This is a genomic window from Mucilaginibacter lacusdianchii (assembly GCF_009770985.1).
Classification (GTDB): Bacteria; Bacteroidota; Bacteroidia; order Sphingobacteriales; family Sphingobacteriaceae; genus Mucilaginibacter; species Mucilaginibacter lacusdianchii.
This window is the reverse complement of the sequence record NZ_WSRW01000002.1, coordinates 1,268,772-1,384,114: the sequence shown is the minus strand read 5'-3', so window position 1 is coordinate 1,384,114 and position 115,343 is coordinate 1,268,772. Positions and strand designations below refer to the sequence as shown.

The window sequence follows — 115,343 nt, the reverse complement described above, 5'->3', positions numbered from 1 at the left end:
TTTTGTATGCCCTCTTTAAATTGGATGTCTTTCGCCTGATTATCAGCATCTGCACAGCCCAGCCAGGGTTCTATACAAACAAAGTTGGCTCCCGGTTTAGCCCAAATTCCTAAATAGTTATAGTGTGGAAATTCAACGGTAAGAGCAGTATCTGTTTTGTTTGATTTGATGCTTACTGCCCGGCTTTGTATATTTTTAAACACAAGCGCATCGTTATTGAACAGATTTTTAGTCAATGGCAAATGGTTGCCTTGCAGTGCAACAGGTTGCGTTTGGCCGGTAAAATAGCCTTCGGGCGATAATAAATGAGTTTCTAAAATGCCGCTGTTCTCAAACTCCAAATAATAATCTTCATAAACGCCATCAGCACCAAACGGAATGTTAAATGCCGGATGGCCGCCCACCGAAAAATAAATAGGTTTGCTATCCAGGTTTATGACTTTATAGGTAATGCGCAAGGCATTCTCAATCAAATCATACAAAATTTGAAAATCAAACTGATACGGATAAACTTTCAGTGTCTCCTCAGAATATTGAAGAGAAAACGTTGCACTTTGGGTGTCCGTTTCCTTTAATACAAACTCCGACTGCCGGGCAAAGCCATGCCGCGATAAAGGATAAGTTTGACCGTTAACAATTAACTGGTTATCAATCAATCCGCCCACCACCGGGAATAAATTAGGCGCATGCCAGGGCCATACCTGCGCATCGGCTTGCCATAGGTGTTCTATTTGTGCTGTTTTATTGTATAGCGACGTTAGTTGTGCACCTTTGGTATCGATGCTAACTTTAAAATAATCGTTTTCGATGACGGTCATATGCGATTAGGCTAATGGTAAATGTACAAAAAGTAGGGTAACATTCAGTTTGTATAAACTATTGCTTGTCTACTTTCAAATGAGCTTTAATAACCGAATCTTTTTGTGCCGGCGAAAGCTTGTAATTAAAATTAAATGTAGCGCCTTCCCAATCGCCGTAAGATGGGTTAGGGATAACGATATACCGGCTGCCAAACTGTTGCATCAGTTTTTGCGTAACAGCCTGGCGGTTTTGTTCGGTGGGGTGATTGTCGTATAACACATCAAAGTCGGGCAGGTTATCACCGCAGAGTAGTACAATGTTATACTTGTTAAGAACCTGCTGGCGTCGGCTTTCTTTACTCGAACTGCCGGTTTTTAAAATCAGGTGTTCATTATCGGCGTTGGGCAAACCATACATTTGCAGGTTTTTGATGGTACCGGCACGTTCATCCTCATCACGGTTAGTAACATAAAATACAGCTACGCCTTTACTGGCAGCATATTTAAAAAATGACGGTGCCCCCGGAACGGTATCACACTGCGCTTTGGCCGTCCATGCTTTCCAAGTGGCTACATCATAATCCTGGTTATTTACGGCACGCATGGCATCGTAAGGGCTGTTGTCTAACACGGTTTCATCAATATCGGTTACTACAGCTAACGGTTTACCGCCTGGTTCCTTTAAGGCTTCGTCTAACCGCAGTTTGGCAATGTTGTAAGCCTGAAAGCATAAAGCCTGGTACTCGGCCGAACGTTGCTGCCATAAAGATGACCATACCTTGCCGCCATTTACCAGCGAAGTTTGGGTAGTAGGTTTAGTAACTTTGCAGGCAGTTAATAAAGCTAGGCCTGATAGAATAGCAGTAGTAAGTTTTTTCATGATACAGCACAGATTTCAACAAGTCAAAGCTAGTAAACAATCGTGCAAAATAAAAAATGCCGTAAGATGACTCTTATGGCATTTTCAATATTTTAATTGTATGATGCTTTTTACAACAATTCGGGTTTTAGCTTTTCTGTAAACTCTTTGGTAAACTTATTCAGTTTAGGCTGTATCACAAAAGCACAATACGGTTTTGTGGCGTTATCCACAAAGTAATTTTGATGATAATCTTCGGCTTTGAAAAAGGTAACGGCGGGTACTACTTGCGTTACAATACGTTTGTCAAATACCTGTTGTTTGGTTAACTGTTCAATCATGGCCTCAGCCTGTTGCTTTTGCTCATCGGTATGATAAAAAATAGCTGAGCGGTATTGGGAACCTACATCGTTGCCCTGGCGGTTTAGCGTAGTTGGATCGTGCGTTTTAAAAAATATAAGCAACAGTTCATTAAAACTAATTGTATCTGCATCAAACTCTAATTCAATTACCTCGGCATGCCCGGTATCACCGTTACAAATCTGCATATAAGTGGGGCTGTCCACATGTCCGCCAGTATAACCTGATGTAACCGACTTAACGCCTTGTATCGTCTGAAAAATAGCCTCGGTACACCAAAAACAACCGCCGCCAAATGTAGCTCTCTGTAAGTTCATATTTAACTTTTACGAAAACTATGCCAGCTTTTAAGAAAATAGAATTGGTGTGACTTGTTGGAGTACTAATAATTGGTAAAATGTGTAATTATATGATTAATCTACTCATTATTGTTACTCAGCAAATTATCGGATAATAAGCTTGAATGTTATTATGCGCCAACTTCGTGAGATTATTTAGTTTACTTCCAATACATCCCTGCCCGGCAAGGTGGGGAAATGCGCATGCGGTTCGCGCTGATACCAGTAGGCAACCGTTATAATATCCGAGTTTTGCGCCAGGTACTTGCCGCCATGACGCCAGCCTAAATCTTGTATGGTCACTTTTAAGCCGTTTTCAAAGCGGATAGGATCCATGATATGCCAACGGTACATGCCAAACCGCTGTTGCGAATTGTACAATCCATCCGGCCGGATAACCTGATGTAAACCTGCGTAAGCCGTTGAAAATTCTTCGTACTGATGCGTTTTTGAATTTTCAAAATTGTATGATCCGCAAAAGTAGTCTTCGGTGCCGGTGCCTACTATAGTAGCAAAATCTTTATCCCCATCCATAAAAAATTTAATCTCGCCTTCGCCCCACCAGCCGTTGTTGCGAGTACCTACTGCCATGTAAGTGCCCACATATTGGCCTTTACCTTTTACGTTATCAACAATGGTATGTAACGAGCCATTACCCGGTGTTGAACGGCGATATTGAGCATGAAAATAGCCTTCATCATCGCCCACTGGGGTAAGGGTATAATCAACCTGATAATACAGGCGCATAGGTTCCAGGTTGTTGATATTTTGTACCGTGATGCGGCATTTTTTGCGGAATGGCATTTTCCAGTAACTGTTAAAGGCGCTACCGGGGTTCACTGTCATAGCCAGTGAGTTCAGGCGTGCATATTGGTTCCAGGCCATGCCAAAAAAGGCGCCGATAGGAGCTTCTATAGACGGCTCTTTTTCATCATCCCAATAAAAACGGATGATGGAGAATTGCCAGTTACCGGTGGGTGTCATCCAGATATGCTGTATGGCGCCGGGGCCTTCCATTTCGGCAATAGTAAAGGTTTCGTTAGAATTGATGATGATAAAGGGGTTTACTTTCCAGCCTTTGCCCAGCTTTTCGGCCGGCTCTGCGGCGTTGGCCACATTGCGCTTACCTTTGTCGGTTGCCGGGTCGGCCATGCCGCCCTGGCCTTTTTGTCCACTAAAGTTTTCGGGACTGATGGAACGAGTTTGCGCATCTGATAAACGCGACAAGTTGCCCATGTTCATGTCCAGTCCGTTAAATTTAGTGGTGTTTTGTGCATAAGCGCAAAGGCTAAGCAATGCCAGGGCAATACAAAGTGTGATCGTTTTCATGGTTTAATATTGGTTGGTTTGGTAAGCAGGCAATCTGCAAAAGCTACTTCCAAGCAATATTAAACATTTGGCATCATCTGCCCAATTGCATTTGAGTTTAAAAGAAAAATATTAATTCTTACCAGTTAAGGTTTAAAAACGCTGTAAGTATCAAGTACAGTAGTAAAATAAGTGTAATGTGCTCAATAAAATGGCGTTGCTGATGATCAGGAATGAATGAATTTATGCCAGTTGTATAGTTTGCAAAGCTCTTCCATAATAAGGGTCATGGAGGTAAGCAACCTGCGCCTTTCTGTGTTATCAGCAGCGTAATGGAATTTAAACGTTAGGATATCTAAATCCTTACGTAACTGAAAGCGTCCCTTTTGTGCTTCTGACAAATTCATGCCTAAATTTAATTAGTAGTATTGAATTTGTTTTCTTTATTTGAAAATTACGTATTTGTCGGGTATAGTCATGTGGTTTGTACGCGGTTTTATAATTGGCGGCAATTTTAGTAATTGAAGGTCTGTTCTTTTAAGATAAGGGAACCTTTCAAGAGTTGATGATATTCAACTGCCGGATACTAACACCGTTGCTGTAGCCTTTATAAGTATCTATCAGCTTCGTTAATAGAGATATCATTAATACTGGCATACCTTTTTTGCATCAGGCCGTTGGCATCAAATTCCCAATTTTCATTGCCGTAGGCTCTGAACCATTGCCCATCTGCGTTTTGATATTCATATTCAAACCTTACGGCAATACGATTATCGGTAAAAGCCCAAAGTTCTTTTTTTAGCTTGTAATTCAATTCTTTTTGCCATTTACGGGTTAAAAACTGTATCACTTCCTCGCGTCCGTTTACAAATTCCGACCTGTTGCGCCATTCGGTGTCAATGGTATAAGCCAATGCTATATTTTCGGGATTTTGGCTATTCCAGGCATCTTCGGCCAATTGCACTTTTTGGCGGGCGGTATCCAAGGTAAAAGGTGGCAAAGGATACTTTTGTACTGACATGGCGCAATAGATTTAAATTTTTTATCAGTAACAAAAGTAAACTGTTGCTAAGTAAGTATATGGTATTATTTACGGCTGCTACGGTAATATTAATGTTTTTTCATGAGTGTATAAGCTACCGTATAATCTGCCGATTCGTCTGTCTGTTCGCGGCCGGTTTGGGTGTTTAGCTTCAGCGGTTTTTGTAATAGCTGATTGTTTTTTAATTCAAACTTAAGTTTCAGCGTATCCGTCATCCCTTCTTGCATAAAGGTCCAAACGGCATCAATCATGTCGCCGCTACGGGTACCAGCAAGTTTACCTTTTCGGCTGTCTTTTTCGTGCGGCATCCAGTTTATTTGGCCGGTAACCGTGCCGCCTTTTAGGTTAAGCGTAACGGTAGTACTATCCTGATGGTTTGTACCCTCGGTGTGTAAAAAATGCTCGGTGCCGTTAACCAATGCACTGGGAATATCACGTTCAGTAGTAATCGTATCCGTTTTTGTTTTGGTGTTGGTTACAATTGAATCAGCGGTGCTGTTTTTATTTTGGGGTGATGAGCAAGCAGTTGCAGCTAAGGCTACAATAGTGATCGGCAAGATATGTTTCATAAGGGTATAAACTAGATGATGGGGCAAAAGTTTATTATTGATAGTTGTTTTACTGTAGACCGAAGCCTAAGAGCGAATAGCACATTAATTTTACTGTGTTTAAAATTTTAATGAGCTAACCAAAGCACTGCCACACGATTAACTAATTTTGTATACGTTAAGGCTTACCCAATGGCAGCATACAACATTGATGCACACCTTTCCTCTGTATTTTGGTTGGTAAAAGCACCCTCGCGATTGGGTATGTAAATTTAGGTAGTACATTGCGTCGGCTCATAAATGATTCGGTTATTGTTTTCATTTAGGGCCGTTTCTAAAACAGCTCTGTTTTTTTCGCCCCATTTTTCCAAGCTGATTATCAAAGGCAAAAGGCTAAATCCCAGACCTGTTAACTGATATTCAACTTTAGGAATTTTAGTATCGAAAGAGATTTTATCTACAAACCCATATTTCACTAATTCATCCAATTGCTTAGTCATTACCCGCCGGTCTACAGCAATTTTTTTCTGCAATGCTCCTGGCCTTTTTATCCCCTCTGAAATATAATAAATCAGCATCAGTTTCCATTTTCCATCCAAAAGTTCCTTGAATACGTGCAAGCCACAATCCGTTCTTATAGGGATTTTTTTTTTATACATCGGTTGGTCAATCAATTGTCATAGCCAATACGCACAAAGTTGTGCGTACTTGCTATAAGGTAAGTGGTCAGATAATTTTGTATCAAGTTATAAAAAGACAATGATCAAATTTACGTTTTTAGTACAAAAACTACCAGGCATGAGCCTTGAAGAGTTTGTGGATTATCACAAAAATCACCACGCGCCTTTATTCTGTTCCATCCCTGAAACGGAACTTTACGTTAGAAAGTATGTAGTTAATCACCCTATAGTAGCCGAAGATTTTCCTAAGCCTTTATACGATGCTGTGGTAGAAATCTCGTTTGACTCGTTCGAAAATTTCAACACTTTCTTCACATCAGAAAACTATTTAACAAAGGTGCATCCCGATGAACCTAAATTTTTTGATACTTCAAACTATATTGCAATGGCAACCCACGAAACAATCATTAAAGCTAGTGTATAACTAATAACCTTATCGATAACGCTAATGGGGGGATGGGCGTTTTTGGTCTATAGGATGACGAAGTATTTCAGAAATTAATTAGTTTAAATAACACGCTATTTTCGACTATAAAAGAAAAGCCGGTCTCTCAACCGGCTATTTTGTTTTATGGATTCGTTTTCTTCGCTTCCTGCATCGGGTTGCCGCCGGTGCTGGCGCCGCGTATAGTGTTTTGTTGTTTAAACAATTCAAAGCGGGTTGGCGTGTATTCACGTGGCCAGGCGTTGTTGGTTTCGTTAATGTCGGCCGTTTCGCGGTAAGGGTCAAGTTTCAGGCTGCGCACCTCTTTAGTTTTGGCAAACACTTTGGTCACCTTCTGCTCATTTTTGCGCCAGATGTAGGCCGATATTTTTTCTAATTCTTTGCTGCCATCAGCATAAGTCCATTCCAGAATTAATGGCATAGGTGTACCGCCTTGGTTGCTGAAGCTGATTTCATAGAAGTAATTCTTGCTATCATAAAACTTTTTCTCTTCAGGACTTAAAGCATCGTACATGGCCTTGTAGCTGGCATCACTGGCCGGGGTGGCAGCAAAGCGGTCGTACTTGCTGTAAAAATCTTGCAGGGCTGTATCAGCTTCAACGGCAAAGCGGGTGCCAGCAGCCTTGTTACGGGTGGTGCTGATGTTTTGCAGGTTGCGGTCAAACTGGGCACGGTCATAAGTGCTTTCTGTTTGTGGGTTTTTGGTATTCAGGCGGTAATATTTTACGCTGTCTACTGATATGTCTACGGGATCGGTTCCGTAGAACCAGGCACGCCAGTACCAGTCCAAATCTACTGCCGAAGCATCTTCCATCGTGCGGAAAAAATCGGTAGGGGTAGGGTGTTTGAATGCCCAGCGGTGCGAGTAGGTGCGGAAAGCATAATCAAACAGATCGCGACCCATTACGGTTTCGCGCAAAATATTCAATGCTGTAGCGGGTTTAGCATAAGCATTCGGACCAAAGCGTACAATATTTTCCGAATTGGTCATAACAGGTTCCAACTCATTCTTCGGCAGTTTCATATAATCCACAATCTTGTAAGCCGGACCACGGTTCGACGGGAAGTTAGGATCCCATTCTTGCTCGGCCATATACTGGCAGAAAGTGTTCAAGCCTTCGTCCATCCAGGTCCACTGGCGCTCATCAGAATTCACAATCATCGGGAAAAAGTTGTGACCTACCTCGTGGATAATCACGCCGATCATGCCGTTTTTAGTTGCCTCGCTATACGTACCGTCTTGCTCGGCCCTGCCGTAGTTAAAGCAAATCATAGGATACTCCATACCGTTGCTGGCCTCAACCGAAGTAGCAGCCGGATAAGGGTAAGGGAATGTATGTTTAGAATATGTACGTAAGGTATGTGCCACCACTTTGGTAGAATAACGGCGATACAGCGGATAAGCCTCAGGCCCGTAAACCGACATGGCCATTACTTTTTTGCCGCCGTCAATTTGTACAGCCATGGCATCCCACACCACACGGCGTGATGATACCCAGGCAAAATCGCGAACGTTTTCGGCATGCCAGCTCCAGGTTTTGCGGGCAGTAGCATGGCCTTTCATGGCGTTTTTTACCTCAGCCAAGGTTACAATCTCAACAGGTTCTTTAGCGGTTTGCGCCTGTTGCCAGCGGCGGTACTGTGCACCGGTTAAGGTTTGCGCATAGTTAGAGCATTGTCCGGTAGCATCAACCACATGGTCGGCCGGAACGTTCAGGTTTACTTTAAAATCGCCAAAGGTTAAAGCAAATTCACCACGACCGGTAAACTGTTTGTTTTGCCAGCCCTGAAAATCGCTGTACACGGCCATGCGTGGATACCACTGCGCCATGGTGTACAGGTAGTTTTTATCTTCCGGAAAGTACTCATAGCCACCACGACCGCCAATGGTTAAACGATCGGATATATTATACCACCATACAATTTTGAATTTAAATTTTGCACCAGCTGCCAGCGTTTGCGGCAACTCGATGCGCATCATCGTTTCGTTGATGGTATATTTCAGGTTGTTGCCTGCCGCATCTTTAACTGATACGATATGGTTACCCAGATCCAGGTTATGGCCCATGATGCTTTGCAGCTGGCGCAGGCTCATTTTATCCTGCATGCGGCTTTCGTCAAACTTGGCGCTCTCGGCGTCTTTTTTATGCTCGTTTTCGTCTAGTTGTAACCACAGATAGGTTAATGGGTCGGGCGAGTTATTGGAGTAAGTAATGGTTTCAGTACCGTCCAGGCGTTGTTTGTCATCATCTAAACGGGCGTCAATTTCATAATCGGCTTTTTGTTGCCAATATTTGGGTCCCGGAGCGCCCGATGCCGAGCGATACATGTTTGGGTCGGCCAGCATTTGGCCCAGCTGTTCAAACTTATTGCCGTGGTTTGAGCCGGGATTGTACTGTAGCTGCTGGGCCTGGGTGGCGGCGCTCAGCAACAAGGTTCCGGCTAGCAGGGAGTAAAATATTCTCATCTAAAATGAATTAACTGATAACGTTCAATGCACATAATAAGTGCTATGCCAAATATAGCAGATGAAAGGAACAATGTCCACTCCCTGCGCTGTATTCGCATCAAATTCAGCATTACAAAAGCCAAAAGCAACACAACTGTTACAATAAGCAGCTGCCCAAACTCCAGCCCTATATTAAAAGCAAAAAGTTGGGGTACAATATTCTGGCTTTTACCCAGCAAGCTTTTTAGGTAATTCGAAAAGCCAAGCCCATGTATCAACCCAAAAAACAGGGCTAGTGCGTAGGTAAGTTTTACTGTGCTCGGCGAGCGTTTTTTGCGTGTAATGTTAATAAAACTGGTAATTACAATAGTTACCGGAATAAGAAATTCAATAAGCGAGGTATTAATGTGCAGGACATTTAAGGCGCTTAAAGCTAGGGTAAGCGAGTGCCCAATGGTAAAGGCCGTAACCAGTATTAGCACCTTACGCCAATCGGCCAATAGGTAAACGCCGCACAGGGCGGTTACAAATAAAATATGGTCGTAGCCTTGCCAGTCGCATATATGCTGCCAGCCTAATTCAAAATACAACGGAAAATCATGCATCGGCTTAATTTATTAAGCCGTAATAATAGTTAATTTTGCATAATTTAGTAATTGCATGATTAATCTGTTCTCGTCGCTGGCTCTCATGTGGGCATCTGTTTTTCACCCATTTTACGTAAGCGTAACCGAAGTTAACCACAACGCCCGCACACAGGCTATTGAGGTTAGCTGCCGCATGTTTTATGATGATTTGGAACACGTGCTCAACAAACAATATCATACCCGTATTGATATTGTGAAGCCAACTAACAGGGCGGAGGTAAATAAGCTATTGAACGATTATATCCACAAGCACCTCATCATCAAAGCTGATGGCAAGGTACTGTCCCCAGCTTTTGTGGGTTATGAAATTCAGGAAGACGGTGCCTGGAGTTATCTGGAAGTAAAAGGCATACCTAAAGCTAAAAAAATTGAGGTGCACGATGATTTGCTATACTCTGAGCACCCCGAACAGATCAACATGATTCATGTAACAGTGAATGGCAACCGTCAAAGTACAAAGCTGGATAATCCGGATGCGGATGCAGGGTTTTCTTTTTGATTTATTGTAAGGGAGTAGCTCTTCTGCCTCCATCTTAATTTACAGAACACCGATGTTCTTTTCTGAGATGTGTCACGGCTAGTGCTAGCACAGCTATCCCGTCTACTCTTGTTTGCAATGTTTATTTGTGAGCAGATTGCTTTGTTCCTAGCTGTGGCAAGATTAGTTATGTTGCGCAGACAATCTTAACAAGGTGCTAAAAAATATCACATTAGTGATTTTGCAAAATTTTGGAAAACAATAAGACTAAGTTTTCACGCTTATCCCTTACTGTTTTCCAAAACATCTTGCAACACCGCCCAAACATTATCAGCTACAATTTTAGCCCCCTCTTTAGTAGGATGTATGCCATCAGCCTGATTAAGCTTAGGTATCCCACCCACATGATCTAATAAAAAAGGCACTAAAGTCATGTTATTCTTTTTAGCCAGTTCAGGGAACAGGGCTTTAAAATCGGCAGTATAAGCTTTGCCCATGCTGGGTGGTATCTGCATTCCGCATAATACCAGTTTTGCATCAGGGTATTTGGCTTTCACGCGGTCAATAATGGCCTGCAGGTTGCGCCGGGTTTCCGTTACCGGAACACCGCGTAAACCATCATTTGCACCCAGTTCCAGTACAAATACATCTACTTTTTGCCGAAGTACCCAATCAATACGATTACGGCCACCTGCTGAAGTTTCGCCGCTGTTGCCAGCGTTGATTACCGTATAAGGCAGCTTGGCATCTTTAATCTTATCCTGCAAAACAGACGGGTAGGCATCATCTTCCGGATCATCCAAGCCATAACCAGCGGTAAGGCTATCACCAAAAACCAATACGGTTTTAGTAGGTACAGCTGCATCAGCTGAGCCGGATGATGTTTGTTTGCTAACATTATCAGCCTGTTGTGTGGTATGGGAATTTCCGCAGGCTGTAACAGATAGCAGTAACGCCAGCGAAAGAATACTTTTCAATTTATGCTTTATCATAATTCATGATTAATCAAATATCGGACCTGAGTATTTCCAACGGCGGACGATTAAGCACGCTACGGCTATTCAGCAAGCCGATAATAATAGTTAATGCAGCCGTTACAACAAACATGATGATGGCTGGCAGGTAATTTACCTGGTAAGGTATCGAAAAGGAATATTTAGCCAGCAGCCAGCTACCTGCCAAGGCCAGCAGTATGCCAGTTAGTGCCGACAATGCACCTAAAAACAAGTATTCCAAAGCGGTAATCCACAATATCTGCCTGCGGCTGCCACCTAGGGTACGCAACAATACGCTTTCTTTAATACGCTGATATTTACTAATGCGTACTGATGCAATCAGTACAATTAATCCGGTGGCGATACTAAACCCGCTCATAAAGCGAATAACATAGCTTATTTTATCCAATATTTCATCTAAAACAGTAAGCACCAAACCTAAATCTACCATAGAAATATTGGGATATTTACGGACCATAGCCTGCTGGTATTTGGCTGATACAGCAGTTGATGGCGAATGGGTTAACAGCACATGAAACTGAGGTGCCTGTTCCAGCACGCCAGTAGGAAACAACACCCGGAAGTTTGTACCCATCTGGTTCCAGTTCACTTTACGCAAGCTGGCTACTACAGTGGTCATGGGCGTACCTTGTACATTAAACACTAATTTATCACCTACTTTTAATGCCAGGCGCTCGGCAGTTTTGTCGTCCACCGATACAGGGATTTCGGTAGCATCACCGGCTTCACCTATCCATTTGCCATCCGTAATTTTTTCGGACGAGGTAAGGGTGTTTCGATAACTTACCCTGTACTCACTTCCAAAAGCCCAGCGTTTACTATTGCGACTGGTATCCTTTTTATAATCTTCAACCGATTTGCCATTAATTTTTTGCAGCCGCATGGTTACAATGGGTACCTGCTGAATGATAGGCATTTTAAACTGCCTGGTTAAATCGGCCACACCTTTTTCCTGGTTGGTTTGGATATCAAACAATACAGTATTAGGTTGATTGCCGCTGGTTGACAGTTTAACTTGATTGATCAGCATCGACTGCATAAAAACCAGCAAACAGATAAATGCAGTGCTTAATCCGATAGATACCATCAGAATGGTAGTTTGGTTGTTTGGGCGGTACAGGTTGGCAAATCCCTGGCGCACCAAATAGCTCCATGGCCCTTGTACTAAAGTTTTTACTACCCGCTTAAGTAATATGGCCGTAATCCACAGTATAAAGAAGGCTATCAACAGCGCAATGGTAAAAGCAGCGCTGGCCTGCCAGTCGGCCAGTTGTATGTACGAGAATAGTACAATAAACACTAATATCAATATATATACCAGCCAGCGCAACGGATCACGGCCCGGGCGGCTATCTTCAAACGCCGCACGCAAAGTGTTTAAGGGTGATATTTTGCGTATAGATATCAGCGACATCAGCGCAAACAGAATGGATATAATAACACCTAGTACCACACCTTGGCCCAAAGCCAGCCACGAAATGGCAACCGTAATATCAAACGGTAAAAAGTCTTTTAGTACAATGGGTAGCAGGTATTGTACTGCTGAACCTAAGGCAGCGCCAATAAGTGAACCAATGAGCCCTATACCGGCAATTTGTATCAGGTATATTAAAAAAGCTTCAAACGCTTTTACGCCCAAGCAGCGCAGTATGGCAATAGAAGCTACTTTTTCGCGCACATAAATTTGGGTAGAGCTGGCCACGCCTATGCAGCCTAGCAACAAGGCAATAAATCCTACTAATGACAGGAACCGGTTTAAATCGGTAAAAGCACGACCGGTATTTTCTTTGCGGGTTTGAATGGTTTCATAATGCATATTGCCCTTATCTAAACGAGCGCCAAGTTTATCAGCCAGTTTATCTACGTTAGTGTCTTTATCAAACTTATAGTATAAGTTGTAGTTAATACGACTGCCTTTATCTACCAATCCGGTTTTTTCGAGGTATTGCATGGGGATGTATACCACCGGTGCTACGCCTGCCGCAAGGCCGGTTTGTCCGGGTGCCTGTTTAAGTACGCCGGCTATAGCAAAGGTTACACTACCTATTTTTAACGAGTCGTTTACCTGGGCTTTGTATTGCAGCATCAGGGATTCATCAACCAAAGCATATTTACCTGTTCTAAAGCTTTGTGCCGCTTGTTGCGGGGCTGTTTCAATAGCCCCATAATACGGATATTTTCCCTGCAATGCCCTAATTTGCACCAGTCTGGTATCTCCGGTTTTGGAAAACAATACCATCGAGGCAAAGCTGCGTTCCTGTGAGCGGTCGGTACCCAGCGAGTCGAGCACAGGTTGCAGATCTTTTTCTACCGGACGGTTACCGGATATCACCAGATCGGCACCTATAAGCGTGGCGGCCTGGTTGTCGATATCATTGCGCAGGTTATAGCCGAACGAATAAATAGCCACCAGAGCAGCAATACCCAGTATGATAGAGGATACAAATAAAAACAGGCGCGAGCGGTTTTTACGGCTATCGCGCAAGGCCATCTTTAATAGCCAGCTTAGGCTTACCCTGCGTCGCAGTGTTGGTGTTATGTTGTCCTGCATCGTTTAAGCCTGTGTTTTTTCGTCGGATACCAGCTGGCCGCCTTTAATTCTTAAAATACGATGAGTTTTAGCTGCCAGTTCCAAATCGTGTGTTACCAGTATCAGGGTAGTGCCGGCATCCTGGTTCAATTCAAAAAGTAGCTTTACTATCTTCTCGCTGGTTTCGGCATCCAGGTTTCCTGTTGGTTCATCGGCAAACAGTATTTTAGGCTGATTGGAAAATGCCCGGGCTATAGATACCCGTTGCTGCTCACCGCCCGACAACTGTGTTGGAAAGTGGTGTCCACGGTCGGCCAGTCCAACTTTATCTAGCAAGTCTAAAGCACGGGTTTTGATATTGCGTTCGCCGCGTAGCTCTAACGGTACCATTACGTTTTCCAGAGCAGTAAGCGTAGGCAGTAACTGAAAGCTTTGAAACACAAACCCTACATACTGGTTACGCACCTGAGCCCGTTTGTCTTCACTTAATTGATTTAAGTTTACACCATTGAGCACGACACTACCGGTAGTAGAGCGGTCTAACCCCGCACACAAGCCCAGCAAGGTAGTTTTGCCACTGCCCGACGGACCAACAATGGCGTTGGTTGAGCCATCGGTTATTGAAAAGTTGACATTATTAAGCACGGTTAATGTTTTGCCGGCACTTTGGTAGGTTTTACCCAGGTTGATGATATCCAGAACGGTTTCCACTAAATCAGATATTTAATATTAAAGGATGCTGTTGTTTGCCGTATGACAATTGGCAAGCCCATAAGTTACAAACATTACGCAGGTAAATAGTTTGAGGGAAATGATGTGATGTTGGTATGACGATTCAATAGAATTAGCTCCGCTGGTATCTCAACTTACTGTTTCAGAAAACAGCGTAAACTTGTCCCTTTATAAATCAATCCCGTAAACTCAGGTTTTATAAATCAACAAAGTATTGGTGCCTGTTTTTAACCCCGCATTGCGCCAAAAGCTCAATTCCCAAACCGTGTATACAAAGCCACCTGTATCACATTGTTATTGGTGTTGATAGATCCTACGGTATTTGCATATTGGTTTAGGTAACCGGCTTCCAGATCAATACGTTTGCTGAAGCGATAGCCCAGTGCGGCATAAGCCCGGTTCTGATCAAATACATCGCCGTTTACCTTGTCCTTGTTTTGTACGTTTGCGAAAAGTTCATTTTGCAGTGCCAGGAAAGCACCTTTGTTAAAGGTGGAGTCTTTTTTAAATGGTATAATACCGCGGATAAAATAACGGAAGCGTTGCGAAAAGTAAGCTTCCTGTGTGTTCAAACTTCCAATAAAGCGCTGCTCTAGCCTAAACCGGTGCTGTACGGCAATGTTTTTATGGATTTTGTGTGTTTGAATAAATTGCTGCCAGATACGGTGCTCGGGTCTGAAAGTTTTGCCGGCCGCAGTTTCATTGTGTGTGCCGGTATAAAGGTAGCCAGCTGTTACAATTTGTGTGTTATTAAAATAGTAACTTACGGCTGGCCGCAGCAGTGTATTACGCAAATACTTCACGTCATCTGATGAACGCATTTGTATATCAAAAAATCCGCCCCAGTGTTTAGAAAAACGTTGTGTATGAAACCAGGCACCCCACAAGGTATGCTCTTGCCGGTTTTGTGCAGTTGCTAATTTCCATGTCAAAAGCTGACTAATTACAAATGCGGATAAAAAAAACTTTCTCATTGTAAGGTTTTATTATTTGCCTCAACAAGATAAATATTTGCTTAATGTATTAGTCATCATTACCAAATCTAACTAATTTCTTTCTACCCAAATCATAAACAATCCGGAACACTTGTTGGTTGTCGGTAAGTTGGCCGGGCGACTGGTGTAAACTTAATACGAATTGCCCTTTTAAGTGTTTAAAGATAAAAGGGGAGTAGATGATATCCAGCCGGTTATAGATCTTTTTTTCATAAAAAGAATCGCCATAATTTACGTAATGGCCCTGGCCTTTATAAAACTCGTCAAAAAAGGCAAAACGGCCCTTGCTGGCATACACGCTGGCTACAACGCCCAATGGTTTATGAAAACCGCCACCGCCGCTAACGCGTACACGCTCCAGTGATATCATGCCTCCGGCTTCGACAGATAAAGAGTCGAACATGGTTTTGTGACTGAAATCTAATCCAAGGCGCAGCTGACCGGCTGCATTGTCTCTGATATGGTCGCCTGGAATAGCCACCGACGGACCTGCATCGTGCAGCATAACAAAATAATGTGAGATGTAAAACTTGCCGAAAGGATTGGGCTTGTATTTACCTGAGGCACCAAATAAAAATTGTTCACGGTCGGTAGCTGTTTGGCGACTTACCCAATCCAGCCAAAAGGTTTCATAACCAAACTCGCCCTGAACACGTGCCAGCAAGCCTTCTACGTTTGGTCTGAAATATCTTAGGGTATCGTTCAATAAAGCGCGGGGGTAGTTATCCAGCAGTCCGGCGCGCGGAAACATACCTGCATTAAACAGCCATTTGCTGCTTTCAAATTTGTAATAAGCTACCGGATCTACTTTTAAAAAATACGGTCTGGCACCAAACTCGTGAATACCATTTATACCTACCACAAAATGGTTCAAACTATCCAGATTCAAGCCTAAATCCAGTGCTGTACGAGCACCCAGGTATGAACGGGAGCGCTCGGTAAAGGCTCTGTACTCGCGGTTATCAACAAAGCTAAAGCCGTTGAAATGAATATCCACGCTATTTTGCTGAGCACGGGCTGCGTTCACCAGCATGATAGCAAAAACAGTAATCAGGTAAATTTTTTTAATCATAGGTTTGTTATTCAACAATAAAGGTAATACTCCTGCTGTTACGTCCGCCAGCAAACGGTGCTGTTTTAATAGAAAAAACCAATTCGTACCTGCCTTTTTTATCTGGCGCTTGTATGCTGTAATCAAAGTTGGCTGTTTGACGGGATGGTATAACTAATCCGTCAAAATTGTCTCCGGCAGTTTTTATGTAAGGCAAATCATCACCCTGAAAAAAACAGGCCGACATTGATACGGGATGAGTTGTATGTTGATTGCTAAAATTAACTGGGTAAGTATACGGATTGGTTAATTTTAAATGAAAGGTAAGCTGTTGCCCCGCTTTTACTTTAAACTTACGCTCTGCTAACTGTATATCTATTTTTTGATACGTACGGATATCATTTACCCAACCAATGTAATAGGTACCTTTTACGGTTTTAACACTGTCAGTAGTGATGCCATTTGCCATGCCGTTTGACACATATAAAGCTCGTTGGTGTTGCAGCCGCTCTTCTAAAGGCCATATATCATATTGTGTGCGGCGGTAAAAGCGTGAATCGTAGGCAAAGCCTTTAAGGTTATTAGTGTAATAATTGTACTTAGATGGCTCTTGAAAGCCATAATCGAACATTACATATTTATTGCCTGCCTTTTGCTGAATTTGATGCGTCCATTCCGGGTAACCAAAATAGCTTTTAAATGGATGGCGCTTAAGCAACGGTGCCCAACCGGCCAGTAGTACCAATCTGAATACTACTACCAGTATGGCATTAGCTACAACCAATCGGTAAACCCAAAGCGATGGCTTACCCGATTGCTGCAAGCGAATGAGTGTTAGTAGCAACAAAGGCACAAAGCTAATCAATGTCCAATGCGGCTGTACGTTGCCTTTAATGGTATTGAGTAAAAAGAATACGAATACCCCAATGCCATTAAAAAGCAGCGTGCGGGCAAAAATATCTTTGGTTTTAAACGTCCAGGTGAAATAAAACAAATACCAGCCAATAAGCGGGCCTGCCATCAGCAACTGGCCGGGTATATATTGATAAGTATATTCAGGCTGGTAAGTTTCAGACGAGCGCTCGAACAAATGGTAATTGACAGATGGATATCCATGACTGATTTGCCACCAGATATGCGGTGCGTACAATATAACAGCCAGCACCATAATCAGCCAAAAAGATGGCCGCCTAAGTAGTTTTAAATTGGCAATTAACGTAAAAAAGATAAGCAGCACCGAATGGTATTTGCTATAAAGCAAACAGGCCACGATAACGGCTAATAATACAGCAGTACTCCATTTGTCTTTTTCCAGGTATTGCTGGTATAGGTAATAAAACAGTACTGTAAAGAATAGCAAAGGCGCATCGGGCGTTGTGGTAAAGCCATAAATGTGAAAGGCCAGGGTGCCCGCTGCAATCAGCACAAACCATCGTGCATCGGCACGGTATTTTTTGGCAATTAACCAAAGCACGTACATAGATATAGTGCTGGTAATGATGGTTACCATTCGCAAACCCAACTCGGTATGCCACAAACTATCGCCCAGGCGGATGAACAAGGCTACCATGGGCGGATGGTCATAATAACCCCAGTCTAAAAAACGGGAATATACCCAGTAGTAAGCTTCGTCGGAATGTAAGCCAAGGGTGGCCGCCTGCAAAATATTAAGTATAGTCCAGCCCAATAAAAATAGTCCGATGAGTTTACCGGAACTTTTGGGAGAATTTAATGAAGTAACAGGCTCAAACATAGGTGATGCACCAAAGGTAATTATTTTGGCGTGAAGTAGGTGTAGAATACCTGTTTGCCAGAGTTCTTATGTAACGCTACGCTCAGCGGCTTACTTTTTCGTAAACCATGCCCTGGCATTCGTCGCCATCTCCAACTGTAATTAGGATAGCCGCTTTATGATTGCGCATATACAAAGGTGTAACCATTAGCCCTTCCAGTTCTATTAAACAGCCGTCATTATTACAAGTCAGATTCCACCGGCCGATTTTGTCAGTGTATTGCCCATGTGGCTCGCCAAAATCATTAAACATCCAATCAGGTGCATTGTGAAGCTGGTATGTATGATCAGAGGCCAGCACTAGTTCGCTAGGGGGAATATGCTGATAATTGCCTTCATATTTCATCATTTTACGAGAATGCCCAGATAATAGATACTGACCGGATATTGAAGGTAAGTCGCTTTCTTTTTGCACTTCATCGTACCCCATTTCCCAGATGCAAAATAAGGGGTGGCAACTGCAAAAGCTAAAAAGTATACACAACAGCAAGCCAAATTGCATCCGCTTATACATAGGTGTCTTTTATAAATTTAAAATCTTTATGAGTGACTGAAGGTAGCGTTTTAAAACAAAAGCCCCGCTTATTTAAGCAGGGCTTTGTTCAATATCCAGTAGGGTTTAGTTGGTATATTACTGGTATTGTATATAAATAGGTTGCGGTTTGTACTTCAACACTTCTTGCGGCGTAAGCATGTGATGCGGCGCCTTTTTTAAATCGTTTTTGTAGAATAGCTTAAAGCCGGTAAATTGTACAGGCTCCGGGAAAATAAAGTTGCGGTATGTTCCCAGTTTCAGGTCGGGTTCGCCCCATCCATCCATGTCCATTACTACCTGCACTTCGGGGTGCAGTTTAATGTTTTTATAGTTGGTTACCATTTTACGGGTAAAACGGTGTACAATTAAAATTTTAGGCGGCAAATGGTTTTTACGCACCAAATCAGCTAAATAGCCTGTTACGTAATTTATATCATCGGCATCATAGGTGCCAATTTTTTTACCCGGTAAAGTACCGTCTTTCATCGAAAATTCTGGGTCCATACCAAAATGCACTTGCGGCATCGACAAGTATTTTTCCAGCAATGGTAACTCCGCACGGATGTTGCTTAAGGCAACCTGCACATCCAGAAACACCAGCGCGTTGGCCTTTTTGGCTAGCGACAGTACTGTATCAATTTGTTTAAACGGCATACGGTAACGGTATTTGCCATCTTTACCACCTGCGCCTTGTGCTACCACCGCAATGTAGTGTAAGGCTGGTTTTACCGGTGTGTTCGGGTCTGCTTTCTCCCAGCTTTTTACCTCACCCTTTAACTTGGCCAGCATTTCGTTAGGTGGCAATTCACCTAAAATGCCCATTTTTTTAGAAAATAAATTACCATAAAATGCTACCACGCGATTAAACGGAAGTATAGCGCCAGCTACTGGATAGGGCTGGTTTTTTACCGGCCAGCGGCCTGTGGTATCACCATTTGCCAAACGTTTAAGTAAACTATCGTATTTAGCAGTATCCAGCGGTGCATAATTACCGGCAACGGTAGGTATGGTATCTATTTTGGCAGAATCAGCTTTTTTGTCGTTTTTACTATCAAGCTTACCAGCTTTGCTGCTTTCATTACAATTAGACAGTAATACTAAAGATGATAACAGGATCGATGAAGAAAACAGCAGTTGTTTGATTTTCATAATGTAGGGCAGATATTATTACTAATACCCGTTCGGATAAAATATTTAATTCTTCAGTTATAAAATTTTTTGACGGATTAAACGTTGTAAATATAACTATTGCTTCAATTAGTTTTTCACTAAACTTTACAAAATTTCCCGAATACCCCTAAAGGTAGTTTAGAGCCTGCTGTAGCCTGTAAATAAAGTTCGCCTATTTCCAAATTCTGCACTTTTGGAAATGCATCTCTGATCAGGTTTTCCACAATAACAGATGAAAAGCCTAGTGAGTAGGTGTTTAGAATCAAGAAATGTTCATCAGGGTCAAGCAGTTGGACTACGTCCTGCATCATTTCTTGTATATGGTCTTCCAACTTCCACTTTTCGCCGTTGGGGCCGTTACCGTAAGCTGGTGGGTCTAAAATAATACCGTTGTATTTTTTACCACGTTTTAATTCGCGCTTTACAAATTTTAAAGCATCTTCAACCACCCAGCGTATATCTTTCAATCCTGATAGTTCCTGATTTTCATTAGCCCAGGTAACTACTTGCTTAATAGAATCTACGTGCGTGGTATCGGCTCCGGCTGCGCGGGCAATTAACGACGCGCCGCCAGTGTAGGCAAACAAGTTTAATACTTTTGGAGTAGGCGTTTTGAAACGCTTTACATTTTCGGCAATGTAATCCCAGTTTACGGCCTGCTCTGGGAAAATTCCCACGTGCTTAAAGGATGTTAAGCCCAGTCGGAATTTGATAGCAGCTTGTTCGTTTTTATACTCAATATGCCAGCGGTCGGGCGTTTTAGCATTCTTTTTTACCCAATCGCCCGATGTGGCCGAACGGCCTTTAAAACGGATATGGTGTTGCTTTTGCCATTCAGCATCCGGTAATTGCTTACGCCACACGGCCTGCGGCTCTGGCCTGATAAGGATAAGCTGGCCAAAGCGTTCCAGCTTTTCAAAGTCGCCGCAATCAATCAGTTCGTAATCTTTCCAGTGCGTAGGCGTAAGGAGTTGGATCATTTTTGGTTGTCTGTTGTGAGTTGTCTGTTATGGGTGTAACTATATAGTCTTATGTATTTGCACACCTAAATTAATGGCGCAAAGATACACACAACCGACAACATACAACCCACAACTAAAAAGACTTACAATTTCTCCCTTGCTGCCTGGGTAAACTTGCTGGCAAATACAAAGTCGTTCAGCTCTTTATTATCCGTATGGGCAATTTCCTTATTAGAGCCTTCCCACCATTTTTGGCCCTGGTGTAAAAAGATGATGTGTTCGCCAATACCCATCACGGTATTCATATCGTGCGTAACCATTACGGTGGTGATTTTGTATTCCTCAGTCAACTCATCAATCAGTTCGTCAATAACGATAGATGTTCTTGGGTCTAAGCCGGAATTGGGCTCATCCACAAACAAATACTTAGGTTCCATAGCAATGGCGCGGGCAATACCCACACGCTTTTTCATACCACCCGAAAGTTCGGCTGGGAACAATTTATTCTTGTCTTTCAGGTTTACACGCCCTAAGCAGAAGTTGGCACGGTCGCGTTTTTCTGATTCGCTCATTTGAGTGAACAGGTTAAGTGGGAACATGATGTTCTCTTCAACCGTCATGGAATCGAATAATGCTGAGTTTTGAAAAAGCATGCCAATTTCTTTACGCACAGGCACACGTTGCTCAAAATCCATTTTGGTAAAATTTTCTCCGCTAAAAAAAACTTCGCCTTCGCTTGGGTCATGTAAACCTACAATGCATTTAAGTAAGGTCGTTTTACCTGATCCTGAACCGCCGATAATCAGGTTATTGGTTCCGGGCGTAAATGTGGCACTAATGCCTTTTAAAACTTCGTTTTCGCCAAATATTTTGTGAATGTCTTTAATCTCAATCATAACATTATGCGGGTAATCATTAAATCGGCAAATAAAACCATTACGCAGCTATAAACTACGCCACGGGTAGCCGATTGGCCTACCTCTAACGCACCGCCCTCGGTATAAAAGCCCTGATAAGCACAGATAGAGGAAATAATGAAGCCAAATACAGTTGCCTTAACTAATGCCACTTGTATAGTAAGCGGGTTGAAACCGTCATGTACACCACTTAAATAATCAGCAGGACTAACATCGCCAGAGGCAATACAGGCAATATAACCACCGCCAATACCTAATGCTATGGAAAAGATAACCAGTATCGGAAACATGCAGATACTAGCCAAAATTTTAGGCGCAATTAAAAAGCCTGGTGCGTTTACACCCATAATTTCCAACGCGTCTATCTGCTCGGTTACCCGCATGGTGCCTATTTGTGAGGCAATACTGGAGCCTACCCGGCCAGCTAACACAAGTGCTGAAATAGTAGGACTGAATTCCAGGATAGTTGAATCGCGCGCAATGCTGCCGGCTATACTACGGGGTACCAAAGGGCTGGATAATTGAAAAGCTACCTGAATAGTAGTAGCTGCACCAATAAAAACAGATATAATACTGATGATGCCCAGTGAGCCTACGCCTATAGATACCATCTCGCGCATTACTTCGGCCCAATAAACCTTGAACTTTTCTGGACGCTTAAAACTTAACCGAATGAGTAAAATATACCTGCCTAAACTATGGAACATGGATGGTGTAAATATTTTTTGTTAAAAATACATTTAAAATTATAAAGCTTTCGGGTTATAATTACAGTGCTAATTTTTAATGTATGAAAAACGCCCTGATTACCGGAGCCTCCAAAGGCATTGGACGCGCCATTGCTTTTGCATTTGCTAAACAAGGATTAAACCTGGCAATTTGTTCGCGCAACGGTGAAGATTTAACAAAAATACAGGAAGAACTTCTGGAGGCAAATCCCGAAATACAGGTTTATACCCATATAGCCGACTGCTCAGTTAAACAACAAGTGATTGATTTTGCAGCAAATGCCGAACAGCAACTGGGTTTTATTGATGTACTAATTAACAATGTGGGTGTTTTCGAATACGCCAGCATACTGGATGATGATGAGGACGCTTTTCTCCGCCAGATGAATACTAATGTAATGCCGGCTTATGAACTGTATCGCTATTTTGGTAAAACCATGCGGGATGCCCGTAGCGGATACATATTTAACATCTGCTCGGTAGCCTCTGTACAACCTACCACAACTGCCGGAACTTATGGTGTAACAAAAGCTGCACTGTATAGTCTTAGTAATATAATGAGGCTCGAAATGCAGGAGCACGGTGTTAAAGTAACCGCCATTTTACCAGGCTCAACTTTAACCGAATCATGGGCAGGTACCGATTTTAGTCCGGACAGATTTGTATCCCCCGCTGATGTCGCCTCAGCCATCATCACTTGCTACAATATGAGTAGCGGTGCTAATGTGGATGAGATTGTGATTAAACCTGTGTTGGGCCAATTGTAACAACAATCACTCAACAATCAATTTTTATGAACAAGAAATTATATCGCGACGAACAGCACAAAACCATTGGTGGTGTTTGCGCCGGCTTGGCCGACTACTTTGGAACCGAAGTTTCTGTAATGCGGCTAATATTTGTACTGGCCCTTATTTTTAAAGGCGGCGGCCTGTTAATCTACATCGTTTTGTGGATTGTGCTACCACGTAAGGAATTTGTATCTACCACCCCTGGTGTGGATTATATGGTACAGCCGCCCAATCAGTTTGAGCAGAGCTACATCAACAAGCCACGCCGGGCATCAAACGCAGGCCTTATTGGTGGTTTGATTTTATTACTGCTAGGAAGCTTTTTATTACTAGACGAATTTGAAGTTATTCCTGATATTAATTTTGGACACCTTTGGCCTATCATTCCTATGGTAGTAGGTGGTGTGTTCATCATCACTTCGCGAAAAGAAAAAAATACGAACACTAACGCCCCAATTGAATAAGCTATGAGAAACAACAGATTATTTTCAGGTATTGTATTGGTACTAATAGGTACCATATTTCTGATGAACAACTTTGGCGTCATTAACTTTCACTGGTCAAATGTTGTTTACCTGTGGCCGGTGTTTTTGGTTATTGCCGGTGCCAACATGCTATTGGCCAATAACCGGGCAATATGGGCAACGGTAGTACGAGTATTGATTATAGTGGGGGGCTTTAGTCTGATTTTATTCAGCAACCTGGGCGAGCATCACAACCGTTTCTTCAATTTTCATTACAACACAGATGATAATGACAGTGACGACAATGATGATAACGAAAACGTGTCGTTAAAAGACGCTAAGCAAAATACTTATCAGCAGGTTTACTCGCCCGATGTAAAGTTAGTGCGGCTTAACATATCGGGCGGTGCTACCACCTACAAGTTAACCGATACCACCGCCGACCTGTTTAAGGCTGATGCTCGCGAGTACGGCAACCGGTTTAACTTAACCACCGAAAAAACCGACTCGGTAACTGTATTAAACTTTGACATGAACAGTCACGTTCATGGGCGCGAGCGTAATTTTAGGTGGAACAATGGTCGTTCAAATTCGGCTGATATTAAATTGAACAACGCACCACAATGGGAAATTAATGTTAAAGGCGGCGCTACGGAGGTAGATTTTGACTTATCACCCTACAAAGTAAAAGATTTGCGCCTGGAAGGTGGCGCAGCATCTTATAAGGTAAAATTAGGCGCTAATTTACCTGTTACAATGGTTGATGTTTCTACAGGCGTGTCTGAAATTGAACTGCTTGTACCCCGTAATGTGGCTTGCGATGTAACTACATCAAGCGCATTAAGCTCTACCGATTTTGAGGGTATGGATAAAGTTGGCGACAAGCACTACACTTCGCCAGGCTTTAGTACGGCTAAGAACAAAATATACATCAACTTCAAAGGCGGTATATCCGAGTTTAACGTAAAAAGATATTAAAATACTGATTTGATAACAGCAGCGTCATACCGGCAAGTTTAGGCTTGTTAGGTATGGCATTTTTTGTTGTGCTTAATGCTACAGGGTGCAAATAAAAAGACTGCAAGAATTTTCTTGCAGCCTTTTTATGATAATCGGGCAAGTACCCGCGATATTAAATTAAATATGAATAGCCCGATTTTCAGTAGCTGCTAAACAAGCTTCACGGATAGCCTCGGTAAAGGTTGGGTGCGCATGGCTCATGCGGGTTACATCCTCGGCGCTGGCGCGGAATTCCATAGCTACTACGGCTTCGGCAATCATGTCGGCCGCACGCGGGCCAATCATGTGTACGCCTAAAATCTCGTCGGTTGCCTGGTCTGCCAATACTTTTACAAATCCATCAATATCCATGCTGGCACGAGCGCGGCCGCTGGCTTTGAATGGGAAAGAACCGGTTTTGTATTTTACGCCTTTTTCTTTCAATTGTTCTTCGGTATACCCCACGCTGGCAACCTCGGGCCAGGTATACACCACGCCCGGAATCAGGTTGTAATTGATGTGCGGTTTTTGGCCGGCTATTAATTCCGCTACAAAAGTACCCTCATCTTCTGCTTTGTGGGCTAACATAGCGCCACGAACCACGTCGCCAATGGCATACACACCTTTAACCGAAGTTTCCAAGTGCTCATCAACCGTAATTTTTTTACCACGCTCTTCAACGGTAATGCCAATGTTTTCTAAGCCCAAGCCATCGGTGTAAGCTACGCGGCCAACTGCTACCATACAGTAGTCGGCTTTCAGTTCCATTTTGTCGCCTTTAGGGCTGTCAAAAGTTACGGTTACTTCGTTACCGTCTGATGTAGCACCGGTTACTTTGTGGCCCAGGTAAAATTCAATGCCTTGTTTCTGCAAAACCTTCTGCAGCTCTTTGCTCAATGAGCGGTCCATAGTAGGGATGATGGCATCCATAAATTCTACTACCGATACCTTGGCACCTAAACGTGCATATACCGAACCCAGCTCTAAGCCAATTACACCACCGCCAATCAGCACCAAGTGTTTAGGTACTTCCGGCAAATTCAAAGCCTCGGTTGAGGTGATGATGCGTTGCTTATCTACTTTCAGGAAAGGCAGGCTGGACGGTTTAGAACCGGTAGCGATGATCACATTTTTAGTAGTGATCGTTTCTTCGCTGCCGTCGGCCTTGGTTACTTTAATAGTGTTTTTATCTACAAAAGAACCAACGCCCTGATATGAGGTGATTTTATTTTTTTTGAACAGGAAAGTAATACCGCCGGTGGTTTGCGCTACCACTTCATCTTTGCGTTTTACCATTTGGCCAAAATCAACCTGCAGGTTTTCCAGGTTAATGCCGTGGGTTTTAAAAGTATGCGCCGCATTATGGTAGTGTTCGGATGAATCCAGCAGTGCTTTTGACGGGATACAGCCCACGTTTAAACAAGTGCCGCCAAACGTGCTGTATTTTTCAATACAAGCCGTTTTTAAACCCAGCTGGGCACAACGGATAGCAGCCACATAGCCGCCCGGACCCGAACCTATAACGATAACATCATATTGCATAACTGTATAGAATTTTTTGTTGTTGGTCAAAGGTAATATTACCCGTTGTAATAAGGATAATTTTTTGGTAAAGTTTAGCTGACTGCAATATCGTTACTGCTTCATCTTTACTGATCCACTGCACACATCGCCTTCTTCAATGCCATCTAACCATACTTGCAAAAACTTAGTTCGTTCCCGGGTTAACTTTTCTAAATAACCGGCTTTACACATAGGCTCAACGCTGCCGTAAGTACCTGGTGCTGGATATTTGGCCGCCAGCTCGGCATCGCGTAGCTGTATCCATAAGCGTTGGGCGGCTTTCAGCTTTTTAATAAACACCGGCTGCTTAGCATACTGCTTCAGTATTTTTTGGTAAACAGCATTCAGCTCTTTATCAGTTTTTTGATACTGACTACCAGCCTGCGTATTCATAGCCGATTGGGTTTGTGCAAAGGAACTGATGCTGGCAAAAAATAAAAGAAATGATATTACAAAGGTTAATAAAGTGATAATAGATTTCATACGATTGAATAGTTGATTTAAAATGGTTAACAGCCACATGAGCCAATAAAACTTTTTTGTATGGTATATCCCTTTTTAGTTAATTTGATAATTCCTTTTACAGTTGATTCCTCATATCCGCTTTTTTTCCATTTGGTCACTTTTACTTCAAGTAAGTCTACCCCATGCTTATAAACATACTTGTTAATCTTTTCATCATGGAATTTTAGTAAAAACTTTTCCAGCTTACCGTTCAACATAATGAATGCCGTGTTAGCATAATCATTAACCAACAAGTACTTTTCACTCTTTTGATCTTTTTCAGACGCATAAAAATAACAAGAGCATCCTTCTACTTCACTTGGCAAAATTTTAAAGCTTTGTAGCGTTACATCCTTAAAATTTTTCTTTGATCGGTTTTGAATTTTATTCTGGCTATAGCCCATTAAGGCTAATACTGTAAAAGCTAAAGTCAAAGTAACTGTTTTCTTCATAATAAGGTTCAAGTAAAATTATTTTCTCAAGTATAAGCAATCGGCAAATGGATTTTTATGCGATTTATCAATCATAATATGTAACACTCTTGTATACTATCTCCTAAAATCAACAATACTGCTTAAATTAGGCTGCTAAACATTAAGCACTACGTTTCGAATGAAAAAGTTTTACTCCCTGATGCTGGCACTGCTGGTTACCTGTACGGTAGCCCTTGCCCAAAGCAACTACGCCAAAGAGCATTACACCAAAAAAGAGGTTTATATTACCATGCGCGACGGCGTAAAGCTGTTCACTGCCATCTATACCCCTAAAGATGCAGCCGCCGGTAAAAAATATCCTATGATAATGCAGCGCACCTGCTATAGCGTGGCACCTTACGGCGAAGGTAATTACCCGGCACGTTTAGGCCCATCAGATATTATGATGAAAGAGGGTTACATTGTAGTGTACCAAGATGTGCGTGGCCGCTGGAAAAGCGAAGGCACCTGGACCAACATGACCCCGGCCATTGATAATAAGAAAAGCAAAAAGGATGTAGACGAAGGTTCGGACACGTACGATACCATTGACTGGCTGGTAAAAAACGTAAAGTTCAACAACGGCAAGGTAGGGCAATGGGGTATTTCTTATCCCGGCTTTTACACCGCAGCGGGCATCCTGTCAAACCATCCGGCACTGAAAGCTTCATCACCACAGGCACCTATCTCCGATTTTTGGTTTGATGATTTTCACCACAACGGTGCCCTGCTCGAATCGTACTTTTTTGCTTACCCGGTATTTGGTGTGCAGAAAAAAGATACCACCAGCAAAGCTTGGTACAGTATGCTGAATACCAACGGTGCACGTGATGGTTACGACTTTTTACTAAGCATGGGCGCATTGCCAAATGCTGATAAATATTATAAAGACAATTTTTTTTGGCAGGAAACGGTTAACCATCCCAACTACGACGAGTTTTGGCAAAAGCGCGATTTATTGCGCCACTACAATAAAGTAAAACCGGCCGTAATGCTGGTAGGCGGCTGGTACGATGCCGAGGATTTACGCGGCCCGCTGGCTATCTACAAAACCATTGCCCAAAAAGATCCGTCGGCCTATAACACCATTGTTATGGGACCTTTTGGTCATGGTCGCTGGTCGCGCGAAACGGGCCATACCCTGCACAGCAATGTGTATTTTGGCGATAGCATTGCTACGTTTTATCAACGCAACATCGAAGCTAAATTCTTCGACCACTTTTTAAAAGGTAACGGCGATAAGAATTCCGGCCTGCCTAAAGCTTACATGTACAACACTGGTAAAAAGGAGTGGGCTCAGTTTACACAATGGCCTGCTGCTAATGCGCAGCATGTAAAACTGTACCTGAGTGCCGATGGCAAATTGGCGATGAATCAACCTGCCACGCAAGGTTCAGTGTCTTTCATCAGCGACCCGGCCAAACCGGTTCCGTATACCGAAGATAATACCACCACCATGGGCTTTACGCCGCACAATTACATGAGCGAGGACCAGCGCTTTGCTGGCCGCAGGCCAGATGTGCTGGTGTTCCAGACCGATGTTTTGCAGGATGATATGACACTGGGCGGCGAAATTATGTCGCACCTTAAAGTGGCTACCACCGGCACTGATGCCGACTGGATTGTTAAAGTGATAGACGTTTATCCACCCGATGAGCCTAACCATCCGTATATGCCCAACAAAAATATTTTGATGGCGGGCTACCAGCAAATGGTACGTTCAGAAATTATGCCGGGCCGTTTCCGCAACAGCTTTGAAAAGCCGGAAGCTTTTGTGCCTAATCAAAAAACAGAGGTTAACGTGAAACTGCAGGATGTGCTGCACACCTTTAAAAAAGGTCACCGCATTATGATACAAGTACAAAGCACTGCCTTCCCGTTATGGGCCCGCAACCCGCAAAAGTTTGTGCCTAACCCATACAAAGCTACCGATGCAGATTATGTGAAATCTACACATACCATTTATAATGACAGTTATATTGATGTGGAGGTAATAAAGTAAATCTTTAAATATCCCGAATAATTACGACAAAAAGAGGCGCTATCATAGTGCCTCTTTTTGTTTATTTGCTTATCCAAATATTAAAATGAATTTTAAACGAATATTTATTGCAACTGCGGCGATTGCACTTTTTTCGCTTAACGCATCCGCTCAATTGATGCAAAAGAAAGAAACCTATACCTGTGCCGACACTTTGCGTGGTATGTTGACACCGCTTCGTACCTGTTATGATATCAACTACTACCACCTGGATGTGAAGTTTGATATCGACCAAAAGTACATCAGCGGCAGCAACCTGTTTAAATTCACTGCAACACAGAATTTTAATAAACTACAGTTTGATTTGTATGCCAACTTAAAAGTGGAAAAAGTAGTGTATCAGGGCCAGAATCTGCCGTTTACCCGCGAGTTTAACGCCGTGTTTGTTACTTTTCCTAAAACCATCAGCAAAGGCAGTAAGCAGGAATTTACGGTTTATTATTCTGGTAATCCCACCGTAGCCAAACGTGCCCCCTGGGATGGTGGCGTGGTATTTACGCGCGATTCGTTAGGTAAGCCATGGGTGGCAACAGCCTGCCAGGGTGCCGGGGCCAGCATTTGGTGGCCTACTAAAGATCATCAGGGTGATGAGGTAGACAGTATGCTTATCAGCATCAGCGTACCGGCTGGACTGAAAGACGTATCTAACGGCCGCCTGCGCAAGGTGACGCCACTGGCCGATGGCTATACCCAATACGATTGGTTTGTAGCCAACCCCATTAACAACTACGATGTTGCCGCCAACATTGCCGACTATACCCACTTTGAAGATAGCTACGATGGCGAAAAAGGTAAGCTTACTTTAGATTACTGGGTGCTGCCCTATAATCTCGAAAAAGCAAAAAAGCAATTCGGCGCTAATGTAAAGCCCATGCTCAAAGCCTTTGAAAACTGGTTTGGCCCATACCCCTGGTACGAAGATGGTTATAAACTAGTAGAAACCCCGCATTTGGGTATGGAGCACCAAAGCGCTGTAGCCTATGGCAATAAATACCGTAATGGTTACCTAGGTCGTGACCTTTCGGGTACAGGCCGGGGTATAAACTGGGATTTTATTATCGTGCACGAGAGTGGTCATGAGTGGTTCGGCAATAACATCACTTCCAAAGATATTGCTGATATGTGGATACACGAGAGCTTCACCAATTATTCAGAATCATTGTTTATTGAAACCTATTACGGTAAGCAGGCAGCGCTGGAATATATTCAGGGCATCCGTAAGAACATTCAGAATGATATTCCTATCATCGGGCCATACAATGTAAACAAAGAAGGTTCGGGCGATATGTACTATAAAGGTGCCAACATGTTGAATAATATTCGCGCTATCATTAATAATGATGATAAATGGCGTCAAATACTGCGTGGGTTAAACAAAGCTTTTTATCACCAAACTGTTACCACGCCGCAAATCGTCAATTATATCAATCAGCAATCTGGTATGAACCTTACGCCGGTATTTGACCAGTACCTGCGATATACCAGCATCCCTACGCTGGAATTTAAATTTGAAAATGGCAAGGCTTATGCGCGGTGGATAGTCGATGTGAAAGGCTTTAACATGCCGGCAAAAGTGCGTGTTAAGGGTGACGAATACAGGTTTATTAAACCAACTACCAATTTTACACCTGTAAATATTGCAGGCTTAACTAAAGATAACGTGGAAGTTGATACGCTTGAGTTTTATATAAAGGTAAAATAGTCTTTCCTAAGCTTCCGCGGTAGAGGAAGGTTAAACAAATAATGTCATCTCGAACGATAGTGAGAGATCTTTTCGAGGCATATACGCTTACTGCTTTTAAAAGATTTCTCGTTAGCACTCGAAATGACATTATTAATTTAAAAGCTATACAAGTTAGAAGGCCTATTTAATGCAGGGCGTATTTATTTTCATTTTTCTTGTAACCAATTGCAAATTCAAGACGTCTTATTATCAATACTAAAATAATAAACCATGCAATCACTGACCAAACTTTTACTTGTTGCTGCACTGATTACCGGTGCAGGTGAAACCTATGCCAAACCAACTCCTGTAAACAAAGCCTTTGTTTTAGATGAGCAGGATCGTCATTTATCCGGTTTTCATGCCGTAAGTGTGTCGGGTTCGTTTGATGTTTATATCACGCAGGGTGGCAGCGAGTCGGTAAAAGTAGAGGCTGATAATGATGTGATTGACCGTATCATTACAGAAGTAAAAGGCGGCGAACTGAAAATTTATACTAAAAGTTCATCAGGCTGGAACTTTAACTGGGGTAATAAAAAGCGTGTTGTACATGTGATGGTTAAAGATATTAATAGCATCACGCTGGCCGGATCGGGCGACGTAATATTTAAAGACGGGCTTCGTGCCAATAGTTTAGTGCTTAGCCTTTCGGGGTCAGGCGATATCAGCGGAAGTGTTGATGTGAAAGATTTGCAAAGCAAAATTGTGGGCTCGGGCGATATTACCGTATCTGGTCGTGCACAATCATCAGAAGTAAGTGTGTCTGGTTCGGGTGATTTTACCGGTCGCAATTTGGTTACCGAAAACACTGCTGTTAAAGTGGTTGGCTCCGGCGATGCCCGTGTAAATGCTAATCAACAGCTTTCGGCATCCATAACAGGTAGTGGCGATGTGCATTATACAGGGGCGGTTAAGCGCGTATCCACAACTAAAACAGGTAGCGGCGGTATTAGCAGGGAATAATTCAACCCACATTATATATACTTATCAGGCACAGTTTCTCTGTGCCTTTTTTGTTTATTCAGCCTATGGGATTTTCAGGGCGACAGGATAAGGCAACAAAAAAGCGCGTGCCGGATGGCACACGCTTTCCTAAAAGTACTTCGTTCATTTACACCGCATCCGACAATGAACTGAAAGTAAAATCGCGAATTTTCATTGGCGGAATCAGCGCATTTTCGCCCGATTCGCCACTGATTGTGCGCTCAGATTTGCCCAAGGCTTCCAGGTTGTTCAGCATAATGATAGGGCTTTCATTAAAGCGGAAGTTTTTAACCGGGAATTTAATCTGGCCGTTTTCAATGTAAAACGTACCATCGCGGGTAAGGCCGGTGTACAGTAATGTTTTAGGGTCAACCGGGCGGATGTACCATAAGCGGGTAACCAAAATGCCTTTTTCTGTACTTTTGATTAAGTCCTCGAGCGATTGGGTGCCGCCGTCCATAATAATATTGGCGGGGCCGGGCATAGATGGAACACCTTTCTTTTGCGCCCAATAGCGTGAATAACTCAAGTTTTTTACCACGCCTTTTTCAATCCAGTTCACTTTTTTAAGTGGCTGGCCATCACCCGCCCAGGTTTGAGCCGGCAGGTCGGGGTTGGAAGCATCCGAATAGATGTTCACACGTTCGTCTACCAGTTTTTCGCCTAAGCGGGTTTTACCACCGGGCAGGCTTAAAAAGCTGCGGCCTTCATCGGCGCTGCGCGCGTCTAAACTGCCATATAGTTGTTCTAATAAAACAATACCGGCTGCAGGTTCTAAAATAACGGTGTATTTGCCCGGCTCTAGTGCTTTAGCACCTGATGAGCGCGATGCCTTTTGAGCTGCAATTTTTGTAAAGGCAAGCGTATCCATTTTGCTGGCATCGTTAAACCCACGGGTGGCATAGCCCGAGCCTGTTCCATCTTGGGTACGGAGTGATACCGATAGGTTGATATCGGTACCAGCATTATAGGCAAATAAGCCTTTTGAATTCATGATGGCCGAAAAGCCTGTGCTGTTTTCCAAAAAGCCTGCAGCCGTTAAATTACTATCCTTAGCTACCTGCAAACTTTGCTGAACCATATCTGCCCGTTGCTTAGGCGTCATATCGGCAGTAGATTGTACAAAGGTTTTACCCGGCGCATCATAAGCTTGCGGACCTAAAAACGGCATGTACTCAGGGTTTTCGGGAGCCAGCTGGGCCAGTTCTTCCGACCTGCGTACTACTTTTTCGAGCGAGGCATCGTCAAACTCATTGATGGTAGCAATGCCCAGCTTTTTGCCAAAGGCTGATGATACAGCCAAACTGTTTCGGCCTACCGAACCGCTGGTAGATACGGAGTTGCGGGCGTAACGTATATTGGCGGAGTCGCCTCCGTTTAAGCTAATCATGCATTCGTCGGCTTTGGAGTAGCTCAGCGCTTTTTTCATTAAAGCGCGGGCTTGTTCTTCAGTTAATATAGCCATGGTATGTGTTAAATTTTTCGTGCTGTGTTAATAATGTTAACTCCGTTAAAACGTGCAGTGGCCGAGCCGTGCGATACGGCGCTCACCTGTGTAGGCTGCCCTTTACCGTCAAAGAATGATCCGCCTAAACGGTAATCGCGCTGGTCGCACACGGCGGCGCATGAGTTCCAGAATTCTTGGGTGTTGGATTGATAGGCCACGTCGTTGAGCATACCGGCAATTTTGCCGTTTTTAATCTCGTAGTACAGCTGTCCGCTGAACTGGAAGTTGTAGCGCTGCTGATCGATAGAGAATGAACTGTCTCCAATAATATAAATGCCTTTTTCTACATTTTTAATCATATCGGCTGGCAGCATAGGCGTTTTACCGGCTTGCAAACTGATATTTGGCATGCGCTGAAATTGTACGCTGCTCCAGTTATCGGCATAGCAACAACCTTGCGATTCTTTAAGGCCAATGATATGGCCTTGGTCGCGGATGGATTGGTAGTTTACCAGCACACCATCTTTAATAATGTCCCACTGTTTGGTTTTTACGCCTTCATCATCATACCCAACAGCACCTAACGAACCGGGTTGCAGCTTATCGGCCACAACATTTACTTTATCGCTGCCGAATTTGAATTTTTTGGATTCCCATTTATCCAGCGTCAGGAAACTGGTGCCGGCAAAGTTAGCTTCGTAACCCAATACGCGATCCAGTTCAGATGGGTGCCCAACCGACTCGTGGATAGTCAACCATAGGTGTGATGGATCCAAGATCAGATCGTACTTACCCGGTTCAACCGATTTGGCTTTTAGTTTTAAATCGGCTTGGGTTGCCGCCAAGCGGGCATCATCAATCATATCATACCGATCGCGATACAACACCGTCGGTGCACCTTTGATTTTATCGCTTTCGCGTGGCATCAGGTATTCATAACCCATGCCGCGCGGCGAACTTAATGCCGAACGGTTTTCAAACTTGCCGGTTTGTGCGTTAATCTTGGTTACGGTAAAGGTAGGCCATATGCGATGTACATCCTGGTCGATGTAGGAGCCATCGGTAGAGGCAAAGTATTTTTGCTCATTCACCAAAAACAGGATGGAGCTTACATAGTTAGCACCCGCTTTCATGGCAGCATCGTTTACCGATAGTAATAAATCTACCTTTTCTTTCACCGGTACTTCAAAGGCGTTGCGCTCAATGGGGGCTTTCCAGCTTACCTCGCCATAGCCTTGTTGTGGCAGCAGGTGTACCGGCTCAGTTTGCAAGCGCGCATTTTCTTTGGCAATGGCAACTGCTTCGGCCGCGGCTTTAGCAATGCTGTCGTTGTCCAGCTTATCGGTAGCGGCAAAGCCCCAGCAACCGTTGGCAATAACACGGATGCCCATTCCGTACGATTCGGTATTCACTACGTTTTGCACTTTATTTTCGCGCGTTACCACATACTGGTTTAAGTAGCGGCCCAAGCGTACGTCGGTATAAGTAGCGCCTTTTGATCGGGCGGCATTCAGGGCTATGTCAGACAGCCGTTTTTTGACGGCCACGTCCACACCCTCCTGCAAAGCGGCTTCAGGTGCAATCGGCGAACCGAACACCGGAATTTTGCTCAGCATCGCCCCACCGAAACCCATTCCGGTGAGGTAAAGAAAGTTTTTTCTGTTCAATGTGTTGTGATTGTTTAGTTTTTGTTACTGGTTATTATTGAATCAGTGGTCAGTTACTTTTTATCTTGTCATTGCGAGTGCTAGCGTGGCAATCCCGTCGTTATACTTAACTTGCTGGCTTGTCCTATGCAGAGATTGCTTCGTTCCTTGCAATGACAGAGGCATTGGTTTATCCAATCCTTCTATTTGTATTAATCACATTTACCTTATCAAACTTAGTAGTAGCGCAACCATGTGATACGGCGCTTACCTGTTGGGGCTGGCCTTTGCCGTCGAAAAACGAACCACCCAGGCGGAAGTCGTTTTCATCACAAATGGCTGAACACGAGTTCCAAAACTCCTGCGTGTTAGCCTGGTAGGCTGCACCTTTTACCATACCCGCAATTTTACCGTCACGTATTTCATAACAAAGCTGACTGCTGAATTGAAAGTTATAACGTTGCTGATCGATAGAGTAGGAGTTGCGGCCGAACATGTATAAGCCTTTTTCGGTGTTCTTGATTATTTCGGCTGGCTTCAACGATGCTTTGCCGGGTTGTAAACTCACATTAGGCATGCGCTGAAACTGAACACTGTCCCAGCTATCGGCGTAGCAGCAGCCCTGCGAAGCATCTAAGCCAATAATATGTGCCTGATCGCGTATGGTTTGATAGTTTACCAAGATGCCATCTTTTACGATATCCCACTTGCCCGTTTTTACGCCTTCGTCATCATAACCCACTGCGCCTAATGAACCGGGCTGTGTTTTATCGCCGGTGAAGTTGACTATCTTGCTGCCGAAGTTAAATTTCTTGGATTCCCATTTGTCCAGCGTTAAAAAGCTGGTGCCGGCAAAGTTGGCTTCATAACCCAGCACACGGTCCAGCTCGGTAGGGTGCCCAACCGACTCATGTATGGTCAGGAACAAATTAGTAGGATCCAGTATTAAATCATACTTGCCGGGTTCAACAGGTTTAGCTTTTAGTTTTTCATCTAACTGGGTAGCGGCCAAACGGGCATCTTCCAGCAAATCATATCGCTTTTTGTAAATAGGAAACAAGCCGCCAGTGATTTTTTCTTTATTGTCTGGTATCAGGTATTCGTAACCCATACCTACCGGCGCGCTTAGCGCATTGCGGGTTTCGTAGCCCCCGCTTTTTGCATCGGTTTTGGTAACGGTGAAAGTTGGCCAAATGCGGTGTATGTCTTGCTCAATGTATGAGCCGTCGGTTGATGCAAAATATTTTTGCTCGTTTACCATAAACAGGTTGTTGTTGATAAAAGAGGCGCCGGCCTGCAAAGCGGCGTTATTGGCTGCCAGCAGCAGGTCTACTTTATCTTTTACAGGTACCTCGAACGCATTTTTTTCGATAGGCGTTTTCCAGCTTACTTCGCCATAACCTTTTTGAGGTGCCAGCTTAACCGGTTCGCTTTGCAAGCGAGAGTTTTCTTTGGCAATGGCCACCGCAAGCTCGGCTGCACGGGCAATACTATCGTTATCTAATTTATCGGTAGCGGCAAAACCCCAACAACCGTTGGAAATTACACGGATGCCCATGCCGTACGATTCGGTATTGGCGATGTTTTGTACCCGGTTTTCGCGCGTACTGATAGATTGGTTTAAATATCGGCCTAAACGTACATCAGCATAAGTGGCACCTTTAGAGCGGGCCGCGTTCAACGCCACGTCGGCCAGGCGCTTTTTTACAGCCACATCTACCGGCTGCAAGGCTTCTTCAATAGATATGGGGGAACCCATTACCGGCACGCTTTGCATTAGGGCTGCACCCATGCTCATGCCGGTAAGGTATAAAAAGTCTTTTCTTTTCAAGTGTTTGGGGATTGATTGCCCAATATAAGGATTGTAAATAGAGTAAAAAAGAGAAGAACAATGGTTTTATGATTTGATTTGTGCATTTTAGCCTATATACAATACTGTTTTTTGCCGATGTATAATTTTAGGTACAAAGCAAAAAATCTAGATTGCTAAAACATATATAATTTAAGTAAGTTAGGCATAAATACAGGTCGGTTTCATTGCGGAAGCATCCGTTAATTACCAACTGTGAATAATTACCATGAATTTTGTTGTTAACACTGCTATCGTTTTACTAACCATTGCCGGAATGGAGGCATTGTCGTGGTTTATTCACAAATACCTATTTCACGGGCCGCTATGGTTCATACACAAAACGCATCACCAAGAGCGGCACGGCTGGTTTGAATTAAATGACGTGTTTAGTATCGGCTTTGCTGCCCTGTCCATGTGGTTAATGTGGCAGGGACACTTTACACAAGATTATCGTTTGTGGATTGGTGTTGGTATCAGTGCCTATGGCACCATCTACTTCATCTTTCACGACTGGTTTATTCACAACCGCTTTAAAGCTTTTAGAACTAAAAATAAATATCTGCTCAGTATCCGCCGGGCGCATAAAATACATCATAAATCAACCGAGAAAAACCCGTCAGAAGAATTTGGGCTGCTGGTGGCGAGCAAGAAGTATTTTCGGCGGTAGATATTGTACTCATATATTATTTATCAGAAAACTGCTTGATGCGGTGTTTGCAAAGTTTCGTTTTCGATAATAGTAACGGATTTTATTTCCGAAATTCGCCCTCCTATATTTTATAGACTATGCTGCAAATTCAGGAAAATGTTTCGCTTAAACCATACAACACCTTCGGTATCGACACCAAAGCCCGCCATTTTGTAGAAATAAACCACGAGCAGGATTTGGTAGAGCTGTTTGCCGACAAGCAATGGCATACCGTAGAGCGTTTGGTAATGGGCGGCGGCAGCAATATGTTACTGGTAAATGATTTTGACGGATTGGTTATCCGGCTGAACATTCACGGTATTACGCATTATGCCCAAGGCGATACCATATATGTAGAAGCCGGTGCAGGCGAGGTATGGAACGATCTGGTGAATTTTTGTGTAGATAATGGCTTTGCCGGCATGGAAAACCTAACTTTAATACCGGGTTCGGTTGGTGCATCACCCATACAAAACATTGGCGCGTATGGGGTAGAACTTAAAGATGTGTTTGAAAGTTGCTGGGCTTTTGAAATTGCTACAGGGCAATTTAAAACATTTTTGAAAGACGATTGTCAGTTTGGATATCGGGAGAGCGTTTTCAAGTCGGCCTTAAAAGGTCAGTATATTATTGTGTCGGTAACGTTCCGTTTGTCTGTTCAGTCCCAATTAAATTTAAGCTATGGCGCTATTGAGCAAGAGTTGGCCAATCGTGGTATAATCCAGCCTACTATTAAAGATGTATCGCAGGTGGTAGCAGCTATTAGGGTGTCTAAATTACCCGACCCTTCTACTATAGGTAATTCGGGAAGTTTTTTTAAAAACCCCGTGATCCCTCAGGTGCAGTTTGAAGCTATATATAAGCAATATCCTAATATAGCGCATTATCTGGCTGGGCAAGGTTATGTAAAACTGGCGGCTGGCTGGCTGATTGAGCAGTGTGGCTGGAAAGGAAAAACTATAGGACATACGGGTACCTGGAAGAATCAGGCGTTGGTATTAGTGAACCATGGCGGTGCTTCCGGGCAGGAAGTGTACAATCTTTCGTCGCAAATCATAGACAGTGTGTACACTAAATTTGGCGTAATGCTGGAACGCGAAGTAAATATTATACAATAATTTAAGTGTCCTAAAAACAAAAACTAAAAATATAAACCTGATTTTTTGGTTTTTTTTATTTTTTTTTCTGGCCCCAACTCTAAAATTTTAGAAATAATATCTTTTCAGTTTAAATTATTTTAAATAACTGTATTTCAGTAGGTTATTTTTTTAATTATTAGTAGAATTTACATTTGTGTTTAAACAATATAGCTTATAACGGGTATTCAAGTTCTTTGGCATTAAGCGATAAATTGGAAAACGGTATCATGTTTGTCTGTACAGTAATACAAAACTTTAACAGATAACAGAATGACAAAGATTGAGTTTAACACCATGGTTCTACGTCAGGCAAGTTCACTACGTTCTTACGCCTTACACTTTACGCACGACGCAGACGATGCTAACGACCTTGTTCAGGATACAATGTTGAAGGCCATTACTTACTACAACAAGTTTAAAGAAGGCACCAACTTAAAAGGATGGTTGTATACCATCATGAAAAATACATTCATCAACAATTACCGTCGGTTTGTTAAGATGAGCACTTTCGTTACTAAGTCTGAAGAAATTTCATCTGCTAACCTGGTATTCAGCTCAACCAAAAATCAAGGCGAATCTAAATTCGTGATGGATGATATCAGAAGAGCATTAGATAGATTACCTGAAGATTATTATGTGCCATTTACCATGTACTTTGAAGGTCATAAATACCACGAGATTGCCGATCACTTAACTATCCCTATCGGTACTGTAAAAACCCGCATCCACGTGGCTCGTAAACTTTTAAAGAAAAACCTGAAAGCATATGATAACGGTGTTAAAAAACCAATCTACGCTGAAGAAGATTAATTGCTATTTAAACTCAAGAATATAACATATTATAAAGGCCCGCTTAATTAAGCAGGCCTTTTTTGTTTTATACAAAACGTATGAGTAGGCTTTTGGAATTTCCTTAAATCTTGTTCATGATCTTTATGGCTTCTTTAGCCACTACCTGTCCGGATATTAATGCGGGTGGTACACCTGGCCCAGGTACAGTAAGCTGACCGGTATATAACATATTATTGATGTTTTTAGCCCGCATAGCCGGTTTTAAAAATGCTGTTTGCGTGAGTGTATTAGCTAAGCCATAAGCATTGCCTTTGAATGAATGGTAGTCGGCTTTAAAATCGCTCATAGCGTAGCTGCGTCTTACAGTAATGTTATCGCGTAGCGTTTCTCCGGTAATAGCTTCAAAGCGGGTAAGCATTATATCAAAATACTTCTCGCGCATTTCAGGGCTATCTTGCAAGCCGGGGGCCAGTGGCATTAAAAAGAAAAGGTTTTCGCAGCCATCAGGTGCTGCACTGCTATCTGTTTTTGAAGTGCATGATACATAGAACAGCGGTTTGGTAGGCCATTGTGGTTCGGTGTAAATTTCGTGAGCATGTAGCTCAAAATCTTCATCAAAAAACAGGTTGTGGTGCTGTATGCTATTCAGCTTTTTATTAGCGCCAATATAAAATAACAAGCTAGATGGCGACATGGTGCGCTTATCCCAATAAGCAGGCGTATAGTTACGGCTGGGTTCGTCAACCAGGTGCTGGTCTACATGCTCATAATCGGCTCCGGCTATTACAAAATCGGCATCAAAGGTGCCTTTGGTGGTTTGTATGGAATTGGCAGTGTGGTTAAAAACATCAATGTGCGTAACTTCGGTATTTAACTTAATAGTTACGCCATAACTTTCAGCAACCTGTACCATGGCCTTTACAATTTCATTCATCCCACCTTGTGGGTACCATGTGCCCAGTGCCAGATCGGCATAGTTCATCATGCTGTACATGGCCGGCGTATTTTGTGGTGTAGCACCTAAAAACAACACAGGAAATTCCAGTAATTTAATCAGTCTCGGGTTTTTAAAAAATTGCCGTACATGCTTGCTCATGCTGGTGAGCAATTGTATACCCAGGCTTTTTTTAATCAGGTTAAAATCAAAATATTCGGTAATAGAGTGTGATGGCTTAAATACATATTCGCCCATGCCCACACGGTATTTGTATTCGGCTTGGTCTAAAAACTTTTGCAGGCCGGCGCTGCTTCCGGGTTCTTGCTGTTCAAATAATTGTTTCAAATCATCTAAGCTGGCCGGAACGTCTAACACATCATCTTTACCATAATAAACCCGGTAACCTGGGTCAAGCCGTTCTAACTGGTAAAAGTCAGACGGCTTCTTGCCGAATAAGGCAAAGTAATTTTCAAAAACATCAGGCATCCAATACCAGCTGGGGCCCATATCAAAGGTAAAGCCATCCTGCTGCCATATGCGTGCACGGCCACCGGGCTGGTCGTTTTTTTCCAGTATGGTAACCTGGTGGCCTTCTTTGGCCAATATTGTAGCCGCAGCCAAACCCGAAAACCCCGCACCAATAACAATAACCTGTTGTTTTTTATTCATGATATGTTTAATCGTTCCAAAGTACGCAATTGTTTGAGACACCTCTCAAACAATTACATTTCTATTCTGTACTTTTGAGTACAGATACCTACCTCCGAATGAATTTATTTGACGAAACGTGTTTTGAATGCAGTAAAATAATTACTCGCAAGTACAGTACTTCATTCAGTACAGGTATAAAAGCTTTTGATAAACGCTTTCGTTATCCTATATATGCCGTTTACGGTTTTGTGCGCTATGCGGATGAAATTGTAGATACTTTTCATGACTATGACAAGCCCAAACTGATGGCTGCTTTTCGGGCTGAAACTTTTGTGGCTATTCGTCAAAAAATAAGTTTAAACCCGGTTTTGCAATCGTTCCAGCAGGTAGTTAATCAGTACGGAATTGAAGATGAATTGATAGATGCCTTTTTGCGTTCCATGGAAATGGATTTAGACAAAACTACTTATGACGAAGGCGGCTATAAAGATTACATTTATGGCTCGGCAGAAGTAATTGGGCTGATGTGTTTGCGCATCTTCTGCGAAAACAATAATGCGCTTTACCAAAAGTTGTTACCTATGGCTCGTAGTTTGGGCGCGGCATTTCAAAAAATCAATTTTTTGCGCGACGTAAAAGCTGATTTTGAAGAGCGCGGCCGAACTTATTTCCCATCAATAAACTTCAACCAATTTACGGAAGAAGATAAACAGGAAATTGAGGCCGATATTAAAAAAGACTTTGACGACGCTTTTGAAGGCATCAAGCAATTACCTAAGGGCACCCGCTTAGGTGTATACATTGCCTATATTTATTATCGGCAGTTGTTCAAAAAAATTAGTAGCACACCGGCTAATGTAATCATGCAAAAACGTATCCGGGTGTCTGATACACATAAAATGGCGTTGTATTGTAAAGCAGTACTGCACCAAAAATTAAATGTTATTTAGCGTATGAAAATAAAGTTGTTAAGCATTAGTTTGTTGCTTTCGTTTGTTTTGGCCGGATTTACTTACAGCCAAAAAGCGGATGTGAAACTGTTGCGCAAACAACTATTGCAGGCACTGGAAAAACGAAGTGTGAACGACTCTTTGTACAACGTACTGGGGGCCGAAAAAAATAAACCGCCCCTTATTCATAGTTATTATGGCGCAGTGCAGGCACTAAAAGCAAAGTATGCCTGGAACCCTTATTACAAGCTTAAATACTTAAAGGATGCTGAAAAAACTTTGCAAGAGGCCGTAAATGCCGATCCGCATAATATGGAAATTCGCTTTATGCGGTTTTCAATCGAGCATAATCTGCCAGGTTTTTTAGGGTACGACAAGCACTTGGATATGGACCGTAAAGAAATGATACAGCAGCTTAACCACAAAAATTACAGTGCGGCAGATAGGGATGTGGCGGTTACCATAATTAAATTTTTGCTGGAATCGAAACGTTGTACAACGCAGGAAAATGAAGTACTGCACAAACATTTAGCCGAACTGACGTGAAATATGCTTACCTGCTTATCAACTTTTTAACAATCATTTTTCCCGTATTATTATCTTTTGATAAAAGGGTTCAATTTCAAAAAAGCTGGAAATTTATATGGCCGGGTATGGCCTTAACCGGGTTAATGTTTTTGTTTTGGGATGTGCTGTTCACGGTTAAGGGCGTTTGGTCATTCAACGACAGTTATATCACTGGGATAAAGTTTTTCGAGTTGCCACTTGAAGAGATCTTGTTTTTTTTGACGGTGCCTTTCTCCTGCATATTTATTTATGCCTGCCTCAATTATTATGTTACATGGTCTATTCCGCAGGCAGTAAGCAAATTAATTTCTGTTTTGTTGATTCTGTTAAGCGCGGCTATGTTGGTGACCTATCACGACAGGTTGTATACCCTGATTACTTTTAGCTTGCTGCTGGTTTTGTTGGTGTTACTGCAATTTGTATTTAAATCGCCGTGGCTCAATCGTTATTATATGGCATATATCGTATCGCTGCTACCCTTTTACATTGTAAATGGTATTTTAACAGCTGTGCCTATCGTAATGTACAACAACGCCGAAAATATAGCCAAGCGGGTAGGCACCATCCCGGTTGAAGATCATTTTTACTCAATGGCTTTGCTGGTGATGAATGTAGGCTTTTTTGAATATTTTAAACGGAAGGCAAAGCCGGTTAATGCATGAGTTTGCCGGTATATACCAAATCGCAGCTGGCCCTGCGCAACGGGCAGGATAAGCCGCAGATTTGGGTGGCTTATCAGGGCGTTATCTACGACGTTACCGAAAGCCGCCTGTGGCGCAACGGAAAACATTACGAACATTGGGCCGGACAGGATTTGACCGAAGAACTGCAAGATGCCCCGCATACAGAGGGTGTGTTTGCACGGTTTGAGGCGGTAGGAAGGTTAGATGCGCCTTCCGACTCTTCACAGGGGGGATATTGATTAGCACAAATAGAAAATGTCATTTCGAACGATAGTGAGAAATCTTTTAAAAAGCGATCAGTTAACCTACTAGTTTCAAAAGATCTCTCACTATCGTTCGAGATGACATTTTATGTACTCCCTACTAGGAGAGGCTTTATTTACAACTCTATTTCAAACTTAGCCAAGCTTATAAATTGCTGTACACGCTCGCTAATTTCCTCTGGGGTTAAGTTTTTAATTTTTTCGGTACCAAATTTTTCTACGCAAAAAGATGCCAGGGCAGAACCATAGATGATGGCATTTTTTATGTTGTTGAAGTTGACGGTACCAACTTTAGCCAGGTAACCAATAAAGCCGCCTGCAAAAGTGTCGCCGGCACCGGTTGGGTCAAACACCTCGGCCAGCGGCAGGGCAGGGGCCGAGAATACTTTATCTTCGCTGAACAGTAACGCGCCGTGCTCACCCTTTTTAATGATGAGGTATTTAGGACCCATGGTCAGGATTTTTTGCGCGGCTTTTACCAAGGAGTATTCGCCTGACAATTGGCGTGCCTCGGCATCGTTAATGGTTAATACGTCTACCATTTTAATGGTCTCCAGCAAGTCGTTCAGTGCAATGTCCATCCAGAAGTTCATGGTGTCCATTACAATCAGTTTAGGGCGCTTGTTAAGGCGATTGATAACGGTTTGCTGCACCTGTGGCGTAAGGTTGCCCAGCATCAGGTATTCACAGTCTTGATATGCTTCGGGAATGATGGGGTCAAAATCAGCCAATACATTCAAATCAGTTACCAGTGTATCGCGACTATTCATGTCATTATGGTAACGGCCGCTCCAAAAAAATGATTTTTCGCCTTGTTTAATTTGTAAGCCTTCGGTATCTATATGGTGGTTGTGAAAATCTTCAATTTCGCTCTGCGGAAAATCATCGCCCACTACGGCTACGATTTTTACCGGGTTATAAAAGTACGAAGCGGCCAATCCGGCATAAGTTGCCGCACCGCCAACAATTTTATCGGTTTTACCAAATGGGGTTTCAATGGCGTCAAATGCCACAGTACCAATCACTAATAAACTCATGAAAATATTTTTATAAAAATTTTACTGCAAATATTGTGAAATTACCTCAGAGTTTATACTTTTGCACCACTCCAAACCGGAAATACTCCTGAATAGCTCAGCCGGTTAGAGCATCTGACTGTTAATCAGAGGGTCGCTGGTTCGAGTCCAGCTTCAGGAGCAAAAAACCACTTGGCCTTAAAACCAGGTGGTTTTTTAATCTGTTTTTAAAGAGTATATACAACCGGAATATTCCTGAGTAGCTCAGCCGGTTAGAGCATCTGACTGTTAATCAGAGGGTCGCTGGTTCGAGCCCAGCCTCAGGAGCAAAAGCCTCACAGAAATGTGAGGCTTTTTTTGTGGTTTAAAATTTTACAGATTCGTTTTTCTGGTATAAGACCACGGAATAAATAAAATACATGGAATGACCCTTTGAAGTTACAAGCATCCGTCTTCTCTCCAATCGTGGTGACTTTATTTTTGATCGTTTAACAGATGGAGAACTAGACTTTCAGATGAAGGAGGGGGCAAATCCTGGTGGAATGCCTATTCACCATTATGTCGAGATGCTTAAAAAGCTTGACGAGAATGGCAAGCTGCAGTTAAATTTATTTGTATTAGGTACATTGAGTTTAGATTAGGTTCCAATTGATTACTTTGTAAAGGTAACAAGTAAAATTAGTTTCCCAGACTGATCAGAAATATCAACTACACTCAAGAGCCTTAATTTTGAATAAGTTGGTTCGAAATCTGCCCAACCTCATGAGTTATTGTGGATAAGAATATAAAACGTCGCTTGTCTATTTTCTTTTCTCTAAATATTAAGTATCTACTCAGAGTAGTTACATAGTACACGGATTAAAAATTACAGCTTTTTATCGCCCTGCATTTAGTTTAACATGATGGGTAGTTAATAGACAGTTAAATAAATTTACTTTTTTTAAACATACAACTTTCAGGAATGTTCCTATTAAAAATAGGAGGTAATCATGTTAGCTATGAATTATCGCGGTCCCTTTAGAATTAGGGTTGACCGAGACAAGCCTGTTCCCCAAATCGAACATCCTTTTGACGCCATTGTACGAGTCACGCGATCGCTGATATGTGGATCGGACTTGCACTTGTATCATGGCCTTGTGCCAGACACACGGGTAGGGATGACCTTTGGCCATGAGTTTACAGGCGTCGTAGAAGAAGTTGGTTCGGGCGTGCAAAAGCTTAAGGTTGGGGACCGCGTACTGGTTCCATTCAACATCGCTTGCGGCACCTGTCCTTTCTGTAAACAAGAGTTATATGGCAATTGTCATGAATCAAACCCTGAAGCAACGGCAGTGGGCGGTTTTTTTGGTTATGCGCACATTGCAGGTGGGTATGATGGCGGGCAGGCAGAATATGTTCGTGTGCCTTTTGCAGATGTCAGCCCAACAGTCATTCCGGAAGGAATGGACATTGAGGATGCCGTTTTGTTGACGGACGTTGTTCCAACAGGCTATCAGGCAGCTGAAATGGGTGGTATCAGAAAAGGCGATACCGTTGTGGTTTTTGGTGCGGGGCCTGTGGGTATTATGGCAGCAAGGTGTGCCTGGCTGTTTGGCGCCGGACGCGTCATTGTGATTGATCACATAGATTACCGGCTGGAGTTTGTTAAAAAATATGCTTATTGCGAAGCGTACAACTTCAAAGAAATGAATGATCCTGTTGTGTTTCTGAAGAAGCAAACAGATTGGTTTGGAGCCGATGTATGTATTGATGCGGTGGGTTGTGATGCTTCGGGCAGTGCCATGCAAACCATTACGGGTAAAAAGTTGCTTTTGCAGGCAGGCTCAGCTACCGCCTTGCATTGGGCAATCAATTCAGTTAAAAAAGGTGGCATCGTTTCGGTAGTTGGCGTATATGGGCCGCCATTTAACATGGTTCCTATGGGAAGCTTGATGAATAAGGGGATTAGCTTGCGGGCTAACCAAGCATCGGTTAAAAGATTACTCCCTAAGCTGATTGATCATGTTATGGCAGGGCGTTTGAATCCTAAAGGCATTATTACACACCGATTGCCGCTGGAGGAAGTATCAGATGCTTATCATATTTTCTCTGCTAAAAGAGATAACTGTATTAAACCACTTTTAATTCCACCAAGAGCTTTGGCTTAATTAACATGATTATGGAAAAGGTTAAAAAAGAGCTGGATCAAATTTCCGGCATAGACAGGAAAATAGCAGACGCACCTAAAGATCACATACCAGGTTGGGGAATGGACGCAGACCCAGAGAATGACCCCACCTATCCCATGAAACACTGGAATGGTGCTGATTATCAACGGATCAATTACGAAAAGCCTCCGCAGCAGCGGGTAAACATGGCGGTATTTCATTCCATTGAACGCCCAGGTATTACCAGGGTTTTTGGTACCTCTACGCCACCCACCGGACTAAGCGGCAGTATAAGGCGTTGGGCTTATCAGCACAGTGAAGCAACCACTGCCCACTGGATGGGGCTTATACTAGCCGACCGTGTTAACTCGGTAGAAGGTATTATTGATGATATAAAACACGGAACAGTACCAGATTTGTTTAAAGAACGTGGATGGTCGGCCGAATGGAAGTATAACCGGTCGGGATTCATAAAAAATGCCTTAACTGGCGTTTTGGTAGCCACGGCTGTTGTAGCCTTATTTAATACTAAATTTAAAAAGTAACCAATCTGCTTTAAAGCCGACAGAATTCGAAACGCTTTAATTAACATACTCTAAGTTGTATAATACTTTTAAGTTGTTTAACAATTGGTTCGAATAACGTCCAGCCTCAGGAGCAAAAGCCATCAAATTAAAAACTTGGTGGCTTTTTTGTTGAAGTTATAATTTAAAGCATAAATTTAAGGTGGTAATACCTTATTTTATTGCAGCTGGATAGTTGATTTACAAATAATCAAAAATGTTTTTGCAGTCGGTGTTATTAATTACCTCTGCTTCAAAAGCTTTCCATTTAGCATCGCTAATGCCGGCACTTTGAGCCGTTTTAACGAAGAAGGCATAGTTAGTATCCTGCCCTGCATTTTTTATTAAGCTTCTGCAAAACGACTGAACGATTTTGCTCCCGAATCTTTTTTCCATCGCCATTAATATCATTGGCGCGTAATGATAACGATAGCTTTCGCCTATCTGGTCTGGATTTGTTATTTGAGAAAGAGGCTTGATTTTCCAGTCTTTCATCATTGTCTTTCTCTCTGCTATATATTTTAGCGTAGCATCTTTCCCATACTTATTTTCGGTTGCCTTGATGCTTAGAAACTCCGCCATACTTTCCAAAAAGAACCATTTTAATTTGGAATTCGGTTCCAACAGATGGCCAAAGTAGTAATGTCCCATTTCATGTGCATAAAAGTAATAACTGTAGTTATTAACAAATGCTCCCGTCTGCATATTGATTTCTGATTTGAATGGCTTGCCGGCAACTGCAATGGTAGGGAAAGTTACAAACCCCCAGCTACGTTTAGGCCCGAAAGGTTCAATGGCTTGGTGTTGGAGGAACGTGATACGTTCACCATAAGAGGTTTGTAAATAGTTTTGATAGAAGCTAGCTATCCCAGTTATGTCGGCATTGAAAACAGCGGCTTCATCCGGACTGAGATCTGCATTTAAAAACATGCTATTTTTTAAGTTTTGAATTTTATATTCGCCTGCAAACAACAACAGCTGCCTCGGAATTACCGACTTGAATTGAGCAGCAGGTCCTGACTGGGCCGGAGAACCATTCAGATAAATAGTTTTACAATCGTTACAAGTAACGTTAATATCATAAGTCACATCCAGTAACTCCCGGTCATTTTTAACGTCGTAGATAACAGGGTACCATTTAGATTGCTCAGCAGCACGTACGGTTTTGCCGTTGAAGGCAATCATTCCTTTAAAATCAAATGAGTTGAGAGTGTCGCTATATACCGGAAATGCCCCGGTGTAGCTTATCCTTAAATTTTGGGGAAGCGCTAAAGTATCCTTACCCAAGTAAGGCATGTAAGCAGCGGCTTCGCCCAAAAGTTTATCATCGTAAAAACCGCTGTATTTCAATACCTTTCCTGTATCATTTCTGAAGAGCCCTATATTGAAGCCACGGTAAAGTAATATCTTATATTGCTTGCCCAAAGCTGGGAGCTTGGTTAAGCTGAGATCACATTTGATTATTCCTTCTTTGACGCTGATGTCAACTTTTCCAGATATATGCGGTGTGTTCTGTTGTGCATAAGCGGTACGTAAAAGAAACAGAAGTAGAATGGACACCTTGAAAAAACGTTTCATTAGACACTTCATCGTGCAAAATAATAAAAGTGGAGATAATTAGAAAACAGTAAAGGAGATGCATATGAAGCGGAATTTTGAAATAGTGAGCGTACATCTTCTCTGCAAGATGTGGTGACTTTATTTTTGCTCGTTTGACAGATGGAGAATTAGGCTTTCAGATAAAGGACGGCGCAACTCTTGCTGGAATGCCAATTCAGCATTGTGTTGAGACGCCCAGAATGCTTGACGAAAATGGCAAGCCCCCGTTTAAATATATTTGTAATTAGGCCGCTAACTTTAAAGTGGCTTCCATCTAATTATTTTGTGGAAGGGCAGCAAGTATCATTTATCTTACCGGATTGACAATAGCATTAAGCGTACTAAAGCATCTTCACCTAAAAGCATTATGTTTTGTTGCTGCTGTTAAAATAGCTTTACTTTGTGCCAGCATAAACTAAACACAATTTTTAACACATTTTATGAACCAACCTAAGTTCTTATCTTTTGTGCTGCTTTTTACATTATTTGTCAGCACTATGGCGCATGCCGATGAAGGTATGTGGATTCCGATGCTTATCGGTAAAAATTACGACCAAATGAAAAAACAAGGCTTCAAGCTAACCGCAGAAGACTTGTACAGCATCAACAAAGCCAGTATTAAAGATGCTATTGTTTCTATGGGCGGCGGCTTTTGCACCGGCGAAATTGTATCCGGGAAGGGCCTGATGTTCACTAATCATCATTGTGGTTTTGAATCTATATCAGCCAATTCAACACCGCAAAACAACATTCTTGATAACGGCTTTTATGCCAAAAGCTACGCCGAAGAAAAGCCTATAGCGGGTTTATACGTGGAATTTTTGGTAAGTATTACTGATGTTACCCCTCAGGTAATGGCTGCACTTAAAGATGCCGATGACGCAAGCAGAGGCGAAAAGCTGGAAAAAATTAGCAAGAAGCTTATTGAACAGGCTACCAAAGGTAACCGGTACAGGGGTGCCGTAAATTCGTTCTTCAAAGGCAACCAGTATTTTCTTTACCTGTACAATAAATTTAGTGACGTGCGTTTGGTAGGCGCACCGCCACAGTCGGTAGGCAAGTTTGGTGGCGATACAGATAATTGGACCTGGCCCCGCCATACCGGCGATTTTTCAGTGTTCCGGATTTATGCTGATAAAAATGGTAACCCCGCCAGCTACTCGGCCAACAATGTACCTTACACGCCTAAGAAGTTTTTACCCATTTCATTAAAAGGGATCAAAAATGGCGATTTTGCAATGGTATACGGTTATCCCGGAAGTACCGACCGTTACTTAACTTCAAACGGCGTGCGTTTGGCTGCCGAGCAAACCAATCCGATTATTGTTAAACTGCGCGACATTCGCCTGAAAGCATGGAAGGAAGAAATGAACAAAAGTGTAGATACACGGCTAAAGCTTTCGGCAGATTATAATAAAGTATCTAACTATTGGAAGTATTTCATCGGGCAAACGGAGCAACTAAAAAACTTAAACATTTATGTGCAAAAACAGCAGGAAGAAGCCGAGTTTACTAAATGGGCTGCAGATAAGCCACAGTATGCAAGCTTGATGAGTGATTATCAAAAATTGTATGCTACCTATGAGCCATATGCCATTCACAAAACATACATCAATGAGGGTTTGCTGGCACCGGGCTTTGTTGATGAAGCACTTAATAATTGCTTTGGGCAGTTAGCATTAGAAAGTTCAAAACGCGACGCCAAGGAAAAGGCCGAAATAAAGGATGAGCTAAAAAAGATTAACGAGAATTATATTAAATCGTATAACCTTTTTGCCGACAAAAAGATATTCACTCAAATCATGACCTCGTGGTATGCCGATGTGCCCAAAGATCAGCATCCGGCGTTTATAGAAGATGTTGTCACTAAGATTGCGCCGGGCGATCCTGCATTGGCGTTTTCCAGGTTTGCCGATTATTTATGGCAGAATAGCAATTTGATTGATACCTTAAAATTGAAGGCGTTTTTGCCCAATCGTTCTGTAGACAAACTTCGTCAGGATCCATTAGTGCCTTATGTAATTAATTTAAATCCGAGTTCTTACAAACAAACCGTTTTTGGTACTAAGCTAACTGATTTTGATGCGCAAAAAGAAAAGCTCGACCGCCTTTACCTGCAGGCACTGCTGGAGAAGAACCAAGGCAAACTGATGTCGCCGGATGCTAACTCTACTATGCGTATTACTTATGGCAATGTGCAGGATTATACCGCTAAAGACGGAAAGCATTTTGACACCCAAACCGATTTGGACGGTGCAATGAAAAAATACAAAGCAGGCGATAGCGAGTTTGACTTGCCTGCAGCCTGGCTAGACGCTTATAAACAGAAAAACTTTGGACGGTATGCCGACCACGGAACTGTACCTATAGGCTTCATCACCAACAATGATATAACAGGCGGAAACTCCGGTTCCCCGGTCATCAACGCCGACGGCGAATTGATAGGCTTAGCCTTTGATAGTAACTGGGAAGCCATGAGTGGTGAAATAGCTTTTAATAAGGATTATAAACGTACCATTTGTGTAGACGTGCGTTATGTGCTTTGGTGTATGGATATTTTAGGGCATGCGGATAATCTGATTAGCGAGCTGGAAATACGTACTAAGTAGAATAAACCGTTAAAGTACACCGCTTAAACAGATGCGCGGCTAAAAGCAGTCTGTATAAAAAAACAAAAAAGCCATCAACCTAAAGTTGATGGCTTTTTTATTAAGATCATTATGCGGTTGCCGGCCTGCGGCGCATAATAATGATTCGATTGAATACAGTTTACTCACTACGTAAGCTTTTTACCGGATTGGTAAGGGCAGCTTTAATAACCTGATAACTTAACGTACTCAGGGCAATCATCAGTGCAGCAAAGGCGGCAATAACAAAAGTCCATGCGCTGATGGTGGTACGGTAGGCAAAGCCCTGCAGCCAATGCTGCATGCCCAGCCAGGCAATGGGCGAAGCAATTACTACGGCAATCAATATCAGTTTAATAAAATCGAGTGAAAGCATAGCGGTTACGTTAGTTACTGATGCCCCCAATACTTTGCGGATACCAATTTCTTTGGTACGCTGCTCGGCTGCATAAGTGATAAGGCCAAACAAACCCAGGCAAGCTATTAGCAGCGCAAAAAAAGCAAAGGTGATAAATATTTGCCCCGTGCGCTGGTCAGATTGGTATAATTTGTTGAAATCATCATCCATAAAAGAATATAAAAACGGTTGACCGGCCATTTGAGCATCCATTGAGTGATACTTGTCCTTGATTTGTGCAATTAGCGAGGTTAAGTTTTTGGTATGAACGCGGAATGCAAACTGGCTGCCGTAACGGGACAATCGAAACACGATGGGTGCTACCTTATTGTGTATGGAGCCTGCATTAAAGTCTTTCACTACTCCTATAATTTGATGGGGTATAGTATTCTTGCTATAGTTTGAATCATATAGGTTTTCCTGCAGAGGTTTTTGGAAATCTAACATACGTGCTGCCGTTTCGTTAATCAGCACCGCATTTGAATCGGTTGGCATACTGGCCGAAAAGTTACGGCCCTGAGCAAGCTTAATACCCATTGTAGGCAAATAATCGGTATCAATTTGCCAGTCACTAAATACCATCGACTGGCTTGCATTCATCGCGGCATCTTTGGAGAAGGCGTTAGAGTCCCATTCATTTTCGCTGGAAGTTGGTAGTACACCCGTACGGGTACCCGCCACTACACCCGGTATCTGTAACACTTCGTTTTTAAATGCGGTAGCATGTTCGCCTAAAGAGTAGATGTTTTTTACTATCAGCACCTGCTCGCGGTTGTAACCTAAATCCTTATTGCGTACATAGTTTAGTTGATTGTAAATAACCAACGTACATACCATTAATACAATGGCGGTAGTAAACTGAAAAACCACTAAGCCATTACGCAGCCAACTGTTCTTAAATCCGGCAGATAACTTTCCTTTTAACACGTGTACGGGCTCAAACGCCGACAGGTAGAATGCAGGGTACAGTCCGGCTGCTATACCAATAACTGTTGTAGTTGCCAATAGCACTGGTAAAAGCATTGGGCGGGAAAACGGATTGAGCGAAATTTGCTTGCCTGCCAATTGATTAAAGTAAGGCAAAAACAACAACGTAAGCAGCAACGCAATTAGCATCGCTATTAAACTGGTTAGCACCGATTCGGTTAAAAACTGGGCAATTAAACCCGATCGGCCGGAGCCCAGCACTTTACGCACACCCACCTCTTTAGCCCGGCCAGCCGAACGCGCAGTAGACAGGTTGACAAAGTTAACGCAAGCCAACAGCAGGATAAAAGCGGCTATCAGAATAAACGTATAAACGTATACTACGCTGCCGCCCGGCTCCTGTTCGCTTATCCCGTCCGACCGCAAATGAATATGGGTAAGTGGCATAGCATTGAACCTCAGATAATCGCCTTTCTTTTCCATATCGCTCATGCTGCTATGGAAATTACTCAGCAATTGTGGTTCCACGTACTTATGTGCTGCCTGCGTTAAGTATGTATTAAGGGTTTGCAACGTGGTGCCCTTACGCAGCAGTACATAAGTGTTATAGTTGTTATTTAGCCAAAAATCGCTGCGGCTGTCGGGCTCACTCGCCATCGACTTTAAGAAGTTAAAGTGCAGATGCGATTGTACGGGCATGTCTTCCATTACGCCGGTAATTTTAAAATCGTTAACATTATCGGTACGCAACGTTTTTCCGATCACTTGAGTAGTATTGAACAGCCTTTGGGCCATCGAAGTAGAAATAACCATCGAGTTAGGCTCAAGCAAAGCTGTTTTTACATTGCCGGCTATAAGGTTTAAACTAAATACCTTGAACACGGCAGGATCAGCGAAGAAGGCGTCGGGCTGCATTACTGTTTCAGTACCTTTACGGATTAAAATATTACCGTTGCCGTTAGCTCGGATTCTGGCCGCCTGTTCAATCTCTGGGTAGTCTTTCAACAACGCCGCGGCCATGGGTGCAGGGGTATTACGCATCTTTGTTTCGCTACCGTTAAGGTGTATTTGGGTGTTGATACGGTAAATGCGGTCGGCCTTGGTATTATAACGGTCATAGCTCAGTTCATCCATCACAAACAGGCTTATCATTAAACAAGTGGCTAATCCTACTGCCAGCCCGAAGACGTTAATGGCAAAGTAACCTTTATTTTTTAACAGGTTTCTTAAAGCAATTTTAAGCTGATTATGAAACATATGGCTTAATAATTTAAGTGGATGGATGAGTGTTATTCATTTAGCAATAAATATTTGTTCCATTTGTGTAAAGTATTGATATATAAACCTTTGTGTTGTATTTGTAATTTTAAGATTGTATCACAAACGTACACCTTACGTTCAGGTGTGAACACTTTATATAGTTGATGCCCATAGCCAACTAGTTGCTTTGTTCAATTTGCGACTTAACTATTTACTTTGAGGCATTCCTAGCGCATCTTTCAAAAAGTTTGATATTTTTGATTAATGCATACCGTGTTGGAAACTTACCTGAAAACGCAGACCGATTTATCGGATGAAGCTATCAGCTACATCAAAAGCTTGGCGGTACCGCGTACGCTTCGTCGCAACGAGTGCTTGCTCAATGTGGGTGAGATTTGCCGGCATAAGATATTTATTGAAACTGGTCTTTTACGCACGTTTAGCACTTCGGCCGATGGTAACGAACATATCTTGCAATTTGCACCGGAGCACAATTGGGCGCTGGATGCGGAAAGCTATGATAAGGAAATACCTTCTAAAGTTAGTATTGGTGCAGTGGAGCCTAGCCAGGTACTGTGCTGGTATAAATCAGATTTTAATACTTTACTAGTAGAGGTGCCACAATTGAAGGTGTTTTCGGATAGAATCATTTCTCGCAATATGCATTACAGCCGCCAGCGCATGCTAACCATGCTGAGTGCTACGCCCGAAGAAAAGTATGAAGACTTTGTGCGCACGTTTCCGGAATACTTATCGCGGCTACCCTTACGGATGATTGCCGCTTATTTGGGCATGTCGCTCAAAACCTTAACCCGCATTCGCCATATACAATTACAGCGTTAATTGAAATTATGGTCAAATGACCTCTTTTTAAAAGGTTTCTTCAGCGATTTTTGCATAATAAAATCAGAAACTTATGCGTGTATTTGTTACTGGAGCCTCTGGATTTGTAGGTTCCGCTGTTGTTAAAGATTTATTGGCAGCAGGTCACCAAGTATTGGCCCTGGTTCGTTCGGATAACGCCGCTGCCCAGTTGGCCACCACGGGTGCCGAAGTTCATCGTGGTGATGTTAACGATTTGGAAGTTATTAAACAAGGTGCTGCCGCTTGCGATGCGGTTATTCACACCGCCTTCAATCATGATTTTTCTCAGTACAAAGCCAGCTGCGAGGCAGATCGATTGGTAATCGAGGCTTTGGGCGATGCTTTGGCTGGTTCAGATAAACCCTTGGTTATTACATCAGGGGTAGGGCTTTTAACTTATGGACGCCTGGTTACCGAAGATGATGTTTTACCGGCAGGGGCAGACGTTATACCCCGTGCTGCATCAGAAGAAGCCGCTGCCGCCGTAGCTGCCAAAGGCGTGCAGGTTTACATAGTGCGTTTGCCGCCTAGCGTGCATGGCGAGGGAGATCATGGCTTTGTGCCGATGGTTATTAACATGGCACGCGAGAAAGGACAATCGGCCTACGTAGGCGAGGGTAATAACCACTGGCCGGCAGTGCACCGTTCAGATGCTGCTGCATTGTACCGCCTGATTGTGGAAAAAAAGCCATTGTTTAAAGTATTTCATGCCGTGGCGGAAAAGGGTATACAATTCAAAGAGATTGCCCAAGCCATTGGTACAGGTCTGCATTTGCCGGTAGTATCCGTTAGCGGTGGAGATGTTGCTGCTCACTTTGGCTGGTTTGCCCATTTCGCATCAATTGATTGTCCGTCCTCCAGTGAAAAAACACGTGAGGCACTGGGCTGGGAACCAACGGCTACCGGTTTGATTGAAGATATCGGCTCAGCAGGGTATCTAAATTAATCCTTATCATAATTACCTCATATATAATTATTAAATATGAGGTGGAAGTCCATTCTCATAGTGAACCCTAACAGGCAAGTACTTATTAAGTGCTTGCCTATGTTTTTTTATATACAAATTTTATAGTAATAATATTATTCAATAAGGATAGCATTTAATAGAATTATTGATAGAAGTACAGAAAAATAAATAACTTTGTATTTCAAAGTACTTTTATGGATATATTATTTAAATTGGATCAGTTGCACAACAGCGCAAAGCAAAATAAGTGGCTTCGGTATTTTACGGTTTTTAATCGAATTGCTTTAGCGGCTGGTTTCCTACCCTCGGGTTTTGTAAAAATTATGGGCGAGCGGTTTACTAATTTGTCTAATAATCAACCTATGGGGCATTATTTAGAAGCCTTATACCATACCGGTTGGTATTATACCTTTATTGGCATTGTACAGGTAACCGCTGCAATCTTGCTGCTTATACCTCGAGCTGCGACGCTTGGAGCCATACTTTATTTCCCGCTGATATTAAATATTTGTTTCCTGTCATTGTCTGTGCGTTTTGAAGGGTCACTTATATCCTCGCCATTAATGGTATTGGCTAATTTGTATCTTTTGTGTTGGGATTATGATAAGCTTAAATTCATTCTGCCATTCCATCGCTTGGTCGGTTCTAATGGTCTGCCTAAGCAGCAAATACTCAATAATAAATTTCCGACAGCTTTTTTTGTTGGTGTATTTGCTGCCATAATTATAGTGCTTTTACTTACCCGTACATTTGATATTATGCCCCGCAATACAGTAAAAGACTGTAAGATGCAATGTAAGAATAGCGCTAACCCTAATGCCTGTAATGTTTTCTGTGATTGTATTCATCAACAAGGGCAACCGCTTGACAAGTGCCTGGATAATTACCATAAAGCTTTAAAAAATAATGGACAGGCACAGTAGTTCCACACGCTCAAAGGCATGGAATGGGGTCAGTTAAACTGAATCCAAAGCAGAATTTTAACGCACTTTAACATTCAGGCTTTAGGAACATATCAGAATGTTTTATATGTTTACCCACTGTAATACGTTTAAGCATGAAAAGTATCAAGCACGTTCCTGTAATTATTTTAATGGCTGCTGCTGTTTTACCGGCATGTAAAGCTAAAAAGAAAGTGGTAGAAACGCCAAAACCACCTGTAACGCAAACACCACCGGCCGAAGCTCCGAAGCCCGTACCAGCACCGGCTCCGGCACCTACGCCGCCGCCACCTCCGCCAGCTAAGCCAAATTTTAACTTTAGCAATATCCAGTTTGAGTTCAATTCTGCTGTGTTAAAAACGGCATCATATGAAATATTGGACCGTGCCGTTGCCGAAATGAAAAAAGATCCGTCGGCTAGGTTTGTACTGAACGGGCACTCATCTGCCGAAGGTACACCAGAGCATAACATGTCTTTATCTGTTGAGCGTGCCGGTTCTGTAAAAACATACCTGATGAATGCCGGTATCAGCGGCGACAACCTAACTGTTAAAGGTTATGGCGAAAGCAAGCCTGCTACCAGCAACACTACCGAAGAAGGCCGTGCTTTAAACCGCCGGGTAGAAATTAAAGTAGTAAAATAAATTTTATAGCAGCCGGTAAAAAGGTGAGTTATTCTCTGGAAGCTTTAATTACTTCGTAAGCTTCTTCGGGACCTAAGCGTTCCAGTACCTCAAACTTTTTACCGGCTTGTTCATTGTAGTTCATAAAAAAGTACTCAATCTGGCTAATGATGCCCTCGGGCAAATGGTCAATTGAGTCTACGTCTTTAAACAGTTGTGATACTTCCGGTACGGCCAAATGGCGGTCGTTACGTACGGTTTCCCCATTTTCTTCTGTTTGTTCAGCTTTAATAGAGCCAATAACGCGGCAATCCATGCAACAGCCCGGAAAGCTCTTAATCTCTGATATCACTATTACATCCAGCGGGTCGCCGTCTTCACCTTTAGTTCCGGTTATAAATCCAAAATCAAACGGAAAAACCAGTCCGGCAGGCATTACCTTCATTAATTTAAAGCATTTGCTTTCAGGCTCGTAATCGTATTTATGGCCGCTTCCTTTAGGGCTTTCAATAATGGCGGTAATGGATTCCATGAGTGTATAATTTTAATCAATAGAAAGGTATTTTATCGTTTCGGCACACTTGTAAAAGCACCGGCACCCTCAATTGTTTACAATTTGAATAAAAAGTTTATCAGAACTTTTGGGAGTAAAGTTGTTTATGATTCATACCAATATGTAACCGGTAAATTATATACAGCCGATCTTTCTTTATTTACTGTTTGCTATTACAACTACCGGCCGTATGTTAAATTAATATATATGGATATTAAACAAGAAAGAGAAGACAACACCTGCCCTGTACCCAGTGGCATATTAGTGATTATAGGTGGCGCTGAAGACAAGGGCCAGCAACAGGATAAAGAAAAAGAGCCAGCGGAGCCCGACCCAAAGCGGATGGAGGTACTGAAAGTATTTATGGAAGTGATGGGCGTTGATGAGCCCGTTATTGAAGTGTTTACATCGGCCAGTTCAAGCGAACCTGAAGAATCATTTAATGAATATAAAAAAGCTTTTCAAGAAATGGGTGCTAAAGTGATTAATCACATTCATCATGATGAGCGTGGAGAAATCAATTTTAAGGAGCTTGAAGATCGTTTGAACGCCGCGCATGGTGTGTTTTTTGCCGGTGGCGATCAATTGAAGCTTACTTCTATTTACGGCGGTACCAAAACGCTTTATCTGCTTAAGAAACGTTATATAAATGATAAGTTGGTGATTGCCGGTACCAGCGCCGGGGCTATGGCCATGTCAACCCCAATGATTTACCAAGGCGTAGGCAAGGAAGAAATGATGGCCGGCCATGTGAAAATAACTACAGGCCTGGAGTTTTTGCGTGATGTTTGTATTGATACACATTTTGTGAACCGTGGCCGTTTTGTGCGTATGGCGCAGGTAATTGCAACCAACCCAACATCTATAGGTCTAGGTATCGAAGAAAATACGGCTATTATTGTGAGGAATGGTAAAGATGCCGAAATTGTAGGCGAAGGCGTGGCTATCATCATTAACGGCTTCAATAGCAGAGGAACCAACATTGCCCAAGCCAGTAATGACGAAATGATAACCATTCGTGATTTGCGGGTAGACATTTTATCGAAAGGCGAAAAGTTTGAAATACCGGAAATCAATCCTCCGCACAAGTAAAATAAAAAAAGCCCTTTGTTAATTAGCAAAAGGCTTTTTTTCAGCAACCGCGATATTGCATTAAGGGTGTAATGCCCCACTCAAGGCATAATCAACCGCTGCGGTTACAACAGCAATAATAATAGCCGGAGCAAAACCTTTCAGTTCAAAGCCCTTAAAAAGTTTGTCAGCTACTTTTATCATCACGGCTGTAATCAAAATTCTTACAATAGCGCTTAACAGGCCTAGCGTGAGCACATTGAGCGGGAAACGCAAAAAGATGCCTACCGTAGCGTTTAGTAAACCCACCACCAGCGCCACCAGTATAGCCGTACCATAGCTGCGAATAATGACCGTAGGCAGAATGTACGACATGAGCAGTATAACACCGGCATTAATTAATAATGTAATAATCAAATTCATAGGCAAAAAGTAAATCAAAGTATCAGCAATAATGTTGAATTAATGTTTTAGCAAACATTAAATATTAGGCAAACTGGCAACCTTTTCAATGGCGCTTATGGCCTCGCCAATTTGGGCTATCCATTCGGGCTTTAACTTGTGACTGTCGTCTTGTTTCCATTCATTGTTTTCATGGTATAGTACTATATTATCTGTGTCGGTTGTTATTTGGTATACTTTTTTGTTTTGATATTGTGATGGTTCGATAGATAGGTTTTTAACCATGCCATTATTGGCAATTTGTAGTTTATAGTTCATATTAATAAGATAGATAGTTTATATTTCAACAGCTTCTGTCCACACTTTATCGCTGCAATTAGGGCAGGGGGTGTTGGTATCAAAAGGCTTTTGCTGTGTGGTGCCGCAAGTTTGGCAAACCATCAGCTTATCCGACTTTTTAAGCAAAGCATTAAAATCTTTATCCCAACGTGGTAGTACCGATAAGCCAGGTTTCGGCTGTTCATCCTCAATTAATGTAAAATTGCCGTTGGCCTCCATATAAAGCCGTTTCACTTGGCCTGTATGCTTGATACTGCTTGACCGCAGCTGGGCCACCAGCCGTTCGCGCGTTAAGCGTACCCGTTTCATGTTGCGCAAATCAAGCACCGAGTCTTTAATAATAATATCTACATTCCCTTCTGATAGCTTTTCAAAACGTTTGCTGCTAAATGCTTTTTCGGCTACCCACCGGCCAATGTAAACTACCACAATGGCAATCACAACGGCAGCAAGTATACCTCTATCGGGTGCTTGCAGGGGCACACCTATAGCAGCCGCCAATGATACGAGTGCCACCATCTCGTTACGCCCCATCTGTGATGACATACGCTTGCCCAGCAATCGCATGGATACTGTAAGAATGATGTATACAATAATGGCACGGATAACAAGTTCAACGTAAAAGCCTGCCGGCACATCGCCTACCAAAATTCGTTGCCAGTCGGCCAGTTTTATCTGCTGCATTTTAATGTTCTTAAATGATTGCTTTTATCCATGCATTATCTCCGCAAACTTTACAAGGTTGCTCTTGCTGATGGTTTTGTTCTACGTTACCGCAATTTAAACATGCTTGCAAGTCGGCTTGCTGGGTGTTGTTGTCAGTAGATTGCAGATAATAAGTTAACATTTCCTTATCATCGGGCGGTAAAATAGGTAGGCCCGGCTTAGGTTCGGCAGATTTGAAAACGCTGAAAATGCCGCACGCCTCCAGGTAGAGCCGATCAACAGTGCCTAAATTAAATATCTCTTTATCGCGCAACTGGGCAAAAAGCTGTTGCCGCGGTATCCGGTCTTTTTCCATCTGGTCTATTTGCAGCAGTCCGTCTTTTACCAACAAGCTGCACTTACCTTGGGTAATGTCTTCTGCCTTCCCGCTAAGGAACCCAATCAAGCTTAAGCCTCTTTGAAAAAGTACCGCTATCAGTAGCAACAATACACCCTGCAGCAAACCGCGGTCGGGCATTTGCATAGGTACGGATACGATGGCACCCAGCGTAAGCATAACGGCCAGCTCCATAATGGTTAATTGTCCGCTCATGCGTTTACCCAGCCACCGCACAATTACTAGTGTAATGATGTAAATAAGTATAGTACGGATAAAAACTTCAAGCAAAAACATGGGCGGTGCCTGCCCGAACAATATTCGATGGATGTCTTCCAAATGAATTTCTTCTTTTTTCATGAATATATTTTTGTTTGAGATAGATGTACGGCATGTACTTAAAACGACGATCAGCAGGTAAATCAACCTCAATAACAACCAAAATTTAAGGTTGTGTTTCCTTTAAATTAAAAAGTGTTATTTTGAGTAAAAAGAGGCGGTTGTGGAAAACTTGTACAGAGTACAACCGCTGGGAATGAAACTTTTTATAGCCAGTTAAAGTTGGTAAGTGAAATTACCAGTTATATGTCTGATACAAAATCCAAGCATACTTTTTTATATCGTAATGGGCTTACACTGTTCTTTTTAGTACTATTTATTATCACTCTTGCGGCCCAGGCGTTAACCGGGTGGAAGGAAAATAACCAGGAACGGACCGACAAAGGCGGCTCTGAACTTTCATTGACACAATATCTACGAACCGGGCATTTTTTGTCGGCCACATTTGAAAACTTCCAGAGTGAGTTTTTGCAGATGGGGATGTATGTAGTACTCACCGTGGGCTTACGGCAGATCGGTTCGGCCGAATCAAAAAGTTTGGATGAGCCGGAGGATGTAGACCGCGAACCACAACCTAACCCTGCAGCGCCCTGGCCCGTACGTAAGGGAGGTATTTGGTTAAAGCTTTATAGCAATTCTCTATCTGTTTGCTTTGTTGTATTGTTTTTAATTAGCTGGGGATTGCACCTGTATGGCAGTTGGATTGACCATAATGACCAGCAGGTGTTATCGCACAAGCCTAAAGATGATTTGCTGTCGTTTTTAGGACAGCCCACCTTTTGGTTCGAAACTTTTCAGAACTGGCAAAGCGAGTTTTTGTCTATTATATCCATTGTGTTTTTAACTATTTACTTACGTCAAAAAGGTTCGTCTGAATCTAAGCCGGTTGATGCGCCGCATATGGAAACCGGCAAGTAAAATTTCTATCAAACAATCATCTATGAACAACTATATTTTTATTTGGGGCTTTCTGAAAATAACATTCATTGCCGGATGCTTTACCTGCGTTAGTTATGCTGCTCATGCACAGGATACTGTTAAGTACTCGTTATTTAAACCTGTGCCCAAGGCTAAAATGCGTAAAGAAATGGAAACCGACCGTCCTAACTTCACCGAAACACCATATACGGTTGATGCTGGCCACTTCCAGTACGAGGCCGACTTGGGGCGCTTTGAACATCAGGTAACTGAAAGTGACGAAAACCGGTGGCTCATTAATCAGGCAGACCTAAAATTAGGCTTGTTACCCAATACATCCTTACAACTGATTGTGCAAACCTTCGGTCATCAGGCCAGTAAAGAGGTAGAAAGCGGTGAAAAAGAATTCCATCGCGGCTTTGGCGATATAACTTTACGAGTAAAACAAAACCTGTATGGCAATTTTAAGGGCAACTTTAGTATCGCCCTGATGCCCTACATCAAGTTTCCAACTAACCGTTACTCTGATAACAAACTGTACGAAGAGGGCTTGATGATTCCCATGATTTTACAGTTGCCCCATGATTGGAAAATTGGCATGCAGATAGAAGGTGATTATTTAAAAGATGATGATGCCGACGCCTCGCGCCATGCCGATTTACAACACTCGTTAGTAATTAGCCATGTATTATTTAAAAAGCTGGAGGTATTTGCCGAAACGTATTATTCTTACAATTTCAAAGATCATCACCTACACAACTTTGTAGATTCTGCATTGGAGCTGGAGGTTACTCCGGATTTGAAAATAGATTTGGGCCTGAACTACGGTTTCCAAAAAGCTGCCCAGAAAGATTATTTTTTGGGATTGGCGTTTAGGTATTAATGGTTGTTACTTTATTACTTTGCTACGTTAGTTAGTTAGTTAGTTAGTTAGTTAGTTAGTTAGTTAGTGCTTTGACTTTTGGCTGTGCCCTGTTAGGATAGGTAAAGTGATTAGACCACAGCCTGTGGAAGTCACTTTTCTTTTTTACCGCAAAAAAGAAAAGGAACCAAAAGAAAAAGCTCTCGGCCGCACCTTCTTTCTACTTAATGTAGTGCTTATACGTTGTGCAGTAGCTACCGAAAGAAGCTGAATGCCGATTCTTTTTCGTCGAAGTTGTTCTGACAGTGCTGTACATCAAACAAAAAAAATGCAAATTGGAAACAAGAAGCGCAGAGGCCCGCTGTTGCGCCCGGGCCAGCGAGGGCCTTGCGGGGGAGACAGGAGATCGCAACAGCTAGGCGTTTTTGTTTCTTTTGTGGCTATGACAAAAGAAATAGCCTCCGCGGCAATGAGCGGACGAAGTAAGTAAATGACCACTAAAGTAAGTTTAAAACGCACTAAACAACGATACTAGCACAAGACAAGTATTAACAATACGAAACAAATTCGCAACACCTATTCATCAAAACGGCAAAATAACCTTAAAACTCACATTCCTCCCCATATTATATATACCCGAATAACCATTAGGCGAAGCCCGATAGTATTCAAAATACTTTAACCGATTCAGGTTAGATTGATAGGCCTTATCAAACACATTATCCACCTGTAAAAAAACATCAAGCAAGGGGCGACCATCTTTTCGTTTTACACTGGTGCCACAGCCTGCATTCCATAAAGTATACCCTGGTGTGTAAGTCTCGGTATTATCCAGCGCATAAAATTGATTTTGCTCGGTATAGGCATCAGCTTCTAGCTTGAAGTATGGCTTACCCAATCTACCCCAGCTTTGCTGAGCTGAAAAGCGCAATTCAGAACGCCAGTGTAGTGGCGGTATAAAAGGCAAGTACTTGGCGTCGCGTCCAAAGCGATTAATTAAATCATCGTTTTGGTTTAATCCTTTTACATAAGCCAAGCTATTGTTGAAGTTTAGCCACTTTAAGCCAGATGGATGCAGGTTAACGGTAACTTCGGCACCATATAAACGGGCCTTAGCTTGCTGGTATTGATAGGTGCTATTGCCCGGCACAATAACTACAGGCTGCCCATTACTGTCATTTAACCGGGATTGGTAAATGTAATTTTGAATTTGATTATTGAATAATTCGGCACTGATGTCAGCATCTTTAAAATATGCAATCAGGCCAATGTCTTGTTGCAAGTTAAACTCTGGCTTAAAGGTACGGTTGCCCAGGTAAACAATATGTGCACCGGGATCAAGTCCATTAGAGCCTACTTCCGTAATATTAGGCGCCCGGTAACCGCGGGCAATGTTGGCTTTAAGCAGCAGTTGGCTGGTAACATTATAAGTAAGGCCAATGCTACCCGATACGCCTGAATACAATTTGCTGAAATTTGGAAATTGCAGATAAGATCCAACGGTATCCAATCCGGTTACATGGCGTTGAAAACCGTTTTGCGGATTATCAGCCACATAAAAATCATTCCAGCGCAGGTTACGACGATCGTACCGCAAACCGCCCGAAATATCTACACGGCCGATGCTCTTACGGGCAAATACAAAAGCGCCAATATCAAACAGGTCATAATCGGGTATCGGAAAGTCGGTGGCATTTTTACTCCGGTTGGTTTGATACATGCCGTTGATACCTGCTGTGGTTTCAATACCTGCAAAAGAAGGTAGGTTGTATTTTAAATCGTAATTAAGTGTGTTAAGCACTACATACAAACCGGGCTGAGTGGGTAGGGTAGGGTGATTGTATTCGCGCCGGATACTTTGTTGTGCGCCTAATAACAAATTGATACTGCCGTCGCCCACCTTAAATTGATTGGTTGTGTACAAGCGGTAATGCTGAATGTGCTGATAAAGCGGATTTAACCTATATGTTTTTAAATCCTGATCGGGGACAATTGGCCGGGTTTTGATATCATCACCGGCATCAAGCACCTGGCGGGTAAAACGGCGGGTCAGCGAGTCGCGGCTGCCGTCGGGTATTTCCTGCTGGTTATCGTACAAGGTTCCCGAAAACTGCATATAACCCCAGTTTTTATCCACTCGTGCCGACGCCGATAAATTATACTCACGGTAAGCCGTACCATACACATAACCATCTATACGGTTATGATAACTATGTGCAACTTTCCCCGAACCACGTAGCGTATACCGCCAGTTGTTATGCTTATAGGCTAACCCTAATGAGGAGCCAATTAAGCCGTTGTTAGTATGGTAATCGGCCGTGAAATCGCCGGTAAGCTGATTGTTTTGATAGGCAGGCAAGTACGGAATCATGTTAATTACCCCCGCCAGCGCGTCCGAGCCATAAGATAAACTGGCTGGGCCTTTTACTACTTCGGCACGGGCAATACCATACTGGTCAATCTCAATGCCATGTTCATCGCCCCACTGTTGTCCTTCCTGGCGTATGCCATCATAGAGGGTAAGTACCCGATTGTAACCCAAGCCGCGGATAAAGGGTTTTGATACATTAGGGCCGGTGGTTACAGCATTTACGCCCGGTATGCCTTTTATAATGGCATCAATCACATTATTGTTCACATGCTGGTCCATCGCCTTTTTGGTCATTACAGCAATGGGTACAGGGTTTTTACGTACCTCGGTAGCACGACTGACGCCGGTAATAACCACATCATTCAATTTAGATTCGGTAACAGGTAAAATAACGTTAACCGTAACAATACGACCGTCATAAATAGTAAACTTTATTTGCCTCGTATCAAAACCAACAGCCGAAACTTGTAATATATAAGTGCCGCCCGGAATACTTTTAATATTGTAACTACCATCCTGTCCCGACTTGGTACCCATCCGGCCCGGCAGTAATCTAACACTGGCATGGCTAATTGCGCTGCTGTCTTTGCCCATGATGTTGCCTTGAATTCCAGCTTGTTGTGCTAACGTTTGAAAGCTAATAAATGTAATAATTGCGGCAAGTAAGTATTTCGCCATGTCTTATGATATGATTTTAGTTACTCAAATTTATAAAATTAGGCATACCTAATTTTATAAATTACAATTTTATTTTTTATATGTTTGATTGAACTAAAAAAAATTAAGGTGATGAACACTTTTTCGGAAGAGAACTACCTGAAATCGATTTACCGCTTATCGCAACTGGCAGGTATAAAAGTATCTACCAGTGCTATTGCCGAAGCTTTGGGTAACAATCCGGCATCGGTGGTAGATATGATACGCAAGCTGAGCGATAAACAGTTAATTGAATATGATAAGAAGAAAGGCGTAAAGCTTACTGCACAGGGACAAAAGGATGCCATCCAAATTGTGCGTAAGCACCGGCTGTGGGAAGTTTTTTTGCTCGAAAAGCTGGGTTATCGCTGGGACGAAATCCATGACATCGCCGAAGAGCTGGAACATATTAAACACGCTGATTTGGCCGACCGCCTGGAGCATTTTTTAGGTTACCCCGAATATGATCCGCATGGCGACCCAATTCCAAAAGCCAATGGTAAAATGGCCAAAAGTTATTCGGTTACCCTTGCCGATGCTAAAACAGGCAATGTATACCGGGTAGCAGCCGTGCGCGATACCAGCAGCGATTTTTTACAATACTTGCATAAATTGGAAATTAGCATAGGCACACAAATAAAGCTGTTAGAAAAAATTGCGTTTGATCAATCATTAATCATCAGCATTAATGGGCAGGAACAGGTAACCGTATCATCTAAGTTTGGCGAGAATATTTTAATAGATTAATTAGGTGTTGTTATATTTGAATTAAACACATCAAACCATATGTCACCATTAATAGAAGCTTCTGAACTTAGCGCCTTACCGGCGGATAATTTAGTTATTGTAGATGCCCGTTCGGGCTCTGATAGTTACGACCGTTACCTGCAGGGACATCTTGAAGGTGCTGTGTTTGTTGATTTAGACAATGATTTGGCAGCTCATCCACAAGATGCGGCTTATGGTGGCCGACACCCTTTGCCCGAACCACAAGCGTTTGCCGCTTTATTGGGCAAGCTGGGTATTACGCCACAAACACACATCGTAATTTATGATGATAAAGCGGCTGCCAACCCGGCTGCCCGTTTATGGTGGATGTTGCGGGCTATTGGCCATGAAAAGGTTCAAGTGTTAAATGGCGGATTGCATGCCGTAATTGGCGGAGGTTTAACCTTAAGCCAAGAGCCAGTAACGCCAACACCACAAACGTATCCGGTGCCATCGGGCTTTAATGGTACTGTCGAATTAGAAGAAGTTGGTACTGCCGCACAGGATGCTAACCGTATAGTAATCGATGTACGTGAAACGCCGCGTTATTTGGGTAAAACAGAACCTCTTGATTTGATAGCCGGTCATATTCCTGGTGCGGTTAATATTCCGTATGCCACCAATATGGATGCCGAAAATAAATATTTGCCAGTCGATAACTTGCGTGAAGTTTATCAGGAAAAATTGGGTAATGTACAACTGAATGATGTTATAGTACACTGCGGTTCGGGTGTTACCGCCTGTCATACTTTGCTGGCGTTATATTATGCCGGTATCAAGGGAGCTAAATTATATGTAGGATCGTGGAGCGAATGGTCGCGCCGGGATTTGCCTATTGCTACCGAGGAGTGATTTGAATAATGCATATAAAACAAAAGCGGGCTTTTATAAAAGCCCGCTTTTGTTTTATTAATATCGGTGATGGTAGTTATCATAACGGTGGTTACTGTCATACGGACCACCATGTCCGCGATGACGGCCATGATCCCGATGTCCTCTTCTGTCTTGGCTAACCATACAGCTGGTTAAAAGGGTGGCACTTACTGATAATAACAATGCTATGCTTAAAATGGTCTTTTTCATAATATTTAGTCTTTATGTGTAGGTAAGACGCATACTTTTGAAAAAGGATTAAAAGTAACATAATCGTTACCGCATATTAACTAGCTGCCCTTTCCTGAAAATACTGTTGCAAAGCATCCTGCAGCAATGGCATCACCGCACCTTTTTCACTTTGTAACACACTGTATGATGGCCGTTGCGCTGCCAGGCCCATCGTGCTGATAGATGTTGGGTTAACCAACGCTGTATCATAACCGCCTTGTTCAGCCACAGCATATGCCAGGTTTGCCCATGTGGTTTCACCTTGATTGGTTAAATGCCATACGCCTTTTTCTTCGTCGAGTAACAGATCCAAACTTTGGCGTACCAAATCGGGCACGTAAGTAGGCGATACGTATACATCTGCGGCCGCGTCAAAGCGGTGTCCATTTTTAAACGCGTGTAAAGCCTGTTCAATAAAGTGCTTTTTATCCCACGGGCTAAAAAAGTCACCTGTTCTCACAATCAGCGTATGATCATTCTCTTTCAATATCCCTTTCTCGGCCAGGGCCTTACTTTGCCCATAAATATTCACCGGCGATTTAATGTCACTTTCAATATAAGGTTGATTTTTACGTCCGTCAAATACGTGGTCGGTCGAGAAGGTAAGCAATTTGATGCCATACTTTTTACAAAGTAACGCCAGATTTTGTGCACCGTAGGTGTTCAGTAAAAAGCAGGCTTTGCTTTCTGCCTCGGCGGCATCTACTTCGTCAAAACCGGCAGTATTAATTACAGCCCAAGGTTTTTTCTCAAGTATTACTTTTTCAATTTGCAGCAGGCTGGTAATATCCATTTCCCGGCGTCCAACCATTTCATACTTAATGCCTCGTAAATCGCACATACGGGCAAATGCTCCGCCTAACGCGCCCGATTTACCTACAATTAGTAACGGACTGGTTTCGTCAGCATGTTGTTCCGGTTGCAGTTTAGTACCATCCGGACTATATTCCACCCGGATGGAACGCTTCCACCAGCCTTCAACCTCTAATACAGGGTGTTTATAATCTTCATTCCGACTGTAAGCCTGCAGCATTTTGCTTAAAGCTGTTGAGCGTGGCGAACCATTTTGCACATCAAATATGCCCGGTTCATAAGTGCCGTTCGGTGCAGTTAATAACTTGTTCCAGCCAAACGAGCCTAACACAGCCCAGGCCGTAATAGCCTTCATGCGATAGCCTTCTTGTTGTAACTGGTTAGCGGCATCCCATATTTCTTTTACCCAGCGCATTTGCTCTTCGCGGGTACAGTGTAAGTGTACCTCGGTAACGGCAATGTCGCTGTTCGGATAACGTTCGCAGGCCTCTTTAAAGAGTTGGTACGGCCCGTCGGTCTTAACGTGAGCAACCCTAACGGCTTCTACGTCGGCATAATGATGTTTGCCATTATGACCATGGGTATGTGACGGGTAAACTTCCAGGCGTTCGTCCAAATAACGTTCTGATGTCAGGTAATGGTTTACCCCAATAACATCAGGCACACAAACGTTATTCAAAAAGAACTGTAATTCACGCTCTTCAATACCCACTTTTATCAAATAATCCCACATGGGATGTTCGGGAGTAACGTATCCACAAAGCAGATCATAACCCAGCCAGCGGCGATGATTTTCAAAATCGGCCTGATATTGTAAAAGCGGGGTGCTGTGAATTTTACCTAAATCGTCTGTTTGTACCAGTTTGGCTTTAGGATTTATCTTTCGGATAGCTTGCATAGCCAATACAGTACCTTTACACTCCTGCAACAAAATTTTTGCAAAGTGATAGCTGTCGGCCTTGTGCGGATACCATATACCATATAGTCCGCAAAAGCGGGCGGTAGTAAGAGGTTCATTAATAGGAGTGTAGTATTCCAACCAAGGGAATTTTGTTGCTACTTGTTCAGCGTAGCGGGCCAAGCCTTCAGAAAAAGAATCATCGGCCATATATACGTAACGCGGACCACTGCCATGGTGTACCAAACCTGCAATAGGGTTAACACCCATTTGCCTTAGCTGGTTTAATTTGGTTTCCGTTAAAGTCCAGTTAATTTGTGTATCTGTTTCGGGCTGATGTTTTTCCCATAAAACCGGATAGCGTATTTGAGTTATACCTAATCCGGCGATCAGCTCCAAATCAATTTCGCGGTTATAATGACCGGCATATTCCAGCTGATCAAAATAATTATCATCCACGCGGTTGCAGGTACATTCTAATCCCCCCCAAACTTGTATATGGTTCACTGAGTGATTCGTCATGTAGTAGAAATTTATAAGCGCAGCCCTAAATCAGGCTGCGCTGAGTATAATTGCGATATTATTGAGCAATCGGCATGTACATTTTTTTGTCGGCTGCTTTTTCCATCAGCTTGGTCATGTTCTCGCAGGTTTTGTCCCATGAGTTTGAAGCCAGGAAAGTGTCAACCTTAATTTGCCAGCCTTCTTTAGCTGTGTTGCTCAGTTCTTGTTCAGCTGCGGCAACAAATTCTTCGGCGGTGGCAGCAATGTGTACCAGATTGTTTTTACCGTAAGGGCTAACTACATCGCGTATTGCTGTAGATATTACCGGTAAACCGGCTGCCAGGTACTCAGGGGTTTTAGTTGGGCTGATGAAACGGGTAGAATCATTCAGCATAAATGGAATCAAAGCAATATCCCAGGTTGCCATATAGCTTGGCAATTCTTGATAGCTTTTTGGACCTAAGTAATGGATGTTTTTGTTATGAGGTAAAGTAGCAGGGTCAATTTTTACTATCGGACCAATTAAAATGATCTGCCAGTCTGGACGGGCATCAGCAATACCTCTAATTAATTCAGCATCAAAACGCTCATCTAACACACCGTAAAAACCTAATTTTGGCTGTGTGGTGTTGATTTGATCTGGCGGGCAAGTTTTGTACTCACGCGCTTGCAGGAAATGCTTGCGGTCAATACTGCTTGGGAATGGATATATATTGTTGTGCTGATGTTTCTTAGCTTCATATAATGACTGGCCACCGGTAAACACTACATCGGCCTTAGCCATCAGTTGTTTTTCAAGCGCTTTTAATTGTGGTGGGGCAAAGTCAAATAATGACAGCTCATCCATACAATCATATATGGTTAACGCCGGGCTTTGATCGTCACTAAATTCCAAAGCCATTGGGGTATAGTACCAGAATGTATAATTATAAGCCTGTTTGTTTTCCATATAACGGTTAAACATGGCTTTTAAAGTGCTAATGTGATCTTCGTGGCTCAAACCAGCTGGTAAATGAGGTACCATTACCCATAAGTTTTTATCTCGTTTGGTAAAAGTGTAGTACTCTTGATCAGCCGCATCAAAAATAGGTTCTTCGATGTAATAAATATTGAAAGTTTTAGCTAACCTGGTAAGCAAATGCTGTGGGCGCTGAAAAACAAAGTCCCATCGCAAATGAGAAAATACAATGATGTTTTCAGGTAACTGGTTGCTTTTGTTGTTTGATTGAAGATTTCCGTTTGAGCCTAAAGTCAATTGCATGGTAGATTTTTTTTGTTTTGTTGTTAATATTCAAATGTGATGCCATCAACAGGCAAAGGGCCTTTTAAATACGGAATTGCTATACAAATAGCAGTATTATAGGGCTTTGTATGATATAATAACCATGTTCACAAAAAAAAGTTTGATAGTCGGTTAAACTAAAAATAGTACAGTTTATGGAAGTAAGTGTCGCAAATATAGTATGGAATAATAAAATTAATTAATAGTAAAATCCTATAGTGAGATGATCTTTGGATTGTTGTTTTAGAGAATTGTAAGGTTAATGTTACAATATTGCAATGTTGGCTAGTTTCGAGAGTTGACATTATAAACTTAATTAAGCTATTTGTTAATTTTTTAACACTTTTGAATTTATAAGCAAACATTATGTACAAACCATTGCTTGCCGCAGTAGGGGTATTTACCTGCAGTTTTACAGTTAAAGCGCAAAGTGTTGTTGATAGTACAACAACTATATCTTCTATCAAAACGCTTACATTAAAAGAGTATAATGATTATGTAAGTGGCCCTGCCCTTACTAAAGAAGCTCTGCCTGCAACACTGAATCGGTATCCTATGCCTGATGATGTGCTACGTTATAAAAAGGAGTTAGGTTTAAGTGCTGAACAGGTGAAAAAGATTAAAGCCGTTAGCGACTATTTAAAGCTAAAAAAAACGGAAATAGGCCAGTCGGTGATTCGGAATGAGAAAAAGTTGGATGATCTGTTTAAAACCCAGAAGGTAGACGAAGGTAGTATCACTTTTTACGGCAACCGTTACGGATTATATGAAGGTGAGTACCGTACATCGGTATTAATGGCATGTTATAACACATACAATGCCCTTACTCCGCAGCAAACCACACGGTTCTGGCAGTTGAAAAAACCATAATTCGCATTTTGCCGTTTGATTTAGTTAACTTAGCGCCCCGATAAAAAGGAATTATGAAAATTACTTTTGATTTTGAAAAGCCGTTGGCCGAGCTGCAACAGCAGATTGATAAAATACGCCAGGTAGAAGAGAAGACCAAAGTGGATATGTCGGCCACGTTGAACGAACTTCAGGATAAGTTTGAAGATGCCCGGAAGCAAGTTTACACCAACCTTACCGGTTGGCAGAGAGTGCAAATATCCCGCCATCCCGAACGCCCGTATACATTACAATATATTGAGTTGATATGCGATGACTTTATTGAACTGCACGGCGACCGGACAGTAGGCGATGATAAAGCTATTGTTGGCGGCTGGGGCAGCATCAATGGTCAAACGGTGATGATTATAGGGCATCAAAAAGGCCGTAACACTAAAGACCGCCAATACCGTAATTTCGGTATGGCTAATCCGGAAGGTTACCGCAAAGCTTTGCGCCTGATGAAAATGGCCGAAAAGTTTAACAAGCCAGTGATTACCCTGATTGATACACCTGGAGCGTTTCCGGGCCTTGAGGCTGAAGAGCGCGGACAGGGTGAAGCCATTGCCCGCAACCTGTTAGAAATGTCGGTACTAAAAGTGCCAATCATTTGTGTGATTATAGGTGAAGGTGCATCAGGCGGTGCTTTGGGTATTGGTATTGGCGATAAAGTGCTGATGTTAGAAAATTCATGGTATTCGGTAATATCTCCCGAAAACTGTTCGACCATTTTATGGAAAACCTGGGACTATAAAGAACGTGCTGCTGAATCGTTAAAGCTTACATCCACTGAAATGATGAAGAATAAGCTGATTGATGGCATCATTAAAGAACCATTGGGTGGTGCTCATCAAGACCCCGTTACAATGGCGGCAACTTTAAAAAAGACGCTGTTGAAAGATTTGAAAACTTTAACAGATCGTAATATTGATGAGGTGGTGACCGAGCGTATAGATAAATTCTGTTCTATGGGCGTGGTTATTGAAGACGCCCCGGCTGAGCCTGTGGCTCCAATTGTTGAATAACCCTACATAAATAAATCAATAAGAAAGGCCCTGCATATGCAGGGCCTTTCTTATTGAAAATAACTAATAACAAAAAAGCCAGCATATTTATGCTGGCTTTTTTGTTTCAGATATGGTTGCTATTACTGTTGCGGTGCAGCCCCCATAATAGAAGCAAACTTAGTTTCGTAACCTTTAAACTCGTTGCTGTACTTCTGGTTAAGCGATTGCTGATGGTAATCTTTGGTTAAACCAATTAAACCATTCAGCAGTGATAAACTAAATTGTACATCACGTTGGTTAACACTAGCGGCATTTTTTTGCAAGTTATCGTAATTGTAATCCAATAGGTTGGTTATATATCCGTTCACTTGCTCAGACCATTTGTTGCCAATTTGAGGCTGGTTTACTTTGTAAGCCCCTTCCAGTAAATAAAATTTACGCAAGGCTACTTCATCAAGCATAATACCGGCTGGCAAAACATCATCTACTTTTTTGATTATGTTTTTAGCTTTCTCTAAATCACCTTCCTGAATTAAGTTGGTGGTTAAGGTATTAAATTGACGCAGCAGAATAGGATAGAACATCGTTAACGATTCATGATCTAAATATTTAGCATTCTTCATGTTGCCATATTTAAACTTGTTCATCATATTATTATACATTACCTGCGTATTGGTTGGTAATGGCCCGTTGGCTGCAGTGTCTGGTCTTAGCGGTTGCAAATGGTAAGCAAAGCCTTCATCGTGCATGTATTTATCCATACCCATCATGTTTTCGCCGCCAACCGTAATGGCAAAGTAAATAGGGCGTTTCCAGTTGTTGTGCGCTAATATGTCTATCAGGGCCAGGTTGTCCTTAGTTACGTAATTTGAATTGATAGTCCAGGTCATGGCACTGTCTACCTGTGCACGCTGGTTGGCGTTAATGGTACCTGTACGGATCAATTCATCAGCATTTAATGGTATTTTAAAATTTTTGGTCGGCAAAAAATTCATCTTCATGCCGTTTTCATACTCTACTTTAGCATCCGGATTATCTGATGTGATGAAGTCGAATACGTCCTTAACATCGGTTGCACCGGCAATCTTCATCTGGTCGCTGTAATAAATAATGTCGCGCACACCGGCTACAAATTTATCATTAGGCATGGTAATAGGCAGTGGTGCTGATGCATTCATTTGCTGCTTCATCTGGCGTATATACCAGTCGGTACCCAATAAGCTCAGGTTCACAATGCGTACGTCCGGACGGATACCTTCTACTTCCTGTGCATACCAAAGCGGGTAAGTGTCGTTATCGCCATAAGTAAATAAAATGGCGTTTGGTTCACAAGAGTTCAGGTAGTTAGACGCCATGTCGCGCGGTGTCAGTTTAGTTGAACGATCATGGTCATCCCATTCCTGGCTAGCCATTAACACAGGCGCGGCCAGTAAACATACTACAGTTGCAATAATGGCACCCGTTTTAGCATTTAATTTTTTGTTCAGGAACTCAGCAATGCATAATACGCCTAGGCCAATCCAAATAGCAAATACATAGAATGATCCGGCATAAGCATAATCACGTTCACGTGGTTGTAATGGATTTTGGTTGAGGTACAATACAATAGCCAAACCGGTAAAGAAAAATAATACAGCTACCACACCGGCATCGCGCTGATCGCGTTTGAAGTGGTAATATAAGCCTAACAAGCCAATGATAAGCGGCAGGAAGTACAAGTTGTTGTACGATTTACTTTGGGTAACGGTGCCTGGAAAGTGTTTAAACCAATCCAGCGGGCCAATCCAGTTGCCATCGGTACCGGCGCTGTTGTTCTGGCCATCCATCTCGTTGGTACGGCCTGCAAAATTCCACATAAAGTAACGGAAGTACATTTGGTACACTTGCCAGCTGAAGAAGAATTTAAGGTTATCGCCAAATGTTGGTGCTTGATTTTCACCCATTTCCAGCCATTGACGATAAAACTGCACTTTATTTGCATCCGAATCAAAAAGGCGCGGAAATAAAGTATTGTGGTCGTAAGTGGTTTTCATTTTCTTACCAGCCACCTCATATTGGGTATTACCGCGGCGGTAAAGGGTAGCGCCTTCACTTTGATCTACCGGCTTGCCGTCAAAATACTGACCGTACAGCAGCGGTGTTTCGCCATACTGATCGCGGTTCAGGTAGCTGTTTAGCGCAAAAGCATCCTGCGGATCGCTGTTATTTAGGTTGGTACCGGCTTTAGCGCGGATAAGAATCATCACAAACGAGCTATAGCCAAACAGGATAAACAAGGTGCATATAAGAACCATATTAAGTACATAGCGCTTGTTGCGTACATGCAAAATGTATTCTAACGCGGCTAATACAACTGCACCGGCTATTAAACCTATAATGCCCGCACTAAACGTTAAAGCCAATAAAAAGGTAACGCAAGCAACTATTAAAGCTGGTTTTGATGTAGTAACCGAATAGTAAATACCGGCAACCAGCGTGATGATAATAAGCACATAAAATGCCATAGCACCGGTGCCAAAGCCCATTTTAAAGGTGTTTACAAAAAGCAGATCAGAGAAAGCCGCACCTTTAACGGTAAACTGGATGATGCCCCACAATACCAAGCCTAATACAATTACACCTACAGCAAGCGCGCCTATAACGCCGCTTGCCTTAACATTTTTTGCCCGGCGGAAATACACTACCAGCGCAATTGCCGGCATTACCAACAGGTTAAGCAAGTGTACGCCAATAGATAAGCCCATGATGTAGGCGATGAAGATAATCCAGCGGTCGGCACCAGGTTCATCAGCATGTGCGTCGAACTTTAGGATACCCCAGAAAACGATAGCAGTACACAATGATGATTGGGCGTATACTTCTGACTCCACTGCCGAAAACCAAAAGGTATCAGAAAAAGTGTAAGCCAGCGCGCCTACCAAACCCGCACCTATAATGAGGATGGTGTTGGTAGCAGTAAGTTCTTCTGCCCGTTTTACCAGTATCTTTTTAGCCAGTGCGGTAATGCTCCAGAATAAAAACAAGATGGTAGCACCGCTGGCCAGGGCCGAGCTAAAGTTGGTCCAGAAAGCCACTTTTGTTCTGTCGCCGAATGAGAGGAGCGAGAACGCTTTACCAATCATGGTAAACAATGGTGCACCGGGCTGGTGAGCTACCTGCAAGCGATATATACAGGCAATAAACTCGCCGCAATCCCAAAAGCTGGTTGAAGGTTCGAGGGTTAATACATACGTGGCCGTGGCAATCAAAAAGGTTAGCCAGCCAAATAGGTTATTGATTTTAGAATAATTCATGTCAAAGTTTTACAATATCTTTATTCATTTGAGTTGACGAAATTAATAAAACTATCATAAGGTTAAGTTAAATATCTGTTGTTTAACATATTTTAACGCATAGGCTCAGGCACTTAAAAAGCTCATGAGAAATTTTTTAAAAAAGTTTTTGGAGGTTTAAGAATTCGCCCTATATTTGCATTCGATTTCGGGGACGGATAACAAAACCGAAAGAGGATTGTCCGATAGTATAAAGGTAGTACGACGGTTTTTGGTACCGTTTGTCTTGGTTCGAATCCAGGTCGGACAACAAAAGAAAATTCGAATTTCGGTTTATCGAAATTCGAATTTTTCATTTAAAGCGCAACGTAGAGTTTGCTGCAGCATGAAGATGCCGTAGTAAATTTGAAATTGAAAACCCGAAATCAGGAAATGCCTTTACAATTCAATTCGGTTAAATTATTCTCGGGCTCAGGTTCAACAGAACTGGCCGGCAAAATTGCCAAAGCTTATGGCAGAGAATTGGGTGATTTAACCATCGCCCGCTTTAGTGATGGCGAGTTTCAGCCTTACATCAATGAATCAGTAAGAGGATGTGATGTCTTCTTCATTCAGTCAACCAATCCGCCTACCGACAATTTAATGGAACTGCTGATGATGATTGATGCCTCACGTCGGGCGTCTGCTCATTATGTAACGGCAGTAATTCCGTATTTCGGTTTAGCCCGTCAGGATCGTAAAGATAAGCCGCGGGTAGCGATAGGTGCCAAGCTGGCAGCCAACCTGCTTACTGCAGCCGGCGCCAACCGCGTAATGACCATGGATTTGCATGCTGCGCAGATACAAGCGTTTTTTGACATACCGGTAGACCACTTAGATGCGTCTATCATATTTGTGCCTTACATTAAAAGCTTGGGCTTGCCTAACCTTACAATTGCTTCGCCGGATATGGGTGGCTCATACCGCGCACGTACCTTTGCTAAGTTTTTTAATGCCGAGGTAGTAATTTGCGATAAACGCCGTAAACGTGCCAACGAAATTGAGTCGATGACCATTATTGGTGATGTAACCGACCAGGATATTGTATTGATTGACGATATTTGCGATACGGCCGGTACACTGGCTAAAGCGGCTGGCTTAATTATGGAACGCGGTGCACGTAGTGTGCGTGCAGTTTGTACGCATCCGGTGCTTTCGGGCAAAGCGTATGAAACTATCGAAAACTCAGCTTTAACGGAGCTGATTGTTACCGATACCATACCGCTGAAACAGGAAAGCAGTAAAATAAAAGTATTATCAACAGCCGAACTGTTTGCCAAAGCCATTGCCAATGTTAATGAGCACGGGTCAATCAGCCAGTTGTTTAGAATAGATTAATTGCCCCACCTAAATCTTTTTCAGTAGGAAAGATTTTTTGTGAGGATAGTATAAAGAAATTCATCCGAACCTATTTAACTATAAAGGGGTAAGGTGAAAAACAAAGTAAAATAAATATAAAAATGAAATCAATTGCTATTAGCGGTTCTCCAAGAGAGAACGTAGGGAAACGTGATGCTAAAGAACTGCGTTACCAAGGCTTAGTGCCTGCAGTACTTTACGGTGGTGCTACTCAAACCCACTTTTCAGTGTCCGCAGCTGATTTGAAACCCGTGATTTATACTCCGGTAGTTCAATTCATCGACTTAGACATTGCCGGTACTACAACTCAGGCCATCATTAAAGATTTGCAGTTTCACCCACTGACTGACGAATTATTGCACATCGACTTTTTACAGTTAGACGAGCAAAAACCAGTTGCTATCGAAATTCCAATTACTTTAACCGGTACTTCTCCAGGTGTTAAAATGGGTGGTAAATTAGTGCAAAAATTACGCAAATTGCGTGTTAAAGCATTACCTGCTAACCACCAAGATACTATCGAAGTAAGCATCGAAGGTTTGGAGGTAGGTAAATCAGTTCGTGTACGCGAAATTCAAATTCCTAACTTAACCATTACCAACGCTGGCGAAGATACTATCGTATCTGTAACTACCTCACGTGCATTACGTCAGGCTGAGCAACAAGCAGCAGGCGGTAAAAAATAAGGAATTTATTAATGGCGTTAGTAGGAACGCTAATTACATAAGTTAAACAAAAACAGCGGTAAGATATCTTATCGCTGTTTTTGTTTTATAGGAATATTAGTTTTGTAATGCAACTTTGTTATTGCCAACGTAAAGCAATGACATGATTTTTTTATAATTATGAAATACTTGATAGTAGGCTTGGGCAACATCGGGCCCGAATATGCTGATACGCGCCACAACATTGGCTTTATGATACTGGATGAGTTAGCCAAGCAAGAAGGAGCCAAGTTTACCAATATGAAACTGGCGTATTATACCGAGGTGAGTCACAAAGGCCGTACGTTACATCTCATAAAACCCACTACCTACATGAACCTAAGCGGCAAAGCCGTAAGTTACTGGATGAACCAGTTGAAGATACCAGTAGAAAATGTATTAATATTAGTAGATGATTTGGCACTGCCGTTAGGTTCTTTACGGTTAAAACCTAAAGGAAGTGCGGCCGGACACAATGGCTTAAAACATATTGAACAAGTATTGGGTAACAACCAATACGCACGCCTGCGCTTTGGTATAAGTGATAATTACCCTAAAGGCAGGCAGGTAGATTATGTATTAAGTGGTTTTGACGATGACGAAAAGCCGGAGTTGCCGGCGCTGATTGACCGTTCAATAGAAATGATTAAAAGTTTTGCTGCCATTGGTACAGAATTAACTATGACTAAGTATAATAAGTAACCTGAAGTTTATGTAGCGATAAAAATTTATCTAGAAATAGAAAAAATGGTTGGTTTTTTTGGAATGCGCTTAGTATTTTGCAATCTAAATAAAAAAATAGCAAAGCTGTAAATATTATTTTGTTCGAATTAACTGGTATTTTAAGCTGAAAATTTAAATAACTGACCTGGTTTCTTTATCACTACATGAAAAAAGTACTGCTTACAGTATTGCTATCTTTGTGCATTTATAATTTGGCTGTTGCACAGTTGCAAAAGAGTGCTGCCATAAAAGGAGTAGTGATAGATTCAACAATAAACCAACCTCTGGCTTATGTAACGGTGGGCTTGGTTGATTTGGTGAGCCACCATCAGGTTAAAAGTACTTTTACTAAAGACAACGGCAGCTTTGAATTTACCGGACTAGCCGAAAAGCCGTATCAAGTGGTACTGGTTCATGTGGGATACGCCAACAAAATACTTACGGTGGATCATCTTAATGATGGTGCCGATCTGGGAAAAATACTGTTGCACGTAACCGCTCATCAGTTAAAAGACGTGTCGGTTACCTCAGTAAAGCCATTAGCCAGGCAAGACGTAGATCGGATGAGCTACGACGTGCAGGCTGATCCGGAAAGTAAAGTGCTTAGCGTACTGGATATACTGCGAAAAGTGCCGTTATTATCGGTAGATGCTGCCGATAATATTAAACTGCAGGGTAATACTAATTATCGTATACTTATTAATGGCAAACCTTCTGCGCTGATTGCCCGTAACCCGGCCGACGTATTCCGGACTATGCCGGCAACTAACATTCAAAAAATTGAAGTAATTACTACACCGCCTGCCAAGTACGACGCAGAAGGCTTAGCTGGTATTATTAATATTATTACCAAAAGCACTATAGAACAGGGGTATAATGGTAGTGTAAATGCCCGCTATAGCAACTTGTTTGGCCCGGGTATTAATTTAAATTTAAACGCTAAGCTAGGTAAACTTGGCGTAGGCGGCTATTTTGGCTATACCCGCCAAAATACGTTAACAAACAGTTTTTTAAACACTACCGATAATTACAACATCTCCTATTTAAAACAAGACGGCAGTCGGACCAGTCAAACCAATAACTTATATACCAGTACCGAGTTGAGTTATGAGGCAGATACACTGAACCTGCTTACTGCATCTTTTGAATACTTTACCGGTGTGGCCAATTTTGATGATGCGCAAACCCTAAATCAGCAATCGCCCATACCTAATTATATCCGCAATTATCAAACCTTTAATGATGGTAATAATCATAATGGAGGAATTGGTTTAGGTGCAAATTATCAGCTGGGATTTAAACGCAGTAAAGAGCAATTGCTTACTGTTTCTTACAAATACACGTCAGGATACAACAAACAGTTTAATGATGTAAGTTATTTGAGTAAAACAAATTTTGCGGATCCCAATTATCAGCAATATAACAACTCGGGCAGTAAAGAGCACACCGTACAGCTTGATTATGTGCATCCCTTAAAAAAGTGGAATATCGAAGCTGGCGCAAAAGCAATTTTTCGAAAAAATTATAGCAACTACAGTACCGATACGGTTGATTTTGAAAATCGGTATGTTACAGATCAGAACCTGACTAATGATTTTGATTATCAACAAAATGTTTATAGCTTGTACAATACTTACCAGCTCAAATTGAAAAGCTGGGTATTTAAAAGCGGATTACGGCTGGAACATACTACTGTAAATGCCTACGGCAATGCGCAGGTTAACCCGTATTCTAATCTTATTCCATCTATATCTATACAGCACTCATTTAGAAACAGTAGCCTTAATTTGGGTTATACAGATCGCATACAACGTCCGGGTATTATACAGCTTAACCCGTTTTATGACCGTTCCAATCCTAATTTTCGCAGCATTGGTAATCCCGATTTGCGCCCGGTAGTTAGCCATGGGATGGAATTAATTTATAGCCATAATCAAAAAGGTTCGTATAGTATAAATTTAAACTACCGGTTTGCCAATAATACCATCGAAAGTGTAGTAAGGTCAAACGGACTTCAGGGTATTAGTACCACAACTTACCAGAATGTAGGTAAAAGCAAGCGATTGGGTGTTGATGTGGATGTGAGTTACCCTATTACATCAAAATGTACTTTTAATTTGAATGCAGAGCTGATACATGCCTGGTTGCGGGGCGTTTACAATAACGATTTTTACAATGCACACGGTTTTCAAGGTCATGCATTTGGTAATGTTAGTTACCGCTTTAACAATAATTACAGAATAGGTGCCAGTTTAGATTTTGACAGTCGGTATGTACTGTTGCAAGGGCGCGATAATTACTACTTAGGCTATTCCACTAGTGCATCTAAAGACTTTTGGAATAAAAAAGCCACTTTTTCTCTTAACGTTAGTAATCCGTTTAATAAGTTTAGGAATATTGACGGCTACATTCGCACGCCTGATTTTTACTACTTCAATTCAAACCAAAGCTTTGCACGCCGTATTAACTTAAGCTTAAATTATAAATTTGGCAAGTTGAACAATGGCGTGAAAAAGAACAGACGGGGTATACATAATGACGACTTAAGTAGTGGGCGCGGTAGCTGATTTAACATGATTCTACTTAACTATTTTTTTAGTTAAAATGTGTTAAAGGTGTTGGCGTTTGCTTTTATTTACTTAACTTGCGGTAAATAATACAAATTAACAACCCACCCTTATCACCTGTATGAGAAACTTTCTCTATCTGGCTATGTTCTGCCTGCTATCTACTATTTGCTTTGTTCAAAATGCACGAGCCCAAATTACTATCAAAGGAACTGTAATCGACTCAGCCAAAAATACAGCGTTAAGTTATGGTACTGTTGCCCTGCGTAATGCTAATACCAATCAGCCTGTAAAAAGCACTTTAAGTAAAGATGATGGCAGCTTTGTATTTAGTGGTATAACCCGCCAGCCGCTTCAACTGGTATTGGCATCGGTTGGTTTTCAAAGTAAAACCATTACCATCACCGATACCACAAGTGCTGTAATTAATCTGGGTAAGCTGGTGTTATCTGCGGCTAATAATAATTTAAAAGAAGTAGCTGTAACTGCTGTAAAGCCTTTAATCAAGCAAGAGGTAGACCGAATAGGATACGATGTGCAGGCCGACCCAGAAAGCAAAGCTTTAAATGTGCTGGATATGTTGCGCAAGGTACCGCTACTGTCATTGGATGCAGATGATAACATCAAAATGAACGGTAATTCCAACTATAAGATTTTGATTAACGGTAAGCCATCAAGCTTAGTGGCCCGTAGTCCTAAAGATGTATTTAGGGCCATGCCGGCATCCAGTATCCAAAAAATAGAGGTGATTACCACGCCGCCTGCTAAATATGATAGTGAAGGTTTGGCCGGTATCATTAATATTATAACCAACAAAAAGGTAGATAATGGATACAATGGTAGCGTAAACGCAGGTTATGCTTATCCTCAAAAAGGATTGAATTTGGGTGGTTCATTTACCGTTAAACAGGGCAAGTTCGGTGCATCTACTTATTTCGGTTCCAGCGTTTATGATCAGCCCGAAACCAGAAATTCAAACAGTCGTGTCACCACCGGCCAAAACGCAAGTGTGCTGATGCAGGATGGTCGGCAAAAGTATAAAAGCCGCTTTGGCTACCTTGGGTCAGAACTGAGTTATGAAATTGATACTTTGAACCTGATTACTGCCGAAGTTAACTTAAACGGCAACAGAGGTACCAATTACAATTTTAGGCAGTCGAGTTTAACCATTGCCGATATGATTAATCAGGCCTATAAAATAAATACAGATGGTAAATCAAACTGGTCGGGTTACGATCTAGGGATTAATTACCAACTGGGTTTCAAGCGTAATAAATCGCAATTGCTTACTTTCTCGTACAAATACAGCAAAAATGCCAGCACAGACATCAGCCGGCTCAGTATTTTTGACCGTATTGGTTATGATGATCCTAATTATAATCAGGACAATAAAGAAAACTCTATAGAGCAAACCATACAGGCTGATTACGTGCATCCTCTGAAAAAGATAAACATTGAGGCCGGTATAAAAGCTATTTTACGTAACAACAATAGCGATTTTAAATACGATACGCTGGTTACTAACACGGCTGATACATACAATACGGATGCGAGTCGGTCAAATACCTATCAAAACTATCAATACGTACTAGGCGCCTATAATACGTATACGTACAACTTTTCTACCTGGGCTATTAAAGGAGGTGCTCGTTTAGAAGAAACTATTATTGATGCCGATTTTATGACCAGTAATTCGCAATTCAAAAAACATTACCTGAACCTCATCCCATCTATCTCAATCAACAAAAGGTTTAAAGATATGAGCAGCGTAAACTTTGGTTATACACAACGCATACAGCGCCCGAGTATCTGGCAATTAAACCCATTTGTAGATCAATCGAACCCTAATTTTGTATCTACCGGTAATCCCGATCTGGTTCCGGTGGTGAGCAATAATCTGCAATTCGGGTACAGTAAGTTCAAAAAGGGTTCATTCAATATAGGGTTAAGTTACAGTTTTGCTAATAACACTGTTCAGCAATTATCTGTTTATAATACGGCAACTGGCATTACTACCTCTACTTATGATAATATAGGTAAAGATAAGTCGCTGGGTACTAACATCAATATAAACTACCCTATTACCAAAAAGTGGAACTATAACCTGGGCGGTAATATGAGATACCAGTGGATACAAGGTATTGTAGGTGCCGAGGAAAGAAAGAACAAAGGAGTACAAGGCTACTTTTATACATCAACCGGTTATAAGTTTGATAGCGGATGGCGCTTTAATGCCAGCTTTAGCTATAATAGCCCATATCTTACTTTACAGGGCAAATCAAGTTCGTATAACTACTCGTCGTTTAGTGTGATGAAGGAGATTATAAAAGATAAGTTCTCGGTTTCGTTTGTAACCAGTAATCCGTTTACCAAATATCGTAACTATACCAACACCTTGTCGGGCGATAACTTTACCCAAACCACCTTTGCACAAAACTATTTCCGCAACTTCAGGGCAAGTTTAAATTACCGCTTTGGTAAACTGCAGGGCGAAATCAAGAAAAATCAACGCAGTATCAATAATGATGACAAAGGCAGCAAAAGTTGATATTTTTGCCGCATGATAAAAGTATACGGAATTCCCAACTGCAATACGGTAAAAAAGGCATTGGATTGGTTAAAGCAAAATAACGTTGCTTACGAGTTTCATGATTTTAAAAAGCTGGGTGTAACTGCAGATAAGCTGGAGGAATGGAATGATAAAGCTGGTTACGAAAAGTTTTTAAACAAGCAGGGCCTCACTTGGAAACAGCTGGACGCAGCAGTAAAAGAAAGCGTTAAAACCAAAGACGATGCTTTACAACTGTTACAACAAAAAACAAGTATGATTAAGCGCCCGGTGATAGAAGATAATGGCTACCTGTTTTTTGGTTTTGACGAAAAAGCATATGCTGAACATTTTGCCAAATAAGGGTTACTTTATTTAAGTAACAATAAGTTTACCTGCCGGCCCTTTAGGTATTTTATGCTATACTTGCCGTTTTAATTATAGCGAGTAAAAATGAGATATAACCTGATAGCCGGCTTATCGCTGGCTTTGATGGCAGCAGCCGGTACCAACCAGGCGCAACAGCTGCAACAGGCCGACCCAAATGCGCCTGTTTCTAAGTATGACTATCATGATGCTTTTGGTCCGCTGTTTTACAACAAAAACGGTAATGAATTTCGTGCCGCCAGCGGCGAGCCCGGCGGGCATTACTGGCAAAACCGTGCCGATTATCAATTAAGCGCCCGGTTAAATGACCAAACTAACGAAATTACCGGAACTGAGGTATTAACCTATACCAACAACAGTCCGCAAAAGTTGAGCTTTTTATGGATGCACCTTGATCAAAACCTGTTCCGTCAGGATTCTCGTGGCAGCGCCATCGTACCACTGGCAGGCAGTCGTAATGGCGGCCGTGGTCAGGTGTTTGATGCCGGCTTTAAAATCAAGTCGGTAAAACTAGTCAATGGTACTGCAACTACCGATTTGAAATTCGTTATTAATGATACCCGTATGCAAGTGATTTTACCAAAAGAGGTAGCAGCAGCGGGCGGTCAGGTAAAATTAAAAGTAGAATTTTCGTTTGTTGAGCCCGATTACGGATCAGACCGTACCGGTATTTTACAAACTAAGAATGGTAAAATATTCACCATTGCACAATGGTACCCGCGTGTAGCTGTGTATGATGATGTGCTGGGTTGGAACACCGTGCCGTACACTGGTCCGGGTGAGTTTTATTTGGAGTATGGTGATTTTGATTTGTCTATCACGGCACCGGCCAACCACATTGTATTTGCATCAGGCGAATTGCAAAACCCACAAGAGGTTTACACAGCCGAGCAACAAAAACGTTGGGCTCAGGCTGCACAAAGCGATAAAACAGTGATGATCCGTACGGCCAGTGAGGTAACCAATCCGGCATCACGTCCGGCTGGTAAACAAGAGCTTACCTGGCGCTTCAAAATCAAAAATGCGCGCGATGTTTCATGGGCGTCATCAGCATCATTTGTGGTAGATGCCGCTAAAATGAATTTGCCAAGCGGTAAAAAAGCAATGTCGGTTTCAGCCTATCCGGTTGAGAGTGATGGAAATGGTGCCTGGGGCCGTTCAACCGAGTATACCAAAAAATCAATTGAATACAACTCAACCAAGTGGTTTGAATTTCCTTACCCGGTGGCTACTACAGTAGCTGGCGTAGTAGGGGGTATGGAATATCCGGGCATTGTATTTTGCGGTGCACGCAGTAAAGGCCGTAGCTTGTGGGATGTAAATGATCACGAGTTTGGCCATACCTGGTTCCCGATGATTGTAGGCTCAAACGAGCGCTTGTTTGGCTGGATGGACGAAGGTTTCAACACTTTTATTAACACCCTGTCTACCGATAATTTTAACAATGGCGAGTACAAACCAAGCCGTGCAGTAGATATGCACCGCATGGGTGCTTACTTTACCCGCCCCGAGCTGGAGCCGGTAATGACTACCCCAGCCGGTTTAAAAGAAAGAAACAACGGCTTGCTATTATACAGCAAACCAAGCGCAGGTTTAGTAATGCTACGCGAGCAGATATTAGGTCCCGAGCGTTTTGATTACGCATTCCGCACATACATTGAGCGTTGGGCATTCAAACATCCAACCCCCGATGACTTTTTCCGCACCATGGAAAACGTAGGTGGCGAAAGCTTACAGTGGTTTTGGCGTGGCTGGTTCCAAAACAACTGGCGTTTGGATGTAGGTGTACGCGACGTAAAATATGTGGATAACGATGCCTCAAAAGGTGCATTGATTACGCTGGATAACCTGGAAAAAATGGCAATGCCGGCAATTCTGGAAATCAAAACCAAAGATGGTAAAACCGAGCGTGTAAAACTACCTGTAGAAATTTGGGAGCGCAACAACACTTGGACATTCCGCTACCCATCTACCTCAGAAGTAGAGTCGGTAACGTACGATCCGGACAAGGTTTTGCCCGATTGGAATGAAGCCAATAACGTTTGGAAAAAATAATTACCTTAAACCCGGCAAACCGCCGGGTTTTTTTATGCCCTGCTAAAATGTTAAATTCAAAACCATTGGTGCCGGATGCCGTTTTTTAATCAATATAAATGCTTAGATACGATGAAAACGATATATAGTTTAATAGGATTTATGATGCTTGCCTTAATTGCCACGCATAGTTTTGCGCAGCAGGGCGGTACCCTGCGGGGTAGAGTAGAAGAAACCGGCAGCAACATCAAAATGCCGGATGTATTAGTACGGAATGAAAACACAAAGGCCGTAACCACTACGGATGATAATGGTAATTTCCAAATAACAGCTTCAATAGGACATACCCTTATATTTACCTCTCCGGGATATGTGTCGGACACGTTGTTTTTAGTAGATATGGCTACAAAAAGTATCAAAATGCTACCATCCAGCATTGCTTTGCGCGAGGTAAATATCCGTTCGTCACGGGCGTTTAATCCGCGAGCAGAATATCCGCAGGTTTATCAGCGTAGCAAGGTATATGTGTTGTCGCCTACGTCGTGGTTTGGCAAAGATGCCAAAGATGCCCGCCGTCTGAAACATTATTTCGAGCGTGAGGTACAAGAGCGTCATGTTGATTCAGTGTTTACCCGTGCTTATGTGAGCAGCATTATCCCATTAAAAGGGCAGGAGCTTGAAGATTTTATGACACTGTACCGGCCAACATATACGTTTTTGCGTAACAATAACGGCCCATCACTGGCCGCTTACATAAACGATTCGTATAAGAAATATAAAGATTTACCGACCGAAAAGCGGAAAGTACAGCCTTTGCAGCCTGTACAATAAAAGGAAATATGATAATCACTAAAAAGCCAATTGATCTTCAACTGGCTTTTTGATTTTTAAAAACTTACATAAAAAGTACTGCCTTTACCCAATTCGCTTTGCAGCCATATATTGCCATTATGCCCTACAATAATTTGCTTGGTAATAAACAAGCCAATCCCTAAGCCCGATATATTTTGGCTTTGTTCTTCGATGCGGTAAAATCTTGAAAACAGCTTGTTGTGATGCTCGGCAGGAATACCCATGCCAAAGTCCTGGACGCTTACAACGGTCTTGCCATCTGCAGCGTAACTATTTACTACAATTTTATCTGCCTCGGGCGAGTATTTGATGGCATTGGTTATCAGGTTAATAAAAACCTGTTCTAACCGTAATCTGTCGGCTGTTATATGTGCATCAACTAAGCTGTCATCATAAAAAATTTGATGCTTGGTATTGGTAAGCCCTATGTTATCAATTACTTCGTGTAACAACTCGTTTAACGAAAAAGTGCTAAAGTTGAATTGCAGGTTGCCTGTTTCAATTTTAGCAATATCCAGCATATCGCCTACCAGTTTGTTCAATTTGGTGATGCCGGCAACAGCTTTTTCGGTAAGTTTTTTGTTTCCGCTATCCGCACCATCAAGCTTTCGGTTTAAAAACTGTAAGCTGGCCATTATAGACGTAATGGGCGTTTTAAGCTCATGGCTGGCCATACTGATAAACTGGTCCTTATGGCTGTTAGATACTTCTAACATGCGCGTATATTCCTTAAGCTGCTTTTGTAATGCAATTTGCTCGCTAATGTTCCGCGCAATTTTTGAAGCCCCTATAATTTCGCCCTTTTTATCTTTAACCGGTGATACGGTAATAGATACATGGATCTCATCGCCTGCTTTAGCCCGGCGGATAGTTTCAAAATGCTCAACGCGCTGCCCGTTCTTTATCTTACTAATTATCGTATCTTCTTCCGATAACCGTTCATCTGGTATAAGCAGTGTAATGTGTTTGCCAATAGCTTCATCGGGGCTGTAACCAAAAATTCGCTGGGCACCCGGGTTCCAGCTGGTAATGGTACCATCCAGCGTTTTACTGATAATCGCATCATCAGATGAGTTAACTATTGCGGTATGTATGGTATTGGTACGTTCGCTTTCTATTAAGGCGGTAATATCTCGTGCAATTTTAGAGGCACCTGTTATTTGACCACTGGCATCACGTATGGGCGATACGGTGATAGCTACCCAAATGCGCGTACCGTCTTTGCGTACACGTACCGTTTCATAATGCGGAATGCTAACGCCACTTTTGATCTGGCTGATGATATGGACTTCTTCATCCTGCATTTCTGGAGGAATAAGCATGGTAATGCTGCGTCCAACAGCCTCTTGAGATGTATAACCAAATATTTTTTCGGCAGCCGGGTTCCAGCTGGTAATAATACTATCTAACGTTTTGCTGATAATTGCATCATTGGATGATTCAATAAGGGCCATTAACAGGGCTTCGTTATTCATAAAGCAGATGTAGTAGAATCGGAATATTCCAAATGCGAATATGCAAAGAAAATAGTGTAACTATAGTTAAAATTTATAGTATATAGTGTAATGGTGTGTTATTCTGTTAATAACGTAACAGCTTCTTTGTGGAAAGTTTCGCGCTTTTGGTCGCCATCAACCAAGTCGATAATTAAATCGTCTTCAATAATATCATTAATATAGCCGTTGCCGTTAGGCGTGGCTACCAAGTCGCCTATCTGAAATTCCATAGCGTAATAAGCAGCGCTAAAGCAATTTTGTTTGTAGCGATATCAACTGATTTTTGACTGCAGCAAATGAAAATTAAAACAGTGTTTTATAAATATTGAGCCGTAAGATGAAACAATGCCCTTATGGCACTAGAATAACGGCATCAAAGTAATATTATAAACTATTTACTAAATCTTTAAGCTGTTGTACGCTGATGGGTTTTACCATAAAGTCTGATACTTGTTCTATAGCCTCGGCCCGTTTGTAATCGGCTTCATCAATAGAAGAACTAACTATGTAAACCGTAATCTTCTTTTCCAGATGCGGAACCATTTTTATAAAACGGTCTAAAAATTGCCAGCCGTCGAGTATTGGCATGTTCAGGTCAAGCAAAATAAGTTCGGGCAGTAAGGATGGGTTGTTTTTGTTTTCAGTAAAAAATTCTAGCGCTGCTTGCCCGTTTTCAAAAAACAGTGTGTTTTCGGTAACATCAGCTGCTTTGATAATGCGTTTAATGGTAAAGGTGTAAATCTCGTCATCATCAATAACGCATAAAATATCAATTTTGCTCATTAAAAATAATTTTAAAAGTGGTGCCTTCGCCTGGTTTGCTTTGTACGGTAATTTGCCCTCCCTGCGATTCAATCTGGTTCTTGATCAAAAACAAACCAACGCCATGAGCTTGGGTATGCTGATGAAAAGTTTTATATAAGCCAAATAGTTTTTCACCGTGCAGTTCCAAGTCAATGCCTATGCCGTTATCAGTGTGTTGCAAAACAGTTTTACCATTTTCGGTATAAGTGCTGATGCAAATATGCGGATTAACATTGGGTTTGGCATATTTAATACCGTTAGATATTAAGTTCATAATAACACTTTCCAGATAAATGCCTGGGAAACAAACTGTAGCCACTTCAAAGTTTTGCTCAATAACTGCTTTACTGGCCATTATATCAGATTGGAGTACGTCTAATACTTTTTGAGTTGTATCCTTAAAGTTCAGTTCTTGCTTTTCCAATATACTTTCTCTGATTTTAATAACGGTAGACAAATCCTGAAGAGTAGTATTTAGCCGGTTAGACACGGTTGTGATTTTTTGGAACATTTCCAGATTGTTTTCGTCCAGCGTTTCTTCGTCAACCAGCCCCGTTAAGAGCGATATGTTGCTGGCATGGTTACGGATATTGTGCGACAGGATATGAGTAAAGCTTTTTAGCTGCTGGTTGTGGCGCGAAAGCAATTCCAATGATTTATTAAGCACTTGTTCGTTTTCGGCCAATTTAGCTTCAACAGCTTTGCGTTCGGCAATTTCGCGCTCCAACTCGGCTACACTGCGCAGGTTAAGTAAGCTGGGCAACACCTTATAAAGCGTATAAACGGCAGTTACAGAAATCAGTGCAGTAATAAGCCTGATGAGTGCACTTAAACGGTAGGCAGGCCACCAAAAGACAATAGCATCCAGCAAATGGGTTGTACCGCACGAGATAATAAACGCACCAAACAACCAAATAATTTTAGGGAACGGTACATCTTTGCGCTTGGTAACAATTTTTACCAGAATTAAAGGAATAACAAAATACGATCCCCAGATTAACAAATCGGATATAATGTATAGCCAGCCATGAAAATCTGACCAAGTGCCGCAATGCCATCGTGGCGGCCAGTCATTTGTGTTAAATAAATTCTTAAAAAAGTCTGCTACCTGGGCACCAAATCCGGGTTCAGCCCCTGCGGTGTGCTGGTGTGCCGAGGTGCATTGCGCACCACAAACTACTACAGGTTTTGAATTGATGAGTTGTGTTTTCAATATTATAATTGGACCGTGATTTATTTGCTCAATTACTGTGCAGATAAAAAGGGCTGCAAAAATATACATTAAATCCATTGTAGGTCATGGAGTTATAAGAATATTCCTATTATGCGTAAAAATGCTCGTTAGTGCTCATCATCATCACAAAAGTTACTGTGACTATAAACTGGCAACAGTAAGCTGTCCGGCTTTGGGCAACTGCTGGCTTAACTGATGCCTGTTAGCGTCGTGGCAGTTACTTCATTTAAACATCTATTGTTGGTAAAAGTATATGCCACATTTAATAAAAGCAGGTAAAATAAATTTTTCATAACTACAATTGGTGAGCAAAAGATACACAAAAAGGCAATAAATACACAAACGGAGGATCGATGCCGTCCTCCGTTTGTGTATGTTAATGTTATAATTTTATTCTTCAATCATTTTAAGCAGATCATCTTCACTAATCATCGGGATGTTAAGCTTGTTGGCTTTTTCCAGTTTAGATGGGCCCATATTATCGCCGGCCACCAGGTAATTTAATTTGGTTGATATACTGCTCAAAATTTTGCCACCGTTTTGTTCAATCAGTTCTTTCAACTCCTCGCGCGAGTGCTTTTCAAACACGCCCGATATGACAAACGTTTTACCGGTTAGTTTATCGCTTTGTAATACTACTTCTTGTATTTCTGCTACAAACTGTAGTCCTTGTAAGCGCAACTTTTCCAGCTCTTCGTGGTGTATTGTTCCGCTAAAGTATTCGACCAAGCTTTGGGCTATGCGTTCGCCAATTTCTTCAACGGCGGTAAGCTCTTCTAACGTTGCAGCTTTTAGCCGGTCTAAAGTTTTAAAATGGGCTACCAGTTTGCGGGCAACTGTTTCGCCAACGTAGCGTATGCCTAAACCAAACAGTACCTTTTCGAAGGGCATTAGTTTAGATTGCTCTATACCTTTCAGCATATTGGTTATCGACTTTTCGCCAAAACGATCCATCTGCTTCAGTTCATCGGCCTTGTCTTTAAGAATGTAAATGTCGCTGATATGATTTAAAAAGCCTTTGTTATATAACGTTTCGATGGTTTCATCGCCCAAGCCGTCAATATTCATGGCGCGCCGGCTTACAAAGTGCTGCATACGGCTTACAATCTGTGGCGGACAGCCTTCATCATTAGGGCAATAGAAAGCCGCCTCGCCGGGCTTGCGCTCCAGCGGTGTGCCGCATGATGGGCAGGTGGTTAGGTAAGTAACGGGCTGTGCACCGGGCTTACGCTTAGCCTCGTTTACGCTGATAATTTTGGGGATGATTTCACCACCTTTTTCAACATAAACCGAGTCGCCTTCGTGTAAGTTCAATCGCAATATTTCGTTAGCGTTGTGCAGGGTAGCGCGTTTTACGGTGGTTCCGGCTAGCAGTACTGGTTTTAATATAGCTACCGGTGTAACGGCTCCTGTACGGCCCACGTTGTATTCTACATCCAGCAGTTCGGTTTCTACCTGTTCGGCTTTGTACTTGTAAGAGATGGCCCAGCGGGGTACCTTAGCTGTAAAACCAAGCTCTTCTTGCTGTGCATAATTATTTACCTTAAGCACAATGCCATCAATGTCAAAGCTTAAATTAAAGCGTTTTTCTTCCCATTCGTTGATGAAAGCCAGTGCATCTTGTATGCTGCTACACAAACGGGTGTGTTCACTTACATGAAAGCCCCAACTTTTCACAGCTTGTAAGCTATCCCAATGAGTTTTAAACAGCGGTTTATCGGTATACAAAAAGTATAAAAAGCAATCAAGCGGCCGTTTAGCTACCTCGGCCGAGTCTTGCAGTTTCATGGTACCCGAAGCAAAGTTACGGGGGTTGGCATAAGCAATTTCGCCGCCTTCAATACGTTCATTATTCAAGCGCTCAAAAGCTTTGCGGTGCATCAGCACCTCACCGCGTATTTCAAAAAAATCTGGATAGTTACCAGTACCTAACCGTTTAGGTACACTGTGTATAGTACGTACATTGGTAGTTACATCATCGCCTTCTACACCGTTACCGCGGGTTACGGCACGTACCAGTTTACCCTGCTCGTAAGTCATGCTCATGGATAATCCGTCAAACTTCAGCTCACATACGTATTGGAAATTGTCGCCAATGGCTTTGCGTATACGCTGGTCAAAATCAATTAGCTCTTGCTCGCTGTAGGTATTGCCCAATGATAACATGGGCCAGCGGTGCTTTACCGTCTGAAACTCTTTGGTAACCTCGCCACCCACTTTTAAGGTAGGCGATTCAGGGTCGGCATATTCAGGGTATTCCTTTTCCAGGTCGGTTAATTCACGGAGTTTCTGGTCAAAATCATAATCCGTTATAGTAGGCTGTGCCAGTACATAATAGTTATAATTATGTTGTTTCAGCTCAGCAGTCAGGCTCTCAATACGTTCTTTGGCTACAATTGGTGACATGCCACGAAGATAAGCATTAGGCATGAAGCGGTGATAAAGGAGTTGATAAACAAAATAAGGGAGACTTCTGATTGGGGTTTCGCAATTCAAATACTTATGCAATTCCGGAATGCAAGAAAAATCTTATACAGTAACTTGTGAGTGTATAAGATTTTTCTTGCCGCCTGAAATTAAACATTAGGTCAAATCTTAAGCTATCTTGCTTTACCAAGCATGCCTTGGTAAAGCCGTTCAACATCTTCTTTTTTAAATAGCTCGGGGCCCGAATTCATGGTAGCGGCACTGCCGCAGGCAATACCCATACGTACCATCTGGCGCAGGTCAAAACCTTTTTCTAGGGCGTAAACCATTCCGGCTACCATGCTGTCGCCGGCGCCAACGGTGCTTCGTTTTTGCACCTGTGGGGCTTCTACCATTTCCGAAAAATCTTTTGTAGCCACATAAGCGCCATCAGGCCCCATAGATACTACCACAATATGGCATTTGCCTTTATCGATAATTTGGCGGGCAGCTTCCTCAACCGTTGCCTGATCTTTTACCTCAATACCGGTTAGCTTACTCAACTCGCTTTGGTTAGGCTTCAACAAATAAACGCCTTCTTCAACCGCATTTTTAAGTGCCTCGCCTGAGGTATCTACAATCAGTTTCGCATCATCCTGTTTGGCAATGCGGGCCACTTTGGCTAAAAAGTCATCACTAGACCCTGGAGGCATGCCCCCGCTTACCACAATAAATTTAGGTTTGGGTGACAGGTTGCGGATGACGCTTAGTATTTCGCGCTCCTCTTTAGGCAACAGCTCTACGGCAGGCATGCCAAAGCGGTATTCTTCCTGTACCTCACGGTTTAATACGATGAAGTTTTCGCGCGTCATGTTTTCGGTTAGGATCGGCTGCTGATTGATGCGCTCTTCTTTCAGCAGATCCTGCAAACGCTGACCGGTTAAGCCACCTGATGGAAAAATGGCGACTGAATTAACGTTCAGTCGCTTTAAACCACGCGATACGTTGATGCCACCACCACCCGGTTCAAACTTAGGCTCGTCGCAAGATAATTTCTGATCGGCTACAACGTGGTCAACACTGGTACTTTTGTCAACCGTTGGGCTCAGCGTCAGGGTTACAATATGTTTCATTAAGCAATATCAATTTCTGAGGCCAAATATACGTCTTGAATGGTATGTAAAAACTCTACACCTTCCTCAAACGGACGCTGAAATGCTCTTCGGCCTAAAATTAAACCGGTACCGCCTGCACGTTTGTTAATAATAGCATTGGCTACCGAGTTGGCCAAATCACCCGGGCCTTTTGACTCGCCGCCAGAGTTAATTAATCCGGCACGGCCCATATAGCAATTAGCCAGCTGGTAACGGCAAAGGTCAATAGGGTGATCAGTTGTCATCTGGCTGTACATCAACGGGTCGCTTTTCGAGAAATTAATTTTGGTAAAACCACCGTTTACGTCGGGCATTTTTTGCTTGATGATATCGGCCTGAATAGTAACTCCAATGTGGTTAGCCTGACCGGTAATATCAGCGGCGGTTTCGTAGTTTACACCGTCTTTCTTAAAATCATTGTTACGGGTGTAGCACCACAATATAGTAGCCATGCCCAATTCATGCGCACGCTCAAAAGCTTGTGATACCTCGATAATTTGACGGCTTGATTCTTCAGAGCCAAAATAGATAGTGGCACCTACTGCAGCTGCGCCTAAATTCCAGGCATCTTCAACAGAACCAAACATAATCTGGTTGTATTTGGTTGGGTAGGTAAGTAGTTCGTTATGGTTTATTTTAACTATAAACGGAATTTTGTGCGCATACTTACGCGACATCATGGCCAGATTACCAAATGTAGTGGCAACTGCATTTGAGCCTCCTTCAATAGCCAGCTTTATAATATTTTCTGGATCGAAAAACATTGGGTTTTTAGCAAAAGATGCGCCTGCTGTATGTTCAATTCCTTGGTCAATAGGTAATATAGATACATACCCGGTACCGGCCAAGCGGCCATGATTATATATGGCTTGCAAATTACGCAGTACCTGCGGGTTGCGGTTACTTTGTGCAAATACCTCGTCCACAAAATTGGGCGATGGCAGGTGCAGTAAGTTTTTATCGAAAGTTTTGCTTTGATGTTGGAGCAGGTTATCGGCCTGATCGCCTAATAATTCCAGGATTTTTTGAAAGGCCATAGCTTTATGGATTATGTGAAGAAATTGTTGTGGTATAACAGTGTTTAAGATTGATTGTTGATACCAATATTGCATTATCAACATTCATGAACGTCATGTGATAATAATTTGACAATGCGTACCGAATACATCTCGTCGCCTTAATAATTTGTTACCTTAGCAGCCAGCCAAACGTTTTAGAATGTCGGTATTTGTATTTACGCTGATTGTTTTGGCCGGGTCTTACCTGGCTGGTTTACTAGGTTCATTAACCGGCTTAGGTGGTGGTGTGGTAATTATTCCGTTACTCACTGTTTTGTTAAATGTTGATATTCATTACGCCATCGGTGCCTCACTGGTGTCCGTAATTGCCACTTCATCCGGCTCGGCGGCGGCTTATGTAAAAGAGGGGATTACCAATATTCGTATCGGTATGTTTCTGGAAATTGCCACCACTATCGGCGCATTTTTTGGCGCTATGCTGGCTCTTCACCTACAAACCAGCTTTATTGCTATACTATTTGGCGTCATCTTAATATTTTCAGCCTTCATGTCGCTAAAAAAGAAAGATACGCAGGTTAATCAGCAAAAAAGCCAGTGGGCCGAAAAACTAAAACTGAACGGTACATATCCTGATAATGGCCAAACTGTAACTTACGGTGTGCGCAAAGTAGGCGGCGGCTTTGCCATGATGGCATTTGCCGGCTTAATTTCAGGCTTATTAGGTATCGGCTCCGGCTCATTAAAAGTAGTGGCGATGGATAGCATTATGCGTATTCCGTTCAAAGTATCTACCACAACCAGCAACTTTATGATCGGTGTAACGGCAGCTGCCAGCGCAGTGGTTTATTTGCAGCGTGGCTATATAAATCCCGAAATATCAATGCCGGTGGTAGTGGGGGTGCTGCTGGGTGCGTTAACCGGTTCTAAAATACTGGTTCATACTTCATCATCACAATGGCTGCGTTGGGTGTTTGCCATAGTAGTTACCTTCTTGGCGGTGCAAATGATTTATAACGGTATTCATCAAAAGGTATAAACAAATGGCTGAGCGCAGAACGTTTAAAGATACAGATATGCAGCAAGTTTTAGGCTGGGTGTTGCGCATAGGTGTAAGCTTATCTATGCTGGTAGTTTGTATGGGTGGTGTGTTGTATCTGTACCGCCATGGGCACGCAACGGTAAGTTACCAAAAATTTACTGGCATACCCCATTTTGTGCACTCTGCATCGGGCATATGGAATGGTATATTTGCAGGGCGTGGCAGGGCTATTATACAAGCCGGCATTATTTTACTGATTGCTACGCCGGTTATCCGTGTTGTATTTTCGGCGGTTGGCTTTGTGATAGAAAAAGACTGGTTGTATACCGGCATTAGCTTACTGGTACTGCTGGTTATTATTATCAGCGCCTTAACCGGGCATGGCGGCTAAATGCGTGTTGCCTTAATTAACAAACCCCCGTTTAATTTCTTAATTTTGCAGAACTGATTATGAAGAAGATATTCTTTTTGCTAACGCTATTGGCAGGTTGTGTAATTACCTCGCCGGCACAAAGTACCGAACCGGCGGCTTACCGTACGGCTTTGAACAAATTTATGCGGTATTACAACCGTAACCAAGCCGATAGCATATTTAATATGTTTACTGCCGAAACCAAGGCACAAATACCAGCCGATAAAAACCAGCAGATGCTGGCGCAGCTTCAAAGCCAGATTGGCGGTTTGCAGCAGGCTACTTTTGTAGGTATGGACGAAGGGATTGCTACTTATAAAGCAGATTTTCAAAAATCAACCCTGGCCATGAAAATCAGCTTGAATGGCAGGGGACAGATTGGCGGACTGCTTTTTGACAACTATAAAGCTAAAGGTATAGCAACATCAACTGCTGCCGCACCGGATCCGGATGTGGTTGAAACACCCATCACTTTGAAAACTCTTACGGCTAGCATCAACGGTACCTTGGCAATGCCAAAGCAGGTTAGCGGTAAAATTCCGGTGGTACTTATTATTGCATCTGGTGGACCTACCGATCGTGATGGTAACAAGGCAAAGCTTAATCAGAACCCTGATACTTATAAACAATTGGCTATCGCATTGGCCAAAAATGGCGTGGCCAGTGCAAGATACGACAAGCGCCTGGTTGGGCAAAACGTATCTGCCGCTAAAGAAGCTGAGCTTCGTTTTGATGATTATGTAGATGATGCCGTGGCACTGATTACACAACTGCATGACGATCCTAAATTTTCAAAAGTAGTTGTGCTGGGGCATAGCGAAGGATCGCTGGTAGGCATGCTGGCTGCTAACGGACAACCGGTTAACGGCTTCGTTATGGTAGAAGCAGAAAGCCAGACAGGAGATAAAATATTAACTGAGCAACTGAAGTCACAACCAGAATTTGTGCGCAATAACTTTAAAGCTATTGTAGATACCCTACGCAAAGGGAAAAACAACGACAAGGTTGATGCTGCGCTGTACTCCATTGCCCGTGTAAGTGTACAACCATATTTACGGTCGTGGATGAGGTATGACCCCACCCGCGAGTTGAAAAAATTAAAGATACCTATGCTGATTATACAGGGTACTACCGATTTGCAGGTATCGACCGCTGATGCGGAGCGCTTGAAAAAGGTGAAATCGGACGCAAAAATGCTGATTGTACCGAACATGAATTATGTATTAAAGGAAGCACCTGCCGCAACAGCACCAAACATTGCTACTTACAATCAGCCCGAGCTACCAATTAAGCCTGAACTGGTAAGCGCAGTAGTGGAATTTGCAAAAGGGTTAAAATAAGACTTTAAATAATCCCTCTAAAAGGCTTTAATTAAAATGTCATCTCGAACGATAGTGAGAGATCTTTTCGAAGCGTACAAGCTAATCGCTTTCAAAGGATTTCTCGTTACCTCTCGAAATGACATTTTTGTTTTTATAAACTATGCTAGTTAAAAGCCCTATCCTTGGGAAAGGAAGATTATGATTTCCAGCTGCTCAGTAATCTTCTTAACACAATAATCTCGGCCACATGGTAAGCTGTATGATCGGCAACCTGCAAGGCTTCGCGCAATATGTTCTGACCATCGCCATGCGGAATAGGAGTGTATAAATCCTGGGTGCTAACCAGTTCAATCATGCCCTCAAGATCTTTTTTAATTTGGCCGATGGATTGATTCCACGTCTGCTCATCGGCTGGTGCTGTTTCTTTAGGCCAGTATTCATCAGGCCATTTAGGCGATTGATGGTTGCCGTCTTTGCAAAATTCCAGCATATCCCATTGGGCAATGCGTATATGTTCTACCAATTGCCATATACTGTAGGGTAAGCCATTTGGCACCGCACCACGCTGTTCGGGCGGCAAACCGGCCAGTGCATCATCCAGTTTGGCGTGGGCGTTTCCACCCTGAAGTAGTTTAATTACTTCGCTTATAATTGTTTGTTGGGTATCGGGCATAATGTTACTTTTATCCCAACAACAAATCAGCCCAAAGTTGGTTGATGTGATATAAACTTAAATTATGGAACTGGTAGCTATAACGTTTCACGTTTACCAGATACCGCTTCAGTTTGTTAATATTTTTATCATTCGCCGCGATGACGGATTGATATTAATTAATACTGGCCCGGCTGGTAGCAAAAAATTTATATATGAAGCCATTAAGCAAATAGGCTCCAAACCAACAGATATTAAACATATTGTTATAACACATGCCAAGCCCAGTCATTCTGGCGATTTGGACAGTATTGTGGCCGATACGCAAGCTAATGTATACGCACATCCCGATGATGCAATACTTATTAAAGAAGACCGTGCTTATCACTTCGGTAAAAAACTGGTAAAGCGCATGGTTAAAGCGTTGGCATTGCTCAAAAAGGTGCCTTTTATAAAGCACCATCCTATACAGCATGTAATTGAGTTAAGCGACGGTGACTATATACCAGATGTTGATGGTTTACAGGTAATACATGCCCCCGGCCATTGGGATGGTCAAATAGCTCTATTTTACCCGGTAAACGGCGGCATCTTATTTGCGGCAGATATTGCCGAAAACCATACACACCTGGTGCTTAACCCGCGGTATGATAATTTGCATCAAAGTTTTGATACTTTAAAGCGGTTAACCTCTATCAGCTTTAATACAGCTGTTTTTAGCCAGGGCGTACCTATTATGGTTGATGCCTGTAACGTTTTTAAGGAAGTGTTCGGCTTCCGTTAAAAAATGTTTACGTTTATGCATTCATCAAAACACTAATTTTAGCGTGATTAAACGAATACTTGCTGTGGCTGGCATGATGCTGGCATTGTCGTCGTGCAAAAAAGATGGTATGGCTCCAGAAGAGGGCGGGCATGATGATGCCGCTTTTAATGCCTATACCAATCATTTTTTGGAAAACCTGTGGAAAGAAAATCCTGACGCAGCTACACAAATGGGCTATCATAAATACGACAGCATTTTGGTAGTGCCTACTACATCCAACTTACAACACCTGTACAAATTTGCAGGCTCTAACATGGATTCGCTGGCTCGTTTTGCGTCGGGGTCTTTGTCTGACGCCAATAAAATAGATTATCAATTAATTCAAAACGAACTGCAAAAAATGCAGTGGCACGTAAAATCGCTTAGAGATTATGAGTGGGATCCATCATCCTATAATGTAATCAATACGTTTGCCTACATTTTAAACGAGCACTATGCACCGCTGGATAAGCGCTTACGTAACTTTTATGAAAAGATGGCCAATGTGCCGGCTTATTACAAAGAAGCGCAAAAGCAAATTAAAAACCCGGTGCCCGAACTAACCGATTTAACGGCAGATCAGCTTAACGGCGGGGTAAGTGTTTTTGAAAAAGACTTTGCCGATTCGCTTAAAAAGACTAAAATTCCTGACGCTATGCAAAAGCAAATGTTAGCCAGGGCTAAGCAATCGGCTGATGCTATCAGAGGTTTTACAGTATGGCTGTCTAACTTAAAAAGTGCAAAGCCACGCAGTTTTAGGCTAGGGCGCGAACTGTATGAGGATAAGTTCAAATTTGATATTCAATCTACCTCAACAGCCCAGCAGGTATTTAATGCTGCAGTAACACGCAAAAAGTATTTGCATGGCGAAATGGCTAAACTGAGCCGCCAACTATGGCCCAAATATTTTGGCAAGGCCGAAATGCCTAAAGATACTTTGGAATTGATTGGTCGTGTAATAGATACCTTATCGGCTAAACATGTTAAGCCCGAAGAATTCCAGTCGGCTATTGAGAAACAGATTCCAAAGCTGGAAGCTTTTGTTAAACAAAAAGACCTGCTGACACTTGACCCTGGTAAGCCTTTAGTTGTGCGTAAAGAGCCTGCCTACATGGCTGGCGTAGCCGGTGCATCGGTAAGTTCGCCGGGTCCGTATGATAAGGGTGGTAACACTTACTTTAACGTAGGCAGTTTAGCCGGCTGGGCACCTGCAAGGGCCGAAAGTTATTTGCGCGAATACAATCAATACATACTTCAAATTTTGTGTATTCATGAAGCTATACCTGGGCATTACACCCAATTGGTTTATTCCAATAAAGCGCCAAGTTTAATTAAATCCATTTTCCAAAACGGTGCCATGATTGAAGGTTGGGCGGTATACACCGAGCCCATGATGCTGGATGCCGGTTTTGGAAACAACGAACCCGAGATGCGCCTGATGTGGTACAAATGGCATTTGCGTTCGGTATGTAATACCATATTAGATTATAGTGTGCATGTGGCTAACATGAGCAAAGAACAGGCTATCAGAATGCTTACACACGAAGCCTTCCAACAACAGGCCGAAGCCGAAGGCAAATGGAAACGGGTAAGCGTAACCAGTGTACAGTTAACCAGCTATTTTACCGGCTATAAAGAGATAATGGACCTGCGCACTGAGTATCAAAAAAAGCTGGGCGACAAGTATAAGCTGAAAGCCTTTAACGAGAAGTTTTTAAGCTATGGCAGTGCGCCGGTAAAAATGATTAAAGAACTGATGCTGGGCAAACCCAAAGAATAAGGACAAACGTTAAAAACTTCCAATAATCATCTTATATCCTTTATCAATAATATCAATACCCTTATCACCAAACAACTAAACTGTTACCTTTGCCCGTACTTCAAAGTAAATAAAGTATATGGTTAAATGGCTTAAACGCGTAGGGGTGGCAGGCTTTCTGTTCTTTCTGATCAAAGGATTGGTTTGGGTAGGGATATTCCTGTATGTTAAGTCCTGCGCTGGTAAATAAGAAAGGCTGTTATTGGTTATAACAGCCTTTCTTGTTTTTATTTCATATACTTTTCACGGATGGCCCTGAATTCTGAATTGGGTTTCCATTTGGGCCAAAGGGTGGTTGAGTAAGCCAGCTTTCTACCAACGTTAAATAACAATTGCAAATCCAGTATGCTACCGCTTACATCCCAGGTTGCGGCATTATACTCATCTGCTGGTTTATGATACACATTAGCGGTAAAGTCATCCTGTAACTTGCGACCATATGCTTTGCCTTTTCCGGGTATATCAATCCCTGTTTCGGTGTATAATGCAGGGATACCGATTTTGGCAAAGTTGAAATGGTCTGACCGGAAGTACAGGCCTTTTGATGGATCAGGTTCCGGCGCTACATATCGGCCTTGCTGTTTAGCGGCAATAGCCAGGTAATCTTCCAGTTCTGACTGCCCCTCACCAATCAGTGAAATATCCATGGTTTTGCCGTATGGGAACAGCATGTCCATATTAATGTTGGCTACCGTTTTTTCCTTCGGAAAAATAGGGTTTTCAGCATAATAGGCTGATCCCCATAAACCCTGCTCTTCAGCCGTTACCGATAAAAATAATATGGTACGTTCGGGTTTTACTTTTTGGCTCTTAAAAGCTTTGGCTAGCGTAAGTAAAGCCGCTGTGCCGGTGGCATTATCGCCGGCACCGTTATAAATGGTATCGCCTTTAGCATCTGGCTTGCCAATACCTAAATGATCCCAGTGGGCCGAGTAAATAATGCATTCGTCCGGCTTTTTAGTACCCGGAATTTTGGCTACTACGTTGTGTGATTGTTTGTATTGTGTAGTTAGGGTGAGTGAGGTGCTTAATTTTAGAGCTAACGGACGGACTTTAAAATCGCTTTTTAAAGCTTGGTTCAGCAATGTTTTATAATTGGTACCAGCGGCCTGCAATACACGTTCGGCAGCGGGTAGGGTAAACCAGCCTTCGATGGCGCATTTGTAACTTTCATGTCCGCGTGGGTCCAAGTACAGTTTAGTGGCTTTCCAACTGTTGGCCACCACGCCAAAACCATAAGCGGCAGGTCCGGTATCATGTATAATCAGGCAGCCTTTTGCGCCATGGCGGGCGGCTTCATCATACTTATATGTCCATCGGCCGTAATAAGTCATGGTTTTGCCTTTAAACTGTTTGGCATCGTAATAACCAGGGTCGTTAATTAATACCACTACAATCTTGCCTTTCACATCTAGTCCGGCATAATCATCATGGTTAAATTCCGGTGCGGTAATGCCAAAGCCTGCAAATACCAGTTCGTCGTTTTCCAGTTTAATAGATGGCTCGGTGCGGCGTGTCCAAAGCACATAATCCTTTAATCCCTCTAAATCAAATGAATTATCGGAAGCTGAAATACTCATTTTAGGATTGGGGTTGGTACTGATAGACACCATGGGTACATCCTGAAAGTAGCTACCGTTGTTGCCGGGTTCCAGACCCAGTGTTTTAAACTGTTGCTCTAAGTAATTGATGGTTTTGGTTTCGCCTTTGCTAAAGGGTAAACGGCCTTCAAATTCGTCGGAAGCTAATGTTTTTACATAGCTACTATAGACTTGAGCGGTTAAACCGGGTATATTATCGGGTTTAATTTGAGCGGAGGCAGAAAGCGCAGTGCTGATAGCAATTGCGCTTATTATAAATTTATTTTTTAAACGCATAAAAAAGCAGTGCTGGTTAAAGCACTGCCTAAAATATCATTTTTTATCAAGATTACTTGCTCAGATAAGCCTGTAAATCGTTTAATGATTTTTCCCAGCCGTGCTCATGCGGTTTAACCGACTCATCTTCTTCTTTATTTTCTTGCGTTACCCGCAGCTTGCTGTTGTCGCCATCTCCAATAAATTCAATGGTAAGCACGTGTTCACTAAGTGGAATAGCATCGCTTTGTACATCCCAATTCCAGGTATAAACCAGCTTTTTGTTTTCTTCTACTTCTTTGTACTCACCCAAAATAACTAAGTCTTTCTGGTTATCTTTTCCTTCAAACTCGTAACGTACTTGTCCGCCCACGCGTACATCATTTTCTACCGATACCAGGTGATTTTCGGATGGTTTCCACCACTGTTTCAAATCTTCTTCCGTTATCCAGGCTTGGTACAATCTTTCAACAGGAACAGCAAAATCTTTTTCTGTACCCAGCTTTAATTCGTTATTTTCCATAGGGTTAATGTTTTTAATTAAAAGCATATAGAAGTCAAAATAGTTTCAAAAACTTCAAACCCGATTGTTGTAGTGCATTTTTAAGTAATTTTGATGCTTAATTCAATTACCAGTAAATGGGATACCCAAGTTTACAAGCATGCATTGCCGATCTGGAAAAACATGGTCATCTAATTCGTATTAAAGAAGAGGTAGACCCTTACCTGCAAATGGCCGCTATACACCTGCGTGTGTTTGAGCACGAGGGGCCGGCTATTTTGTTCGAAAATGTAAAAGGCAGTAAGTTTCCGGCAGTGTCAAACCTGTTTGGTACACTGGAGCGATCGAAATTTATTTTCCGTGACACGCTGGATAAGATTAAAACACTAGTTGATTTAAAAACTGATCCGGTTAAAGCTATAAAGCGGCCATTCAGCTATGCTAATGTGGCGCTCACGGCTTTATCTGCGCTGCCCATGAAAGTGGGGAAGAGTGCGCCCATTAATTTTGGCCGTACTCAAATCAGCGCATTGCCACAAATTGTAAACTGGCCCATGGATGGTGGCCCGTTTGTAACCATGCCGCAGGTATATACCGAAGATGCCGACAAGCCAGGTATCATGAATGCCAATTTGGGCATGTACCGCATTCAGTTGGGTGGCAATGAGTATACACAAGACAACGAAATAGGATTGCATTACCAGTTACACCGCGGCATAGGTGTGCATCAAACCAAAGCTAATGCCAAAGGGCAACCGTTAAAAGTAAGCATCTTTGTAGGCGGGCCGCCATCGCATCCGGTAGCCGCTGTGATGCCTTTGCCCGAGGGTTTGTCTGAAATGACTTTTGCCGGTGCTTTGGGTAACCGCCGTTTCCGGTACTTTTATGATGCAGAAGGCTTCTGTATTTCGGCCGATGCTGATTTTGTAATAACTGGTACGGTAATGCCGCATGAAAATAAGCCCGAAGGCCCTTTTGGCGATCACTTGGGATACTATAGCTTAACGCATCCTTTTCCGTTAATGAAGGTGCATAATGTGTATCATCGTAAAGATGCTGTATGGTCATTCACCGTGGTGGGTAGACCCCCGCAAGAAGATACCAGCTTTGGCGCCCTGATACATGAAATTACCGGCTCGGCATTACCGTCTGAAATTCCGGGCTTGCATGCTGTAAATGCCGTAGATGCCGCAGGAGTGCACCCGCTACTGTTTGCTATTGGTAGCGAGCGTTACACGCCTTATTTAAAAGAACGCCGCCCGCAGGAGATACTGACCATTGCCAATCATATCCTCGGCAAAAACCAGTTGAGCTTGGCGAAGTACCTGTTTATTGCTGCTAAAGAAGATAATCCTGCATTGGATATTCACGATTTGACTGGCTTTTTAAAACATGTACTAGAGCGTGTGGATCTAACCCGCGACCTGCACTTTTATACCAAAACCACCATCGATACGCTTGATTACAGTGGCAGCGGACTAAACAGCGGCAGCAAGGTAGCTATTACAGTGGCTGGCGATAAGAAGCGTGAACTATGGACAGAACTACCTGCTGGATTTAGTTTGCCACGGCCATTCAACATCTTCAAAATGGCTATCCCTGGTGTATTGGCGGTAGAAGTGCCCAAGTACCTGCATGAAGAAGATTTGGCAAGCGCCATCGGTATATTGGATGATTACCTTAAAGACGAAGATTTATCGGGCTTGCCACTGATGGTATTTTGTGATGACGCCGGCTTTACGGCGCAAAATATCAACAACCTGGTGTGGGTAACTTTCACGCGCAGTAACCCGTCGCATGATATTTATGGCATCCGCAGTTTTACCGAGCATAAGCACTGGGGGTGCCGTGGTCCGCTTATTATCAATGCCCGCATCAAGCCTCAACATGCACCGGTGTTGGAAAAAGACCCGCAGGTTGAAAAGTTGGTGGATCAAATGGGAGCCAAAGGCGGGGCGTTACATGGTATAATTTAGAGTTACTTATAGCCCGCTATTGCTTCTAAACAATTTAATAGCGATAGCCAGCAAAATTACACCAAAAGCTTTACGTAGTACGTTTAATCCGGTTTTGCCAAAAAGCCTCTCTAAGCGTTTGGTGTTTTTAAGTACGATGTAAACAACCAGCGTATTCAAAATAATAGCCACAATAATGTTAGATGTAGCATACTGTGATTTAAGCGATAGCAACGTTGTCATGGTACCTGCGCCGGCTATAAGCGGAAAAGCCAGCGGCACAATGGATACAGTTTGCGGTACATCATCTTCCTTAAAAAATTTAATACCCAAAATCATTTCCATGGCGATGATGAAAATGACTAACGAACCCGCTATGGCGAAGGACGAAATATCCAAGCCGATTAGTTTCAATAATTCTTCGCCCACAAATAAAAAGGCTATCATCAGTACCAATACCGCAATAGATGCTTTTTCCGACTCTATATGACCAGCCCGTTGCCTTAGTTCGATGATAATGGGTATAGTACCCACTATATCAATTATGGCAAACAAAATCATGGTGATGGATAAAATCTGGCGTGGATCAAAAGTTGGCATAGCTAGGCAGTTTGTTGCTCTTTGGATTTTAGCCGAAAAGTAAGTAAAAAACCAATTAGAATAAAAAATGCCGACAAAAAGAACGTGGTGTTTACCGAAATAGCGGTTACCAAACCTGCTGCAATTGGTCCCAAGGTTTGCCCTACAGAGGCATACGATTGGTTGACGCCCAATATTTCGCCTTGCATGTCATCATCATTATGGTCGGCAATGATGGCATTAAGCATAGGATTGCGCAAGCCGTTAAACAATCCGTAAATGTACATGCAGGCGATGAAAATAAATACCGCACTAACCAAGCCGGTTAAAAGCATAGCCACTAAACAAACCAGCGTAGACAGCAATAGTATAACCGTTCGGGACTTGATCAACTTGGTAATTAACGGCACGCACAGCTGCATCAAAATACCCGTAATACCAAATCCGGCATATATAAGGCCAATTTGTGAAGGGGTAAGTTTAAGCTTATCTACCGAGAACGTTTGGAAACCAACAATCATGGTAAACTGTGCCATGGTTAAAAAGAACCCCGTGATCACAGCCGTACCTATAACCGGCATTTTTATAGCGGTAATAAGCGATGCAAAGGTGAACTTGCGCTTAGATTTTTGTGAGTTTTCTGTTGTGGGTTTTCTGTTATGTGTATCTTTATTTTTGAAACTGTTCCCATTTCTTGTCTCTTGGTTCTTGTTTCCTGCCTCTACCTTACCATGTGTTTCTTTTAGTAAAAATGTAGCGCAAAGGGAGCCAATTAAGGCGATGCCAGCCGCAAAATAAAAGGGTGCCTGTAGCCCAAGTTTACTGAGCAGTCCTCCAATAGCTGGGCCAATTACAAAACCGAAGCCGAATGCCGAGCTTAAAATGCCAAACTTTTTGGCCCGGTCTTCGGGTGTAGAGGTGTCTGACACCATAGCTTGGGCTACCGAAATGTTGCCACCGGTAATGCCATCCAGCAAGCGTGCGGCAAATAACATAACCAAGTTTTGTGCCATAGCAAACATCAGGAAGGAAGCACAGGTACCCGCCAAACTTATAGCAAGTAATGGCTTGCGCCCCCATTTATCTGATAGCGCCCCCATTAATGGTGTGGCAAAGAACTGGGCTACCGAAAAAGTTGCGGTTAGTATACCAATAGTCTGCTCATTAAGTCCGAACTTTTTACCATACGAGTAAAGTAGTGGTACAATAATGCCAAAGCCCATGGAGTTAATGACACATACCAGCACCAGTATCCACAAATGTTTATCAATCTTCATTAATCCGGTTTATTTATTGGTACGGTTTAAAAAGGATTAACAACAAAAAAGGTTCTGCACAATGTGCAGAACCTTTTCAAGATATTTAATTTGTTACGTTAATCAACATATTTAGGATTAGGCGGATCGTTTGGTGTCGTATCAGCTCCTAATCTTACTTTAGAATGTTTAATACTATAGCCAAAGTAAACGATGAAACCGATGATTAGCCAGACAATTAAACGAGCCCAGTTTTCCCAACCTTCGCTCACAATCATTCCTAAGCAAACCAAAGCCCCCAGCGGACAAACAATGTAATACAAAGGCGTTTTGAACGGACGCTCTATGTCGGGATCTGTTTTACGTAAAATGAATATACCCAAACATACCAGCACAAAAGCAAATAAAGTACCGATACTTACCATATCGCCCACAATACTATCAGGCACAAAACCTGCAAACAATGATACAAATCCAAAAAATAACCATTGTGATTTGTAAGGCGTGCGGTATTTAGGGTGTAATTTAGAAAATACACTTGGTACTAAACCATCAGTACTCATGGTATAAAATACGCGGGTTTGGCCCATTAGCATTACCAAAATTACCGAAGAAAAACCGGCTAAAATAGCTACGGTTACCAATTTGGCTAACCACTCGTAACCCGGCATATGATGGCGGATAGCATAAGAAACCGAAGCTTCGCTGCCTTGGGTTAAAAACTCTTTATATGATGCAACACCTGTTAACACATGTGAGAACAGGATGTACAATGCAGTACAAATTACTAATGAAACTAAAATACCCAAAGGCATATCTTTTTGTGGATTTTTAGCTTCTTGAGCTGCTGTAGATACGGCATCAAAACCAATAAAGGCAAAGAATACAATACTGGCACCACGCAATACGCCCGCCCATCCGTTGTTCCAGAAGTCGGCATAATTATGTACAATACCTGTATTTAATGTTACGGTACCGGCATCAGCAGGAATGGTATAAGGGTTATGGTTAGCCGGATTGATAAATGACCATCCGAAGCCGATAATTAACAATACGATAGCTACTTTAACAAATACAATGATATTGTTTACCAAAGCAGATTCGGCAGTACCGCGAATAAGCAACATGGTAAGTAAAAGAATGATTAAGATAGCTGGCAGGTTTACAATACCATGTACACCAGCTTCAGATACCTGAAAAGGGGAATGGCTCCACTCATACGGTATGGTTGTCCCAAAAAAAGTATGTAATAAGTCGTTCAAATACTGTGACCAGCCAATGGCTACTGTTGCAGCACCCAGGGCATATTCCAAAACCAAATCCCAACCTATAATCCAGGCAATAAACTCGCCCATGGTGGCATAAGAGTAGGTGTAGGCACTACCGGCAATCGGAATCATACTGGCAAATTCTGCATAGCACAAACCGGCCAGGGCACAACCAATAGCAGCAATAATAAATGAAATAGTTACGGCGGGTCCGGCATTGCCACCTGCGGCAGCGGCTGTACGCACAAACAAACCTGCACCAATAATAGCGCCGATACCTAAAGCAATCAGGGCCGTAGGTCCAAGCGTTCGCTTCAAACTCTTGTCCGACTCGGCTGCTGCCGCCAGCAACGACTTAATGGACTTCTTAATAAATAAACTCATCTTATTTTTTCAGTTGTAAGGATTTAATCATCGTTGCCCAAACGTACTTATTTTTATTGAAAATTTAAAGAAAACGGCTCTGATGCTTCATAATGAAGATAAATTGTCTGTAAAGATTATGTTATCTTTAATAAACTGGTGTTTTATGAATAATTACAGAGCCGTTTATCTGTTTACTTAACTGCGTTTACTTCAAACAAGAATTAAGGGACCATCTTGCAGGCAAGTATGCATAAAAAACAGAGCCTTCCGCTTAGAATGCTCCGTTTTGTACCTTTACAAATATTTATCTGTTTTAATTATTGTGGGTATGTTCAAGGATTGTTTATTAATTTCTTTCTGTATCCGCTTATTGGTATCAACTTCATGATTCAAGTGCGGTGCAATTACCAATGATACGATTGACATCAGCTTAATTAATATGTTCATCGAAGGGCCCGATGTATCTTTAAACGGATCGCCAACGGTATCGCCGGTTACCGAAGCTTTATGCGGGTCGGACTTTTTGTAGTGCATCTCACCATTAATTTCTACGCCTTTTTCAAATGATTTTTTGGCGTTATCCCAGGCACCGCCTGCATTGCTCTGGAAAATACCCATCAGTACGCCCGATACGGTTACACCGGCCAGCAACCCGCCCAGTACTTCCGGACCAAAAGCAAAGCCGATGATAATGGGAGTGATAAGCGCAATAAGTCCCGGCGCTACCATTTCGCGGATAGAGGCCTTGGTTGATATAGCCACACATTTTTCGTATTCAGGTTTGGCCTTGTATTCCATAATGCCCGGTATCTCACGAAACTGCCGGCGCACTTCTTCAACCATTGCCATGGCCGCCCGGCCAACCGCTGATATACACAGCGCCGAGAAAATGAACGGAATCATGCTGCCTACAAACAAGCCGGCCAATACATTGGCTTTGTAAATATCAATATGCTCAATTCCTGCTACCCCTACAAAGGCAGCAAACAAGGCTAACGAGGTTAACGCAGCCGATGCAATAGCAAAACCTTTACCTGTGGCGGCAGTGGTATTACCAACGGCATCCAGATTATCGGTGCGGTGACGTACTTCTTCGGGCAGTTGGTTCATTTCGGCAATACCGCCGGCGTTATCGGCAATGGGGCCAAAAGCGTCGATGGCCAGTTGCATGGCGGTGGTAGCCATCATGCCGGCGGCGGCAATGGCTACCCCATACAGGCCCGCAAAGTGGTACGAGCCATAAATACCTGCCGCTAAAACAAGTATAGGCAACACAGTTGATTCCATACCTACTGCCAAGCCGCCAATAATATTGGTGGCATGCCCAGTTGAAGATTGCCGGATGATGCTCATCACTGGGCGTTTACCCATAGCGGTATAATATTCGGTGATGATGGACATAAGTGTACCTACAATTAACCCTACTACAATAGATAAGAATACGCCGGTTTTATTAAATACTAAAGCCCCGGTTTTAACATGACCATCGGCATCTAAATCACGAATCAGATAAAAGTCATCTTCAGGCAACATCCATCGCACTACAAAAAAAGTAGCTATGGCTGTAAGTATTATGGATGACCAGTTGCCCACGTTCAACGCTTTTTGCACACTATCGGTCTCGTTTTTAATGCGTACAAATGATGCGCTGATGATGGAGAATATTAACCCCAATCCGGCAATAACCATAGGCAACAGCACAGGAGCAATGCCACCGAATGCATCGCGCGACACTATTTCGCGACCCAGTACCATAGTAGCCAGTATGGTGGCTACATATGAGCCAAATAAGTCGGCCCCCATACCGGCTACGTCGCCAACATTGTCGCCCACATTATCGGCAATGGTGGCCGGATTGCGCACGTCGTCTTCTGGGATGCCGGCTTCCACTTTGCCTACCAGGTCGGCACCTACGTCGGCCGCTTTGGTATAAATGCCGCCGCCTACGCGGGCAAACAGGGCGATAGACTCGGCACCGAGCGAGAACCCTGCCAGTACTTCCAGCGCTTTTGACATGGCCTCGCCGTTTACGTTACCGCCGGTTTTAACCACGTAAATATGATAGAATAAAATAAATAACGACCCCAAACCTAATACCGCCAGACCGGCCACACCCAAACCCATCACGGTGCCTCCGGTAAAAGATACATTAAGGGCTTTCGCTAAACTGCTTTTGGCTGCTTCCGTAGTACGTACATTGGCCTTGGTGGCAATGCGCATACCCAGGTAACCAGCAAAAGCCGATAAAAATGCCCCGATGATAAATGACACGGCAATAACCGGGCTGGAGGTAGGCACCGTAGTACCCGAATATGCCAGCAGAATGATAGCGATCACTGCAAAATAACTCAACACTTTCCATTCGGCACGTAAAAATGCCATGGCACCATCGGCAATGTAACCGGCCAGCTGGTTCATGTTAGCATCGCCCGAAGGTTGCTTGGTAACCCAGGCCGATTTTACAGACATAGCAACAAGGCCTATCAACCCTATTACCGGAATAAGGTAGATGAAATTGTGGTACACGAAATCCATAAGTTAATATTGGTTAGAAGTGAATAATTGGTATTCACTAATGTGCGAAAAATTATTGGAAAGATTTAGTGTTATGTATTGATGTACAGGTTTTTATGGTTGATGTGAGGTTGTTAAGAATTGCCTTAATTTAATGCGGATTTTTAAGTGTTATCAATATGAAATTACTAAAAGAGAACGCACATAGCCGAGTTGTTACATTTTAAAAAATGACGACAATAAGCATTGTGACATTTTTTAAATAGATTAGGGCTTTGAAGCTGTAACTTTTAATGGAAAATAATCCTAAACAACCTCACCTGAAGCATGAACTGGGCTTGCTGGATGGCACCATGCTGGTGGCCGGTTCTATGATTGGCTCAGGTATTTTTATTGTAAGTGCCGATATTATCCGCAACGTGGGCTCGGCCGGCTGGCTGATTGCCGTATGGCTGATTACCGGATTTATGACATTGACCGCCGCTGTAAGTTATGGCGAACTAAGCGCCATGTTCCCTAAAGCTGGCGGGCAGTATGTTTACCTTAAAGAAGCCTACAATAAATTAATTGCCTTTTTATATGGCTGGAGCTTTTTTGCCGTCATCCAAACCGGAACCATTGCTGCGGTAGGGGTGGCCTTTTCCAAATTTGCAGCTTATCTGATACCTGCCGTAAGCGAAGATAATATACTGGTGCAGGTGCCTATTGGTGGTTATAACTTTACGCTAAGTGCTGCACAATTGGTGTCTATCGTATTAATCGTCATCCTCACTTACATTAATACTAAAGGGGTAAAAGGCGGTAAAATTATCCAAACCACTTTTACGCTAACCAAATTGCTTAGCTTATTCGGGTTAATAGCTTTTGGTTTTATTATGCTAAAAGGTGATGTATGGCATGCCAACTGGAGCAATGCCTGGAATTTGCATGGCCTGAGTAAAGATGGCAGCCTTACATCGTACACCACGGCTGCTGCCATGGGGGCTATTGCAGCATCAATGGTTGGCTCTATTTTTAGTAGCGATGCCTGGAATAACGTCACCTTTATAGCCGGCGAGATGAAAAATCCGCAGCGTAATATTGGTTTGAGTTTATTTTTGGGTACGCTTATCGTAACGCTTATCTATGTATCAGCCAACGTAATGTACACTGCTGTACTACCTTTGCAGGAGATTGCCTCGGCCGAAAAGGATAGAGTAGCGGTAGCGGCATCACATGTTATTTTTGGCAACATCGGCACCATCATCATCGCCGTTATGATTATGATATCCACCTTTGGTTGCAACAACGGCTTGATTCTGGCCGGTGCGCGGGTGTATTACACCATGGCTAAAGACGGTTTGTTTTTCAAAAAAACCGGCACCCTGAACGAAAATGCTGTACCCGAGTTTGGCTTGTGGATACAATGCCTGGTGGCTTGCTTACTATGCTTAAGTGGTAAGTATGGCGATTTGCTGGATATGATTTCGTTTGTGGTGGTGATCTTTTACATGCTTACTATTATTGGTATTTACATTCTACGTATTAAACGTCCGGACGCACCAAGGCCTTATAAAGCATTTGGTTACCCAATTCTGCCGGCAATCTATATATTGATGGGTTTAGCATTTTGCGGATTACTTATTATTTATAAAACGGATTATACTAAATATGGCCTGCTTATCGTATTGATTGGGATTCCGATTTATTACCTCACACAACGCAATGTAAAGCACGATGAAACGGTAGAATATGAAACCCCGGCGTAACAGTTATTTATTATTTCAGAAACTTTTTGCGGCTATCCGAATTAGTTGATTAGAACTAGTTTACTGATACGGATAATTTATTGGATTTTGAAGAACGGCATATTATTTAAAACTTCTACACAGATAAAAAAAAGCATAAGCATTTTAGGGTTTGTTTTTACCGCTTTTAGTACTTATGCCCAAACGTTAGAGCAAAACTTACAAACTGCTTTTAACCGCTTACAGCAGGATAGCCAGTGCCAGTATGCTTCCATATCGTTAACGGTATTGGATGCACAAACCGGTGAAACGGTTTTTACCGCGAACCCTAACATGGGTTTGGCGCCGGCATCTACGCTAAAAACGGTGACTTCCATTACTGCTTTTAACCTGTTGGGAAAAGACTTTCAGTACCAAACGCAGATTGGTTACAGCGGTAGCATTGACGTCAGCACCGGTACGTTAAATGGCGATGTGATCATTAAAGGCGGTGGCGACCCAACACTGGGTAGCTGGCGATGGCCCTCAACCAAAGAGGGGGTAGTGCTGAGCCGTATGGTGGCTGCACTAAAACAAGCCGGCATTAAGCAAATTAATGGTAGTGTAATTGGCGATGATACTATGTTCGATACCCAATCGGTACCTGATGGATGGATATGGCAAGACATGGGCACATACTATGGTGCCGGAACATCGGCCCTGTGCTGGCGCGAAAACAGTTTTGATATCAAGTACCAGTTGGGCCCTGTGGGTACATTGGTGAGCGTAGTTAAAACCGTGCCCGATATGCCGTATTTTACCTTTAAAAGCGAAGTAAAAAATGGCCCTGCCGGCAGTGGCGACCAATCTTACCCCTACATGCCTATAGGTAACAAACTGATGTACATCCGTGGGCATTATGCGGTAGATAAAGCCAAAAAAAGCATTAGCGTGGCCTTGCCCGATCCTGCCTTTGATGCGGCCTGGCGTTTAAGTGACACGCTAAAACGGATAGGCATTGCCGTAAGTGGCGAGCCGGAGTCTGGAACTACGCTTGCATCAAAGGCGGTACTGTTACCTGCATTGAATACTACGTTAGCTACCATATCATCACCGGTATTAAGCCAGATCGTGTACTGGCTAAACCGCGAAAGTATTAATTTGTATGCCGAGCAGCTGTTGAAAACCATCGCTTGGAAAAGCAATCACCCCATCTCCACCCAAAGCGGCGTGGAAACGCTGCAAAACTTTTGGAAGGCGCGCGGCATAGATATTAATACCTTGCGTTTGTACGACGGCAGTGGCCTTTCTCCAGGCGATAGGGTAACTACTAACACCGTTGCCCACATCTTGCAGACTGCCGTTGG

At 42.6% G+C, this 115,343-nt stretch carries 100 protein-coding genes and 2 tRNA genes (2 of these 102 cut by a window edge); 47 read left to right on the top strand and 55 right to left on the bottom strand.

All coding sequences use genetic code 11. The annotated features are described in order from the left end of the window. From GPM24_RS12920 to GPM24_RS12885, 8 genes are all read right to left on the bottom strand, one after another. A protein-coding gene (locus tag GPM24_RS12920) for an aldose 1-epimerase family protein (protein WP_158827152.1) crosses the window boundary here: on the bottom strand, nucleotides 1-818 show its 5' portion. It extends 49 nt beyond the left edge of the window; only the first 818 of its 867 coding nucleotides appear in the window; its start codon is at nucleotides 816-818; its stop codon lies beyond the left edge, outside the window. 58 nt (nucleotides 819-876) lie between these two features. Then, nucleotides 877-1,680, bottom strand: a complete 804-nt coding sequence (locus GPM24_RS12915; protein ID WP_158827151.1) for a 5'-nucleotidase, lipoprotein e(P4) family — start codon at nucleotides 1,678-1,680, stop codon at nucleotides 877-879. 110 nt (nucleotides 1,681-1,790) lie between these two features. After that, nucleotides 1,791-2,336 (bottom strand): peptide-methionine (S)-S-oxide reductase MsrA, encoded by a 546-nt coding sequence (msrA, locus tag GPM24_RS12910; protein ID WP_158827150.1) that lies wholly within the window; start codon nucleotides 2,334-2,336, stop codon nucleotides 1,791-1,793. A gap of 177 nt (nucleotides 2,337-2,513) precedes the next feature. Next, nucleotides 2,514-3,686, bottom strand: coding sequence for a glycoside hydrolase family 172 protein (locus tag GPM24_RS12905; protein ID WP_158827149.1), 1,173 nt, complete (start codon nucleotides 3,684-3,686; stop codon nucleotides 2,514-2,516). A gap of 206 nt (nucleotides 3,687-3,892) precedes the next feature. After that, entirely contained in the window at nucleotides 3,893-4,072 is a 180-nt protein-coding gene (locus GPM24_RS12900; protein ID WP_158827148.1) for a hypothetical protein, read from the bottom strand. A gap of 200 nt (nucleotides 4,073-4,272) precedes the next feature. Next, nucleotides 4,273-4,686 (bottom strand): nuclear transport factor 2 family protein, encoded by a 414-nt coding sequence (locus GPM24_RS12895; protein WP_158827147.1) that lies wholly within the window; start codon nucleotides 4,684-4,686, stop codon nucleotides 4,273-4,275. Between the two features lie 89 nt (nucleotides 4,687-4,775). Beyond that, nucleotides 4,776-5,276 (bottom strand): hypothetical protein, encoded by a 501-nt coding sequence (locus GPM24_RS12890; RefSeq protein WP_158827146.1) that lies wholly within the window; start codon nucleotides 5,274-5,276, stop codon nucleotides 4,776-4,778. 251 nt (nucleotides 5,277-5,527) lie between these two features. After that, entirely contained in the window at nucleotides 5,528-5,929 is a 402-nt protein-coding gene (locus GPM24_RS12885) for a winged helix-turn-helix transcriptional regulator (RefSeq protein WP_233268824.1), read from the bottom strand. An 85-nt stretch (nucleotides 5,930-6,014) separates the two neighbouring features. Between GPM24_RS12885 and GPM24_RS12880 the strand changes: the two genes are divergently transcribed. Next, nucleotides 6,015-6,359 carry an EthD domain-containing protein gene (locus tag GPM24_RS12880; RefSeq protein ID WP_158827145.1) on the top strand — a complete coding sequence of 115 codons (345 nt, stop codon included), beginning with the start codon at nucleotides 6,015-6,017 and terminating at the stop codon, nucleotides 6,357-6,359. Nucleotides 6,360-6,504: 145 nt separating this feature from the next. On the opposite strand, the gene GPM24_RS12875 is transcribed toward GPM24_RS12880, so the two are convergent. After that, nucleotides 6,505-8,847 (bottom strand): M1 family metallopeptidase, encoded by a 2,343-nt coding sequence (locus GPM24_RS12875; RefSeq protein ID WP_158827144.1) that lies wholly within the window; start codon nucleotides 8,845-8,847, stop codon nucleotides 6,505-6,507. Then, nucleotides 8,844-9,434 (bottom strand): HupE/UreJ family protein, encoded by a 591-nt coding sequence (locus tag GPM24_RS12870; protein ID WP_158827143.1) that lies wholly within the window; start codon nucleotides 9,432-9,434, stop codon nucleotides 8,844-8,846. The genes GPM24_RS12875 and GPM24_RS12870 overlap by 4 nt, the downstream gene beginning before the upstream one ends. 55 nt (nucleotides 9,435-9,489) lie before the next feature. Here GPM24_RS12870 and GPM24_RS12865 point away from each other — a divergent pair, with 55 nt between their 5' ends. Further along, on the top strand, nucleotides 9,490-9,975 hold the full coding sequence (locus GPM24_RS12865; RefSeq protein ID WP_233268823.1) for a DUF6702 family protein: 486 nt from the start codon (nucleotides 9,490-9,492) through the stop codon (nucleotides 9,973-9,975). Between the two features lie 260 nt (nucleotides 9,976-10,235). Here the strand turns inward: GPM24_RS12865 and GPM24_RS12860 are convergent, their stop codons facing one another. The 11 genes from GPM24_RS12860 to GPM24_RS12810 form a co-directional block, all read right to left on the bottom strand. Next, nucleotides 10,236-10,946 (bottom strand): arylesterase, encoded by a 711-nt coding sequence (locus GPM24_RS12860; protein ID WP_158827142.1) that lies wholly within the window; start codon nucleotides 10,944-10,946, stop codon nucleotides 10,236-10,238. A 13-nt stretch (nucleotides 10,947-10,959) separates the two neighbouring features. Continuing rightward, nucleotides 10,960-13,521: an ABC transporter permease gene (locus GPM24_RS12855; RefSeq protein WP_199269739.1), complete on the bottom strand. Its 2,562-nt coding sequence runs from the start codon at nucleotides 13,519-13,521 to the stop codon at nucleotides 10,960-10,962. Between the two features lie 3 nt (nucleotides 13,522-13,524). Further along, nucleotides 13,525-14,211 (bottom strand): ABC transporter ATP-binding protein, encoded by a 687-nt coding sequence (locus GPM24_RS12850; protein ID WP_158827141.1) that lies wholly within the window; start codon nucleotides 14,209-14,211, stop codon nucleotides 13,525-13,527. Nucleotides 14,212-14,483: 272 nt separating this feature from the next. Then, nucleotides 14,484-15,206: a DUF2490 domain-containing protein gene (locus tag GPM24_RS12845; protein ID WP_158827140.1), complete on the bottom strand. Its 723-nt coding sequence runs from the start codon at nucleotides 15,204-15,206 to the stop codon at nucleotides 14,484-14,486. A gap of 49 nt (nucleotides 15,207-15,255) precedes the next feature. Continuing rightward, nucleotides 15,256-16,299: a lipid A deacylase gene (locus GPM24_RS12840; RefSeq protein ID WP_158827139.1), complete on the bottom strand. Its 1,044-nt coding sequence runs from the start codon at nucleotides 16,297-16,299 to the stop codon at nucleotides 15,256-15,258. Nucleotides 16,300-16,306: 7 nt separating this feature from the next. Further along, entirely contained in the window at nucleotides 16,307-18,031 is a 1,725-nt protein-coding gene (locus GPM24_RS12835) for an ArnT family glycosyltransferase (RefSeq protein WP_158827138.1), read from the bottom strand. Between the two features lie 82 nt (nucleotides 18,032-18,113). Further along, nucleotides 18,114-18,500 (bottom strand): hypothetical protein, encoded by a 387-nt coding sequence (locus GPM24_RS12830; protein WP_158827137.1) that lies wholly within the window; start codon nucleotides 18,498-18,500, stop codon nucleotides 18,114-18,116. A gap of 201 nt (nucleotides 18,501-18,701) precedes the next feature. Beyond that, complete coding sequence (locus tag GPM24_RS12825) at nucleotides 18,702-19,754, bottom strand: hypothetical protein (RefSeq protein ID WP_158827136.1); 1,053 nt, start codon at nucleotides 19,752-19,754, stop codon at nucleotides 18,702-18,704. A 119-nt stretch (nucleotides 19,755-19,873) separates the two neighbouring features. Continuing rightward, nucleotides 19,874-20,755 carry a class I SAM-dependent methyltransferase gene (locus tag GPM24_RS12820; protein ID WP_158827135.1) on the bottom strand — a complete coding sequence of 294 codons (882 nt, stop codon included), beginning with the start codon at nucleotides 20,753-20,755 and terminating at the stop codon, nucleotides 19,874-19,876. A 125-nt stretch (nucleotides 20,756-20,880) separates the two neighbouring features. Then, nucleotides 20,881-21,633 (bottom strand): ABC transporter ATP-binding protein, encoded by a 753-nt coding sequence (locus GPM24_RS12815; protein ID WP_158827134.1) that lies wholly within the window; start codon nucleotides 21,631-21,633, stop codon nucleotides 20,881-20,883. Further along, on the bottom strand, nucleotides 21,630-22,361 hold the full coding sequence (locus GPM24_RS12810) for an MlaE family ABC transporter permease (RefSeq protein WP_158827133.1): 732 nt from the start codon (nucleotides 22,359-22,361) through the stop codon (nucleotides 21,630-21,632). The genes GPM24_RS12815 and GPM24_RS12810 overlap by 4 nt, the downstream gene beginning before the upstream one ends. An 83-nt stretch (nucleotides 22,362-22,444) precedes the next feature. Here GPM24_RS12810 and GPM24_RS12805 point away from each other — a divergent pair, with 83 nt between their 5' ends. The 3 genes from GPM24_RS12805 to GPM24_RS12795 are packed head-to-tail and all read left to right on the top strand — an operon-like array spanning nucleotide 22,445 to nucleotide 24,615. After that, nucleotides 22,445-23,149 carry an SDR family NAD(P)-dependent oxidoreductase gene (locus tag GPM24_RS12805; protein ID WP_158827132.1) on the top strand — a complete coding sequence of 235 codons (705 nt, stop codon included), beginning with the start codon at nucleotides 22,445-22,447 and terminating at the stop codon, nucleotides 23,147-23,149. 26 nt (nucleotides 23,150-23,175) lie between these two features. After that, the gene (locus GPM24_RS12800) at nucleotides 23,176-23,637 is read left to right on the top strand and encodes a PspC domain-containing protein (protein WP_158827131.1); all 462 of its coding nucleotides are present in this window, start codon (nucleotides 23,176-23,178) and stop codon (nucleotides 23,635-23,637) included. 3 nt (nucleotides 23,638-23,640) lie between these two features. Further along, entirely contained in the window at nucleotides 23,641-24,615 is a 975-nt protein-coding gene (locus GPM24_RS12795) for a toast rack family protein (RefSeq protein WP_158827130.1), read from the top strand. A gap of 159 nt (nucleotides 24,616-24,774) precedes the next feature. On the opposite strand, the gene lpdA is transcribed toward GPM24_RS12795, so the two are convergent. From lpdA to GPM24_RS12780, 3 genes are all read right to left on the bottom strand, one after another. Continuing rightward, a complete protein-coding gene (lpdA, locus tag GPM24_RS12790; RefSeq protein ID WP_158827129.1) occupies nucleotides 24,775-26,178 on the bottom strand; it encodes a dihydrolipoyl dehydrogenase in 1,404 nt (467 codons plus the stop codon). 93 nt (nucleotides 26,179-26,271) lie between these two features. After that, a complete protein-coding gene (locus GPM24_RS12785; protein ID WP_158827128.1) occupies nucleotides 26,272-26,682 on the bottom strand; it encodes a lysozyme inhibitor LprI family protein in 411 nt (136 codons plus the stop codon). A 26-nt stretch (nucleotides 26,683-26,708) separates the two neighbouring features. After that, nucleotides 26,709-27,155 (bottom strand): hypothetical protein, encoded by a 447-nt coding sequence (locus GPM24_RS12780; protein ID WP_158827127.1) that lies wholly within the window; start codon nucleotides 27,153-27,155, stop codon nucleotides 26,709-26,711. A gap of 160 nt (nucleotides 27,156-27,315) precedes the next feature. On the opposite strand from GPM24_RS12780, the gene GPM24_RS12775 reads away from it, so the two are divergent. The 3 genes from GPM24_RS12775 to GPM24_RS12765 all read left to right on the top strand — a co-directional run bounded on the left by GPM24_RS12775 (nucleotide 27,316) and on the right by GPM24_RS12765 (nucleotide 31,903). After that, nucleotides 27,316-29,178 carry a CocE/NonD family hydrolase gene (locus tag GPM24_RS12775; protein ID WP_158827126.1) on the top strand — a complete coding sequence of 621 codons (1,863 nt, stop codon included), beginning with the start codon at nucleotides 27,316-27,318 and terminating at the stop codon, nucleotides 29,176-29,178. 85 nt (nucleotides 29,179-29,263) lie between these two features. Continuing rightward, entirely contained in the window at nucleotides 29,264-30,919 is a 1,656-nt protein-coding gene (locus tag GPM24_RS12770) for a M1 family metallopeptidase (protein WP_199269738.1), read from the top strand. Between the two features lie 252 nt (nucleotides 30,920-31,171). Continuing rightward, a complete protein-coding gene (locus GPM24_RS12765) occupies nucleotides 31,172-31,903 on the top strand; it encodes a head GIN domain-containing protein (RefSeq protein WP_158827125.1) in 732 nt (243 codons plus the stop codon). A 148-nt stretch (nucleotides 31,904-32,051) separates the two neighbouring features. Here the strand turns inward: GPM24_RS12765 and GPM24_RS12760 are convergent, their stop codons facing one another. From GPM24_RS12760 to GPM24_RS12750, 3 genes are all read right to left on the bottom strand, one after another. Further along, the gene (locus tag GPM24_RS12760; RefSeq protein WP_158827124.1) at nucleotides 32,052-33,389 is read right to left on the bottom strand and encodes a TldD/PmbA family protein; all 1,338 of its coding nucleotides are present in this window, start codon (nucleotides 33,387-33,389) and stop codon (nucleotides 32,052-32,054) included. A gap of 8 nt (nucleotides 33,390-33,397) precedes the next feature. Then, nucleotides 33,398-35,038, bottom strand: a complete 1,641-nt coding sequence (locus tag GPM24_RS12755; RefSeq protein ID WP_158827123.1) for a TldD/PmbA family protein — start codon at nucleotides 35,036-35,038, stop codon at nucleotides 33,398-33,400. A gap of 169 nt (nucleotides 35,039-35,207) precedes the next feature. Continuing rightward, nucleotides 35,208-36,848 (bottom strand): TldD/PmbA family protein, encoded by a 1,641-nt coding sequence (locus GPM24_RS12750; protein ID WP_199269737.1) that lies wholly within the window; start codon nucleotides 36,846-36,848, stop codon nucleotides 35,208-35,210. Between the two features lie 247 nt (nucleotides 36,849-37,095). Here GPM24_RS12750 and GPM24_RS12745 point away from each other — a divergent pair, with 247 nt between their 5' ends. The 3 genes from GPM24_RS12745 (at nucleotide 37,096) to GPM24_RS12735 (ending at nucleotide 39,506) form a co-directional block, all read left to right on the top strand. Continuing rightward, nucleotides 37,096-37,536, top strand: a complete 441-nt coding sequence (locus GPM24_RS12745; protein ID WP_158827122.1) for a sterol desaturase family protein — start codon at nucleotides 37,096-37,098, stop codon at nucleotides 37,534-37,536. A gap of 119 nt (nucleotides 37,537-37,655) precedes the next feature. Next, entirely contained in the window at nucleotides 37,656-38,675 is a 1,020-nt protein-coding gene (gene murB, locus GPM24_RS12740) for a UDP-N-acetylmuramate dehydrogenase (protein WP_158827121.1), read from the top strand. A 291-nt stretch (nucleotides 38,676-38,966) separates the two neighbouring features. After that, nucleotides 38,967-39,506, top strand: a complete 540-nt coding sequence (locus GPM24_RS12735) for an RNA polymerase sigma factor (protein ID WP_158827120.1) — start codon at nucleotides 38,967-38,969, stop codon at nucleotides 39,504-39,506. Nucleotides 39,507-39,609: 103 nt separating this feature from the next. Here the strand turns inward: GPM24_RS12735 and crtID are convergent, their stop codons facing one another. Further along, nucleotides 39,610-41,094 (bottom strand): bifunctional phytoene desaturase/3,4-desaturase, encoded by a 1,485-nt coding sequence (gene crtID / locus GPM24_RS12730; protein ID WP_158827119.1) that lies wholly within the window; start codon nucleotides 41,092-41,094, stop codon nucleotides 39,610-39,612. A 98-nt stretch (nucleotides 41,095-41,192) separates the two neighbouring features. On the opposite strand from crtID, the gene GPM24_RS12725 reads away from it, so the two are divergent. The 4 genes from GPM24_RS12725 to GPM24_RS12710 are packed head-to-tail and all read left to right on the top strand — an operon-like array spanning nucleotide 41,193 to nucleotide 43,515. After that, entirely contained in the window at nucleotides 41,193-42,026 is an 834-nt protein-coding gene (locus GPM24_RS12725) for a phytoene/squalene synthase family protein (RefSeq protein ID WP_158827118.1), read from the top strand. A 3-nt stretch (nucleotides 42,027-42,029) separates the two neighbouring features. Further along, nucleotides 42,030-42,572, top strand: coding sequence for a hypothetical protein (locus GPM24_RS12720; RefSeq protein ID WP_158827117.1), 543 nt, complete (start codon nucleotides 42,030-42,032; stop codon nucleotides 42,570-42,572). Then, the gene (locus tag GPM24_RS12715; protein ID WP_158827116.1) at nucleotides 42,569-43,255 is read left to right on the top strand and encodes a lycopene cyclase domain-containing protein; all 687 of its coding nucleotides are present in this window, start codon (nucleotides 42,569-42,571) and stop codon (nucleotides 43,253-43,255) included. The genes GPM24_RS12720 and GPM24_RS12715 overlap by 4 nt, the downstream gene beginning before the upstream one ends. Further along, nucleotides 43,252-43,515, top strand: coding sequence for a cytochrome b5 domain-containing protein (locus GPM24_RS12710; protein WP_158827115.1), 264 nt, complete (start codon nucleotides 43,252-43,254; stop codon nucleotides 43,513-43,515). Before GPM24_RS12715 ends, GPM24_RS12710 begins: the two co-directional genes overlap by 4 nt. A 140-nt stretch (nucleotides 43,516-43,655) precedes the next feature. On the opposite strand, the gene GPM24_RS12705 is transcribed toward GPM24_RS12710, so the two are convergent. Beyond that, nucleotides 43,656-44,576 carry a PfkB family carbohydrate kinase gene (locus tag GPM24_RS12705; RefSeq protein WP_158827114.1) on the bottom strand — a complete coding sequence of 307 codons (921 nt, stop codon included), beginning with the start codon at nucleotides 44,574-44,576 and terminating at the stop codon, nucleotides 43,656-43,658. A gap of 86 nt (nucleotides 44,577-44,662) precedes the next feature. On the opposite strand from GPM24_RS12705, the gene GPM24_RS12700 reads away from it, so the two are divergent. The 4 genes from GPM24_RS12700 to GPM24_RS12685 all read left to right on the top strand — a co-directional run bounded on the left by GPM24_RS12700 (nucleotide 44,663) and on the right by GPM24_RS12685 (nucleotide 47,247). Then, nucleotides 44,663-44,736: transfer RNA gene (locus tag GPM24_RS12700), tRNA-Asn, on the top strand. Nucleotides 44,737-44,808: 72 nt separating this feature from the next. Further along, nucleotides 44,809-44,882 (top strand) — tRNA-Asn (locus GPM24_RS12695). 671 nt (nucleotides 44,883-45,553) lie between these two features. After that, nucleotides 45,554-46,702: a zinc-dependent alcohol dehydrogenase gene (locus tag GPM24_RS12690; RefSeq protein ID WP_233268822.1), complete on the top strand. Its 1,149-nt coding sequence runs from the start codon at nucleotides 45,554-45,556 to the stop codon at nucleotides 46,700-46,702. 11 nt (nucleotides 46,703-46,713) lie between these two features. Beyond that, entirely contained in the window at nucleotides 46,714-47,247 is a 534-nt protein-coding gene (locus GPM24_RS12685; RefSeq protein ID WP_158827112.1) for a hypothetical protein, read from the top strand. Nucleotides 47,248-47,466: 219 nt separating this feature from the next. On the opposite strand, the gene GPM24_RS12680 is transcribed toward GPM24_RS12685, so the two are convergent. Then, nucleotides 47,467-48,843: a hypothetical protein gene (locus tag GPM24_RS12680; RefSeq protein ID WP_158827111.1), complete on the bottom strand. Its 1,377-nt coding sequence runs from the start codon at nucleotides 48,841-48,843 to the stop codon at nucleotides 47,467-47,469. A gap of 461 nt (nucleotides 48,844-49,304) precedes the next feature. Here GPM24_RS12680 and GPM24_RS12675 point away from each other — a divergent pair, with 461 nt between their 5' ends. After that, nucleotides 49,305-51,473, top strand: coding sequence for a S46 family peptidase (locus GPM24_RS12675; protein WP_158827110.1), 2,169 nt, complete (start codon nucleotides 49,305-49,307; stop codon nucleotides 51,471-51,473). Between the two features lie 160 nt (nucleotides 51,474-51,633). On the opposite strand, the gene GPM24_RS12670 is transcribed toward GPM24_RS12675, so the two are convergent. After that, complete coding sequence (locus GPM24_RS12670; protein WP_158827109.1) at nucleotides 51,634-54,072, bottom strand: ABC transporter permease; 2,439 nt, start codon at nucleotides 54,070-54,072, stop codon at nucleotides 51,634-51,636. A 267-nt stretch (nucleotides 54,073-54,339) separates the two neighbouring features. On the opposite strand from GPM24_RS12670, the gene GPM24_RS12665 reads away from it, so the two are divergent. The 4 genes from GPM24_RS12665 to GPM24_RS12650 all read left to right on the top strand — a co-directional run bounded on the left by GPM24_RS12665 (nucleotide 54,340) and on the right by GPM24_RS12650 (nucleotide 57,491). After that, on the top strand, nucleotides 54,340-54,918 hold the full coding sequence (locus GPM24_RS12665) for a Crp/Fnr family transcriptional regulator (protein WP_158827108.1): 579 nt from the start codon (nucleotides 54,340-54,342) through the stop codon (nucleotides 54,916-54,918). A 73-nt stretch (nucleotides 54,919-54,991) separates the two neighbouring features. Next, nucleotides 54,992-55,885 (top strand): SDR family oxidoreductase, encoded by an 894-nt coding sequence (locus GPM24_RS12660; protein WP_158827107.1) that lies wholly within the window; start codon nucleotides 54,992-54,994, stop codon nucleotides 55,883-55,885. A 365-nt stretch (nucleotides 55,886-56,250) separates the two neighbouring features. After that, on the top strand, nucleotides 56,251-56,829 hold the full coding sequence (locus tag GPM24_RS12655) for a hypothetical protein (protein ID WP_199269736.1): 579 nt from the start codon (nucleotides 56,251-56,253) through the stop codon (nucleotides 56,827-56,829). A 134-nt stretch (nucleotides 56,830-56,963) separates the two neighbouring features. Continuing rightward, nucleotides 56,964-57,491, top strand: a complete 528-nt coding sequence (locus GPM24_RS12650; RefSeq protein WP_158827105.1) for an OmpA family protein — start codon at nucleotides 56,964-56,966, stop codon at nucleotides 57,489-57,491. A gap of 28 nt (nucleotides 57,492-57,519) precedes the next feature. On the opposite strand, the gene GPM24_RS12645 is transcribed toward GPM24_RS12650, so the two are convergent. Continuing rightward, nucleotides 57,520-58,002 carry an inorganic diphosphatase gene (locus tag GPM24_RS12645; RefSeq protein WP_158827104.1) on the bottom strand — a complete coding sequence of 161 codons (483 nt, stop codon included), beginning with the start codon at nucleotides 58,000-58,002 and terminating at the stop codon, nucleotides 57,520-57,522. A gap of 228 nt (nucleotides 58,003-58,230) precedes the next feature. Between GPM24_RS12645 and GPM24_RS12640 the strand changes: the two genes are divergently transcribed. Beyond that, the gene (locus GPM24_RS12640) at nucleotides 58,231-59,115 is read left to right on the top strand and encodes a cyanophycinase (RefSeq protein ID WP_158827103.1); all 885 of its coding nucleotides are present in this window, start codon (nucleotides 58,231-58,233) and stop codon (nucleotides 59,113-59,115) included. A gap of 60 nt (nucleotides 59,116-59,175) precedes the next feature. Here the strand turns inward: GPM24_RS12640 and GPM24_RS12635 are convergent, their stop codons facing one another. From GPM24_RS12635 to GPM24_RS12620, 4 genes are read right to left on the bottom strand one after another with little or no spacing between them, the layout of a single operon-like run. After that, on the bottom strand, nucleotides 59,176-59,517 hold the full coding sequence (locus tag GPM24_RS12635) for a phage holin family protein (RefSeq protein ID WP_158827102.1): 342 nt from the start codon (nucleotides 59,515-59,517) through the stop codon (nucleotides 59,176-59,178). 57 nt (nucleotides 59,518-59,574) lie between these two features. Continuing rightward, complete coding sequence (locus GPM24_RS12630; RefSeq protein WP_158827101.1) at nucleotides 59,575-59,814, bottom strand: hypothetical protein; 240 nt, start codon at nucleotides 59,812-59,814, stop codon at nucleotides 59,575-59,577. Nucleotides 59,815-59,832: 18 nt separating this feature from the next. Further along, complete coding sequence (locus tag GPM24_RS12625; RefSeq protein WP_199269735.1) at nucleotides 59,833-60,519, bottom strand: DUF421 domain-containing protein; 687 nt, start codon at nucleotides 60,517-60,519, stop codon at nucleotides 59,833-59,835. Between the two features lie 10 nt (nucleotides 60,520-60,529). Beyond that, a complete protein-coding gene (locus tag GPM24_RS12620; protein WP_158827100.1) occupies nucleotides 60,530-61,237 on the bottom strand; it encodes a DUF421 domain-containing protein in 708 nt (235 codons plus the stop codon). A gap of 225 nt (nucleotides 61,238-61,462) precedes the next feature. Between GPM24_RS12620 and GPM24_RS12615 the strand changes: the two genes are divergently transcribed. Next, entirely contained in the window at nucleotides 61,463-62,134 is a 672-nt protein-coding gene (locus tag GPM24_RS12615; RefSeq protein ID WP_158827099.1) for a DUF6766 family protein, read from the top strand. A gap of 22 nt (nucleotides 62,135-62,156) precedes the next feature. Continuing rightward, complete coding sequence (locus tag GPM24_RS12610; protein WP_158827098.1) at nucleotides 62,157-63,017, top strand: transporter; 861 nt, start codon at nucleotides 62,157-62,159, stop codon at nucleotides 63,015-63,017. Between the two features lie 562 nt (nucleotides 63,018-63,579). Here the strand turns inward: GPM24_RS12610 and GPM24_RS12605 are convergent. Continuing rightward, nucleotides 63,580-66,045 (bottom strand): TonB-dependent receptor, encoded by a 2,466-nt coding sequence (locus GPM24_RS12605; RefSeq protein ID WP_158827097.1) that lies wholly within the window; start codon nucleotides 66,043-66,045, stop codon nucleotides 63,580-63,582. Nucleotides 66,046-66,156: 111 nt separating this feature from the next. Between GPM24_RS12605 and GPM24_RS12600 the strand changes: the two genes are divergently transcribed. Together GPM24_RS12600 and GPM24_RS12595 are read left to right on the top strand one after the other, a co-directional pair. Next, nucleotides 66,157-66,810: a metal-dependent transcriptional regulator gene (locus GPM24_RS12600; protein ID WP_158827096.1), complete on the top strand. Its 654-nt coding sequence runs from the start codon at nucleotides 66,157-66,159 to the stop codon at nucleotides 66,808-66,810. A gap of 39 nt (nucleotides 66,811-66,849) precedes the next feature. Then, on the top strand, nucleotides 66,850-67,683 hold the full coding sequence (locus tag GPM24_RS12595; RefSeq protein WP_158827095.1) for a sulfurtransferase: 834 nt from the start codon (nucleotides 66,850-66,852) through the stop codon (nucleotides 67,681-67,683). Between the two features lie 57 nt (nucleotides 67,684-67,740). Here the strand turns inward: GPM24_RS12595 and GPM24_RS12590 are convergent, their stop codons facing one another. The 3 genes from GPM24_RS12590 to GPM24_RS12580 all read right to left on the bottom strand — a co-directional run bounded on the left by GPM24_RS12590 (nucleotide 67,741) and on the right by GPM24_RS12580 (nucleotide 71,411). Continuing rightward, entirely contained in the window at nucleotides 67,741-67,914 is a 174-nt protein-coding gene (locus GPM24_RS12590) for a hypothetical protein (RefSeq protein WP_158827094.1), read from the bottom strand. Between the two features lie 76 nt (nucleotides 67,915-67,990). Next, complete coding sequence (locus GPM24_RS12585; protein ID WP_158827093.1) at nucleotides 67,991-70,168, bottom strand: family 1 glycosylhydrolase; 2,178 nt, start codon at nucleotides 70,166-70,168, stop codon at nucleotides 67,991-67,993. 58 nt (nucleotides 70,169-70,226) lie between these two features. Next, entirely contained in the window at nucleotides 70,227-71,411 is a 1,185-nt protein-coding gene (locus GPM24_RS12580) for a glycosyltransferase family 1 protein (protein WP_158827092.1), read from the bottom strand. A 387-nt stretch (nucleotides 71,412-71,798) separates the two neighbouring features. Here GPM24_RS12580 and GPM24_RS12575 point away from each other — a divergent pair, with 387 nt between their 5' ends. After that, nucleotides 71,799-72,302, top strand: a complete 504-nt coding sequence (locus tag GPM24_RS12575) for a hypothetical protein (protein WP_158827091.1) — start codon at nucleotides 71,799-71,801, stop codon at nucleotides 72,300-72,302. A gap of 53 nt (nucleotides 72,303-72,355) precedes the next feature. Then, entirely contained in the window at nucleotides 72,356-73,345 is a 990-nt protein-coding gene (locus GPM24_RS12570) for an acetyl-CoA carboxylase carboxyltransferase subunit alpha (protein WP_158827090.1), read from the top strand. A 122-nt stretch (nucleotides 73,346-73,467) separates the two neighbouring features. Here GPM24_RS12570 and GPM24_RS12565 read toward each other — a convergent pair whose 3' ends face one another. Beyond that, nucleotides 73,468-76,620, bottom strand: coding sequence for a glycosyltransferase family 117 protein (locus tag GPM24_RS12565; RefSeq protein ID WP_158827089.1), 3,153 nt, complete (start codon nucleotides 76,618-76,620; stop codon nucleotides 73,468-73,470). Between the two features lie 411 nt (nucleotides 76,621-77,031). On the opposite strand from GPM24_RS12565, the gene GPM24_RS12560 reads away from it, so the two are divergent. From GPM24_RS12560 to GPM24_RS12525, 8 genes are all read left to right on the top strand, one after another. Next, nucleotides 77,032-77,976, top strand: coding sequence for a ribose-phosphate pyrophosphokinase (locus GPM24_RS12560; RefSeq protein WP_158827357.1), 945 nt, complete (start codon nucleotides 77,032-77,034; stop codon nucleotides 77,974-77,976). Between the two features lie 122 nt (nucleotides 77,977-78,098). Then, a complete protein-coding gene (locus tag GPM24_RS12555) occupies nucleotides 78,099-78,683 on the top strand; it encodes a 50S ribosomal protein L25/general stress protein Ctc (RefSeq protein WP_158827088.1) in 585 nt (194 codons plus the stop codon). Between the two features lie 159 nt (nucleotides 78,684-78,842). Then, the gene (gene pth, locus GPM24_RS12550; protein ID WP_158827087.1) at nucleotides 78,843-79,403 is read left to right on the top strand and encodes an aminoacyl-tRNA hydrolase; all 561 of its coding nucleotides are present in this window, start codon (nucleotides 78,843-78,845) and stop codon (nucleotides 79,401-79,403) included. A 185-nt stretch (nucleotides 79,404-79,588) separates the two neighbouring features. Then, nucleotides 79,589-81,991, top strand: coding sequence for a TonB-dependent receptor (locus GPM24_RS12545; protein ID WP_158827086.1), 2,403 nt, complete (start codon nucleotides 79,589-79,591; stop codon nucleotides 81,989-81,991). A 121-nt stretch (nucleotides 81,992-82,112) separates the two neighbouring features. After that, nucleotides 82,113-84,539: a TonB-dependent receptor gene (locus GPM24_RS12540; RefSeq protein ID WP_158827085.1), complete on the top strand. Its 2,427-nt coding sequence runs from the start codon at nucleotides 82,113-82,115 to the stop codon at nucleotides 84,537-84,539. Between the two features lie 12 nt (nucleotides 84,540-84,551). Beyond that, on the top strand, nucleotides 84,552-84,902 hold the full coding sequence (locus GPM24_RS12535; protein WP_233268821.1) for a Spx/MgsR family RNA polymerase-binding regulatory protein: 351 nt from the start codon (nucleotides 84,552-84,554) through the stop codon (nucleotides 84,900-84,902). A 90-nt stretch (nucleotides 84,903-84,992) separates the two neighbouring features. Further along, nucleotides 84,993-86,981: a M1 family metallopeptidase gene (locus tag GPM24_RS12530; protein WP_158827084.1), complete on the top strand. Its 1,989-nt coding sequence runs from the start codon at nucleotides 84,993-84,995 to the stop codon at nucleotides 86,979-86,981. A gap of 111 nt (nucleotides 86,982-87,092) precedes the next feature. Then, the gene (locus GPM24_RS12525) at nucleotides 87,093-87,791 is read left to right on the top strand and encodes a peptidase associated/transthyretin-like domain-containing protein (protein ID WP_158827083.1); all 699 of its coding nucleotides are present in this window, start codon (nucleotides 87,093-87,095) and stop codon (nucleotides 87,789-87,791) included. 56 nt (nucleotides 87,792-87,847) lie between these two features. On the opposite strand, the gene GPM24_RS12520 is transcribed toward GPM24_RS12525, so the two are convergent. The 7 genes from GPM24_RS12520 to GPM24_RS12490 all read right to left on the bottom strand — a co-directional run bounded on the left by GPM24_RS12520 (nucleotide 87,848) and on the right by GPM24_RS12490 (nucleotide 95,943). After that, nucleotides 87,848-89,287 carry a PAS domain-containing sensor histidine kinase gene (locus tag GPM24_RS12520; protein WP_158827082.1) on the bottom strand — a complete coding sequence of 480 codons (1,440 nt, stop codon included), beginning with the start codon at nucleotides 89,285-89,287 and terminating at the stop codon, nucleotides 87,848-87,850. 98 nt (nucleotides 89,288-89,385) lie between these two features. Next, nucleotides 89,386-89,538 (bottom strand): hypothetical protein, encoded by a 153-nt coding sequence (locus tag GPM24_RS12515; protein ID WP_158827081.1) that lies wholly within the window; start codon nucleotides 89,536-89,538, stop codon nucleotides 89,386-89,388. Between the two features lie 154 nt (nucleotides 89,539-89,692). Beyond that, nucleotides 89,693-90,091: a response regulator gene (locus tag GPM24_RS12510; protein WP_158827080.1), complete on the bottom strand. Its 399-nt coding sequence runs from the start codon at nucleotides 90,089-90,091 to the stop codon at nucleotides 89,693-89,695. Then, nucleotides 90,078-91,325: a sensor histidine kinase gene (locus GPM24_RS12505; protein WP_158827079.1), complete on the bottom strand. Its 1,248-nt coding sequence runs from the start codon at nucleotides 91,323-91,325 to the stop codon at nucleotides 90,078-90,080. Before GPM24_RS12505 ends, GPM24_RS12510 begins: the two co-directional genes overlap by 14 nt. A gap of 411 nt (nucleotides 91,326-91,736) precedes the next feature. Continuing rightward, on the bottom strand, nucleotides 91,737-93,752 hold the full coding sequence (gene ligA / locus GPM24_RS12500; protein WP_158827355.1) for an NAD-dependent DNA ligase LigA: 2,016 nt from the start codon (nucleotides 93,750-93,752) through the stop codon (nucleotides 91,737-91,739). 194 nt (nucleotides 93,753-93,946) lie between these two features. Continuing rightward, the gene (locus tag GPM24_RS12495) at nucleotides 93,947-94,885 is read right to left on the bottom strand and encodes a 1-phosphofructokinase family hexose kinase (protein WP_158827078.1); all 939 of its coding nucleotides are present in this window, start codon (nucleotides 94,883-94,885) and stop codon (nucleotides 93,947-93,949) included. After that, nucleotides 94,885-95,943, bottom strand: coding sequence for a class I fructose-bisphosphate aldolase (locus GPM24_RS12490; protein WP_158827077.1), 1,059 nt, complete (start codon nucleotides 95,941-95,943; stop codon nucleotides 94,885-94,887). Before GPM24_RS12490 ends, GPM24_RS12495 begins: the two co-directional genes overlap by 1 nt. 181 nt (nucleotides 95,944-96,124) lie before the next feature. On the opposite strand from GPM24_RS12490, the gene GPM24_RS12485 reads away from it, so the two are divergent. Genes GPM24_RS12485 through GPM24_RS12475 form a run of 3 tightly spaced genes read left to right on the top strand, consistent with a single transcriptional unit; the run spans nucleotide 96,125 to nucleotide 98,716 of the window. Further along, the gene (locus GPM24_RS12485) at nucleotides 96,125-96,961 is read left to right on the top strand and encodes a sulfite exporter TauE/SafE family protein (RefSeq protein ID WP_158827076.1); all 837 of its coding nucleotides are present in this window, start codon (nucleotides 96,125-96,127) and stop codon (nucleotides 96,959-96,961) included. Between the two features lie 4 nt (nucleotides 96,962-96,965). Further along, complete coding sequence (locus tag GPM24_RS12480) at nucleotides 96,966-97,355, top strand: DUF1634 domain-containing protein (RefSeq protein WP_158827075.1); 390 nt, start codon at nucleotides 96,966-96,968, stop codon at nucleotides 97,353-97,355. Nucleotides 97,356-97,414: 59 nt separating this feature from the next. Further along, nucleotides 97,415-98,716, top strand: coding sequence for an alpha/beta fold hydrolase (locus GPM24_RS12475; protein ID WP_158827074.1), 1,302 nt, complete (start codon nucleotides 97,415-97,417; stop codon nucleotides 98,714-98,716). 178 nt (nucleotides 98,717-98,894) lie between these two features. On the opposite strand, the gene GPM24_RS12470 is transcribed toward GPM24_RS12475, so the two are convergent. Beyond that, nucleotides 98,895-99,371, bottom strand: coding sequence for a DinB family protein (locus GPM24_RS12470; RefSeq protein ID WP_158827073.1), 477 nt, complete (start codon nucleotides 99,369-99,371; stop codon nucleotides 98,895-98,897). A 64-nt stretch (nucleotides 99,372-99,435) separates the two neighbouring features. On the opposite strand from GPM24_RS12470, the gene GPM24_RS12465 reads away from it, so the two are divergent. Together GPM24_RS12465 and GPM24_RS12460 are read left to right on the top strand one after the other, a co-directional pair. Continuing rightward, a complete protein-coding gene (locus tag GPM24_RS12465) occupies nucleotides 99,436-100,134 on the top strand; it encodes an MBL fold metallo-hydrolase (protein WP_158827072.1) in 699 nt (232 codons plus the stop codon). Between the two features lie 43 nt (nucleotides 100,135-100,177). After that, the gene (locus GPM24_RS12460; protein WP_233268820.1) at nucleotides 100,178-101,935 is read left to right on the top strand and encodes a DUF885 domain-containing protein; all 1,758 of its coding nucleotides are present in this window, start codon (nucleotides 100,178-100,180) and stop codon (nucleotides 101,933-101,935) included. A 266-nt stretch (nucleotides 101,936-102,201) separates the two neighbouring features. Here the strand turns inward: GPM24_RS12460 and GPM24_RS12455 are convergent, their stop codons facing one another. Both GPM24_RS12455 and GPM24_RS12450 read right to left on the bottom strand, forming a co-directional pair. Beyond that, entirely contained in the window at nucleotides 102,202-103,851 is a 1,650-nt protein-coding gene (locus GPM24_RS12455) for a M28 family metallopeptidase (RefSeq protein WP_158827071.1), read from the bottom strand. A 52-nt stretch (nucleotides 103,852-103,903) separates the two neighbouring features. Next, complete coding sequence (locus GPM24_RS12450) at nucleotides 103,904-104,353, bottom strand: SRPBCC family protein (protein WP_158827070.1); 450 nt, start codon at nucleotides 104,351-104,353, stop codon at nucleotides 103,904-103,906. 116 nt (nucleotides 104,354-104,469) lie between these two features. On the opposite strand from GPM24_RS12450, the gene GPM24_RS12445 reads away from it, so the two are divergent. Beyond that, nucleotides 104,470-106,308, top strand: coding sequence for a UbiD family decarboxylase (locus tag GPM24_RS12445; RefSeq protein WP_158827069.1), 1,839 nt, complete (start codon nucleotides 104,470-104,472; stop codon nucleotides 106,306-106,308). A gap of 6 nt (nucleotides 106,309-106,314) precedes the next feature. On the opposite strand, the gene GPM24_RS12440 is transcribed toward GPM24_RS12445, so the two are convergent. The 4 genes from GPM24_RS12440 to GPM24_RS12425 form a co-directional block, all read right to left on the bottom strand. Continuing rightward, entirely contained in the window at nucleotides 106,315-106,887 is a 573-nt protein-coding gene (locus GPM24_RS12440) for a MarC family protein (protein WP_158827068.1), read from the bottom strand. Nucleotides 106,888-106,889: 2 nt separating this feature from the next. After that, nucleotides 106,890-108,143: an MFS transporter gene (locus GPM24_RS12435; RefSeq protein WP_158827067.1), complete on the bottom strand. Its 1,254-nt coding sequence runs from the start codon at nucleotides 108,141-108,143 to the stop codon at nucleotides 106,890-106,892. Between the two features lie 98 nt (nucleotides 108,144-108,241). Further along, nucleotides 108,242-109,774 (bottom strand): amino acid permease, encoded by a 1,533-nt coding sequence (locus GPM24_RS12430; RefSeq protein WP_158827066.1) that lies wholly within the window; start codon nucleotides 109,772-109,774, stop codon nucleotides 108,242-108,244. 276 nt (nucleotides 109,775-110,050) lie between these two features. Next, a complete protein-coding gene (locus tag GPM24_RS12425) occupies nucleotides 110,051-112,291 on the bottom strand; it encodes a sodium-translocating pyrophosphatase (RefSeq protein WP_199269734.1) in 2,241 nt (746 codons plus the stop codon). Between the two features lie 272 nt (nucleotides 112,292-112,563). Between GPM24_RS12425 and GPM24_RS12420 the strand changes: the two genes are divergently transcribed. Both GPM24_RS12420 and dacB read left to right on the top strand, forming a co-directional pair. Further along, nucleotides 112,564-114,018 (top strand): APC family permease, encoded by a 1,455-nt coding sequence (locus tag GPM24_RS12420; protein WP_158827065.1) that lies wholly within the window; start codon nucleotides 112,564-112,566, stop codon nucleotides 114,016-114,018. 87 nt (nucleotides 114,019-114,105) lie between these two features. Next, nucleotides 114,106-115,343, top strand: the 5' portion of a protein-coding gene (gene dacB, locus GPM24_RS12415; RefSeq protein ID WP_233268819.1) for a D-alanyl-D-alanine carboxypeptidase/D-alanyl-D-alanine endopeptidase. The gene runs 211 nt beyond the window's last position; only the first 1,238 of its 1,449 coding nucleotides appear in the window; its start codon is at nucleotides 114,106-114,108; its stop codon lies off the right edge, out of view.

Bases quoted from the DNA above. Each gene is read 5' to 3' on its own strand.
- GPM24_RS12645 (WP_158827104.1), bottom strand. From the start codon at position 58,002: ATGGAATCCATTACCGCCATTATTGAAAGCCCTAAAGGAAGCGGCCAT.
- pth (WP_158827087.1), top strand. From the start codon at position 78,843: ATGAAATACTTGATAGTAGGCTTGGGCAACATCGGGCCCGAATATGCT.
- GPM24_RS12670 (WP_158827109.1), bottom strand. From the start codon at position 54,072: ATGTTTCATAATCAGCTTAAAATTGCTTTAAGAAACCTGTTAAAAAAT.
- GPM24_RS12640 (WP_158827103.1), top strand. From the start codon at position 58,231: ATGGATATTAAACAAGAAAGAGAAGACAACACCTGCCCTGTACCCAGT.
- crtID (WP_158827119.1), bottom strand. From the start codon at position 41,094: ATGAATAAAAAACAACAGGTTATTGTTATTGGTGCGGGGTTTTCGGGT.
- GPM24_RS12865 (WP_233268823.1), top strand. From the start codon at position 9,490: ATGATTAATCTGTTCTCGTCGCTGGCTCTCATGTGGGCATCTGTTTTT.
- GPM24_RS12660 (WP_158827107.1), top strand. From the start codon at position 54,992: ATGCGTGTATTTGTTACTGGAGCCTCTGGATTTGTAGGTTCCGCTGTT.
- GPM24_RS12705 (WP_158827114.1), bottom strand. From the start codon at position 44,576: ATGAGTTTATTAGTGATTGGTACTGTGGCATTTGACGCCATTGAAACC.
- GPM24_RS12605 (WP_158827097.1), bottom strand. From the start codon at position 66,045: ATGGCGAAATACTTACTTGCCGCAATTATTACATTTATTAGCTTTCAA.
- GPM24_RS12855 (WP_199269739.1), bottom strand. From the start codon at position 13,521: ATGCAGGACAACATAACACCAACACTGCGACGCAGGGTAAGCCTAAGC.
- GPM24_RS12880 (WP_158827145.1), top strand. From the start codon at position 6,015: ATGATCAAATTTACGTTTTTAGTACAAAAACTACCAGGCATGAGCCTT.
- GPM24_RS12780 (WP_158827127.1), bottom strand. From the start codon at position 27,155: ATGAAGAAAACAGTTACTTTGACTTTAGCTTTTACAGTATTAGCCTTA.
- GPM24_RS12495 (WP_158827078.1), bottom strand. From the start codon at position 94,885: ATGAAACATATTGTAACCCTGACGCTGAGCCCAACGGTTGACAAAAGT.
- GPM24_RS12615 (WP_158827099.1), top strand. From the start codon at position 61,463: ATGTCTGATACAAAATCCAAGCATACTTTTTTATATCGTAATGGGCTT.
- GPM24_RS12610 (WP_158827098.1), top strand. From the start codon at position 62,157: ATGAACAACTATATTTTTATTTGGGGCTTTCTGAAAATAACATTCATT.
- GPM24_RS12840 (WP_158827139.1), bottom strand. From the start codon at position 16,299: ATGATTAAAAAAATTTACCTGATTACTGTTTTTGCTATCATGCTGGTG.
- GPM24_RS12675 (WP_158827110.1), top strand. From the start codon at position 49,305: ATGAACCAACCTAAGTTCTTATCTTTTGTGCTGCTTTTTACATTATTT.
- GPM24_RS12490 (WP_158827077.1), bottom strand. From the start codon at position 95,943: ATGGCCTTTCAAAAAATCCTGGAATTATTAGGCGATCAGGCCGATAAC.
- GPM24_RS12420 (WP_158827065.1), top strand. From the start codon at position 112,564: ATGGAAAATAATCCTAAACAACCTCACCTGAAGCATGAACTGGGCTTG.
- GPM24_RS12815 (WP_158827134.1), bottom strand. From the start codon at position 21,633: ATGATTGAGATTAAAGACATTCACAAAATATTTGGCGAAAACGAAGTT.
- GPM24_RS12795 (WP_158827130.1), top strand. From the start codon at position 23,641: ATGAGAAACAACAGATTATTTTCAGGTATTGTATTGGTACTAATAGGT.
- GPM24_RS12905 (WP_158827149.1), bottom strand. From the start codon at position 3,686: ATGAAAACGATCACACTTTGTATTGCCCTGGCATTGCTTAGCCTTTGC.
- GPM24_RS12680 (WP_158827111.1), bottom strand. From the start codon at position 48,843: ATGAAACGTTTTTTCAAGGTGTCCATTCTACTTCTGTTTCTTTTACGT.
- GPM24_RS12915 (WP_158827151.1), bottom strand. From the start codon at position 1,680: ATGAAAAAACTTACTACTGCTATTCTATCAGGCCTAGCTTTATTAACT.
- GPM24_RS12620 (WP_158827100.1), bottom strand. From the start codon at position 61,237: ATGAAAAAAGAAGAAATTCATTTGGAAGACATCCATCGAATATTGTTC.
- GPM24_RS12810 (WP_158827133.1), bottom strand. From the start codon at position 22,361: ATGTTCCATAGTTTAGGCAGGTATATTTTACTCATTCGGTTAAGTTTT.
- GPM24_RS12800 (WP_158827131.1), top strand. From the start codon at position 23,176: ATGAACAAGAAATTATATCGCGACGAACAGCACAAAACCATTGGTGGT.
- GPM24_RS12540 (WP_158827085.1), top strand. From the start codon at position 82,113: ATGAGAAACTTTCTCTATCTGGCTATGTTCTGCCTGCTATCTACTATT.
- GPM24_RS12805 (WP_158827132.1), top strand. From the start codon at position 22,445: ATGAAAAACGCCCTGATTACCGGAGCCTCCAAAGGCATTGGACGCGCC.
- GPM24_RS12775 (WP_158827126.1), top strand. From the start codon at position 27,316: ATGAAAAAGTTTTACTCCCTGATGCTGGCACTGCTGGTTACCTGTACG.
- GPM24_RS12425 (WP_199269734.1), bottom strand. From the start codon at position 112,291: ATGGATTTCGTGTACCACAATTTCATCTACCTTATTCCGGTAATAGGG.
- GPM24_RS12785 (WP_158827128.1), bottom strand. From the start codon at position 26,682: ATGAAATCTATTATCACTTTATTAACCTTTGTAATATCATTTCTTTTA.
- GPM24_RS12600 (WP_158827096.1), top strand. From the start codon at position 66,157: ATGAACACTTTTTCGGAAGAGAACTACCTGAAATCGATTTACCGCTTA.
- GPM24_RS12580 (WP_158827092.1), bottom strand. From the start codon at position 71,411: ATGCAATTGACTTTAGGCTCAAACGGAAATCTTCAATCAAACAACAAA.
- GPM24_RS12555 (WP_158827088.1), top strand. From the start codon at position 78,099: ATGAAATCAATTGCTATTAGCGGTTCTCCAAGAGAGAACGTAGGGAAA.
- GPM24_RS12545 (WP_158827086.1), top strand. From the start codon at position 79,589: ATGAAAAAAGTACTGCTTACAGTATTGCTATCTTTGTGCATTTATAAT.
- GPM24_RS12710 (WP_158827115.1), top strand. From the start codon at position 43,252: ATGAGTTTGCCGGTATATACCAAATCGCAGCTGGCCCTGCGCAACGGG.
- GPM24_RS12720 (WP_158827117.1), top strand. From the start codon at position 42,030: ATGAAAATAAAGTTGTTAAGCATTAGTTTGTTGCTTTCGTTTGTTTTG.
- GPM24_RS12900 (WP_158827148.1), bottom strand. From the start codon at position 4,072: ATGAATTTGTCAGAAGCACAAAAGGGACGCTTTCAGTTACGTAAGGAT.
- GPM24_RS12665 (WP_158827108.1), top strand. From the start codon at position 54,340: ATGCATACCGTGTTGGAAACTTACCTGAAAACGCAGACCGATTTATCG.
- GPM24_RS12835 (WP_158827138.1), bottom strand. From the start codon at position 18,031: ATGTTTGAGCCTGTTACTTCATTAAATTCTCCCAAAAGTTCCGGTAAA.
- GPM24_RS12465 (WP_158827072.1), top strand. From the start codon at position 99,436: ATGGAACTGGTAGCTATAACGTTTCACGTTTACCAGATACCGCTTCAG.
- GPM24_RS12890 (WP_158827146.1), bottom strand. From the start codon at position 5,276: ATGAAACATATCTTGCCGATCACTATTGTAGCCTTAGCTGCAACTGCT.
- GPM24_RS12770 (WP_199269738.1), top strand. From the start codon at position 29,264: ATGAATTTTAAACGAATATTTATTGCAACTGCGGCGATTGCACTTTTT.
- GPM24_RS12560 (WP_158827357.1), top strand. From the start codon at position 77,032: ATGCCTTTACAATTCAATTCGGTTAAATTATTCTCGGGCTCAGGTTCA.
- GPM24_RS12735 (WP_158827120.1), top strand. From the start codon at position 38,967: ATGACAAAGATTGAGTTTAACACCATGGTTCTACGTCAGGCAAGTTCA.
- GPM24_RS12870 (WP_158827143.1), bottom strand. From the start codon at position 9,434: ATGCATGATTTTCCGTTGTATTTTGAATTAGGCTGGCAGCATATATGC.
- GPM24_RS12765 (WP_158827125.1), top strand. From the start codon at position 31,172: ATGCAATCACTGACCAAACTTTTACTTGTTGCTGCACTGATTACCGGT.
- ligA (WP_158827355.1), bottom strand. From the start codon at position 93,752: ATGTCACCAATTGTAGCCAAAGAACGTATTGAGAGCCTGACTGCTGAG.
- GPM24_RS12470 (WP_158827073.1), bottom strand. From the start codon at position 99,371: ATGCCCGATACCCAACAAACAATTATAAGCGAAGTAATTAAACTACTT.
- GPM24_RS12485 (WP_158827076.1), top strand. From the start codon at position 96,125: ATGTCGGTATTTGTATTTACGCTGATTGTTTTGGCCGGGTCTTACCTG.
- GPM24_RS12595 (WP_158827095.1), top strand. From the start codon at position 66,850: ATGTCACCATTAATAGAAGCTTCTGAACTTAGCGCCTTACCGGCGGAT.
- GPM24_RS12860 (WP_158827142.1), bottom strand. From the start codon at position 10,946: ATGATAAAGCATAAATTGAAAAGTATTCTTTCGCTGGCGTTACTGCTA.
- GPM24_RS12685 (WP_158827112.1), top strand. From the start codon at position 46,714: ATGGAAAAGGTTAAAAAAGAGCTGGATCAAATTTCCGGCATAGACAGG.
- GPM24_RS12825 (WP_158827136.1), bottom strand. From the start codon at position 19,754: ATGAAAATCAAACAACTGCTGTTTTCTTCATCGATCCTGTTATCATCT.
- GPM24_RS12565 (WP_158827089.1), bottom strand. From the start codon at position 76,620: ATGAATTATTCTAAAATCAATAACCTATTTGGCTGGCTAACCTTTTTG.
- msrA (WP_158827150.1), bottom strand. From the start codon at position 2,336: ATGAACTTACAGAGAGCTACATTTGGCGGCGGTTGTTTTTGGTGTACC.
- GPM24_RS12440 (WP_158827068.1), bottom strand. From the start codon at position 106,887: ATGCCAACTTTTGATCCACGCCAGATTTTATCCATCACCATGATTTTG.
- GPM24_RS12515 (WP_158827081.1), bottom strand. From the start codon at position 89,538: ATGGAATTTCAGATAGGCGACTTGGTAGCCACGCCTAACGGCAACGGC.
- lpdA (WP_158827129.1), bottom strand. From the start codon at position 26,178: ATGCAATATGATGTTATCGTTATAGGTTCGGGTCCGGGCGGCTATGTG.
- GPM24_RS12745 (WP_158827122.1), top strand. From the start codon at position 37,096: ATGAATTTTGTTGTTAACACTGCTATCGTTTTACTAACCATTGCCGGA.
- GPM24_RS12630 (WP_158827101.1), bottom strand. From the start codon at position 59,814: ATGAACTATAAACTACAAATTGCCAATAATGGCATGGTTAAAAACCTA.
- GPM24_RS12830 (WP_158827137.1), bottom strand. From the start codon at position 18,500: ATGGGGTACGATGAAGTGCAAAAAGAAAGCGACTTACCTTCAATATCC.
- GPM24_RS12820 (WP_158827135.1), bottom strand. From the start codon at position 20,755: ATGATCCAACTCCTTACGCCTACGCACTGGAAAGATTACGAACTGATT.
- GPM24_RS12895 (WP_158827147.1), bottom strand. From the start codon at position 4,686: ATGTCAGTACAAAAGTATCCTTTGCCACCTTTTACCTTGGATACCGCC.
- GPM24_RS12725 (WP_158827118.1), top strand. From the start codon at position 41,193: ATGAATTTATTTGACGAAACGTGTTTTGAATGCAGTAAAATAATTACT.
- GPM24_RS12585 (WP_158827093.1), bottom strand. From the start codon at position 70,168: ATGACGAATCACTCAGTGAACCATATACAAGTTTGGGGGGGATTAGAA.
- GPM24_RS12455 (WP_158827071.1), bottom strand. From the start codon at position 103,851: ATGCGTTTAAAAAATAAATTTATAATAAGCGCAATTGCTATCAGCACT.
- GPM24_RS12875 (WP_158827144.1), bottom strand. From the start codon at position 8,847: ATGAGAATATTTTACTCCCTGCTAGCCGGAACCTTGTTGCTGAGCGCC.
- GPM24_RS12435 (WP_158827067.1), bottom strand. From the start codon at position 108,143: ATGAAGATTGATAAACATTTGTGGATACTGGTGCTGGTATGTGTCATT.
- GPM24_RS12570 (WP_158827090.1), top strand. From the start codon at position 72,356: ATGAAAATTACTTTTGATTTTGAAAAGCCGTTGGCCGAGCTGCAACAG.
- GPM24_RS12650 (WP_158827105.1), top strand. From the start codon at position 56,964: ATGAAAAGTATCAAGCACGTTCCTGTAATTATTTTAATGGCTGCTGCT.
- GPM24_RS12690 (WP_233268822.1), top strand. From the start codon at position 45,554: ATGAATTATCGCGGTCCCTTTAGAATTAGGGTTGACCGAGACAAGCCT.
- GPM24_RS12845 (WP_158827140.1), bottom strand. From the start codon at position 15,206: ATGAGAAAGTTTTTTTTATCCGCATTTGTAATTAGTCAGCTTTTGACA.
- GPM24_RS12760 (WP_158827124.1), bottom strand. From the start codon at position 33,389: ATGGCTATATTAACTGAAGAACAAGCCCGCGCTTTAATGAAAAAAGCG.
- GPM24_RS12575 (WP_158827091.1), top strand. From the start codon at position 71,799: ATGTACAAACCATTGCTTGCCGCAGTAGGGGTATTTACCTGCAGTTTT.
- GPM24_RS12520 (WP_158827082.1), bottom strand. From the start codon at position 89,287: ATGAATAACGAAGCCCTGTTAATGGCCCTTATTGAATCATCCAATGAT.
- GPM24_RS12530 (WP_158827084.1), top strand. From the start codon at position 84,993: ATGAGATATAACCTGATAGCCGGCTTATCGCTGGCTTTGATGGCAGCA.
- GPM24_RS12590 (WP_158827094.1), bottom strand. From the start codon at position 67,914: ATGAAAAAGACCATTTTAAGCATAGCATTGTTATTATCAGTAAGTGCC.
- GPM24_RS12635 (WP_158827102.1), bottom strand. From the start codon at position 59,517: ATGAATTTGATTATTACATTATTAATTAATGCCGGTGTTATACTGCTC.
- GPM24_RS12450 (WP_158827070.1), bottom strand. From the start codon at position 104,353: ATGGAAAATAACGAATTAAAGCTGGGTACAGAAAAAGATTTTGCTGTT.
- GPM24_RS12525 (WP_158827083.1), top strand. From the start codon at position 87,093: ATGAAAACGATATATAGTTTAATAGGATTTATGATGCTTGCCTTAATT.
- murB (WP_158827121.1), top strand. From the start codon at position 37,656: ATGCTGCAAATTCAGGAAAATGTTTCGCTTAAACCATACAACACCTTC.
- GPM24_RS12475 (WP_158827074.1), top strand. From the start codon at position 97,415: ATGAAGAAGATATTCTTTTTGCTAACGCTATTGGCAGGTTGTGTAATT.
- GPM24_RS12430 (WP_158827066.1), bottom strand. From the start codon at position 109,774: ATGAGTTTATTTATTAAGAAGTCCATTAAGTCGTTGCTGGCGGCAGCA.
- GPM24_RS12445 (WP_158827069.1), top strand. From the start codon at position 104,470: ATGGGATACCCAAGTTTACAAGCATGCATTGCCGATCTGGAAAAACAT.
- GPM24_RS12480 (WP_158827075.1), top strand. From the start codon at position 96,966: ATGGCTGAGCGCAGAACGTTTAAAGATACAGATATGCAGCAAGTTTTA.
- GPM24_RS12510 (WP_158827080.1), bottom strand. From the start codon at position 90,091: ATGAGCAAAATTGATATTTTATGCGTTATTGATGATGACGAGATTTAC.
- GPM24_RS12625 (WP_199269735.1), bottom strand. From the start codon at position 60,519: ATGCAGCAGATAAAACTGGCCGACTGGCAACGAATTTTGGTAGGCGAT.
- GPM24_RS12535 (WP_233268821.1), top strand. From the start codon at position 84,552: ATGATAAAAGTATACGGAATTCCCAACTGCAATACGGTAAAAAAGGCA.